At 37.6% G+C, this 114,707-nt stretch carries 127 protein-coding genes and 1 other RNA gene (1 of these 128 running past the window's edge); 101 read left to right on the top strand and 27 right to left on the bottom strand.

Annotated elements, in window-relative coordinates:
* The 15 genes from aroB to ACWM35_RS04930 all read left to right on the top strand — a co-directional run.
* Positions 1-257, top strand: the final stretch of a protein-coding gene (gene aroB, locus ACWM35_RS05000; RefSeq protein ID WP_454816070.1) for a 3-dehydroquinate synthase. The gene continues 814 nt to the left of window position 1, outside the view; the window shows 257 of its 1,071 coding nt (coding positions 815-1,071); its start codon lies off the left edge, out of view; the stop codon is at positions 255-257.
* 18 nt (positions 258-275) lie between these two features.
* On the top strand, positions 276-641 hold the full coding sequence (gene aroH, locus ACWM35_RS04995; RefSeq protein WP_454816069.1) for a chorismate mutase: 366 nt from the start codon (positions 276-278) through the stop codon (positions 639-641).
* A 43-nt stretch (positions 642-684) separates the two neighbouring features.
* The gene (hisC, locus tag ACWM35_RS04990) at positions 685-1,797 is read left to right on the top strand and encodes a histidinol-phosphate transaminase (protein WP_454816067.1); all 1,113 of its coding nucleotides are present in this window, start codon (positions 685-687) and stop codon (positions 1,795-1,797) included.
* A 10-nt stretch (positions 1,798-1,807) separates the two neighbouring features.
* Complete coding sequence (locus tag ACWM35_RS04985; protein ID WP_454816065.1) at positions 1,808-2,917, top strand: prephenate dehydrogenase; 1,110 nt, start codon at positions 1,808-1,810, stop codon at positions 2,915-2,917.
* A gap of 23 nt (positions 2,918-2,940) precedes the next feature.
* Positions 2,941-4,230, top strand: a complete 1,290-nt coding sequence (gene aroA / locus ACWM35_RS04980; protein WP_454816063.1) for a 3-phosphoshikimate 1-carboxyvinyltransferase — start codon at positions 2,941-2,943, stop codon at positions 4,228-4,230.
* A 102-nt stretch (positions 4,231-4,332) separates the two neighbouring features.
* Positions 4,333-5,232: a hypothetical protein gene (locus ACWM35_RS04975; protein ID WP_454816061.1), complete on the top strand. Its 900-nt coding sequence runs from the start codon at positions 4,333-4,335 to the stop codon at positions 5,230-5,232.
* 29 nt (positions 5,233-5,261) lie between these two features.
* Positions 5,262-6,518 carry a tetratricopeptide repeat protein gene (locus ACWM35_RS04970; RefSeq protein ID WP_454816059.1) on the top strand — a complete coding sequence of 419 codons (1,257 nt, stop codon included), beginning with the start codon at positions 5,262-5,264 and terminating at the stop codon, positions 6,516-6,518.
* 40 nt (positions 6,519-6,558) lie between these two features.
* Complete coding sequence (locus ACWM35_RS04965; RefSeq protein ID WP_454816058.1) at positions 6,559-7,125, top strand: ReoY family proteolytic degradation factor; 567 nt, start codon at positions 6,559-6,561, stop codon at positions 7,123-7,125.
* A gap of 109 nt (positions 7,126-7,234) precedes the next feature.
* The gene (locus ACWM35_RS04960; RefSeq protein WP_454817084.1) at positions 7,235-7,699 is read left to right on the top strand and encodes a YpiF family protein; all 465 of its coding nucleotides are present in this window, start codon (positions 7,235-7,237) and stop codon (positions 7,697-7,699) included.
* A 139-nt stretch (positions 7,700-7,838) separates the two neighbouring features.
* Entirely contained in the window at positions 7,839-8,345 is a 507-nt protein-coding gene (locus ACWM35_RS04955) for a QcrA and Rieske domain-containing protein (RefSeq protein ID WP_454816056.1), read from the top strand.
* Positions 8,346-8,348: 3 nt separating this feature from the next.
* A complete protein-coding gene (gene qcrB / locus ACWM35_RS04950; protein ID WP_454816054.1) occupies positions 8,349-9,023 on the top strand; it encodes a menaquinol-cytochrome c reductase cytochrome b subunit in 675 nt (224 codons plus the stop codon).
* 55 nt (positions 9,024-9,078) lie between these two features.
* Positions 9,079-9,855: a c-type cytochrome gene (locus tag ACWM35_RS04945; RefSeq protein ID WP_454816052.1), complete on the top strand. Its 777-nt coding sequence runs from the start codon at positions 9,079-9,081 to the stop codon at positions 9,853-9,855.
* Positions 9,856-9,925: 70 nt separating this feature from the next.
* Positions 9,926-10,519 (top strand): DUF1405 domain-containing protein, encoded by a 594-nt coding sequence (locus ACWM35_RS04940; RefSeq protein WP_454816050.1) that lies wholly within the window; start codon positions 9,926-9,928, stop codon positions 10,517-10,519.
* Between the two features lie 79 nt (positions 10,520-10,598).
* On the top strand, positions 10,599-11,393 hold the full coding sequence (gene ypjB / locus ACWM35_RS04935) for a sporulation protein YpjB (RefSeq protein ID WP_454816048.1): 795 nt from the start codon (positions 10,599-10,601) through the stop codon (positions 11,391-11,393).
* A 56-nt stretch (positions 11,394-11,449) separates the two neighbouring features.
* Positions 11,450-12,130, top strand: coding sequence for a zinc metallopeptidase (locus tag ACWM35_RS04930; protein ID WP_454816047.1), 681 nt, complete (start codon positions 11,450-11,452; stop codon positions 12,128-12,130).
* Positions 12,131-12,228: 98 nt separating this feature from the next.
* On the opposite strand, the gene ACWM35_RS04925 is transcribed toward ACWM35_RS04930, so the two are convergent.
* Positions 12,229-13,101: a YitT family protein gene (locus tag ACWM35_RS04925; RefSeq protein WP_454816045.1), complete on the bottom strand. Its 873-nt coding sequence runs from the start codon at positions 13,099-13,101 to the stop codon at positions 12,229-12,231.
* Positions 13,102-13,275: 174 nt separating this feature from the next.
* Here ACWM35_RS04925 and ACWM35_RS04920 point away from each other — a divergent pair, with 174 nt between their 5' ends.
* The 18 genes from ACWM35_RS04920 to ACWM35_RS04835 all read left to right on the top strand — a co-directional run bounded on the left by ACWM35_RS04920 (position 13,276) and on the right by ACWM35_RS04835 (position 28,983).
* Positions 13,276-13,620, top strand: coding sequence for a nucleotide pyrophosphohydrolase (locus ACWM35_RS04920; RefSeq protein WP_454816043.1), 345 nt, complete (start codon positions 13,276-13,278; stop codon positions 13,618-13,620).
* A 5-nt stretch (positions 13,621-13,625) separates the two neighbouring features.
* Positions 13,626-14,429: a 4-hydroxy-tetrahydrodipicolinate reductase gene (dapB, locus tag ACWM35_RS04915; RefSeq protein ID WP_454816041.1), complete on the top strand. Its 804-nt coding sequence runs from the start codon at positions 13,626-13,628 to the stop codon at positions 14,427-14,429.
* Between the two features lie 11 nt (positions 14,430-14,440).
* Positions 14,441-14,857, top strand: a complete 417-nt coding sequence (gene mgsA / locus ACWM35_RS04910; protein WP_454816039.1) for a methylglyoxal synthase — start codon at positions 14,441-14,443, stop codon at positions 14,855-14,857.
* Positions 14,850-15,560 (top strand): bacillithiol biosynthesis deacetylase BshB1, encoded by a 711-nt coding sequence (bshB1, locus tag ACWM35_RS04905; protein ID WP_454816037.1) that lies wholly within the window; start codon positions 14,850-14,852, stop codon positions 15,558-15,560. The genes mgsA and bshB1 overlap by 8 nt, the downstream gene beginning before the upstream one ends.
* 1 nt (position 15,561) lies before the next feature.
* Positions 15,562-16,689: an N-acetyl-alpha-D-glucosaminyl L-malate synthase BshA gene (bshA, locus tag ACWM35_RS04900; protein ID WP_454816035.1), complete on the top strand. Its 1,128-nt coding sequence runs from the start codon at positions 15,562-15,564 to the stop codon at positions 16,687-16,689.
* Positions 16,690-16,698: 9 nt separating this feature from the next.
* Positions 16,699-17,898, top strand: coding sequence for a CCA tRNA nucleotidyltransferase (locus ACWM35_RS04895; RefSeq protein WP_454816033.1), 1,200 nt, complete (start codon positions 16,699-16,701; stop codon positions 17,896-17,898).
* Positions 17,883-18,860 carry a biotin--[acetyl-CoA-carboxylase] ligase gene (locus ACWM35_RS04890; protein ID WP_454816031.1) on the top strand — a complete coding sequence of 326 codons (978 nt, stop codon included), beginning with the start codon at positions 17,883-17,885 and terminating at the stop codon, positions 18,858-18,860. The genes ACWM35_RS04895 and ACWM35_RS04890 overlap by 16 nt, the downstream gene beginning before the upstream one ends.
* A 259-nt stretch (positions 18,861-19,119) precedes the next feature.
* Complete coding sequence (panB, locus tag ACWM35_RS04885; RefSeq protein ID WP_454816029.1) at positions 19,120-19,956, top strand: 3-methyl-2-oxobutanoate hydroxymethyltransferase; 837 nt, start codon at positions 19,120-19,122, stop codon at positions 19,954-19,956.
* On the top strand, positions 19,953-20,798 hold the full coding sequence (gene panC / locus ACWM35_RS04880; protein WP_454816027.1) for a pantoate--beta-alanine ligase: 846 nt from the start codon (positions 19,953-19,955) through the stop codon (positions 20,796-20,798). Before panB ends, panC begins: the two co-directional genes overlap by 4 nt.
* A gap of 34 nt (positions 20,799-20,832) precedes the next feature.
* Entirely contained in the window at positions 20,833-21,216 is a 384-nt protein-coding gene (gene panD, locus ACWM35_RS04875) for an aspartate 1-decarboxylase (RefSeq protein WP_454816025.1), read from the top strand.
* Positions 21,217-21,334: 118 nt separating this feature from the next.
* A complete protein-coding gene (gene dinG / locus ACWM35_RS04870; protein ID WP_454816023.1) occupies positions 21,335-24,136 on the top strand; it encodes an ATP-dependent DNA helicase DinG in 2,802 nt (933 codons plus the stop codon).
* 43 nt (positions 24,137-24,179) lie between these two features.
* Positions 24,180-25,028, top strand: coding sequence for an ATP-dependent DNA helicase (locus tag ACWM35_RS04865; protein ID WP_454816021.1), 849 nt, complete (start codon positions 24,180-24,182; stop codon positions 25,026-25,028).
* Positions 25,029-25,148: 120 nt separating this feature from the next.
* Positions 25,149-25,319: a YpmA family protein gene (locus ACWM35_RS04860; protein ID WP_454816019.1), complete on the top strand. Its 171-nt coding sequence runs from the start codon at positions 25,149-25,151 to the stop codon at positions 25,317-25,319.
* Between the two features lie 14 nt (positions 25,320-25,333).
* Complete coding sequence (locus tag ACWM35_RS04855; RefSeq protein ID WP_454816017.1) at positions 25,334-25,807, top strand: cell wall elongation regulator TseB-like domain-containing protein; 474 nt, start codon at positions 25,334-25,336, stop codon at positions 25,805-25,807.
* 27 nt (positions 25,808-25,834) lie between these two features.
* Positions 25,835-27,028 (top strand): pyridoxal phosphate-dependent aminotransferase, encoded by a 1,194-nt coding sequence (locus ACWM35_RS04850; protein ID WP_454816015.1) that lies wholly within the window; start codon positions 25,835-25,837, stop codon positions 27,026-27,028.
* Between the two features lie 124 nt (positions 27,029-27,152).
* Complete coding sequence (locus tag ACWM35_RS04845; RefSeq protein WP_454816013.1) at positions 27,153-27,854, top strand: DnaD domain-containing protein; 702 nt, start codon at positions 27,153-27,155, stop codon at positions 27,852-27,854.
* Positions 27,855-27,926: 72 nt separating this feature from the next.
* A complete protein-coding gene (gene nth, locus ACWM35_RS04840; protein ID WP_454816012.1) occupies positions 27,927-28,589 on the top strand; it encodes an endonuclease III in 663 nt (220 codons plus the stop codon).
* The gene (locus ACWM35_RS04835) at positions 28,582-28,983 is read left to right on the top strand and encodes a YpoC family protein (RefSeq protein ID WP_454816010.1); all 402 of its coding nucleotides are present in this window, start codon (positions 28,582-28,584) and stop codon (positions 28,981-28,983) included. Before nth ends, ACWM35_RS04835 begins: the two co-directional genes overlap by 8 nt.
* 21 nt (positions 28,984-29,004) lie before the next feature.
* On the opposite strand, the gene ACWM35_RS04830 is transcribed toward ACWM35_RS04835, so the two are convergent.
* Together ACWM35_RS04830 and recU are read right to left on the bottom strand one after the other, a co-directional pair.
* Positions 29,005-31,530, bottom strand: coding sequence for a PBP1A family penicillin-binding protein (locus ACWM35_RS04830; RefSeq protein WP_454816008.1), 2,526 nt, complete (start codon positions 31,528-31,530; stop codon positions 29,005-29,007).
* A gap of 36 nt (positions 31,531-31,566) precedes the next feature.
* The gene (gene recU / locus ACWM35_RS04825; RefSeq protein ID WP_454816006.1) at positions 31,567-32,181 is read right to left on the bottom strand and encodes a Holliday junction resolvase RecU; all 615 of its coding nucleotides are present in this window, start codon (positions 32,179-32,181) and stop codon (positions 31,567-31,569) included.
* 182 nt (positions 32,182-32,363) lie between these two features.
* Here recU and ACWM35_RS04820 point away from each other — a divergent pair, with 182 nt between their 5' ends.
* From ACWM35_RS04820 to ACWM35_RS04810, 3 genes are all read left to right on the top strand, one after another.
* Positions 32,364-33,338, top strand: a complete 975-nt coding sequence (locus tag ACWM35_RS04820; RefSeq protein ID WP_454816004.1) for a DUF2515 family protein — start codon at positions 32,364-32,366, stop codon at positions 33,336-33,338.
* 680 nt (positions 33,339-34,018) lie between these two features.
* Positions 34,019-34,294 (top strand): hypothetical protein, encoded by a 276-nt coding sequence (locus ACWM35_RS04815; RefSeq protein ID WP_454816002.1) that lies wholly within the window; start codon positions 34,019-34,021, stop codon positions 34,292-34,294.
* Between the two features lie 81 nt (positions 34,295-34,375).
* Entirely contained in the window at positions 34,376-34,735 is a 360-nt protein-coding gene (locus ACWM35_RS04810) for a DUF1798 family protein (protein ID WP_454816000.1), read from the top strand.
* Between the two features lie 38 nt (positions 34,736-34,773).
* Here the strand turns inward: ACWM35_RS04810 and ACWM35_RS04805 are convergent, their stop codons facing one another.
* The gene (locus ACWM35_RS04805; protein ID WP_454815998.1) at positions 34,774-34,983 is read right to left on the bottom strand and encodes a YppF family protein; all 210 of its coding nucleotides are present in this window, start codon (positions 34,981-34,983) and stop codon (positions 34,774-34,776) included.
* A gap of 185 nt (positions 34,984-35,168) precedes the next feature.
* Between ACWM35_RS04805 and ACWM35_RS04800 the strand changes: the two genes are divergently transcribed.
* Positions 35,169-35,717, top strand: coding sequence for a YppG family protein (locus ACWM35_RS04800; protein ID WP_454815996.1), 549 nt, complete (start codon positions 35,169-35,171; stop codon positions 35,715-35,717).
* Between the two features lie 72 nt (positions 35,718-35,789).
* Here ACWM35_RS04800 and ACWM35_RS04795 read toward each other — a convergent pair whose 3' ends face one another.
* Positions 35,790-36,269 carry an Hsp20/alpha crystallin family protein gene (locus tag ACWM35_RS04795; RefSeq protein WP_454815994.1) on the bottom strand — a complete coding sequence of 160 codons (480 nt, stop codon included), beginning with the start codon at positions 36,267-36,269 and terminating at the stop codon, positions 35,790-35,792.
* Between the two features lie 132 nt (positions 36,270-36,401).
* Positions 36,402-37,100 carry a Crp/Fnr family transcriptional regulator gene (locus ACWM35_RS04790; protein WP_454815992.1) on the bottom strand — a complete coding sequence of 233 codons (699 nt, stop codon included), beginning with the start codon at positions 37,098-37,100 and terminating at the stop codon, positions 36,402-36,404.
* Positions 37,101-37,221: 121 nt separating this feature from the next.
* Between ACWM35_RS04790 and ACWM35_RS04785 the strand changes: the two genes are divergently transcribed.
* The 8 genes from ACWM35_RS04785 to ACWM35_RS04750 all read left to right on the top strand — a co-directional run bounded on the left by ACWM35_RS04785 (position 37,222) and on the right by ACWM35_RS04750 (position 46,367).
* Positions 37,222-39,513, top strand: a complete 2,292-nt coding sequence (locus tag ACWM35_RS04785; RefSeq protein WP_454815990.1) for a DEAD/DEAH box helicase — start codon at positions 37,222-37,224, stop codon at positions 39,511-39,513.
* Between the two features lie 3 nt (positions 39,514-39,516).
* On the top strand, positions 39,517-40,773 hold the full coding sequence (locus tag ACWM35_RS04780; RefSeq protein WP_454815988.1) for a ribonuclease H-like domain-containing protein: 1,257 nt from the start codon (positions 39,517-39,519) through the stop codon (positions 40,771-40,773).
* Between the two features lie 309 nt (positions 40,774-41,082).
* Positions 41,083-41,421 (top strand): CotD family spore coat protein, encoded by a 339-nt coding sequence (locus ACWM35_RS04775; protein ID WP_454815987.1) that lies wholly within the window; start codon positions 41,083-41,085, stop codon positions 41,419-41,421.
* An 87-nt stretch (positions 41,422-41,508) separates the two neighbouring features.
* Positions 41,509-42,066, top strand: a complete 558-nt coding sequence (locus ACWM35_RS04770) for a DUF1273 domain-containing protein (protein WP_454817082.1) — start codon at positions 41,509-41,511, stop codon at positions 42,064-42,066.
* Between the two features lie 85 nt (positions 42,067-42,151).
* Positions 42,152-42,454: a cell division regulator GpsB gene (gene gpsB / locus ACWM35_RS04765; protein ID WP_454815985.1), complete on the top strand. Its 303-nt coding sequence runs from the start codon at positions 42,152-42,154 to the stop codon at positions 42,452-42,454.
* Between the two features lie 80 nt (positions 42,455-42,534).
* An RNA gene (gene rnpB, locus ACWM35_RS04760) (RNase P RNA component class B) lies at positions 42,535-42,938 on the top strand.
* Positions 42,939-43,087: 149 nt separating this feature from the next.
* A complete protein-coding gene (locus ACWM35_RS04755; RefSeq protein ID WP_454815983.1) occupies positions 43,088-44,230 on the top strand; it encodes a THUMP domain-containing class I SAM-dependent RNA methyltransferase in 1,143 nt (380 codons plus the stop codon).
* Between the two features lie 220 nt (positions 44,231-44,450).
* Positions 44,451-46,367 (top strand): ATP-dependent DNA helicase, encoded by a 1,917-nt coding sequence (locus ACWM35_RS04750; protein WP_454815982.1) that lies wholly within the window; start codon positions 44,451-44,453, stop codon positions 46,365-46,367.
* 39 nt (positions 46,368-46,406) lie between these two features.
* Here ACWM35_RS04750 and ACWM35_RS04745 read toward each other — a convergent pair whose 3' ends face one another.
* The 6 genes from ACWM35_RS04745 to ACWM35_RS04720 all read right to left on the bottom strand — a co-directional run bounded on the left by ACWM35_RS04745 (position 46,407) and on the right by ACWM35_RS04720 (position 49,481).
* Positions 46,407-46,706 carry a metal-sulfur cluster assembly factor gene (locus tag ACWM35_RS04745; RefSeq protein ID WP_454815980.1) on the bottom strand — a complete coding sequence of 100 codons (300 nt, stop codon included), beginning with the start codon at positions 46,704-46,706 and terminating at the stop codon, positions 46,407-46,409.
* A 13-nt stretch (positions 46,707-46,719) separates the two neighbouring features.
* Positions 46,720-47,964, bottom strand: a complete 1,245-nt coding sequence (locus ACWM35_RS04740; RefSeq protein WP_454815979.1) for a hypothetical protein — start codon at positions 47,962-47,964, stop codon at positions 46,720-46,722.
* Between the two features lie 13 nt (positions 47,965-47,977).
* Positions 47,978-48,184: a DUF2249 domain-containing protein gene (locus tag ACWM35_RS04735; RefSeq protein ID WP_454815977.1), complete on the bottom strand. Its 207-nt coding sequence runs from the start codon at positions 48,182-48,184 to the stop codon at positions 47,978-47,980.
* 15 nt (positions 48,185-48,199) lie between these two features.
* Positions 48,200-48,436 carry a DUF2249 domain-containing protein gene (locus tag ACWM35_RS04730; protein ID WP_454815975.1) on the bottom strand — a complete coding sequence of 79 codons (237 nt, stop codon included), beginning with the start codon at positions 48,434-48,436 and terminating at the stop codon, positions 48,200-48,202.
* Between the two features lie 63 nt (positions 48,437-48,499).
* The gene (locus ACWM35_RS04725) at positions 48,500-49,192 is read right to left on the bottom strand and encodes a Crp/Fnr family transcriptional regulator (RefSeq protein WP_454815974.1); all 693 of its coding nucleotides are present in this window, start codon (positions 49,190-49,192) and stop codon (positions 48,500-48,502) included.
* Positions 49,193-49,334: 142 nt separating this feature from the next.
* The gene (locus tag ACWM35_RS04720; RefSeq protein ID WP_454815972.1) at positions 49,335-49,481 is read right to left on the bottom strand and encodes a hypothetical protein; all 147 of its coding nucleotides are present in this window, start codon (positions 49,479-49,481) and stop codon (positions 49,335-49,337) included.
* A 124-nt stretch (positions 49,482-49,605) separates the two neighbouring features.
* On the opposite strand from ACWM35_RS04720, the gene ACWM35_RS04715 reads away from it, so the two are divergent.
* The 3 genes from ACWM35_RS04715 (at position 49,606) to ACWM35_RS04705 (ending at position 52,427) form a co-directional block, all read left to right on the top strand.
* A complete protein-coding gene (locus ACWM35_RS04715; RefSeq protein WP_454815970.1) occupies positions 49,606-49,842 on the top strand; it encodes a DUF2249 domain-containing protein in 237 nt (78 codons plus the stop codon).
* 180 nt (positions 49,843-50,022) lie between these two features.
* On the top strand, positions 50,023-51,522 hold the full coding sequence (locus ACWM35_RS04710; RefSeq protein WP_454815968.1) for a carboxypeptidase M32: 1,500 nt from the start codon (positions 50,023-50,025) through the stop codon (positions 51,520-51,522).
* Entirely contained in the window at positions 51,519-52,427 is a 909-nt protein-coding gene (locus ACWM35_RS04705) for a DMT family transporter (protein WP_454815966.1), read from the top strand. The genes ACWM35_RS04710 and ACWM35_RS04705 overlap by 4 nt, the downstream gene beginning before the upstream one ends.
* A 23-nt stretch (positions 52,428-52,450) precedes the next feature.
* On the opposite strand, the gene ACWM35_RS04700 is transcribed toward ACWM35_RS04705, so the two are convergent.
* The 3 genes from ACWM35_RS04700 to ACWM35_RS04690 are packed head-to-tail and all read right to left on the bottom strand — an operon-like array spanning position 52,451 to position 54,753.
* Positions 52,451-54,106, bottom strand: a complete 1,656-nt coding sequence (locus tag ACWM35_RS04700; RefSeq protein ID WP_454815964.1) for a b(o/a)3-type cytochrome-c oxidase subunit 1 — start codon at positions 54,104-54,106, stop codon at positions 52,451-52,453.
* Positions 54,106-54,582: a cytochrome c oxidase subunit II gene (locus tag ACWM35_RS04695; protein ID WP_454815962.1), complete on the bottom strand. Its 477-nt coding sequence runs from the start codon at positions 54,580-54,582 to the stop codon at positions 54,106-54,108. The genes ACWM35_RS04700 and ACWM35_RS04695 overlap by 1 nt, the downstream gene beginning before the upstream one ends.
* Positions 54,583-54,603: 21 nt before the next feature.
* Positions 54,604-54,753 (bottom strand): cytochrome c oxidase subunit 2A, encoded by a 150-nt coding sequence (locus tag ACWM35_RS04690; protein WP_454815960.1) that lies wholly within the window; start codon positions 54,751-54,753, stop codon positions 54,604-54,606.
* Positions 54,754-55,412: 659 nt separating this feature from the next.
* Here ACWM35_RS04690 and ACWM35_RS04685 point away from each other — a divergent pair.
* Together ACWM35_RS04685 and ACWM35_RS04680 are read left to right on the top strand one after the other, a co-directional pair.
* On the top strand, positions 55,413-56,495 hold the full coding sequence (locus ACWM35_RS04685) for a type III polyketide synthase (RefSeq protein ID WP_454815959.1): 1,083 nt from the start codon (positions 55,413-55,415) through the stop codon (positions 56,493-56,495).
* Positions 56,495-57,064 (top strand): isoprenylcysteine carboxyl methyltransferase family protein, encoded by a 570-nt coding sequence (locus ACWM35_RS04680; protein WP_454815957.1) that lies wholly within the window; start codon positions 56,495-56,497, stop codon positions 57,062-57,064. The genes ACWM35_RS04685 and ACWM35_RS04680 overlap by 1 nt, the downstream gene beginning before the upstream one ends.
* Before the next feature lie 644 nt (positions 57,065-57,708).
* Here the strand turns inward: ACWM35_RS04680 and ACWM35_RS04675 are convergent.
* Positions 57,709-58,614 (bottom strand): nuclease-related domain-containing protein, encoded by a 906-nt coding sequence (locus ACWM35_RS04675; RefSeq protein WP_454815955.1) that lies wholly within the window; start codon positions 58,612-58,614, stop codon positions 57,709-57,711.
* A 160-nt stretch (positions 58,615-58,774) separates the two neighbouring features.
* Between ACWM35_RS04675 and ACWM35_RS04670 the strand changes: the two genes are divergently transcribed.
* Genes ACWM35_RS04670 through ACWM35_RS04660 form a run of 3 tightly spaced genes read left to right on the top strand, consistent with a single transcriptional unit; the run spans position 58,775 to position 64,219 of the window.
* On the top strand, positions 58,775-62,425 hold the full coding sequence (locus ACWM35_RS04670; RefSeq protein WP_454815951.1) for a dynamin family protein: 3,651 nt from the start codon (positions 58,775-58,777) through the stop codon (positions 62,423-62,425).
* Between the two features lie 18 nt (positions 62,426-62,443).
* Positions 62,444-63,271 carry a sulfurtransferase gene (locus tag ACWM35_RS04665; RefSeq protein ID WP_454815949.1) on the top strand — a complete coding sequence of 276 codons (828 nt, stop codon included), beginning with the start codon at positions 62,444-62,446 and terminating at the stop codon, positions 63,269-63,271.
* A 54-nt stretch (positions 63,272-63,325) separates the two neighbouring features.
* Positions 63,326-64,219: a 5'-3' exonuclease gene (locus ACWM35_RS04660; protein ID WP_454815947.1), complete on the top strand. Its 894-nt coding sequence runs from the start codon at positions 63,326-63,328 to the stop codon at positions 64,217-64,219.
* 79 nt (positions 64,220-64,298) lie between these two features.
* Here ACWM35_RS04660 and sspL read toward each other — a convergent pair whose 3' ends face one another.
* Positions 64,299-64,442, bottom strand: a complete 144-nt coding sequence (gene sspL / locus ACWM35_RS04655; RefSeq protein ID WP_454815945.1) for a small, acid-soluble spore protein L — start codon at positions 64,440-64,442, stop codon at positions 64,299-64,301.
* An 83-nt stretch (positions 64,443-64,525) separates the two neighbouring features.
* Between sspL and ACWM35_RS04650 the strand changes: the two genes are divergently transcribed.
* Together ACWM35_RS04650 and ACWM35_RS04645 are read left to right on the top strand one after the other, a co-directional pair.
* Positions 64,526-65,029, top strand: coding sequence for a divergent PAP2 family protein (locus ACWM35_RS04650; RefSeq protein ID WP_454815943.1), 504 nt, complete (start codon positions 64,526-64,528; stop codon positions 65,027-65,029).
* 26 nt (positions 65,030-65,055) lie between these two features.
* Positions 65,056-65,325 carry a DUF6123 family protein gene (locus ACWM35_RS04645; protein WP_454815942.1) on the top strand — a complete coding sequence of 90 codons (270 nt, stop codon included), beginning with the start codon at positions 65,056-65,058 and terminating at the stop codon, positions 65,323-65,325.
* A gap of 36 nt (positions 65,326-65,361) precedes the next feature.
* Here the strand turns inward: ACWM35_RS04645 and ACWM35_RS04640 are convergent, their stop codons facing one another.
* Positions 65,362-66,282 (bottom strand): DMT family transporter, encoded by a 921-nt coding sequence (locus tag ACWM35_RS04640; RefSeq protein ID WP_454815940.1) that lies wholly within the window; start codon positions 66,280-66,282, stop codon positions 65,362-65,364.
* Positions 66,283-66,288: 6 nt separating this feature from the next.
* Positions 66,289-66,696 (bottom strand): reverse transcriptase-like protein, encoded by a 408-nt coding sequence (locus ACWM35_RS04635; RefSeq protein ID WP_454815938.1) that lies wholly within the window; start codon positions 66,694-66,696, stop codon positions 66,289-66,291.
* Positions 66,697-66,877: 181 nt separating this feature from the next.
* On the opposite strand from ACWM35_RS04635, the gene ACWM35_RS04630 reads away from it, so the two are divergent.
* Both ACWM35_RS04630 and ACWM35_RS04625 read left to right on the top strand, forming a co-directional pair.
* Positions 66,878-67,531: a ribonuclease H family protein gene (locus tag ACWM35_RS04630; protein ID WP_454815936.1), complete on the top strand. Its 654-nt coding sequence runs from the start codon at positions 66,878-66,880 to the stop codon at positions 67,529-67,531.
* A 20-nt stretch (positions 67,532-67,551) separates the two neighbouring features.
* A complete protein-coding gene (locus ACWM35_RS04625; protein ID WP_454815934.1) occupies positions 67,552-67,737 on the top strand; it encodes a zinc-finger domain-containing protein in 186 nt (61 codons plus the stop codon).
* A gap of 80 nt (positions 67,738-67,817) precedes the next feature.
* On the opposite strand, the gene cspD is transcribed toward ACWM35_RS04625, so the two are convergent.
* Entirely contained in the window at positions 67,818-68,018 is a 201-nt protein-coding gene (cspD, locus tag ACWM35_RS04620; protein ID WP_026563856.1) for a cold-shock protein CspD, read from the bottom strand.
* Between the two features lie 274 nt (positions 68,019-68,292).
* On the opposite strand from cspD, the gene ACWM35_RS04615 reads away from it, so the two are divergent.
* The 7 genes from ACWM35_RS04615 to mntR all read left to right on the top strand — a co-directional run bounded on the left by ACWM35_RS04615 (position 68,293) and on the right by mntR (position 77,433).
* Positions 68,293-68,574, top strand: coding sequence for a hypothetical protein (locus ACWM35_RS04615; protein ID WP_454815932.1), 282 nt, complete (start codon positions 68,293-68,295; stop codon positions 68,572-68,574).
* Positions 68,575-68,796: 222 nt separating this feature from the next.
* Positions 68,797-70,203, top strand: a complete 1,407-nt coding sequence (locus ACWM35_RS04610; protein ID WP_454815930.1) for a cytochrome ubiquinol oxidase subunit I — start codon at positions 68,797-68,799, stop codon at positions 70,201-70,203.
* 1 nt (position 70,204) lies between these two features.
* Positions 70,205-71,218 (top strand): cytochrome d ubiquinol oxidase subunit II, encoded by a 1,014-nt coding sequence (gene cydB, locus ACWM35_RS04605; protein WP_454815929.1) that lies wholly within the window; start codon positions 70,205-70,207, stop codon positions 71,216-71,218.
* Complete coding sequence (cydD, locus tag ACWM35_RS04600) at positions 71,218-72,933, top strand: thiol reductant ABC exporter subunit CydD (RefSeq protein ID WP_454815928.1); 1,716 nt, start codon at positions 71,218-71,220, stop codon at positions 72,931-72,933. Before cydB ends, cydD begins: the two co-directional genes overlap by 1 nt.
* Positions 72,933-74,657 (top strand): thiol reductant ABC exporter subunit CydC, encoded by a 1,725-nt coding sequence (gene cydC, locus ACWM35_RS04595; RefSeq protein WP_454815926.1) that lies wholly within the window; start codon positions 72,933-72,935, stop codon positions 74,655-74,657. The genes cydD and cydC overlap by 1 nt, the downstream gene beginning before the upstream one ends.
* Positions 74,658-74,760: 103 nt before the next feature.
* Positions 74,761-76,926, top strand: a complete 2,166-nt coding sequence (locus tag ACWM35_RS04590) for a DNA topoisomerase III (RefSeq protein WP_454815924.1) — start codon at positions 74,761-74,763, stop codon at positions 76,924-76,926.
* Positions 76,927-77,010: 84 nt separating this feature from the next.
* Positions 77,011-77,433, top strand: coding sequence for a transcriptional regulator MntR (mntR, locus tag ACWM35_RS04585; RefSeq protein WP_454815922.1), 423 nt, complete (start codon positions 77,011-77,013; stop codon positions 77,431-77,433).
* Between the two features lie 193 nt (positions 77,434-77,626).
* Here the strand turns inward: mntR and ACWM35_RS04580 are convergent, their stop codons facing one another.
* Both ACWM35_RS04580 and metA read right to left on the bottom strand, forming a co-directional pair.
* Complete coding sequence (locus tag ACWM35_RS04580) at positions 77,627-77,839, bottom strand: DUF3892 domain-containing protein (RefSeq protein WP_454815920.1); 213 nt, start codon at positions 77,837-77,839, stop codon at positions 77,627-77,629.
* 120 nt (positions 77,840-77,959) lie between these two features.
* Complete coding sequence (gene metA / locus ACWM35_RS04575) at positions 77,960-78,868, bottom strand: homoserine O-acetyltransferase MetA (RefSeq protein ID WP_454815919.1); 909 nt, start codon at positions 78,866-78,868, stop codon at positions 77,960-77,962.
* Positions 78,869-79,057: 189 nt separating this feature from the next.
* Here metA and ACWM35_RS04570 point away from each other — a divergent pair, with 189 nt between their 5' ends.
* The 24 genes from ACWM35_RS04570 to ACWM35_RS04455 all read left to right on the top strand — a co-directional run bounded on the left by ACWM35_RS04570 (position 79,058) and on the right by ACWM35_RS04455 (position 100,996).
* Positions 79,058-80,740, top strand: a complete 1,683-nt coding sequence (locus tag ACWM35_RS04570; protein WP_454815918.1) for a formate--tetrahydrofolate ligase — start codon at positions 79,058-79,060, stop codon at positions 80,738-80,740.
* A 15-nt stretch (positions 80,741-80,755) separates the two neighbouring features.
* On the top strand, positions 80,756-81,268 hold the full coding sequence (locus tag ACWM35_RS04565) for a hypothetical protein (protein ID WP_454815916.1): 513 nt from the start codon (positions 80,756-80,758) through the stop codon (positions 81,266-81,268).
* 123 nt (positions 81,269-81,391) lie between these two features.
* On the top strand, positions 81,392-82,240 hold the full coding sequence (locus ACWM35_RS04560) for a DegV family protein (protein ID WP_454815914.1): 849 nt from the start codon (positions 81,392-81,394) through the stop codon (positions 82,238-82,240).
* A 60-nt stretch (positions 82,241-82,300) separates the two neighbouring features.
* The gene (locus ACWM35_RS04555; RefSeq protein WP_454815913.1) at positions 82,301-82,456 is read left to right on the top strand and encodes a hypothetical protein; all 156 of its coding nucleotides are present in this window, start codon (positions 82,301-82,303) and stop codon (positions 82,454-82,456) included.
* 75 nt (positions 82,457-82,531) lie between these two features.
* Positions 82,532-83,182 (top strand): HD domain-containing protein, encoded by a 651-nt coding sequence (locus tag ACWM35_RS04550; RefSeq protein WP_454815911.1) that lies wholly within the window; start codon positions 82,532-82,534, stop codon positions 83,180-83,182.
* Positions 83,179-85,068 (top strand): ABC transporter ATP-binding protein, encoded by a 1,890-nt coding sequence (locus ACWM35_RS04545; RefSeq protein ID WP_454815909.1) that lies wholly within the window; start codon positions 83,179-83,181, stop codon positions 85,066-85,068. Before ACWM35_RS04550 ends, ACWM35_RS04545 begins: the two co-directional genes overlap by 4 nt.
* A 134-nt stretch (positions 85,069-85,202) precedes the next feature.
* Positions 85,203-86,339: a conserved virulence factor C family protein gene (locus ACWM35_RS04540; RefSeq protein WP_454815908.1), complete on the top strand. Its 1,137-nt coding sequence runs from the start codon at positions 85,203-85,205 to the stop codon at positions 86,337-86,339.
* Positions 86,340-86,407: 68 nt separating this feature from the next.
* Positions 86,408-86,842: a BrxA/BrxB family bacilliredoxin gene (locus tag ACWM35_RS04535; protein ID WP_454815906.1), complete on the top strand. Its 435-nt coding sequence runs from the start codon at positions 86,408-86,410 to the stop codon at positions 86,840-86,842.
* Between the two features lie 47 nt (positions 86,843-86,889).
* Positions 86,890-87,663, top strand: a complete 774-nt coding sequence (locus ACWM35_RS04530; RefSeq protein WP_454815904.1) for a class I SAM-dependent methyltransferase — start codon at positions 86,890-86,892, stop codon at positions 87,661-87,663.
* 110 nt (positions 87,664-87,773) lie between these two features.
* Complete coding sequence (locus ACWM35_RS04525) at positions 87,774-88,355, top strand: YpjP family protein (protein ID WP_454815902.1); 582 nt, start codon at positions 87,774-87,776, stop codon at positions 88,353-88,355.
* Positions 88,356-88,459: 104 nt separating this feature from the next.
* The gene (locus ACWM35_RS04520) at positions 88,460-89,041 is read left to right on the top strand and encodes a TerD family protein (RefSeq protein ID WP_454815900.1); all 582 of its coding nucleotides are present in this window, start codon (positions 88,460-88,462) and stop codon (positions 89,039-89,041) included.
* Between the two features lie 72 nt (positions 89,042-89,113).
* Positions 89,114-89,878, top strand: coding sequence for a TerC family protein (locus tag ACWM35_RS04515; protein ID WP_454815898.1), 765 nt, complete (start codon positions 89,114-89,116; stop codon positions 89,876-89,878).
* A 68-nt stretch (positions 89,879-89,946) separates the two neighbouring features.
* On the top strand, positions 89,947-91,143 hold the full coding sequence (locus ACWM35_RS04510; RefSeq protein WP_454815897.1) for an HpcH/HpaI aldolase/citrate lyase family protein: 1,197 nt from the start codon (positions 89,947-89,949) through the stop codon (positions 91,141-91,143).
* On the top strand, positions 91,085-92,437 hold the full coding sequence (locus ACWM35_RS04505) for a phosphoribosyltransferase family protein (protein ID WP_454815895.1): 1,353 nt from the start codon (positions 91,085-91,087) through the stop codon (positions 92,435-92,437). Before ACWM35_RS04510 ends, ACWM35_RS04505 begins: the two co-directional genes overlap by 59 nt.
* Positions 92,438-92,450: 13 nt before the next feature.
* The gene (locus tag ACWM35_RS04500) at positions 92,451-93,563 is read left to right on the top strand and encodes a cysteine protease StiP family protein (protein ID WP_454815893.1); all 1,113 of its coding nucleotides are present in this window, start codon (positions 92,451-92,453) and stop codon (positions 93,561-93,563) included.
* 6 nt (positions 93,564-93,569) lie between these two features.
* A complete protein-coding gene (locus ACWM35_RS04495) occupies positions 93,570-94,370 on the top strand; it encodes an HAD family hydrolase (protein ID WP_454815891.1) in 801 nt (266 codons plus the stop codon).
* 78 nt (positions 94,371-94,448) lie between these two features.
* Positions 94,449-94,604, top strand: a complete 156-nt coding sequence (locus ACWM35_RS04490; RefSeq protein WP_454815889.1) for a hypothetical protein — start codon at positions 94,449-94,451, stop codon at positions 94,602-94,604.
* A gap of 219 nt (positions 94,605-94,823) precedes the next feature.
* The gene (locus ACWM35_RS04485; RefSeq protein ID WP_454815887.1) at positions 94,824-96,461 is read left to right on the top strand and encodes a YceG family protein; all 1,638 of its coding nucleotides are present in this window, start codon (positions 94,824-94,826) and stop codon (positions 96,459-96,461) included.
* Between the two features lie 36 nt (positions 96,462-96,497).
* Positions 96,498-97,568 carry a toxic anion resistance protein gene (locus ACWM35_RS04480; RefSeq protein WP_454817080.1) on the top strand — a complete coding sequence of 357 codons (1,071 nt, stop codon included), beginning with the start codon at positions 96,498-96,500 and terminating at the stop codon, positions 97,566-97,568.
* A 22-nt stretch (positions 97,569-97,590) separates the two neighbouring features.
* Positions 97,591-98,202, top strand: a complete 612-nt coding sequence (locus ACWM35_RS04475) for a TerD family protein (RefSeq protein WP_454815885.1) — start codon at positions 97,591-97,593, stop codon at positions 98,200-98,202.
* A gap of 58 nt (positions 98,203-98,260) precedes the next feature.
* Entirely contained in the window at positions 98,261-98,839 is a 579-nt protein-coding gene (locus ACWM35_RS04470) for a TerD family protein (RefSeq protein ID WP_454815883.1), read from the top strand.
* Between the two features lie 133 nt (positions 98,840-98,972).
* On the top strand, positions 98,973-99,677 hold the full coding sequence (locus ACWM35_RS04465) for an anthrax toxin lethal factor-related metalloendopeptidase (RefSeq protein WP_454815881.1): 705 nt from the start codon (positions 98,973-98,975) through the stop codon (positions 99,675-99,677).
* Between the two features lie 39 nt (positions 99,678-99,716).
* Positions 99,717-100,511, top strand: a complete 795-nt coding sequence (locus ACWM35_RS04460) for a thymidylate synthase (RefSeq protein WP_454815879.1) — start codon at positions 99,717-99,719, stop codon at positions 100,509-100,511.
* Positions 100,508-100,996: a dihydrofolate reductase gene (locus ACWM35_RS04455; protein WP_454815877.1), complete on the top strand. Its 489-nt coding sequence runs from the start codon at positions 100,508-100,510 to the stop codon at positions 100,994-100,996. Before ACWM35_RS04460 ends, ACWM35_RS04455 begins: the two co-directional genes overlap by 4 nt.
* Before the next feature lie 37 nt (positions 100,997-101,033).
* Here ACWM35_RS04455 and ACWM35_RS04450 read toward each other — a convergent pair whose 3' ends face one another.
* A complete protein-coding gene (locus ACWM35_RS04450; RefSeq protein ID WP_454817078.1) occupies positions 101,034-101,273 on the bottom strand; it encodes a hypothetical protein in 240 nt (79 codons plus the stop codon).
* 310 nt (positions 101,274-101,583) lie between these two features.
* Between ACWM35_RS04450 and ACWM35_RS04445 the strand changes: the two genes are divergently transcribed.
* The 8 genes from ACWM35_RS04445 (at position 101,584) to ACWM35_RS04410 (ending at position 107,274) form a co-directional block, all read left to right on the top strand.
* Positions 101,584-101,778 carry a twin-arginine translocase TatA/TatE family subunit gene (locus ACWM35_RS04445; protein WP_454815875.1) on the top strand — a complete coding sequence of 65 codons (195 nt, stop codon included), beginning with the start codon at positions 101,584-101,586 and terminating at the stop codon, positions 101,776-101,778.
* A 126-nt stretch (positions 101,779-101,904) separates the two neighbouring features.
* Positions 101,905-102,642 carry a twin-arginine translocase subunit TatC gene (tatC, locus tag ACWM35_RS04440; protein WP_454815874.1) on the top strand — a complete coding sequence of 246 codons (738 nt, stop codon included), beginning with the start codon at positions 101,905-101,907 and terminating at the stop codon, positions 102,640-102,642.
* A gap of 471 nt (positions 102,643-103,113) precedes the next feature.
* On the top strand, positions 103,114-103,710 hold the full coding sequence (locus ACWM35_RS04435) for a TasA family protein (RefSeq protein ID WP_454815872.1): 597 nt from the start codon (positions 103,114-103,116) through the stop codon (positions 103,708-103,710).
* Between the two features lie 149 nt (positions 103,711-103,859).
* The gene (tapA, locus tag ACWM35_RS04430; protein ID WP_454815870.1) at positions 103,860-104,639 is read left to right on the top strand and encodes an amyloid fiber anchoring/assembly protein TapA; all 780 of its coding nucleotides are present in this window, start codon (positions 103,860-103,862) and stop codon (positions 104,637-104,639) included.
* A complete protein-coding gene (sipW, locus tag ACWM35_RS04425) occupies positions 104,620-105,198 on the top strand; it encodes a signal peptidase I SipW (protein WP_454815868.1) in 579 nt (192 codons plus the stop codon). Before tapA ends, sipW begins: the two co-directional genes overlap by 20 nt.
* 54 nt (positions 105,199-105,252) lie before the next feature.
* Positions 105,253-105,861: a TasA family protein gene (locus tag ACWM35_RS04420; RefSeq protein ID WP_454815866.1), complete on the top strand. Its 609-nt coding sequence runs from the start codon at positions 105,253-105,255 to the stop codon at positions 105,859-105,861.
* A gap of 143 nt (positions 105,862-106,004) precedes the next feature.
* The gene (locus ACWM35_RS04415; protein ID WP_454815864.1) at positions 106,005-106,256 is read left to right on the top strand and encodes a DUF2535 family protein; all 252 of its coding nucleotides are present in this window, start codon (positions 106,005-106,007) and stop codon (positions 106,254-106,256) included.
* 175 nt (positions 106,257-106,431) lie between these two features.
* Positions 106,432-107,274, top strand: a complete 843-nt coding sequence (locus tag ACWM35_RS04410; RefSeq protein ID WP_454815862.1) for a DegV family protein — start codon at positions 106,432-106,434, stop codon at positions 107,272-107,274.
* A gap of 28 nt (positions 107,275-107,302) precedes the next feature.
* On the opposite strand, the gene ACWM35_RS04405 is transcribed toward ACWM35_RS04410, so the two are convergent.
* A complete protein-coding gene (locus ACWM35_RS04405) occupies positions 107,303-108,193 on the bottom strand; it encodes an MBL fold metallo-hydrolase (RefSeq protein WP_454815860.1) in 891 nt (296 codons plus the stop codon).
* 210 nt (positions 108,194-108,403) lie between these two features.
* Here ACWM35_RS04405 and ACWM35_RS04400 point away from each other — a divergent pair, with 210 nt between their 5' ends.
* From ACWM35_RS04400 to rsgA, 4 genes are all read left to right on the top strand, one after another.
* Positions 108,404-108,982 (top strand): SCO family protein, encoded by a 579-nt coding sequence (locus tag ACWM35_RS04400; RefSeq protein WP_454815858.1) that lies wholly within the window; start codon positions 108,404-108,406, stop codon positions 108,980-108,982.
* Between the two features lie 108 nt (positions 108,983-109,090).
* Complete coding sequence (locus ACWM35_RS04395) at positions 109,091-109,915, top strand: SGNH/GDSL hydrolase family protein (protein WP_454815856.1); 825 nt, start codon at positions 109,091-109,093, stop codon at positions 109,913-109,915.
* A gap of 6 nt (positions 109,916-109,921) precedes the next feature.
* Positions 109,922-110,497, top strand: a complete 576-nt coding sequence (locus tag ACWM35_RS04390) for a YpmS family protein (protein ID WP_454815854.1) — start codon at positions 109,922-109,924, stop codon at positions 110,495-110,497.
* Between the two features lie 338 nt (positions 110,498-110,835).
* Positions 110,836-111,906, top strand: coding sequence for a ribosome small subunit-dependent GTPase A (gene rsgA / locus ACWM35_RS04385; RefSeq protein WP_454815852.1), 1,071 nt, complete (start codon positions 110,836-110,838; stop codon positions 111,904-111,906).
* Positions 111,907-111,997: 91 nt separating this feature from the next.
* Here the strand turns inward: rsgA and ACWM35_RS04380 are convergent, their stop codons facing one another.
* Both ACWM35_RS04380 and ACWM35_RS04375 read right to left on the bottom strand, forming a co-directional pair.
* On the bottom strand, positions 111,998-113,464 hold the full coding sequence (locus ACWM35_RS04380; RefSeq protein WP_454815850.1) for an NAD(P)/FAD-dependent oxidoreductase: 1,467 nt from the start codon (positions 113,462-113,464) through the stop codon (positions 111,998-112,000).
* 179 nt (positions 113,465-113,643) lie between these two features.
* Complete coding sequence (locus ACWM35_RS04375; protein ID WP_454817076.1) at positions 113,644-113,745, bottom strand: YjcZ family sporulation protein; 102 nt, start codon at positions 113,743-113,745, stop codon at positions 113,644-113,646.
* A gap of 184 nt (positions 113,746-113,929) precedes the next feature.
* On the opposite strand from ACWM35_RS04375, the gene ACWM35_RS04370 reads away from it, so the two are divergent.
* Positions 113,930-114,523 (top strand): DUF502 domain-containing protein, encoded by a 594-nt coding sequence (locus ACWM35_RS04370; protein WP_454815848.1) that lies wholly within the window; start codon positions 113,930-113,932, stop codon positions 114,521-114,523.
* Positions 114,524-114,575: 52 nt separating this feature from the next.
* Here the strand turns inward: ACWM35_RS04370 and ACWM35_RS04365 are convergent.
* Positions 114,576-114,707: IS3 family transposase (locus ACWM35_RS04365; protein ID WP_454817074.1), on the bottom strand; the 132-nt coding region annotated here is incomplete at its 5' end.

Raw genomic sequence — 114,707 nt, 5'->3', positions numbered from 1 at the left:
TATTTGCCTTGAAATTAAGTAAAGAACAGGCTGGACTCCATTTCGATACAGAGGAGTTTGTGAGCTGGGTCCAAGGACTTGGCTATGAAATTTCTATACCAGTTCAACTACCGCCAGAGCGTTTACTAAGTAAAATGAAACAAGATAAGAAAACAATTGGCGAAACAATCCGGTTCGTCTTATTGGAACAAATAGGAAAACCAAAGATCCAGCAATTATCCGATGATTACTTATTAGAGCAGCTGAAAGCTTTTTAAAATAAAAGGGGGATTTATATGTTCAGAGGGGTGAGGGGAGCAACTACAGTTGATGGCAACACGGAGGATGCAATCATTTCAGCAACAGGAGAGCTTTTAAAGCAAATGATTGAGAGTAACAATATTTTGCCTGATCAGGTTGCTTCCGTTTTAATCTCAACAACAGATGATGTTAATGCCGTATTTCCAGCAAAAGCATTACGAAAATTTGCTGACTGGACATATGTGCCTGTTATGTGTATGAGGGAAATCCCTGTACCTAATTCGTTACAAAAGTGCGTTAGAATCATGATGCATGTGAATACAACAACGGACCAAGAAGAAATTGTCCATGTATATTTAAAAGAAGCCAAGGTATTAAGGCCTGATTTACGGAGAATTTAGCTAAATTGAAATCCTGATTTATAAAGGACGGAGTGGAGAATAGATGAGATGGAAAAAGCAATTATTAACACTGACTCCATATCAGCCGGGAAAATCGATAGAGTCAGTTAAAAAACAGTATAATCTTAAGCAAATTGTAAAGCTGGCGTCAAATGAAAATCCATTTGGCTGCTCAAAGCATGTACAGACTGCATTAGAGGCCAGCCAACCTGGATTTGCCATTTATCCCGATGGCTATATGACCAATTTAAGGGATTCACTGGCTGCTTTTCTAAAGGTTGAACCCGAATCGCTAATATTTGGGAATGGCTCAGATAATATCATTCAAATGATTTCTAGGTCACTGCTGCACCCAGGTGCAAATACAGTTATGGCGACACCAACGTTTTCTCAATATAAACATAATGCGGTAATTGAGGGGGCAGAGGTAAGGGAAATCCCATTAATTAATGGTGAACATGATTTAGACAAAATGCTCGCTGCAATTGATGATAAAACCAATGTTGTGTGGGTTTGCAGTCCAAATAATCCAACGGGTACATATGTGGCAGAAAATAAATTGGTTGCCTTTTTAGAAAAAGTCCCTTCACATGTATTGGTGGTTCTTGATGAAGCTTATTATGAATACGTCATCGCGGAAGATTCCTTTAATGCGATTGACTTAACTCGTACTTATCCGAATTTAATTACGCTAAGAACTTTTTCAAAGATTTATGGTCTTGCATCATTAAGAGTAGGCTATGGGATCGCAAATCCTTCGATTATTAAAGCTCTAGATCCTGCAAGAGAACCATTTAATGTAAATTCATTTGCCCAGACAGCAGCACTTGCTGCTATCGGGGACCAAGAATTTGTCCAAACTTGTAAAGAAAAAAACAGACAGGGTTTAGCGCAGTTCTATGATTTTTGCAATCTGAACAAATTAAAATATTATCCTTCACAAACCAATTTTATTTTAATTGATTTTAATGTAGATGGTGATAGGGTATTTCAATATCTACTTGAAAAAGGCTATATTGTCCGATCTGGAAAAGCGCTTGGTTTTCCTACTTCTGTTCGAATTACTGTTGGTTCGAACGAACAAAACGAAGGTGTGCTTAATGCATTAAGTCAATTTTTAGCTGAAGAAAATCGTGCACAGCTAACTGAAAATTAGGGGGACTACCATGGAAGGCCGGGTTTTAGTTATTGGGCTGGGGTTAATTGGCGGTTCTCTAGCATTATGTATCAAAAAAGAACATAAAGAAGCAACTATAGTCGGTTACGATATAAATCGTGAACAAGCCAAACTTGCCAAAATGCTAGGTGTCGTGGATGAGACAATAAACGATATTGCTCAAGGAGCAATCGCTGCCAATTTAATTATTATTGCTGCTCCTGTCCAAGAAACGGAAGCGATTATTCATGAGATTTCTGAGCTTCCATTAAAGTCAGAGGTAATTATCACAGATACTGGAAGCACAAAAAGTAAAATTGTAGCTAATGCTTCTAGCTTAATGAAACAAGGGTATACATTTATTGGCGGCCATCCTATGGCGGGCTCACATAAATCTGGAGTAACGGCGGCAAAAGAAATTCTTTTTGAAAATGCATTTTATCTTCTTACTCCAGAAAGTCATATTGACGATTCGAAAGTTGATACTTTAAAAGAATGGTTAAAAGGAACTAAGGCAAAATTCTTAAAGGTGACCCCTGAAAATCATGATTATTTGACAGGAATTGTCAGTCACTTCCCCCATATCATTGCGGCTTCGATTGTTCGCCAAACGGAAAGATTGGCAGAGGCTGATAGTTTAATTCCTCGTTTAGCTGCTGGCGGATTTAGAGATATTACAAGAATTGCTTCTAGCAGTCCGGAAATGTGGAAAGATATTCTGCTTCATAATCGTGAGGTATTAATGGAACTGATTACCCAGTGGCAAGAGGAAATGGACTGGGTGAAAGAATTACTGGAGCATAAGAATAGCAATGAAATCTATCAATATTTTCAAGCTGCAAAAAATTTCCGGGATGGTCTTCCAGTAAGAGAAAAAGGGGCTATACCGGCGTTTTATGACCTATATGTTGATGTTCCAGATTATCCCGGTGTTATTTCTGAAATTACTGGTTATTTAGCTAAGGAGAAGATAAGTATTACAAATATCCGAATCCTAGAAACCCGTGAAGACGAAATTTATGGGGTTCTGGTAATTAGTTTTCAAACGGAAGAGGACCGCGAGCGGGCGGAGCAATGCATCCATGCTTGTTCCAGCTTTGCAACCTCAATTGGAACATAAATGATCATGGATAAGGTGATTACATGGAAACGATAGAGCTACAGCCTACAATTAATGGATTAACTGGTGTTATAAAAATACCTGGGGACAAATCGATTTCTCATCGGTCAGTTATGTTTGGCTCCATTGCTAATGGAGTTACCAGGGTTAGCAATTTCTTGCCTGGTGATGATTGTTTAAGTACCATTTCCTGTTTTCGTAAGCTTGGTGTGGTCATTGAGGAAAATGAAGGTGAATTAATCATCCAGGGAAATGGGTTCGAGGGACTTCGAGAACCAAGTGAAATCCTTGATGTCGGAAATTCGGGAACGACCATTCGCTTAATAATGGGAATATTAGCTGGTAGACCTTTCTTTTCTTCCCTTGTAGGTGACGACTCCATTGGCAGAAGGCCAATGACAAGAGTTACGGAACCTTTAAAAACAATGGGAGCCAATATTGATGGCCGAAATAATGGATCATTCACACCCATTGGAATTCGCGGCGCCAAATTAAACCCGATACATTATCAAGTTCCAGTGGCCAGTGCTCAAGTTAAGTCGGCACTGATCTTAGCAGCTCTTCAGGCAGACGGTGAATCTAAGATTATCGAGTCAGCCGAGACTCGTGACCATACAGAAAGAATGATTAGAAAATTTGCTGGTGAGGTTCATTCTCTTAATCGTGAAATAACTGTCAAAGGCGGTCAAAATCTAATAGCGTCTGATATTTATGTGCCAGGTGATATTTCTTCTGCTGCCTTTTTCCTCGTTGCAGGTGCTATTGTTCAAGATAGTGAGATTGTTCTTCAAAATGTTGGTCTAAACCCAACAAGGACCGGAATCATCGAGGTAATGGAAAAGATGGGAGCCAATATTGAGATTAGTCAACATGAAGGCGACTCTTTTGAACCGATAGGGGATATTACAATTAAAACATCAAATCTGAAAGGCACGGTTATTGAAGGAGATGTCATTCCAAGATTAATTGATGAAATTCCTATCATAGCCTTACTGGCAACACAGGCAGTGGGGACTACGGTCATTAAAGATGCTGAAGAGCTTAAGGTTAAAGAAACGAATCGAATTGATACAGTTGTACAAGAATTAACAAAGCTGGGTGCCGCCATTGAGGCAACTGAGGATGGTATGATTATTCATGGCGGTTCAAGTCTATCTGGAGGCAAAGTGTCGAGTCATGGGGATCATCGAATCGGTATGATGCTTGCAGTTGCTTCATTAATTTGTCAAGACAACGTAGAGCTTGATCATCCAGATTCCATCGCTGTTTCATATCCAAACTTCTTTCACCATTTAAATAGTTTACAAAAATAAAAGCTGCGGGTTTGCGGCTTTTTTTCTTTCTTTTCTGTGTCATAGTTTTTAATAATTGGTCATAGCTTGTTTTAAGAAGGATTAGCCAAAAGAGGTGGTAGGATGGGGTATATCATCGAAGATGCGCATATTCTTAAGGAATCAAATCTGATAAAATCTTCTTTGTTAATTGAAAAAGACCAAATTACTGCTAGGAAGTCTAATTTTAATCACTATAATTTAATGAGAATGAATACTGATGGCTTTATTATGACCCCGTCATTTGTCCTTTTCGATCCTAATATACCTCTTAAAGCTTCATATCAAGAGCTAAGAAAATATTTAACTGAGCAATTCCTTAGAAAAGGCTCTACCACATTGATTACGTATACTTCTGTTTCATTTGAAAGTGAACTGCCTCAAAAATTAAATGATGTAAAAACATCTCTTATCAGCAGTTCAGTGGATTTTCTTATCTGCGTAAAAATCCCTCTAAGGCTTTTAACACCATCGTTTATTAGAAAATGCAAGCGAGAAAAGGTTCCAGCTATCTTTTTCGAGGTTGACGGATCAGAGCAGCTTGAGGAGATCCCGTGGAGCTGGATTAAAGAAGCGATGTTTCCTTATAATAATTTATTGATTCCAATAATTACTAAGCCATTAAAGAAGGAAGCTAAGATAGTTTTGTCGAAATGGAAAGTAAGAATGGAAAAAGAAAAAATCCCAGTGTTGTTCGATGAATTGGCAGAGCGTGAGCCATTGTCAATTCCCATATTAAACAAGCTAGGTTTGTATCCCCGAAAAGCAAGTTTATTACATGGGGCAGAAATAAGTTATAATTTATTTTTAAATGACAACGAAATCAAGAATGTTGATGAAGCAGGATTATTTCATTATCATTGTGATAGACTTGTAGTTACCATACACAAAGGAAAAGTTGTCCGAGCAGGAGAAGAAGTTTTATATAAACCAGGTTATGGAGAATATGTTAAGGTACTAACCCCTTCCTTTTTCTCTTTATAATGGGAACACGTAAACGAGAGGACATTGAAATGGATAGAGTAAATAAAATTATTACGATGCTGGAAAACGGCAAACATAATGAAGCAATAAATGAATATAATGATGTATTAATCAGTGGAATGCCTGATGAAAAATTCCTTCTCGCTGAAGAATTATATCAGTTTGGCTTTTTAAGTGAAGCGAAGGCATTAGTGGAAAGCCTGCTAGAGGTTTACCCTGAGGAAGGTGAACTGCTTGTTATGCTTGGGGAGATATTAGTAGAATCGGGGGATGAGGAACGAGCCATTCTTGAGTTAGAGAAAATCTCCGAACATGACCCCAGCTTTGGACAATCCTTATTACTGCTTGCTGACCTATATCAAGTTCAAGGGCTCTATGAAGTTTGTGAAAGAAAGTTGTTAAAGGCAAAAGAAATTTTACCCACTGAGTTTATCATTGATTTTGCTTTAGGCGAGTTATACAGTGAACAAGGTGAAGTAATAAAGGCAATGAACGCTTATCATACAGTTTTAGAAGAAGAGCAGGAAATTGCCGGAGTCAATATCCATCAACGGCTGGCTGAGCTTTTGAGTGCTTCGGGAGCTTTTGAACAAGCGTTAACCCATTATGAAAAGGCACTGGATGAAAAATTAGAGATTAATACTTTATTCGGATTTGCTTTTACAGCACTTCAAGCTGGGTATAACCGAACAGCGATTGAGAAATTCGAGGAGTTAAAAGGCTTGGATCCCGAATATCATTCACTATATCTGCACCTTGCTAAGGCGTATGAGCGGGAGGAAGAACTTGAGGAGAGCTTGACTGCTGTCCAAGAAGGTATCAGGCAGGATGATTTTAATAAGGAATTATTCTTCTATGGTGGAAAGATAGCGATTAAACTTAGTAAACTAGAACTAGCAGAAAAATATTTTCGGGAGGCCATTGCCTTAGATCCTGGATTTACAGAAGCTGCTCTTACATTGAATAAGTTATTTTTGCAGGATGAAAGATATGAAGATGTTATTGACTTAATAAATGAACTGGATATAGAAGATGACGAGGAACCACAATTTTTATGGGACGCAGCCCTTGCTTATAATCGGTTAGAGGAATATTCCTATGCATTAGACAAATATGAAAGTGCATATACTTTTTTTAAGAATAATCAAGCATTCTTGCTGGATTACGGATATTTTTTAATTGAGGAAGGAAAAAACGACCTTGCTGCCGAAATTTTTAAACAGTTACTAAAAGAAGATCCAAGTAATGGGGAGTATCTGGATTTACTTGAGCGTTTACAGCAATAAAATATAAAAAAAGCTGAATATGCAGAGGAGGGAAATGAATATGGCAACCCCTGTATCTGTCAACGAGAAAAAGGACTTTATTCGCTGGTTTTTAAATCATTATCAATTAAAAAGAAGAGAATGTGTTTGGATTCTCAATTATCTAATGAGTCATGACCAATTAATGGAGAAGGTTCATTTTGTTGAGCAAGCACAGTATTGTCCCCGTGGGCTGATTATGTCGACCCATTGTGTTGACAAAGTACCATTCCGCTTTTATAAAGAAAATGTAATGACTACTGATGCAGAAAAATCCTTTCATGATATTCGGTTAAATCGGGACGAGGATATCTTTATTCAACTTAACTTTCATGCTTCCAATCAGGCACACCAATATGCCGCTGTATTAGAGGAAAATCCATTTGTTCCGAAGCATCTTCAAGTAAATGAAAAAGACGGAATTGTTGCTGAGCAATTTTTACAAAACAGTATTGAACGGTTCCAACGAGAAAAGCTGCTGCAATTAATCGATGAGGCACTGGATAAGCAAGATAAAGTTGCCTTTAGGGCATTGACAGAAAAGCTTAATGATTTATTGCAGACTGAACAAAATGGAAGCTTGCGTTAAGCAGGCATCCATTTTGTTTTTTTGTATTGATTACAGTAATTCATTTGCGCAAAAAAAAGAAAATGTTATGATTGTGTTAATGGATTGATAAAGAGGGCTGGTGTCGAGAATGAAGTGGATTTCAAAAGATATAGAAACCTATTTAAGTGCAAAGGAATATGTGGATACGGCAGTTATTCCATTATTTTCCGTGACATTCGGGACGGAGATGTCACAATCAGCATCAAATGCAGAATTTATTACACTACTAACTAACTATTTAGAAAGACAGTTTACTGGTAGATTGGTTTTATTTCCTCCATTTACTTATTTAAAGAGTGTTGATTCAGAAAACATCGTGAATCAATTGAAAAATTGGGAAGAGAATATTGAAAAGAACGAGTTTAAACATATTTTTTACATAACCTCAGAAAGCGAATGGAAATTACACGAGGACAAGCTTTTAGGTTCACTCATTTGGCTGCCATCACTTCCACTTTCAGCACTGAATGAACAACAAAAAAATTCGATGATTGAAAGCCAAGTTAAACAGCTACTCGACTTGTTTACTCGGAAATGGCATGAAAATTTATAATAATTGGCGGAATAACATGTTTTTAAAATAGTATGTTATTGACCTTGGTTAAAAGTTGATATATCATGGTTATGTCCTAGTTTTATATGTGTTTAATTAATGTCCGATGGACTTATCTTGTGAATAGAGGGGGGATAGCATGAGTAAGCATCGCGTTTCTAGAAGACAATTTTTAAGCTACACATTAACAGGTGTAGGCGGTTTCATGGCAGCAGGAATGTTAATGCCGATGGTTCGTTTTGCAATTGATCCAGTCTTAAAAGCAAAAGAAGGTGGAGATTTCATTGCAACACCGCTTAAAATGGCTGACATTACTGAAGAACCGCAACGGGTAGACTATACGTACGAGCAAGTGGATGCGTGGTATACATCTGAAATTACCGAAACTGCATGGGTTTATAAGGATGAAAATGGAGAAATAGTTGCTCTATCACCGGTTTGTAAACACCTTGGTTGTACAGTTGCATGGGCGACTGACAAAGAACATCCAAATGAGTTCTTCTGTCCATGTCACTTTGGTCGTTATACAAAAGATGGAACAAATGTTAAAGGTACTCCGCCATTAGCACCACTGGATGTATACCCTATTAAAGAAAAAGATGGTTTCCTATATTTAGGGAAAGCAGAACCACGGAAAGGGGCGTAATCTATGTTAAACAAAATTTACGATTGGGTAGATGAACGTTTAGATATTACGCCTCTGTGGCGCGATATCGCAGACCATGAAGTACCTGAGCATGTTAATCCAGCGCATCATTTTTCTGCGTTTGTATATTGCTTTGGCGGTCTGACGTTTTTTGTTACTGTTATTCAAATTCTTTCTGGTATGTTTTTAACGATGTATTATGTACCGGATATCAAGAACGCATGGGAATCCGTATATTACCTGCAAAATCAAGTAGCATTCGGACAAATTGTGCGGGGCATGCACCACTGGGGTGCCAGCTTAGTTATTGTAATGATGTTCTTACATACATTACGCGTGTTTTTCCAAGGAGCATATAAAAAACCACGTGAATTAAACTGGGTTGTCGGAGTTCTAATTTTCTTCGTCATGCTTGGTTTAGGCTTAACTGGTTACTTATTACCTTGGGATATGAAAGCGTTATTCGCAACAAAGGTTACCTTGCAAATTGTTGAGTCAGTGCCATTCATTGGACCTTATTTAAAAACGTTAATGTCTGGTCATGAAACGATTGTTGGTGCGCAAACCCTTACGCGTTTCTTTGCGATTCACGTATTCTTCTTGCCAGCTGCATTATTTGGTTTAATGGCAGCCCACTTCATGATGATTCGTAAACAGGGTATTTCTGGACCACTTTAAAAATCGGATAGTTTATGATTAATTGAATCTTACGAATAAAGGAGGGGATTGCTCGATGCATCGCGGTAAAGGTATGAAATTCGTCGGAGACTCTCGTGTATTAGCACCTGAAGCTCGTACGAAAAAAAACATTCCGAAAGATTACTCAGAATACCCTGGTAAAACAGAGGCATTTTGGCCCAACTTCCTTTTGAAAGAATGGTTAGTAGGGGCAGTATTTCTTGTCGGCTTTTTATGTTTAACAGTTGCACATCCGAGTCCACTTGAAAGGATTGCGGATCCATCAGATACAGGCTATGTTCCGATGCCGGACTGGTACTTCTTGTTCTTATACCAATTGCTTAAGTATGAATTTGCATCTGGACCATATAACGTTGTGGGTGCAATGATAATTCCTGGACTAGCTTTTGGAGGATTATTATTGGCACCATTTCTTGACCGTGGACCAGAACGTCGTCCATCAAAGCGTCCATTAGCTACTGCTTTTATGTTGCTGGCAATTGCTGGTATTACATTCCTGACTTGGCAGGCTTCTAGTACTCATGACTGGGAAGCAGCGAAGGAATATGGAAAGATTGTAGCAGAAGCTGACATCGATAAGGAAAGTGATGGCTACAAAATTGCTTCAGAGAACACTTGTATTTCCTGTCATGGTGACAGCCTACAAGGTGGTGCCGGAGCTCCAACGTTGATTGGAACAGGTTTGTCTGCTGAAGAAATTGCCAAAATTGCTAAAGAAGGTCAAGGTGGTATGCCTGCTGGTATCTTCAAGGGTGATGAGGAACAGCTAAAGGTTCTTTCTGAATTCATCGCTGGTCTTGGTGAAAAATAATAATAATGATAAAAAGCTGACGGTTTTTCGTCAGCTTTTTTCTTCAAATTAGACGTAAGGTGGAGTTCTCGTGAACAGGCTTTATCCTCTTTTGGCACACAAATCTTTTTTATGGTTATTATTAATTATTAATATAGCTGGGACTATCTATGGCTACATTTGGTACGGTTGGCAGCTAAAAGAAACACCAACGATTTTCTTACTATTTGTTCCTGATAGTCCAACTGCTAGTTTATTTTTTGTATTTGTAGTGGTTGCTTTTTTATTACGGAAAAATTGGCCATTGATTGAAGCTTTAGCAATTGTTACTTTATTTAAATATGGAATTTGGGCAGTTGTAATGAATTTTCTCGTATTTATTGTTAGCGATGAACTCGATCCAATTGGTTGGATGTTAATTTTCTCACATTTTGCAATGGCCGTACAAGGTATTCTTTACTCACCCTTTTATCGCTTTAAATGGTGGCATTTAATCATTGCAGCTGTTTGGACTTTACATAATGATGTCATTGATTATGTCTTTTATATGATGCCCAGATATCATATGTTAAATGATTACACAGCAAAAATCGGCTATTTCACATTTTGGCTGTCTGTCCTATCGATTGCGATAGCTTATTATTTAGTCGTTCGCCATAGACGTTTTAAGCTAGAGATAAAATAGTGACCATGTAGGATAAAAGATGGTCTAACCTTGTCCAACCTTTCATACATTTTAGTAGTAATGATAGGGGGGACAAGGTTTGAAGATTAAATGGGTACTATTAATTGCAATTATATTCTTGCTAACTCCCATGACAGTTAATGCAGAAGTGCAAGCACCTATAGAAAAGCTTGATCATATTTCAGATGAGGCTCTGCAAATGATGAAATATCATAGATATGATGATTCTAAAAAGCTGCTCGATTATTTTTCAGAACAATTTACTAGCATTTCCAGCAGTGAACATCCTTTTACTACGGATCAATTAAGGATCATCAGCATATCTCATGATGAAGCATTGGAAGCAGCTGTAAGTTCAAGCATGGAATATGAGGAAAGAATAACAAGGCTTACAAAGTTTCGTCTAGTTGTTGATGCCATTACAACGAGTCATCAACCGTTATGGATGGAGATGAAGGGACAAATTATGTCATCCTTTCATCAAGCAAGAGAAGCTGCCAGTACTGGTGATTCAGCTGATTTCCACTCTAATTTTAATTCGTTTTTGTCCTTATATAACATCATTTATCCAAGTATGAAAATTGATGTTTCCGCAGAAAATATTCAAAGGCTAGATGCCCGTATAAACTTCATTGATGAATATCGTTCTGAGGTTGTAAATAATGTGAAGACCCAACAGGAGTTAGAAGGTCTAGAATCTGATTTGAATCATCTATTTGATAATATGGATGAGGATGAGGCTGACCCTTCGCTTTGGTGGGTAATTATTTCAACAGGGAGTATTATCATTTCAACACTTTCCTATGTTGGCTGGAAAAAGTATCAAGCAGATAAAGAAATGAGAAGAAACCGTTCTAGAGATCATAAGCGTTAATAATGGTGGATACGAACATCGAGATAAACATAACTGATTAGAAATGGAGTTTTTTTGTGAATTTCTTACTTTATTTCCTCATCATTATTTTGGTCCCCTTATGGGCTCAGTTTAAAGTAAAGAGAACTTTTGTTAAATATACCAAAGTTCCAACAGCAACACATCGAACTGGCGCAGAAGTGGCAAGAGAAGTATTAAATGCTAATGGATTATTTAATGTTGCTGTTGAACAAGGAAGAGGCTTTCTAAGTGACCATTATGACCCCCGTACGAAAACGGTGCGGCTTTCACCTGAGAATTATCATGGACACTCTATAGCCGCTGCCGCTGTGGCTGCTCACGAATGTGGACATGCAATCCAAGATGCTGAACGCTATGCTTTTTTACGGTTTCGCCATGCCTTGGTTCCAGTAGCGAATATAGGCTCTAATTTTTCTTGGGTACTCATTATGATCGGTATCTTTGCGCAAATGAGCGGGATGCTGTTATTAGGGATTATTTTTATGGCAGCAGCTGTATTGTTTCAAGTCATCACATTACCTGTTGAGTATAATGCTTCGAGTCGTGCAATGGACCAAGTGGTTGCATTGGGGATTATCCGGAATGAGGAAGAGCGGGGAGCAAGGAAAGTATTGAATGCAGCTGCGCTTACCTATGTTGCTGCCGCTGCAGTCGCCGTTTTAGAGTTATTGAGGCTAGTCCTTATCTTTACCGGAATGAATAGAAATGAAGAATAAAAGCAATGTCCAGAGTGGACATTGCTTTTATTGTCTAGCTGCAGCACCTAGGGGCTCGGGGTCATAAGCTCCTGAACGAGGCGCTTTCGCTTTTCTTGTTAAACTTCAATCGGTTTTTTGTTTTCATCTAAAGTAAAGCCTTCTCCATGCACATCATGAACAACACTGACAGAGATGAAGGCATGAGGGTCAATCGCTGTAGTGAGGTTTTTTAAGCGGACAAGTTCATTTCTAGCTACAACGCAATATAAAACTTCCCTATCTTCTTTGGTAAATGAGCCGTACCCTCTAAGGACAGTAACGCCTCTATCCATTTCATCCATTATCTTCTGAGCGACTTCGGCATTTTTCTTGGAGATGATCATAGCTCCACGTGCAGCATATGCTCCTTCTTGAATAAAATCAATAACTCTTGCTCCAATAAAAACAGCTACAAGTGTATACATGGCCTGTTTATAATTTAAATAGGTTAGAACAGAAGCAGCAATGACAACCATATCGAATATTAGCATTGTTTTACCCATGCTCCAGCCAGCATATTTTTGCACAAGTCTGGCTATAATATCGACCCCACCAGTGGTTCCTCCATATCGGAAGATAATTCCTAAGCCAATTCCTAAAAAGACCCCTGCAAATAATGCCGCCAGTGTTAAGTCGTCCTTAAGTGGCATCTCAATGGAATAACGTTGAAAAATCCACAGAAAAATGGAGAGTCCGACGGTCCCAAGAATGGTATAGAAGAAGGCATTCCTCCCTAATAATTTCCATCCTACAAAAAATAAAGGAATGTTCAAAATGATATTGGTATAAGAGGGATCCCATTTGAACAAAAAGAAAAGGAGAAGGGTTATTCCTGTAAATCCACCTTCAGCTAATTTATTCTGCATATTAAAGTGTACAAGTCCGAATGCCATAATGGCAGTTCCAAGTAGGATAAATAATATGTTCTTAAATTTGAGTCCTAGTATCATTAAATTACCTCCACTGCCATAAATTTCCCTATCTAGCGGTTATTATTATATCGAATTAACAATCGAAGAGCAATCTGGTTAGGAAAGTTATAACTCGATACGAAAATATTTGTAATTCAAACTAAATTTAGCTAATGTTATAGTAGAAGTTAGACTAGAAAGAGGTGAGGAAGCATGGTCAAAGAGAAGTCGATGAAAGACTTGCAGACTGAAGTAGATACATACATCAGCCAATTTAAAGAAGGATATTTTAGTCCCTTGGCAATGCTTGCAAGGCTGACAGAAGAACTGGGGGAACTAGCGAGAGAAATTAATCATTATTATGGTGAAAAACCAAAGAAATCGAGTGAAACTGAAAAAGCCATTGAGGAAGAATTGGGTGATCTCTTGTTTGTGGTCATTTGCCTTGCTAATTCTTTAGATATTAACTTAGAGGATGCTCATAATTTAGTGATGAATAAATTTAATACGAGAGACAAGGACCGCTGGACTAGGATTGAAGCGAAAGGGACGGAGTGATGAATTTGGAAACAGTTAAAATTGTTATTGCAGGACCACGGGGGAGAATGGGGAGAGAGGCTGTTAAGCTGGTTAAAGATACAAATCACTTTCAGTTAACAGCTGCTATCGATCATAAATATAATGGAATGATGCTAACCGATTTGGAGGGCTTCCAAGCGGCAGATAATGTCCCTATTTTTAATGATATTGAGACCTGTTTTAAAAATGTCGAAGCAGATGTGCTGATAGATTTAACAACACCTGAGGTTGGTATGCATCATGCCCGGACTGCGCTTTCCTATAATGTACGCCCTGTTGTTGGGACTACCGGTTTTACTCAGGAGGATTTAAGTGAATTAGCTTCTATTTGTGAACAAAAGGAATTGGGTTGTATTATCGCTCCTAACTTTGCTTTAGGTGCAGTTTTGATGATGAAGTTTTCACAAATGGCGGCAAAATATTTTAATGATATTGAAATTATCGAGTTACACCATGACCAAAAATTAGACGCACCATCGGGAACAGCAGTTAAAACGGCAGAAATGATTACAGCTGTAAGGGAAAATAAACAGCAAGGCCATCCAAATGAAAAAGAAACGATACCAGGTGCCAGGGGGGCAGATTATTCTGGTATGCATATTCATTCCGTCCGCTTGCCAGGATTAGTGGCTCATCAACAGGTTCTCTTTGGGGCGGATGGACAAACCTTAACGATTCGCCATGATTCGTACAACCGGACCTCCTTTATGTCAGGTGTGAAAATAGCAGTTGAAACGGTAATGAAGCAAAATACCTTTGTATATGGTCTTGAAAACATTTTAGAATAGGGGTTTTTTCAATGAATATTGCCTTAATCGCACATGATAATAAAAAAAATGACCTGGTGCAATTCGTTGTGGCATATCAAATGATTTTCTCCGAACACACCTTATTCGCTACGGGTACAACTGGTCTGCGTATTAGTGAGGCCACTGGGTTATCAATTAATCGATTCCAATCAGGACCGCTTGGTGGAGATCAGCAAATTGGTGCGATGATTGCGAAAAATCAAATGGATGTTGTTTTCTTTTTTCGGGATCCTTTGACTGCACAACCTCACGAACCGGATGTTACGGCTTTAGTTCGTCTTTGTGATGTTTATTCGATTCCCCTCGCTACGAATATGGGGACAGCTGAATTACTGATTAGAGGGATGGCAGAAGGATTTATGGAATGGAGAAATCTTATTAACAAGAACGGTGAAATAGATGAATAATGAGTCTTTAGATATTTTAGCCTTCGGGGCTCATGCTGATGATGTTGAGATTGGCATGGGGGGGACCATTGCCAAATTGGCAGCAGAAGGAAAGAAAATTGCTATTTGTGATTTAACAGCAGCGGACCTTTCCTCTAATGGCACCATCGAACTTAGAAAAAAGGAAGCTGAACAGGCAGCAACGATATTAGGAGTAACAGAAAGAACATCCCTTGGATTACCGGATAGAGGACTTTATCTGAACGACGAATACATAAGAAAAATTGCATCGGTAATTAGAACCTATCGGCCGGAAATTATTTTTGCTCCATATCATAAAGATCGTCATCCAGATCATGGGAATTGTGCCCGTCTCGTTGAGGAGGCGGTTTTTTCTGCAGGTATAAAGAAGTATAAAACAGATAATAACGAAGAGCCACATAGAACTTCAAAAGTATATTTTTATATGATAAATGGCTTTCATAACCCTGATTTTATGATTGATATATCAGGTTTTATCAATCAAAAACTATCAGCTTTAAGGGCGTATAAAAGTCAATTCGAATCGACGGAACAGAGCTATGAAACACCGTTGGTGAATGGCTATATTGAAACAGTAGAATCAAGGGAAAGGCTGTTTGGTAAACAGGTTGGTGTTGAATTTGCTGAAGGATTTATTTCAAAAATACCAATCCTGTTAAATCGTGATTTGGTGGGAGAATAAAATGAAGAAACTGAAAATCGGAATTACCTGCTATCCAACTGTTGGCGGATCGGGGATTGTCGCAACAGAACTAGGAAAAATGCTAGCAGAAAAAGGGCATGAAATCCATTTTATTTCATCGAGTATGCCTTTTAGACTAAATCGAATGTACCGGAACATCTTTTATCATCAGGTCGAAGTAAACCATTATTCTGTCTTTCAATATCCACCCTATGATATTGCTTTAGCAAGTAAAATGGCCGAGGTCGCTAACCGTGAAAAGTTAGATTTGCTCCATGTTCATTATGCGATTCCCCATGCTGTTTGCGCCATTTTAGCGAAACAAATGAGTAAAGTGGAATTAAAAATCATCACTACATTACATGGAACAGACATAACCATTCTTGGTTCAGATCCATCTTTAACAGATGCGATAAAGTTTGGGATTGAAAAATCAGATATGGTTACGGCTGTTTCTGATGCTTTAATCGAGCAAACCCATGCGCTTATTCAGCCGGATAAACAGATTGAGAGGGTATATAATTTTATTGATGATCGAGTTTATCAAAAGCGGGATGCCCGACACTTAAAGCGGGAATTTGAGATAAAAGAAAATGAAAAAGTAATTATTCATGTTTCAAATTTCCGGAAAGTGAAGCGTGTTCAGGATGTTGTAAAAACCTTCGCCAATATTTCAAAAGCAATGCCGGCAAAACTACTTCTTGTTGGCGATGGTCCAGAAATGCCGCTGGTTTGCAGCTTGGTTAAAAAATTAGGCTTGACTGAAAAAGTTCACCTATTAGGAAAACAGGAAAACCTGGATGAATTGTATTCTATCAGTGATTTAAAGCTTCTTTTATCAGAAAAGGAAAGCTTTGGTCTCGTTGCACTCGAAGCGATGGCTTGTGGAGTACCTTGTATTGGTACGAATGTCGGCGGTATGCCAGAGGTCATAGACCATGGTAAAACAGGTTATATTTGTGAATTAGGAGATATTCCAGATATCTCTGAGAAAGCAATCTCACTTTTAAAAAATGATCAGCTGCATCGACAATTTTCTGAGGAAGCCATTTCAACAGTTGCTACAAAGTTTAATGCCCAGCATATTGTTAGGCAATACGAGCAATTATATTTTAAGGTCTTAGATTAGGTGATAATGATGATTGAACCTTTTAATTCTGCAGTACCAGTATTAGAAAAATTAGAAGCAGCTGGATTTGAAGCGTACTTTGTAGGCGGTTCTGTGAGGGATTATTTATTAAATAAGCCGATTCATGATGTGGATATTGCAACATCTGCTACGCCTGATGAAGTAAAACAAGTTTTCTCGAAAACGGTGGATATTGGAATTGAACATGGAACTGTACTTGTATTATTTAATGGTCAATCCTATGAAATTACAACATTTCGAACAGAAGGGGAATATCAGGATTATCGACGGCCAACAGAAGTTCTATTTATCAGGAATTTAATAGAGGATTTAAAACGGCGAGATTTTACCATGAATGCGATGGCGATGGATAAAAATGGAAATATCATCGATCCCTTTGATGGGAAATCTGCGATAGAGAAGAAGCTTATTCAAACGGTAGGGAGCCCTTATGAACGCTTTCAAGAGGACGCGTTACGGATGATGAGAGCGGGACGTTTTGTCAGTCAATTAGGGTTTCGTATTGATAATACGACCTTTGATGCTCTAGTACATATGGCTGATTTGCTGAAAAAAATTGCAATCGAGAGAAAGCAGGCTGAATTTAGTAAATTGCTGTCTGGGGAGCATCGAAAACGAGGACTCCAATTACTACTCAATTCTAATCTTATTGCCTACCTTCCTGGTTTGGAAAATCAGCAGGGTGCCATCAAAGGATTATTGGCATTTGAGCTTAACCCATTAAGTACACAGGAAATGTGGTCTTTGTTAGGTTATTGCTTAAAGTTGGAAGATGGGGAAATAGAGGCGTTTTACAGAAACTGGCGGTTGCCGCTTAAGGAAATTAGAGAAATTCAGTTTATCCTATCTTACTTAAAAAAGCGATTTTTGGGTGAATGGTCCAACTATGATCTATATTCTGCGGGAATGGAAATTTTTTCCGCATCTGAATCGCTATTTCTAGTTATTAATGGTAATGAAGATAAACGCACTATCCAGAAGCTGTTGCATCGATATCAAGTATTGCCAATTAAGGACCGTTCAGAAATAGATGTGACCGGTAATGATTTAATGAATTGGTACAATCAAGCAGGAGGGCCATGGCTGAAAGAGAAACTGTTTGCTGTGGAGGTAGCGATATTAGCAGGAGAGTTAGAGAATAATAAACAACGAATAAAGGAGTGGCTAATGGAGTGCAATCACAAATAAGGAAAGATTTGCTCGATGCCTTCACAAATGCTGGAGAGTCCTATTTATCTGGGCAACATTTAGCAGAATTAATTGGCTGCTCACGGACTGCAGTCTGGAAGCATATAGAAGAGCTGCGTAAAGAAGGTTTTGAATTGGAAGCTGTCAGGAAAAAAGGCTACCGGATAGTAAAAACTCCTGAGAAAATAACTGCTGATGAAATAAGACTCGGATTAAAGACAAGATTCATCGGTCAAAATATCCATTATGAAGAAAGTGTTGAATCTACACAAAAGATTGCCCATCGTCTGGCATATGAAAATGTCTCTGAAGGAACAGTCATTATTGCCGAGGAGCAGCTTTCTGGGCGGGGAAGAATGGATCGTAAATGGCATTCTCCAAAATATACAGGGATATGGATGAGTTTAATCCTAAGGCCTAATATTCCGCTGCCAAAAGCCCCTCAACTAACCCTTTTAGCTGCTGTCGCGATTGTTCAAGCAATCGAGGGACTTACGGATCTTAGTCCAGAAATTAAATGGCCGAATGATATTTTAATCAGAGGAAAAAAGGTGACAGGAATATTAACAGAGCTTCAAGCTGAAGCTGACAGAATTAATTCTATTATTATCGGTATTGGAATGAATGTGAATCAGGTTGAAGAAGATTTTCCTGTAGAGCTCGAAAAAATTGCCACCTCGCTTCGAATCGAACAAGGTAAAGAGATTTCCCGGGCTGCCATGGTCCGAGAAATATTTAATAATATGGAAAAATTGTATAATCTTTATTTAGCTGAGGGTTTTTTACCAATCAAGCTGCTTTGGGAGAGTTTTGCGATAAGTGTTGGTAGGCAAATCACTGCTCGAACATTGATGCAAACTATTGTTGGTAAAGCGCTAGGGATTACCGAAGAAGGTGTTCTAATGATTGAAGATAAACAAGGGGTTACTCATCATGTCTATTCTGCTGACATCGAGGTTTAAAAAATGCTAGAGTAGTTGCTCCAACGGTCTTGCGCTTTTAATCAATACCTTTTATAATTCGAAGTATGGGCGGTATCCTTACAGAGCTGCACCGAAGTTTTTTTGAAAACCAAAAAGGTTTCTGCCTAGATCCGTAAAGACGGACCGGGACAGAGGGATAAACATGTTTAAGAGTAATTTAGATCCTCTGCCTTCAGATGGATCTTTTTATTTGCTCTCGTTTTTTCCCCCTCTTCCTATAACTAAGGAGGGATTGTTGATGAAGCAAACGACGGATTTCTTGAAAATGAAACAAAGCAATGAAAAAATCGTCATGTTGACGGCATATGATTATCCATCTGCCAAACAGGCGGAACAGGGAGGAGTCGACTTAATTTTAGTAGGAGACTCTCTTGGGATGGTTGTACTGGGTTATGATTCTACCGTACCGGTGACGATGGAAGATATGATTCATCATACAAAAGCAGTAAAACGAGGAGCGAAAGAAACGTTTATTGTCGTTGATATGCCGTTTCTAACCTATCATCTATCAGTTAGAGATACAATAATCAATGCCGGCAGACTGATTCAAGAAACGGGTGCCCATGCTGTGAAGCTGGAGGGTGCTGGGGAAGTAATCGAGAAAATTTCGGCGATTACAAAATCCGGTATTCCTGCAATTGCACATCTTGGTTTAACTCCACAATCAGTAGGGGTGTTAGGCGGGTATAAAGTTCAAGGTAAGGATGCACAAGCGGCAATAAAATTAATCCAAGATGCCAAAAAATGCGAAGATGCAGGGGCATTTGCCATCGTTTTAGAATGTGTTCCCAAGCAGCTTGCTGAGGAAGTAACAAAGGCAGTATCGATACCGGTTATCGGTATTGGAGCAGGCGCTGAGGTGGATGGTCAAGTTCTTGTATACCATGACATTTTAGGGTACGGTGTCGATCGAGTGCCAAAGTTTGTTAAACAATATTATTCGTTAAATCCATTCATTATTGAATCGATTCATGCCTATAAAAATGATGTAAAAACTGTGAAATTCCCAGAGGACAAGCATTCATTTACGATGAAGGAACATGAACTTAGCGGTCTTTACGGAGGATTAAAATGAAGGTAATCACAACAATTAAGGACATGCAGGCAGAAATACAAGCACAGAAGGTAGAATCAAAATCGATTGGTTTTGTGCCAACTATGGGGTACTTACATGAAGGTCATTTAACGCTTATTAAACAAGCAAGACAGGAAAACGATCTCGTGGTTTTAAGTATTTTTGTCAATCCCTTACAATTTGGTCCAAATGAAGATTTTGCTACGTACCCAAGAGACTTTGATCGTGACCGGGCTTTGGCTGATGGTGAGCAGGTAGATTACCTTTTTTACCCATCAGTTGAAGAAATGTATCCACAGTCATCCTCGATCAAGATGATTGTACAGGATCGCACTGATGTACTCTGTGGTAAATCCCGTCCAGGCCATTTTGATGGGGTGGCGACTGTCTTGGCAAAGCTTTTTAATATTATCATGCCAACCAGAGCCTATTTTGGAATTAAGGATGCACAGCAGGTGGCTGTTGTAGAAGGATTAATTTCCGACTTTAATTTTCCTATCGAATTAATTCCTGTAGATATTGTCCGAGAAGATGACGGTCTTGCGAAGAGCTCCCGTAATGTCAATCTTCTTCCAGAAGAAAGAAATCAGGCGGTGATTCTTTATAAAAGCTTATTAGCAGCAAAGGGTGCTATTGATCTAGGGGAAAGAGATGTCGAAAAGATAACTTCACTAATAACAGAGATGATTACGTCTGATATCAAGGGATCGATAGATTACGTAGAGATCTATTCCTATCCACAGTTAAAGCCATTGGAAAAATTATCAGGTACCTTTATCATTGCAATCGCTGTAAAATTTTCAAGTGTTCGCTTAATAGATAATATCATCATTACCATCTAAGTACTTGACTAGAAGAAAATGGAGGAGGAATTTGATGTTTCGCCACATGATGAATGGAAAAATCCATCGCGCAACCGTAACAGAAGCAAATCTTAACTATGTTGGAAGTATTACAATTGACGAAGATCTTTTAGATGCGGTTGGAATGGTTGCAAATGAAAAGGTGCAAATTGTTAATAATAATAATGGTGCTCGCCTTGAAACATATATTATCCCAGGTGAAAGAGGCAGTGGTGTCATCTGTTTAAACGGTGCTGCAGCCAGGCTAGTTCAGAAGGGGGATATTGTTATTATTATCTCCTATTGTTTAGTTTCCGAGGAAAAGGTTCCAGCACATACACCGAAAGTCGCGATTATGGATGAAAATAATCGAATTAAAGAATTGCTTTTAGCTGAGCCTGCCTTAACAATTATGTAACGAATCCCCGTTAATGGGGATTTTTTTCTTTTTTTATGATACTTTTATATAATCGGACTATAATGTTGTTAACCAACTTTTTGCTTCGAATGTGAAAGCTTGAGGTGTGTTTAAATAGATGTTTAATAAATACGTTGTTATAGATTTAGAAACTACAGGAAATAACCCGAAAAAAGGGGATAAAATCATTCAATTTGCCGCTGTGATCATTGAAGAGGGCATTATCACAGAACGCTTCTCATCACTAATTAATCCCCAAAAGCCGATACCGGTTTTTATCGAGGAATTAACGGGTTTGAATGATGAAATGGTTAAGGATGCACCATTATTTTCGGAAATTGCCGCTAAAGTAATTTCTCTCTTAGATGGGGCCTATTTTGTTGCACACAATATCCTATTTGACTTGTCTTTTTTACAAGAAGAACTCATTCAAGCAGGTTATGAAGGCTTTTACGGCTCTGTTCTCGACACAGTCGAAATGGCAAGAATCCTATTTCCTACTGCTGATGGCTATAAATTATCTGATCTTGCCGCGAAAGAGGAGCTTCTTCATGATCGCCCCCATCAGGCAGATAGCGATGCTCAGGTCACTGCCGAGCTCTTTCTTATTCTTTTAAAAAAATTGACTGCGTTGCCTAGCTTAACACTCCGGCAACTTTCTCAGCTGGCAGGAGGATTAAAAAGTGATCTCCAGCAATTAATGGAGGAAATCATCCTTGAAAAGAATCAAACGATTGAGACTATTCCTTCATCGATTGAAATTTATCACACCTTGGCATTAAAGAATCATCTGAATAACACAATTGCCCATTCTGATCAGGAGAAATCGAGTTATCCAGCTACTGAACAGGAAAAAACAGCAATAGTCAGCAGAGGGTTTTCAGCTTTTGAAAAGCGGCTTGGGCAATTTCAGATGATGGATGGTGTTTACCATTCGTTTAAAAATGAAAAGCATGCCTTAATCGAAGCGGGTACTGGTGTTGGAAAATCACTGGGATATCTTTTGCCGGCCGCTTACTTTGCTAAAGAAAAAAGTATTCCTGTCGTGGTGAGTACATATACAATTCAGCTTCAGGAACAGATTCTTTATAAGGAGATTCCCCAATTAGAAAAGATGCTTCCCTTTTCACTAAAGTCAGTTTTGTTAAAAGGAAGAAATCATTATATTTGTTTAGACAAATTTTCAAGGACGTTAATAGAAGAAAATGATAATTATGATACGATATTAACAAAAATGCAAATCTTAGTTTGGCTGACTGAAACAGAGTCTGGTGATCGTGACGAATTGAATCTCTCCAGCGGGGGAAATATTTTTTGGAATAAAATTAAAAGTGAGCAAACCATCTTTACATGGAATTCTCTTTGGAAGGAAAGAGACTTCTATCTTCGGGCGAAATTAGAGGCATTGCATGCGGATATAATTGTGACTAATCATTCCTTATTTTTAAGCGATCTAACCGCCGAGAACTCGATCCTTCCAGATTTTCATTATGCGATTATCGATGAAGGCCATCATTTCGAAAAAGTAGCCAGCCAGTTTTTTGGACATTCATTAGATTATTTAACCACACGTTTGTTAATATCGCAGTTTGGTCATTATGATCAAAAACTTCTCTTTTTCGAATTAGAGGAGATGTTAAGGTTAAACAAAGGTAAAAATGATGATTTGATTAATACTGCTAAATTAAATCAGCTTGTGATAGATGTTAACTATGAGATGGATGAGTTTTTTAAGCTTACAGCCCTATTTGCAAAAGCAAAGGCTGCTGCAAGGAATGGAATCAATCGTGTTAAGGTTCGATTCACCCGTGGAGACGAGCGGAAGGACAGTACGGCTCTTGTTCATAGTGCCGAAAGGTTTGCTTTTTTATTAAAGGATTTTCAAGCTGAAATCTCTAAGCGTATAGAGAGGATTACAAGCCACGAGGAACTACTATCTGGCCAGCGAAAGAGTAAATTGGAAGAAATCCTTGCATTCCATAATGATTTGGAAATTCTGAGAAAAGCGGTCCAGGAGAGCTTTTTGAAAGCTGAAAACGATGTGAAATGGATTGAAATTGATTTTCGCTCGCAGCAAAATGTAACCACGTTTTTCGCACAGCCAGCGTTTGTTGCTGCTTCGTTACGTGAAAAACTTTTTAACGTGAAAAAGGGTGTAGTCATGACATCTGCTACCTTAACTGTGAACAACTCTTTCGAATTTATTATAAAAGAGCTTGGTCTTGACCCGGATGCGACGATGACAATGAACATTCCTTCACCGTTTGCTTATGATCATCAAGTGCAGCTGTTAATTCCTGAGGATCTGCCAGAGATTAAAGCTGTAACCATAGAAGAATATGTCATTGCGATTACCGAACATATCATATCGATTGCTGAAGCGACAAAAGGGAGAATGTTAATTCTCTTTACGGCTTATGACATGTTGAAGAAAACGTATGAACTCATTAAGGAAAGTGGCTTTCTAAATGATTATGTGTTGATTGCCCAGGGGATAACAAGTGGCAGTAGAACAAGACTGACAAGAAATTTTCAACGCTATGAAAAAGCGATTTTACTCGGGACTAGCAGCTTTTGGGAAGGTGTTGATATCCCTGGTGAAGATCTCTCATGTCTAGTTATCGTTAGACTTCCATTCAGTCCGCCCGATGAGCCGTTAACGGAGGCTAAATGCCAGATAATAAATCAGCAGGGTGGAAATGCCTTTATGGAATTCTCCCTACCAGAAGCGATATTAAGATTTAAACAAGGATTTGGCCGATTAATTCGCACAGAAAATGATCGTGGGATTATTCTTGTATTTGATAAACGGATTATTACAACAAAATATGGAAGATCCTTTTTGAAATCTATCCCAGATGTTCCTGTGAAAAAAGGCAATATTGATGACCTTGTTGAAATAATTAATCGCTGGTTATGAAATTGGAAAAAAATACACATCCTATAAAGAGGGAGGTATGTGTATGAGATCGTTAATCATTTTAACTGCAGTCTTTTTTAAATTCATATCAGTCGGATATGCCTCTAATGTTTTTAATGGAAATATAGAAAACATTGATCTAAATTTAAAAGACCATGAAATTGCAGTCACTTTTTTAGGTTTGTCAGATGGTGAAGCCACTTTGATCCAAGGGTCAAATGGGGAAAATATATTAGTGAACGCTGGAGTAAAGGAGACTAGCAAAGAATTAGAGGAAATGCTAAAGCTTTATGGTGTAAATGAGCTCCTTTCTCTTGTCATTACAAACAGACAAAATTTAGAAATAAATCAATTGAAAACAATGATTTCGAATTATAAAATAAAAGAATTAATTACCACACCTGAATTATCGGCTCAATTAAGAGACAATGACGATATAAACAAACAAGTAGAAGTTGTTGCGTGGGAGGAGGGAATGACCCAAAACCTCCTACCCGACTTGTTTGTAGAGGTTTTATATTCAGGAAAAGGGGAAAATGAGGGTCTAGATTTTACGTTGCAGTTTTTTAAGCATCGTCTCTTTTTTATGACTTCCTCTAGCCATCGTGTTGAGGGGACATTATTAAATAAGAATCTAGATGATATCAATGTATTTAAAGTACCTAATTGGGCAAAGGAAAACTCTTTATCAGAGAAACTAATTCAATATGTTAATCCGCAAATATCTATCCTATTTGAATCCGAAAAACACCTGCCGGATCCAGATATCATTCACGATCTACAGGATACATGGTCAGAAGTCTTTTTTACAAAAAAACACGGAACGGTAACGATTAAATTTACTGAAACAAATTACGAAGTCTTTACAATACCCATAGAACCAGAAGAATAATATATGGGAAATTATTGTTGTTAAATTACGGCATCGTTGAACACATATTTGCTGACACCTGTTATAATAAGTGAAAAGATTCTCATATATTGAATGTTAGCTATAAAGAGGAGGAATAGAATGGAATCAAAGATTGAAATACTTTCAACTGTGAAAATCGGGCATAGTCCAGATTTATATAAAATTGTCGATGCTCTTAATCGGACCTTAAAGCAAAAGGATCTTATGTTTGGTTTGGCTTTAGATCAAGAGGATCAAAGTAAGGCCGTTTTTACCATTTATCGTACATAAAGAAGTGGAGAAACATGAAAAAAATAATCTTAATTTTAGTCATTTTTGTATTCATTATTTTAGGTATTTCGATTAAAGTTTATCTAAGTGCAGTTAAGCCAGTAAATACGGCTGAAGAAAAAGCCGTCGCAGTTGCTAAAGAAAAGGTAAAGCTTAGTGAAGTGGAGGATTTTCATCTCTATCACGGGACAGAGACTGTCAGTGTCATCGAGGGGAAAAATAATAAAGGGGAAAATATTATTGTTTGGGTTCCTGAGAAGAGTAAAAAAGTGATGGTTGATAAAGCAAAGAATGGGATTTCAAGAGAAGAAGCTCTCGAAAGATTATTTGCCGAAAAAAATCCCAAAAAAATTATATCTGTTAGATTAGGAATGGAAAAAAATATACCTTTATGGGAAATTTACTACCGTTCTGAAAATAATTTAATAAATTATTACTATGTAGACTTTAAAACAGGTGAATGGCTCAAGAAAATTGAGAATTTATAGTAAGGTTGGAGAATGGAGGATATGGGAATGGCAGTAAATTTGGCAAATAGGGTGTTGGCTCTTACACCCTCTACAACTTTAGCGATTACAGCAAAAGCAAAGGAGCTGAAGGAACAAGGGGAGGATGTTATTGGTTTAGGAGCTGGGGAACCTGACTATAACACACCACAGCATATTCTTGATGCTGCGGTTAAGTCCATGAATGAGGGTCAAACGAAATATACCCCGTCTGCTGGACTACCAGCTTTAAAAAAGGCGATTATATCAAAACTTGAAAAGGACCAAGGCCTTTCATACAAGCCCAATCAGATAATTGTTGGAAATGGCGCAAAGCATATATTATATACATTGTTTCAGGTTCTTCTTAATGAAGATGATGAAGTAATTATACCTATTCCATACTGGGTAAGTTATCCTGAACAAGTTAAGCTGGCAGGGGGAGTACCTGTTTATGTTGAAGGTTTAGAAACAAATCAATTTAAAATTACTCCGGATCAACTAGTAAATGCCATTACAGATAAGACAAAAGCAGTGATCATTAATTCACCAAGTAACCCAACGGGAGTTATTTATACAGCAGAAGAACTTGCAGAGTTAGGAAAAGTCTGTCTTGAACAAAATATTCTAATTGTTTCTGATGAGATTTATGAGAAGTTGGTTTATGGAAATCATCAGCATATCTCCATTGCCCAGCTATCACCAGAATTAAAAGAACAAACAATTGTGATAAATGGTGTGTCCAAATCTCATTCTATGACTGGGTGGAGAATTGGTTATGCAGCTGGAAATACAGAAATCGTGGAAGCTATGACTAACTTGGCAAGTCATAGTACTTCAAATCCAACGACTACTGCACAGTATGCAGCAATAGCCGCTTATAATGGTTCACAAGAACCTGTTGAAGAAATGCGCAAGGCTTTTGAGCATAGATTAGAAATTATTTTTGAAAAATTAATTGCGATTCCAGGGTTTTCCTGTGTCAAACCGCAAGGAGCATTTTACTTATATCCAAACGTAAAACAAGCTGCTGAAATGACTGGATATCAGGATGTAGACGCATTTGTTGAGGCTTTGCTAGTAGAAGCAAAAGTAGCCGTCATTCCAGGCTCTGGATTTGGAACACCTGATAATATCCGTTTATCCTATGCAACTTCTTTAGACTTACTTGAAGAAGCAGTGGTGCGTATTCAGCAATTTGTCGAATCAAAACGTCAATCTTAAAAAATTGCCATACAAGAGAAAGTCTGCATTGTGCAGGCTTTTTATATTTCTATCAAAATATGGTTAGTCATATTCTCTTACTAGCAGGTGGTGTTCATGATATACTATTTAGGAGGTGTTCCGAATGAAAACGAATCTATTATCATGGCTGCAGGAAGGCAATATTTCAGTTCCTGTGGTTTTATTATCTGAGTACAGAAATCTGAATATTAATGAATATGAACTTGTTCTTTTATTAAATATCATTAGCTTTATCGAAAAAGGAAATGATTTTCCAACACCAGAAGAGTTGACGGAAAGGATGACCATTTCTGTTTCTGATTGTATCCAGATGCTGCGCAGATTAATTCAAAAAGGATTTATTGAAATTAAGGATGAGTATTCCAATGAGGGAATACGATATGAGAAATATTCAGTGCAGCCAATGTGGGAAAAACTTATTGATCAGTTTTTGATGAAAAATAAAACGACTCCTGAACCAAGTAAAGATGTTGAAGAAATGGATTTATATACATGCTTTGAAAAAGAATTTGGACGGCCCTTGTCCCCATTTGAGTGTGAATCGTTGGGGATGTGGATGGATGATGACCACCATGATCCGATTATCATTAAAGCAGCATTACGGGAAGCGGTAATGTCAGGGAAATTAAACTTTCGCTACATCGACCGAATTCTATTTGAATGGAAGAAAAATGGCATTAAAACGATTGAACAGGCTAAAAATCACGGACGAAAATTTCGCCAAAAGCAGACTCAACATCGTCCAGCCCAAGAACCACAAACTCAGGCAAATCCCGATCTTTTCTACAATTGGCTTGAACAATAAGTTGTTGTCTGACGAGAGGAAAAATTCTCTCGTTTTATTTAATTTTAATCAACGTTATGGCAGGTGAGTTATATGTTAAATAATACGCAAATTAAGTATTGTCTTGATCAAATTGGAGAAATGTTTCCTGAAGCACATTGCGAATTAAATCATTCCAATCCATTAGAATTAGTTATTGCCGTTGCTTTATCCGCACAATGTACAGATGTGCTCGTAAATAAAGTGACCAAAAATTTATTTAAAAAATATAAAATTCCAGAAGATTATTTAAACGTACCCCTCGAGGAATTACAAAATGATATTCGCTCAATCGGGTTATACAGAAATAAGGCAAAGAATATCCAAAATCTGTGCAGACTTATTTTGGAGGAATATAACGGAGAAGTTCCTAGAGATCGTGATGAATTAACGAAACTGCCCGGTGTTGGCAGAAAAACAGCCAATGTAGTTGTTTCAGTTGCTTTTAATATCCCTGCGATTGCAGTTGATACTCATGTTGAAAGAGTAAGTAAGCGGTTAGGGATTTGCCGCTGGAAAGATTCTGTGCTTGAAGTTGAAAAGACATTAATGAAAAAGGTGCCTAAAGAGGAATGGTCGGTCACACACCACCGCTTGATCTTTTTTGGGAGATATCATTGTAAGGCGCAAAATCCACAATGTCCAAGCTGTCCGCTATTGGAGATGTGCAGGGAAGGAAAAAAGAGAATGAAGGGTAGGGAACTAGTAAATGGGTAAAGAACTTTCTATTCCCTTTCTCGAGGAATATATTTTTGATATGAAACATGAAGTATCTTTCATATTGATTGAATGGAAAAAAGTAAAGGAACAGCTTGAGGTTTTATATCGAGAACGTGATCAAAAGAATACGCTTGATGGAATGAAAAAAGGTGTATCCTTATTTATTCATTACCTATTTTGGACAAATGAGCAACCGATAAATTCAACTAAGTCTATTACTTTAGACGTTTTGGAAGTAAAGCCTGTTAATCTTGAAGAAAGAATAGGTTTTATTATTGCAAGACCCAATTTATATCATTCCTTCCGACAACTATCAGAATTAATGACAGAACAAGAAAAGTTATTTGCGAAGAAAAATATATTGAAAAAAGCGTCTAAGCCAAAAGGCTAGACGCTTATTTATTACTAAATATTAATTTCCAGAATTTCCATTTCCATTTCCATTTCCGTTACCGTTACCGTTACCTGTTCCGCCTCCAGGTGGTGTGCCAGGATTAGTAGTTCCAGGAATCACATCACCATCACCATCTCCCTCATCATCATTTTCATCTTCCTCATCATCTGTATAATCCGGTTTAGGAATATCAACAGTAACGGAAGTTGGATCACTCCTCTTATCGCCGCTAATAGCAACGATCGTAATGGTATATTTTGATCCAGGGTTTGGATTCTTGATTATGACAAGTTTTTCAGTAACAGTAGATTGCTTTTGTCCTGCGCCATCAGATACAGTAACTTCAAATTGAACTCCATTGTTGCCTGGGTTATTGTAATCCCAGGTTAATGTAATCTCATTCTTAGCGATATCATATTGGGCTTGTGTATTTGTTGGTGCTGCAAGCTTATGATACTTCTCTGAGACCGTTTTAGGTGCATGCCCCTTAATCGCATACTCTGTAATAACTTCGCTATCCGGAGTAAACTCACTAGCCAAGGCAGGTGGCTTCGAACCTTTTTCAATTCGTACCTTTTGAACACTATCAGGCACAGTAAAGTCTGGTGTTTCAATATCCTTTGATATATGGGCCATTAAGTTCTTGAAAATTTCCATTGCAATTCTCTGATCTTTTCCGGGCTTAATCGGGATTTTCCGTTCACCGTAACCAGTCCATACCGATATGGAATAATTGGTCGTATATCCTGTGAACCAAGCATCTGGAACTGACTTACCATTAATATTCCATTTTTTTAATTCATCTGCCGTATAGTTGGTTGTTCCTGTTTTTCCGGCAATCGGTAGACCAGGTACTTTTGCTGCTGTACCTGTACCTGGTGATACAAGGACGCTTTTTAACATATCGGTAATCATAAAGGCTGTATAATCCTTCATTACAATCTTTGGCTCTGGAGCGGTGTCAATGACGGTTCCATCACGTAGTTCAATTTGTTTTACCGTGTGAGGCTTCGAATAGAAACCGTTATTTCCAAAAGCACTGTATGCTCCCGCCATTTCTAATGGAGAAACACCGACTGTATCTCCCCCTAAGCCACCAATAGCGTATGACTCATAAATTTCTTTTAAAGGTATACCAAGACTGACTGCAAAGTCTTTCGCCTCCTCTAAGCCTACCTGTTGTAAAGCTTGAACAGCAGGGGTATTTCGTGACAACTGGAGGGCAGTTCGCATTGAAATTGGGCCTAAATACTTGTCATCCCAATTTCCGAATTCTTGTCCAGTGGAATACTTAATTGGTTTATCATCGATTGTTTGGTACGTACCCCATTTTAGATATTCAATGGCAGGGCCATAATCTAGAATCGGTTTTATGGTTGAACCAGGTTGACGCTTTGTATCTATCGCATAGTTAAAACCACGTTTGACCTGTTGATTTCTCCCGCCGCCAATCGCGCGAATTTCTCCCGTTTTCGTATCAACAACGGCAATTCCTGCTTGGAATTGGTCATCTGGGTAGGCGATGACTTCATTCGTATTAAGGATCTTATTTACCTGATCTTGTGCATTTTGATCTAGGGTAGTACGTATGGTTAGTCCATCGGCAAAGATGTCAAAATCTCCTTGTTCTTCCACCTCATCGATAACGGCATCGACAAAGGAGTCATAAGGTTTTTCTTCTCGATTACGTTGATCTTCCGGAACCAATGTTGCTGTAACAGGAACACTCTTAGCTTCTTCCATTTCTTGCTTTGAAATAAAGCCATGCTGTTCCATTAATGTTAGGACGATATTCCGGCGTTTTTCCGCTAATTCAGGATAATTAAAAGGATTATAATTATTTGGACTTTGTGGCATTCCTGCAAGCTGAGCTGCTTCTGGAAGAGTAAGCTCGTTTAGTGGCTTTCCATAATAGATTTTGGCAGCAGTAGCAAGTCCATGACTATTTTCAGAGACAAAAACTTTGTTTACATACATTTCTAGAATTTGATGCTTCGTATATTTTTGCTCCAGCTGATAGGCCAGCCATGCCTCCTGAACTTTACGTTTTAAAGTTTTTTCTGGTGTTAAAAAAGAATTCTTGATAACCTGCTGCGTAATCGTACTTGCACCTTCAGAACCAAAGCCATCACGAAAATTGGCGATAACGGCTCCTCCTAGGCGGATCGGGTCTAGGCCATGATGCTTATAAAAACGAACATCTTCAACAGCTAAGACCGCATTTTCAACCAGTTTAGGTATATCCTTATAATTCACATATTCTCTGTTTTCAGATCCAACCTCAGCGATTAACTCATCATTTTTATCTAAAACCTTTGAAGAAATAGGATCTTTTAATAGTTTTGGGTCAAGTTTAGGGGTATCTTTGATTAAATAGGCAAAAGTTCCAATGCCTGCAAAAATTCCAACGACTCCAAGGATAACTACTATTAATAAAATTTTCTTCGCAAGACCTGCAGGTTTTTTCTGCTTTTTTGTTTTCCCCTTGGACTGGGACTGGAGTTTTTTACGGCGTTCCTCTCGTGTCTGATACTGATCTGCCATTAAAAATTCAATCCTTTCTAACTCACACTCTTTTCCTTATGATAAATGGAATAGAGCATCTATAATCTTAATATAATCAATTCTTGGTTGAAATCCAATTGGTATCATTACTCCGTTTTGTTCAATCTCGTCCTTTGTAACCGATTTTCTGCCACCATTCATCATCCGCTCCCAGTAACTTAACAGGTGTTTTGCCTCAAGGAAATACACTTGTTCAAACTTTGAAAAACGAAGAATGACAAAACAAATACCACCTTGATTTAGAACTTCTTCCATGTGATCAATTTGATGCTGGTGGAAGTTTTTTAAGGGAAAGGATGTTGGGTTTAATGTTTCCTTCGCCTCAAAGTCGATGTATTTTCCTTTATAAATCCCATTATAATCGGTCGTCGATGCCTGTTTGAAATAAGCTTCCTTGATAACAGCAGCGCTTCTTTTTGGATAATCAACTTGGACGATTTGAACAGGTGTAGGCTTTTTGTGAATTAAAGCTATTTTTCTTTCTCGGTAATACTCATTAGTATCATTTAGATCTTCTTCAAGAGTCATTCCTCGATTACTATAGGAATGATTGCTCAACTTCTTTCCTTTCGCAGGAGGTACAGTTTCTTTAGGGATGTACCTTTTTCCGTTTGGATAATTAAAATTCATGATAAGCACCTCACAAGCTATTACCTATCATATCAAATCTTAGAAAAACAGGCTGTATAAAAATATTTTGGTCACACATGATAATACAACAATGTACCTTTCCTAAAAGAAAAAATCATGATTCTTTTTACGTGAAATTTGTTTATCTAAGAAACTATGAAATCATATTAAGGAAGATGAATATGAATCATCTTACGATACAGGAAATTGAGCTAATCAGTCAAATCAAAAGTGAAACAGATAGAAAAAATCTCGATAATATTTCGAGGACGGATGCCTATTTCAACTATTTTAAAAAGAATCCGGATATTATTTGGTCGTTCCTTGCTAGTATGGTTTCAAGAAATGGCGGTTGGAATATGTGTGACCTTGAGGGTCCTGTATTTCAAGAAATATTAAAGCCACAAACAAGAAAGCAATTATTCCTTACCTATGAAAGAGCCAATTGGTTAATATTTCGTGATGTATTTCCACAATTATTGCTCTATCATTATTCGACGAAAATAAATCGTCCAATGTTTCATCTACTTCCCTATTTTTGTGTTTCAACATTTATCCAAAAAGAATGGTATCGATATTGGAAGGAGAAGGGGAGAGAGCGGCTGACAATTTCTCTTATTATTAATGAGCAAAATGTAATCCATTCACCGGTAATCAAACATCCGATCTATAAAAATAAAGTATTTCATTCGGTCATTTTTAACTTTCAGGATTGGCTGCACTTTAGTTGTGTCCTATTTCCAACCTGCGGGGGAGAGTTATATGGTGCAAGTGTGAACGGGTTTCAGTCGCTTTCCAACCGAATTAACCTAGGAAAAAGACTTGCACGAATTCTTACCAATCCGCGTCTCTTTCCCCATTTTTTCGAATTTGCGGACAAAACACCTCATACTGGTTCGCGAAATGACTACGAGCAATATTTAAAAACAAGAATGAACAACAAGACCCCGATTTTGAGAGCAACCTTTCCAATCATTGAGCATCATCAGCATCAGTATGAAGATTGGAGCAGGAATCGTTTCATTTCTCCAGTTTGGACAAGGTTTCCGGTCAAGCACCGCCATCCTATCCATTTAACAGATTGGTACATGGAGAAAAGGAATCAGCTTGACTTACTGCTGTCTTTACATAAAACAATGCATCTAAAGAAAATGTAAAAAAGCAAGGAAGACCTTGCTTTTTGTTTTATACAGGTAATATTATATTCGACTTTGAGAATTGTCTTGCTCCAGCGCCTAGGGCTCGGGTCATAAGCCTGTCTAGTTCCGGCTCCTTGGGACTCGAGTCGTAAGCCGCCCTCTGAAGAAGGCAGAAAGCGCCTTCTTGCAGTGGTCGTCTTACGCCTTCGTCCCAGGGCAGTCGCCTCCACTTTTCGATCAAGCCGTCAAAAAGGTTAAAAAGCAACCTTCTCGCCGGCTCGTCTGATGCCTGGCTACAGAAAGCTATCGCTTTCTGTACGCATTAAGGGAGACTAAGCTCTGTCTTCGCCAATCGCTAATTCTCCCTATATCGCCCCTGGGCAAGGCGCTTCCGCTTTTCTAATTATGTTGATGGACGGTCTGGACCTTCTAGCTTTTTATCACCATAGCCCACATTTTTTACTGCTTCAGACTGAACTGGCTTTTTATTTTGTTTCTTTTTGGCCATTATGAACACCTCCAATTTTAGCTTGTACGATTTAATCATTTTCATGCGAACTATGGTTTATGTCGAATGGGAAAATCAAGATTGCCAAATTTTCACTTTCTTTGACGAATAGATTCTAGTTTTGTCAAGTGGGAAGGATGACGCTTAAAGAAGGAGAATAATTACTAGTAAATAACCGCGAGGAGGTTCAATGAATATGTCATTGCCAGAAAAAGAAATGCTGCTTTCCATGCTGACAGAAGTGTATGATCAATTAGAGGAATTAGAGCAAGTTCTCGAAGCATCATTCTCAGACCTTCGCCATAATTTGAATAATGAAGAGCTAGATAAAATATCTACAACAGAAATAAGAATTTCAAAGCTTGAAAAAGAAATAGATAACATTAGTCCATCTTTTGATGAAACTGGAAAAGAAACGAAACGCAGTTCCGTATCAAGTGCATTGAAACTTGAAATGGGTTTTTAAATAACGATAAAATAAGAAGAGATTGATTGGAGTAGCTTTCATTTATAAAAAGCTACTTTTTATTTTGAAAGGAAAACAGTGATGACAGAGAAGAAAATCGTTCAATTAACTAAGAGCCTATTGCAGTATAATCGTTCTTTCCTAGAATACTATACAGATGCCAGGGAAAAGGAGCTTACTTATGATTTTGAAGGGGTGATAAAACCTTTTGTTTATGAGGTTAAGACAGCCCTCGTCAATTGGAATACGGAAGTAAGGCAGTGGCTTAACATGAATCCGCAAAAACATCTTCATTTAAAACAGGTTGAAACGACGATCGATCATATTGAACAAATGTCCATTCAAGCCTTTTTTTCGAAAACAAGCAAATCCAGATTTCTTAATGCAAATCGCACAGTTGATTTTTTTCTTACAGAGCTGCTTAAGGAACTAGAAAAGTAGAAAGAGACGCCTTAAAAGGCATCTCTTTCTATTTATTTTTATCCATTTTCGATGAGGGAGTTTTCCTTATTGTCGTCAGGGATCACAGCGCCCTCTGCTTCAAGTTCACGTACAAGGAGTCGGTATTCTCTGATGTCGATTTCATTTTGAATATATGCTTTTTTTGCAAAATCCATTAATTCATTTACGTCATCAGTGTGATAGTCTCTGCTTTGAATAAATTTGCTTTGTAAAGCGCGAATGTCCATATATAACGCCTCCTTCATCATTTTTTTTATCGTAACACGAAATAATTCGTTTCTTAGTTTTTAAAATATTTAAACTTTAGACAAAAATCTACCTAATTTGACATTGAGGAAAAATAATAAATATGCACCCATCTCTTGCTTTAAACATATGGTGTAGAAGAAATCCGCGGAGGAGATGTTTGCCCATGTTTACTAAAATGAGACCAAATTCCTTTATGAATCATGGATATCCGGGGCAGATCCGTGCAGGTAGACCAGCTTATTACCCAATAAATCATCAATCTATCCCACGTAATCAACCATATTCCTATCAAGGTCCAATTCAAAGTCATGATTGGATGCCATATCCACAGCAAGTACCCTATTTCCAGCAGTCAGCGTATCATTCAAATGTTCCCAACGGTATCATAAACCAGCAGATGCCTTATCCATCTGGGCAAAATACAAATAAAGATGCTCAATTCTTGTTTCAAAATCCATTGCAGCCTCAGGAAGTGCATAGCCATAATCCATACATGGGGCAAGTAAACGGATATCCGTTAATGAACCCCTATCCTTTAAATAATGGGATGTTGAAACAGCCTGGGGGAATCCAATCAATCATGAATTCATTCAAATCACAGGATGGCACAGTGGATGTCAATAAGATGGTTAATACAGCCGGTCAGATGGTCAATGCAGTTTCGCAAGTTTCCTCTCTGGTAAAAGGACTGGGTGGAATATTTAAAGTATAAGAAAAATGAGAAGACGGCTAAAAGCCGTCTTTATTGCTGTTTATGTCGAAAAATTTTTTTGGTTTTTTTTCGTTAATCTTCTATTTGAATAATTTTTGCTTTTTCTTGTGGTAATCGAATTTCGAGTAAGCCATCACGATAGAAAGCTTTAATTGTTTTTTCATGAATAGGATGAGGAAAGGAGATCGTTCTTGATGTACGTTGCTGTGAAACTCTGCGGTGAAAGATGTGATTGGTTTGATCTTCTGTTGTTGCTAGTTCTTTATTTTCAACAGTGATTGTTAAATAATTATTTACAGCCTTTAATTGGATTTGCTCTCTTTTAATACCTGGCAATTCTGCAAGAATGACATATTCATCTCCATTATCACGTTTTTCAACATGAAAACCTCCGCCAGGGAATGGGGTGTTAAAAAATTCATCCATAGACTGTAAAAGACCTTTAACCGGTTTTTCCTGAAAAAAGTCATTCATGGATCTCAAGAAGTCTTTAAATGTTTCTGGTTTCTCTTTTTTAGGGGTATTTGAGTCACCTGGGACCATAGATGACATGGTGAATTCCTCCTCTATACAAAATTTCTCTCCATAATTATATGCTAATCGATTTTAATGGTGACCTAGGATAAAATTGTGATAATTTTTCGAACAAAAACCCGCACCTATTTTTATGGATGCGGGTTAACTTTAAATGAGATTTATTTCCTCTAATAATACATCGATATCTAATATCATATGACCATTGACATCTGCTTCTATTAATTCATCCTTTTTCATTTTTGTCAGGGTTCGGCTAATCGTTTCCCTCGTCGTCCCAATCATATTGGCAAGATCCTTATTGGTAAATTCGGATTTGAGCAGGATCGTTCCATCCTCTAATTCTTTTCCATGTTTTTGGGCCAGTCTTATTAGCAGTTTAACAATTTGTTCATATGTATTGTTTAGGATTTGTTCCTCCAGCCGGTTTTGTAAATCAACAATCTTCTCGCCTAGTACTTTAAAAACCTTTATACAGAGCTCAGGGTTTTCAATTAAGACACTTTCAAATTTGGAAATTGGAACAGCAATTAATGTAGAATGCTCGAGAACCTCTGCATAGGCAGGGTAATCACCTTTTCTAAAAAAGCCGACATGTGGAAACATTTCACCCTTTTTCATCATTGCGACAATCTGTTCTTTACCGTGAATATCACTTTTGTAGACTTTAACTTTTCCATCGCAAATAAAGTAGACATTTTCCAATGGGTCGCCTTGCAGAAAAACATGACTTTGTTTTTTCCATTCTCTAGTTATCGCGATGTCTGCAACTTTCCCTAATTCGTAATCCGTTAAGTCTCTAAAAAGTGTGAATTCAGAGAGAACCTTTTTAACATCATCATTCCTCATTTCTCCACCTCCTCAGACAAATAGAAATCCTATATACTATTGTAACAGACAAACAAATAATAATTAACATGCTTTTTAACCGAACGTTTATTCGTTATAATAGAAGTAATGAGGTGATCCTATGCAATTTAAAAAGAATCTTCAAGATATCCTTGCTGACTTAAAAATAAATGAAGGGTTTAAGGAGAATATCGCTTATTGGCAGACAATTGCTGCCAAGGAGGCTCAATCGCTTTCCTTGCCTGCTGATTTACATCCGAAGATTCAAGCAGCCCTGTCTAGTAAAGGGATTGAAAAACTGTACACACATCAAAAATCAGCCTATGAAAAAATTATGTCGGGACAAAGTGTAGTGGCTGTAACTCCTACCGCTTCTGGAAAGACACTATGCTATAACCTTCCTGTTCTACAAACCATTCTTTCCAATCCCAATGCTCGTGCCCTATATATGTTTCCAACTAAAGCACTGGCACAGGATCAGAAAAGTGAAATAAATGAGATCATTCAGTCCGCTGGCGTGGATATAAATAGTTATACCTATGATGGAGATACACCAGCTAATATTCGACAAAGGGTACGCCAAGCAGGGCATGTTGTGATCACGAATCCAGATATGCTGCATTCAGCCATTCTGCCCCATCACACTAAATGGGTATCCTTATTTGAAAATCTAAAGTTTGTTGTTATCGATGAACTACATACGTATCGAGGAGTATTTGGGAGCCATGTAGCAAATGTTATCCGCCGCTTAAAGCGAATTTGCCGCTATTATGGAAGCAATCCCGTCTTTATCTGTACGTCTGCTACAATTGCCAACCCATTAGAGCATGCGGAAACGTTAACAGAGGAAAAAATGGCACTAATTGATAATAATGGAGCACCGAGTGGCACGAAACATTTTCTTTTTTATAATCCACCGATCGTCAATAAACCATTAAATATTAGAAAAAGTGCCACCCTTGAGGTACGGAAAATTGCAGGAGAGCTTTTAAAAAATAAAATTCAAACGATTGTCTTTGCAAGAAGCAGAGTCCGGGTTGAAATCATTTTATCGTACTTGCAGGAACTGGTGAAAAATCAACTCGGTCCCAAATCGATTATGGGTTATCGTGGGGGCTATTTGCCAACTGAAAGACGGAAAATCGAGAAGGGACTTCGTTCTGGAGATATTTATGGTGTTGTGAGCACCAATGCGCTTGAGCTTGGGGTTGACATCGGCCAACTCCAAGTATGTATTATGACGGGTTACCCTGGCACGATATCAAGTGCTTGGCAGCAAGCCGGACGAGCGGGCAGAAGACATGGAGAGGCCTTAGTCATTATGGTAGCGAGCTCAAGTCCACTTGATCAATATATCATACAGAATCCGGATTACTTTTTTAATAAAAGTCCAGAAACGGCTAGGATCAATCCTGATAATCTGATTATATTAATTGATCATATGAAATGTGCAGCCTATGAACTACCGTTTAAAGCGGATGAGAATTTTGGAAATGTTGGAACAGAGGAGCTGTTAGAATATTTAGCAGAGGAGCGCATCCTTTATCAAAACGGAGATAAATGGTATTGGATGAATGATTCATTCCCAGCCCATAACATTAGCTTACGTTCCGCTTCTCAGGAAAATGTGATTATCGTTGACCAGTCAGATGTAGCCAATGTTCGAGTCATCGGCGAAATGGATCGTTTTTCCGCTATGACGCTTCTTCATGACGAAGCGATTTACCTGCATCAAGGAACGCAATTTCAAGTTGAGAAGCTTGATTGGGAAGAGAAGAAGGCATTTGTCCGCGAAGTGGATGTAGATTATTTTACCGATGCTAATTTAGCTGTACAATTAAAGGTATTAGAAGAGGATAAGATCAACAGATTGGAAGAAGCAGAAATTGGTTTTGGCGACGTCAGTGTCAGGGCAATGGCAACGATTTTTAAGAAAATTAAATTTGAAACGCATGAAAATATTGGCTCAGGTCCAATTCATCTTCCTGAGGAGGAGCTGCATACCAATGCGGCGTGGATTTCATTAAATAAATCCTTTGCCGAAATGGGGAATGAACGGTTAGAGCAAGGACTCGTTGGAACAGCTCATGCTCTGAATCATATAGCGCCATTATTTGTCATGGCTGATCCGCAAGATATTCATGTTATCCCTCAAGTTAAAGCAGACCATAATGAAAAACCGACAATTTTCTTTTATGACCGTTATCCTGGAGGAATTGGCTTGTCAGAAAAAATCCATACGGGAATGGCGGAAGTCTTTGCCGAGACGAAAAAAATGATTCGCCATTGTCGATGTGAATCTGGCTGTCCTTCGTGTATTGGTACCGATACCATTAGTGATACTGCAAAGAGAGACACTTTAAAAATTATTGATGCTTTTTTAAATTCTTCCGGAATGAAAGAGGAAGTGTAAAAAATGTCTTTGAAGAATAAATTGAATCGTTTAAAGCCCCATATATCAGGTGGTGTGGAGGCTAAATCAAACATAGTTCTTCCTGAATCAACCATGATTGAAGTACCATACCTGCCACATTGGAAAAAAGAAAATGTAACTCCTTATTTTTTTGATCAGAATTATTGTCTAATCCGAGAAGTGTATTTCCCGCTATCCCATCGGCATGGGCACTATTGCTTTAAAGACTTTCTTTCGGCAATTGAAATATGGAACAATCAACCGATTAGTCATCCGCTATCAGCAGAAGGACATAGGGCGGAGGATTTGTTCTTTTTTGACACAGAAACAACGGGCTTAGGAGGCGGGGCTGGAAATACAATTTTTCTCCTTGGTTATGCAAGTGTACAAGGAGAAAATCTTGTTTTAAGGCAACATATACTTCCTAATCCGGGTGCAGAAGTCCCTTTGTATCAAAGTTTTTTGGAAAAAGTGAACTATAAAACACTGGTTACTTACAATGGGAAATCATTTGATTGGCCTCAAGTGAAAACAAGACATACATTAGTAAGGGAGCATGTACCAAAACTTCCTGCCTTCGGTCATTTTGATTTATTTCACGCAGCCAAAAGAATATGGAAGCATAAACTTGAGCGGATGAAATTAGCAGTGGTTGAAAAAGAGGTTTTAGGAGTAGAGCGAGTTAATGATATTCCAGGCTATTTGGCACCAATGATCTATTTTGATTTTATCGAAAGTAAACAGCCAGATGGTATGTTAGGAATTATCAAGCATAATGAACTTGATATTCTATCGTTGGTCACCTTATATACCCATTTAACTTTCCAGCTAAGCGGCAAGGATAGAAATCAAACACGTAATGAGTCCTTTGAAGTCGGCCGCTGGTATGCTTCTCTTGGTGAAAAAGCGGAGGCAGCTAAGGTTTTAACGAAGCTTTTGGATGGCGAGGATCCAACCTCCCAAAAAGCAAAGCTCACTTTAGCATTTCAATATAAAAAGGATAAGAATTGGGAGCGATGTTTAAATTTATTTATCGAAGCGGCGGAATCAGAAGAATTACTTGTTCGTTTCGAGGCCTGTGTAGAAACGGCAAAAATTTATGAACATAGACTGAAGGATTACAATCTCGCTTTAGACTTTTGTCAAAAAGCAATGGGACAAACCGAAAAACTTCCATTATCAAAGACAAAATTAATTTCTGAGCTGCAGGCAAGAATCCTTCGTTTACAAAGAAAAATTGACAAAGTTTCTATCGATTAAATTTGTAACGAAAATGTCACATTTTTTCGCTAAAAAACTAGATATTCCATATTGTTTCTTATAGTCGTAACAGGTAAAATATTAAACTGTGAGAAAAAAAACGACTATAAAGAAAATGGGGTAGGTAAAATGTATAAAGCAATCTTATACTTATTTTTTATTGTCGTTTGTTTGACTGTAGTAGTATTTTCAAGCTTCAAAGATAGCTTTTACTCCATGCTATAAAAATAGGTGTTTTCATTAGTACAAGAGTTACCCCTTCAACATAGGCTGTTAATGTAAACAGAAAATACGAAGGGAGAGTTTATATTGTATCTTGGAACCAATTTTATGCCGCCAGTCATTCATCCGACTAAACAAATCGTGAACCACACGTTCTCTACAACGGTGGTCCCGCATATTCATCCAGTACACACAACAACCATTAACCATCATATGTTCCAACATAAACATTACTGCCCGCAGACAGCATCAGCAGCTCAAGAATGCTGTCATCAGCAAATCAATTGCTGTCCAGGGGGAATGCCACAGCCAACTCAAGTAATGGGAGCGGCACAACCAAATGCGTTACCAAATGCTCCGATGATGCAAGGAGGACGTCCGCCTGGATTTATGCCAGGGGCATTTCCGGGTCGAAGACCATTTTAAGTCCTAAGAAAAAAACAAGGGCATTTTTGCCCTTGTTTTTTCATATTTAATTTGTTGGGATTAAATGACTAAAGGAGAATCATCTTGATTAAAGTCTTGGCAGTATCAGGTTACAAAGCATTTGAACTAGGAATATTTAAAAACGATCATCCCTCTGTTGCTTTTATTAAAGCAGCAATAAAAAAATCGTTAATCCCATTGATCGAAGAAGGGTTAGAGTGGATTTTAATCAGCGGTCAGCTTGGTGTCGAGTTATGGGCAGCTGAGGTAGTCTACGAGCTGCAATTAGAGTATCCTGAAATCAGACTTGCCGTGATTACTCCTTTTTTAGATCAAGAAACCTCATGGAGTGAAAACAATAAAGAATGGTACGATTCCATCCTTGCTCAAGCAGATTTTGTTGATTCTGTTTCCAAGAAAGGCTATGAGAAGCCGTGGCAATTCCGGATAAAAAATCAATTTTTTATTGAAAAAAGTGATGGAATGCTCTTGCTTTACGATAATGAGAAAGAAGGCAGTCCAAAGTATATTTATGAACTGGCTAAGCAATATCAAAACCAACAAAATTATCCTATCCAACTGATTACTTTTTATGATCTACAGGTAATCGTGGAAGAAGAGGAATTTAATCGTTCGGATTTTTAAGGATAGTTAGAAAGAAAAATTGACAAAACTGCATAAATTTGAAAAAATAATAAGTAATGATTGGCGATGACTTGAGGTGATTTGAATGCTGTCTGATAAAATTAAATTAACAGCAAAGGATATATTAGAGAAAGAATTTAAAACGGGAGTAAGAGGATATAAACAAGAAGACGTTGATAAGTATTTAGATTTAATCATAAAGGATTATGAAATGTTTGCTCAGGAAATGGAAGAGCTTCAGCAAGAAAATATGCGCCTGCGTAAGCAGCTTGAAGAAACTTCAAGAAGACAGCCGGTAGCTCAGCCTGCGGGAACGACTAATTTTGATATTTTAAAACGTTTATCCAATTTAGAAAAGCATGTTTTTGGAAACAAGCTTTACGATTGATTGGTTCTATGTAATTTCCTAATAATAACCATTGAATTCATCTGCGAAAATACATATAATAAAAAATGTATTCATTAATTACGTTCGGGTAATCGCTGCAAGAAAAGCTTATGCTTTCTTGTAGAGGAAAGTCCATGCTCGCACAAGCTGAGATGCTTGTAGTGTTCGTGCCTAGCGAATTCATAAGCTAGGGCAGCTAGGCTTTATGCTTGGCTGACGGCCGGGAAAATACCTAAGTCCATTTGGATATGGTATGAATACCTATAAAAGTGCCACAGTGACGGAGCCTTTTCAGAAATGAAAAGGGTGGAACGCGGTAAACCCCACGAGCGAGAAACCCAAATAATGGTAGGGGCACTTTCTCTTAGGAATTCAACAAGGAGAAGGACAGATTCTTTTTGAATCTGTAGATAGATGATTACCACCTAAGTACGAGACGTAAAAGTCGCTTGCAGTACTATGGTACAGAACATGGCTTACAGAACGTTTTTAATGTGAATGGATTGTATAAATGATCGACTCTCCTCTTGGAGGGTCTTTTTATTTTAGAATTGCATTCGTTCACTTTTTTTCGTCTATAATGATAAAATGAAGAACGGAATACTCCGATACATATAATTAAGGGTGGAAAACATGAGTAAATATCAAATAATTGCAACGGCTGCAATGGGTTTAGAAGCGCTAGTTGCCAAAGAGGTTCGATCGTTAGGATATGATTGTGAAGTTGACAATGGAAAAATCACTTATACTGGTGATGAATATGCCATTGCTAGAAGCAATTTATGGTTGAGAACAGCCGACAGAGTAAAAATTAAGGTAGGTGAGTTTAAGGCCTATACCTTTGATGAATTATTTGAAAAAACGAAGGCTTTACCTTGGGAAAAGTATCTGCCAGAAGACGCGGAATTCCCTGTTATTGGAAAGTCTGTGAAGTCAAAGCTGTTTAGTGTTTCTGATTGCCAAGCGATTGTAAAAAAAGCGGTTGTTGAAAGAATGAAGCAACAGTATAAGCGGAATTCGTGGTTTGAAGAAAATGGGGCCTTATATCGTATTGAAGTGGCCTTATTAAAAGATGTAGCAACAATAACGATCGATGCAAGCGGCCAGGGCCTTCATAAGCGTGGTTACCGCGTAGACCAAGGGGAAGCACCTTTAAAGGAAACACTGGCTGCTGCTCTCGTACAGTTAACAAATTGGAAGCCGGATCGGCCATTTATGGATCCTTTCTGTGGTTCAGGTACGATTCCGATTGAAGCGGCGATGATTGGCCAGAATATAGCTCCAGGCTTTAATCGTGAATTTGCTTCTGAAGGCTGGAAATGGATCCCTTCCAAAGTATGGGATGAGGTTCGAACTGAAGCAGAAGATTTAGCAAAGTATGATCAGCCTCTGGATATTATCGGTACCGATATTGATCACCGAATGGTCAAAATAGCTCAGGAAAATTCATTTGAAGCAGGACTTGGCGATTTAGTCCATTTCAAGCAAATGCAAGTCAAAGATATCTCTACCAATAAAGAATATGGCGTTATTGTTGGTAATCCTCCTTATGGTGAAAGACTTGGGGAGAAGAATGCAGTCGAACAAATGTACAAAGAGATGGGGCAGGCTTTTAGTAAGTTGGATACGTGGTCGATTTACATCATGACCTCAAATGAACAGTTCGAGCAATTTTATGGAAAGCCGGCAACAAAGAAACGAAAGCTTTTTAATGGTTTTATTCGTACGGACCTTTATCAATATTGGGGAAAGAGACCTTCACGAAATATTGAATAAAGTGAAACTTCAATCAGTGGGGTTTTTTTCATCCCCACTGATTGTTAGTTGAACCAATCGGGCTTTTACGGGCAGTTATCATCCACTTAAAATACTGCTTTGTTATTTCATATGTTCCTGAGGTGGGGGTCTTATTCCCCGTTAATGCGGGATAAATAATCATTCCAATTGGAGCCTAATCGAACAGGCTCCAATTCATTCTTTTTTAGGGGGAAATTCTATGCAAGACCGCATTCCATTTGTAGTTTCAAAGACCGAATCCTTTTATGATAAATTAAGTGAATGGATTGGCGATTTATTTTACGATATTTTACCAGAAGCAGGGTTTGAATTACGAGATGAGCAAATTTTTATGGCTTTCCAGCTGGAGAAGGCTTTTAAAGAGAAAAAAGTGATGTTTGCAGAAGCGGGAGTTGGGACCGGAAAAACGATTTGTTACTTGCTGTATGCGATTATGTATGCCCGTTATACGAATAAACCAGCGATAATAGCTTGTGCGGATGAGACTTTGATTGAACAGCTCGTTAAGAAAGAAGGAGATATTGCCAAGCTTGAAAAAATTCTCGGACTAAACCTTGATGTTCGCTTAGCGAAATCTCGAGATCAATATCTCTGCTTGAAAAAGTTGGATCAAGTCAAACAAATGGACTTTCATGATGATATTGATGAAATCTACGATCAATTACCGGATTTTGTCCACAGTGATGGCTCGATGCAAAAGTTTGAAAGATATGGTGATCGAAGAGATTATCCTTTGCTATCGGACGAAACATGGTCAAAGGTAAACTGGGATAAAATCCAGGATTGCTTCTCCTGTGAAAAAAGACATCGCTGTGGCTTAACTTTAAATCGTGATTATTACCGTCACTCACGAGATTTGATTATTTGTTCACATGATTTTTATATGGAGCATATTTGGACAAAGGAATCGAGAAAACGTGAAGGTCAGTTACCGCTTCTGCCAGAGCACTCCTCTGTGGTATTTGATGAAGGCCATCTGCTTGAGTATGCGGCTCAAAATGCTTTAAGCTATCGATTTACGGATGCTACTCTAGAAAATCTACTTACAAGGCTGATGGAAAATGAAGTCCGTGAAAAGACATTATACACTATTGAAGAAGCGCTGTTAGAGAATGATAAGTTTTTCCATATGATATCAAAATTCTCGGTAGCAGCTACTGGGTCGGAAAAGCAATTGATCACTAAGGATCCAGTGCTGATGAATGCAGGGCAAAGGCTGCTAAATAGACTTCAAGCATTGGAAGAGGAACTCGTTTTTGAGAGCGAAATGTATGTGATCAATGAATACGATTTAAGAATTGTTGAAGAATATTTAGAACAAATTACCTATTACTTATCATTGTTTCTTAAAGAAATGAATGGAATTACCTGGTTTGAAGAGGCTGGTTTTGAACGAACGCTTGTCATTATGCCAAGAATGGTCGAAGAGGTGATGAGGGAAGAGGTTTTCTCTCAGAAAAAACCGTTTATTTTTTCCTCTGCCACACTTTCAAATCAAAAGAGCTTTGATTATATTGCAAAGAGCCTGGGAGTTGAAGAGTATTTGTCCTTCTCGGTTGCATCTCCTTTTGAGTATCAAGAAAAGATGGAAATCTATCTGCCGAGATTTACTTCTATGGAGGATAAGTTTGATTATTTAATCAATAAGATCCAACAGTCAGAAGGGCGGGCCCTAATTCTTCTAAACAATCAAAATGAAATGGTGAAAATAAAGCAAAGGTTGATCAATCAACTTTCATACCCTATTTATTTTGAAGGAGACGAAGAAATTAGTACGCTTGTATCTAAGTTTCAAAATGATGAACATGCGATTCTTTGTACGATTCATTTATGGGAAGGGTTGGATATTCCAGGGAGGTCGCTAGAAAATGTCATCATCTTTTCGCTGCCATTCCCTCCAAATGATCCAGTATTTATGGCAAAGCATGAAGTGGCAAAAGACCCGTTTAACGAAATCGATCTACCTTATATGCTGCTTCGACTACGCCAAGGTATTGGTCGTTTAATTAGGAGCGAGAGCGATCAAGGAACAGTCCATATCATGATAGAGTCTGATATATCACAAGGTGTTTTGGAGAACATTAAAAGTGTCCTTCCTACTACAGCAATTGAATAATAAAATGAAAAGGTCAAGCCCACTGGCTTGACCTTTTCTTTACCTTCCTAAAAGGCGCAGACCTTCAGGGGTCATTTTTTCTGGTGACCAGGCAGGCTCCCAAACAAGATTTACTTCGACATTTCTGGTTTCTTCCATTCCTTGAACAGCATAGCGTACACCACTAGTAATGCTGTCATGAAGTGGACAACCAGGTGTTGTTAAAGTCATTGTAATGCTTACGTCCGCCCCATCGGTAATCTCTACATGATAAATAAGTCCTAGATCGACAACATTTATATTTAACTCAGGATCATAAACCGTTTTTAATGTTTCAAGAATTTTTTCTTTGACATTCATCATAAACACCTCACTATTTTTTCAAAACACTAAGAATGCTGCCTGCAATCACAATAAATACTAGAGATAAGACAAATTGTCCGATATTAAAGAGGAATACGTTTTGTAAAATGATTGCTAGGAAAACAACAATTACCGAAATAATAAAAAATGTAAAAAGTGGAACAACGATTCTTTCATTCATCATATCTTTAAGTGATGGAACAGATTTCTTTCCTATTTCCTTACTGTACTTATACGTCCACCATAAGAAGGGAACAATTTTGTAGAGGTAGCCAATAATACTTAGAACGATCCATAACAATAAATATAGGTATACAAGCGGACCAATAACAGCTGAAAATTGATTGCTCCATAAGGCGATAAAAGCGGCAAGATGAATGAGATTTCCGAATCCAATGGCAATTAAGGCAAAGGTAAACGGCTTATCAAGCTTTTTCTTTAGCCTTTTTTTGATAATGATGCTAATATGCCAGCTGAAAATTGAAAAACCAGCCAATAGCAGTAGAAAACCCATTTTTAATAGGATGCTGTTACTGCTAAAAAAAGATATAAGTGTTATGACAAGGCCAGAGACATAAATACCATAGACATATCTTGCTTGAAGCATCGGAAAGCCATGGGACAAAGAGAACATCGGGACCATTTTATAGGAAAATCCAAAAATCAAAAGCGTAAACCATCCAGTTACTCCTAGTACCAGATGACTCTGAAAGATGGCTTGATAGGAACTGCCTGCAAAGCCTGTTTTAAGGGAATAAATGAGTGTTATTCCCATGAATATAGTAAGGAACAAGCATACTAGCGCAGTGCCTACAAATGCCGTAAGAATATTTGGTTTTGCCTGTTCTTTTAAAGTCATGAACATTTGAAACAGAAACATTAATATACCAATTAGAGTTATTATTCCAGGTATTAATGCCTTTTGTGGTACCCCATAGAGTAATCCAGAAAAGGATGCAATTCCAAAGGCAGTCACAAAGAATTGCACAAACCCAAATCTTTCACTCCAAATTTTTGTTAAAAAGGCAACAGGGACAAGCTGATACATCGCACCCATTGCAACCATCAATGCCCAACCAAGGACAAGAAGATGCGCAGATGACCATATCGCAGGTATTCGAAAACTTCCATCAGCGACCATTTCCCCATTTAGTAAGATTAGAATTTGTGAAAGTACTAAAGAAATTAAGCTAAAAGAAATAAAAGAGAAAGGAAGCTTAATATTCGTTTCATTTCCCATATTCTGAGGAAGCATTAGACTCACCTACTTATCGGAAGATTTCAATTTTAAAACTTCCGTCATTTTGTTGTTCTGTTCGTTGCTGGTAGCCGAGTTCTTCAAGCTGTTCATAAAGGAACATCGGTCTTCGATCATTAATAATGGTTAAGACTTCGCCTTCTCCTAAGGTTTCTAGGGCGGCAAGGGTTCTCATCATGGGCTGAGGTGGCTCTAAACCTCGATTGTCTAATATCATAACCACTCACCTCTTTTAGGAATTTTTAATAAATGTCACTTTCCAATGCTTTTTCTCGATCTCTTCTGCTTCATAGGCAAATCCTTTTGCTTTTAATACGGTAAATAATGGTACCGGTTTAAAGGGGGCATGAAGAATAAAAACATCATTAGGATTTTTTAGTTCTTTCACTGCATCCATAATTTTTTGAAATGGTTCTAGTTTATTCTTTAAGTCTTCTCTTACATCAAGTTCAATCATTTTTGGTTCCATAAGAACAACTCCTTTTATTTTTGGGGGTGTTAACCTGTCTGTTGATTGCCGATCCTGGCACAATTAATAAAACAATTCTTGTTGAAGTGCGTCTTTGTCGATAAGGTAATAACCTTCGTCGCATTGGTTGATGTAACCTTTCTTTTTTAATTGATTCATGGTTCTGCTTACGGTTTCCCTTGATGTGCCAATCATGTTGGCAAGTTCACGGTTCGTAAATTGGGTTGTAAGCTGATAATGACTGCCAATCTTTTCCCCATTCGACTTGCATAGTCTTAATAGCAGTAAAACAATTTGTTCGTACGTGTTATGGAGAACTTGCGCCTCTAATCTACCCTGGAGATCCACAATTTTTTCACCTAGGACTTTAAATAGTTTTATGCAAAGCTCGGGAAAGCTTAGGAGAGTTTCCTCAAACTGATCAATCGGAACCACAATAAGGCTTGCATCTTCCATAACCTCTGCGTGGGCAGGAAAGTTTCCTTGTCGGAAAAATCCAGCGTGAGGGAACATCTCACCAGGCTCAAGGATGGAGACGATTTGTTCCTTACCGGAAAAATCAGTTTTATAAATTTTGATTTTGCCAGTATGGATAAAGAAAACTCTATCTAGCGGGTCATCCTGCATAAAAACATACATTTTTTGCTTGTAGTAACGAGTTTGAGCAATCTGGATAAATGGTGCCAGCTCCTCATCGGATAACTCTTTGAATAAAGGTACATTCGAAAGTCGCTTTTTTATGTCCTCTTGCTTCATTAACATCACCTTCATATTGTAATTCTTAATTAATTTCATTGTAGCAATGAATTTAAAGCTTTTATGTGACCTCCATCATAGATTTAGGCTTTTTGTGAAAATAATTCTCAGTTGGATAGAATAAAAGAAAATCCGCAAAGGGTTAACTCTGCGGATTTTCTTCTTTATTGGATTCAAAGCACTCAAAACAATAAGTTTTGTGATCATCGGTTTGGACTCCGTTGAAGAAGCCGTCTAAACAATAAATTTCTTTTTGGCAAGTTGAGCATTGACCGATTAATTCTTTCATTTTTCCCTTGTCTCCTTTTGGAAGGCTATTAATAAAATCATTTAGCAGGTGTGATACGAAGCACTATTAGGAAAATACTTCTTTTTTATAATAAAGAGGAAGTTAATAAGAAGGGGTGAAAGAAATGCAACAAACATATGCTAAAATCATCAATGTACCTGATTTTCCACCACGTGAAAAGCATCCAACGATCTTTAACGCATTTGATGAATTAAAAGCAGGAGAGTTTATGCAAATTGTCAACGATCACGATCCAAGACCACTTCAGTATCAGTTTATGGCTGAACGAACAGATCTTTTTACTTGGGAATATCTTGAACAAGGTCCTGAAGTTTGGAAAGTATCAATCGGAAGGAAATAGGGGGCTCTGTCTAAATTCCCTCTCCCTTTTTAACATTTTATCGTTTTTACTGTAATTTACTACAAACATCCTCTGACCCTATATTTTATTTTACAACAGACTTAACCTTCTGTTGTTTTTTTATCCGTTCATTTTTCAGAAAAATATGATAAGATTTGTTTAGTAGAGGGAGGGAAATAAATGAGCGCAGCACTTGAAAAGGAATTTTTGGATTATGTGAAGAAAATGACCGCCTATAATGAGGCACTAGGGTTAATATTTTGGGACCTTCGGACGGGTGCTCCTAAAAAAGGAACCGATCAACGCTCTGAAGTAATTGGAATGCTATCCTCTGAAGTTTTCAAAATGTCTACTTCTGAAGACATGGCAGCATACATAGCAAAGTTATCGAAAGCAGATTTGTCAGTTATAGCCAAAAAAGTTCTTGAGGAATGTAAAAGAGAGTATGAGAGAAACAAAAAAATTCCGGCAGAAGAATATAAAGAATTCGTCATTTTGAAATCTAAGTCTGAGTCTGTTTGGGCAGAAGCAAAGGAAAAATCAGATTTCGAAATACTAAAACCATATTTAGAAAAGCTTGTAGAAATGACGAAACGCTTCGTCAATTATTGGGGTTATGAAGAGAATATTTATGATGTCTTACTAGACTTATATGAACCTGGGATGACAGTTGAGGTTCTTGACCAAGTTTTTGGAGAGCTAAGAGCAAAAATTGTTCCATTGGTTAAAAAGATTTCAGAATCCTCCAACAAACCGAAAACAGAATTTCTATTTAAAACTTTTAATATGGATAATCAGCGTGCTTTTAGCATAGATATCCTTACTCAATTAGGCTACGATTTTGATGCTGGCAGGCTTGATGAAACGGTGCATCCATTTGCTATTGGATTAAATCCGGGGGATGTCCGTGTAACAACAAAATATGATGAGAAAGATTTTCGTACAGCGATTTTTGGCACTATTCATGAGGGCGGTCATGCCTTATATGAGCAAAATGTTTCCACAGACCTGATCGGTACACCGCTTTGTGCCGGTGCTTCTATGGGAATCCATGAATCACAATCCTTGTTCTATGAGAATTTTGTTGGACGTAATTTATTCTTTTGGAAAAACAATTATGAACTCTTAAAGAAGTATTCTAACACCCAGTTTAATCAGGTGGAGATTGAGGATTTCTATCGTGCGATTAATGAATCTAAACCTTCGTTGATTCGGATTGAAGCGGATGAATTAACTTATCCATTACATGTCATCATTCGTTATGAAATAGAAAAAGGTTTATTTAATGGAGAAATGGAAGTGAAAGACCTTCCAAAAATTTGGAATGATTTATATGAAGAATATTTAGGTATTCGACCTGAAAACGATGCTAAGGGAGTTCTACAGGATGTCCACTGGTCAGGTGGGGACTTTGGCTATTTCCCTTCATATGCACTTGGATATATGTATGCTGCCCAATTTAACAAGAAGATGCGTGAGGACCTTCCGAACTTTGATCAATTATTAGAGGATGGAAATCTCCTTCCAATTAAAGAGTGGCTGACAGTAAACGTACATCAATATGGTAAACTGAAAAAACCGCTTGAGATATTAACAGAAGTTACCGGTGAAGGCCTGAATGCAAAATATTTAGTTGATTATCTTTATGAAAAATATGGCAAGGTTTATCAGTTAAATTGAAACAGGTTTTACCAATTGCTTTCATAGCAATCAGTGCAAGTTTGTGGGGAATCATCGCCATCTTTGTTAGGAAATTGTCCAGCTATGAATTTACCTCAATGGAAATTGTTACATTAAGGGTTGTAAGCGCAACGATCCTTCTCGGGATAATCGGGCTTATTAAATATCGTTCACAATTGGTTATTAAATGGTCTGATTTAAAGCTGTTCATTGGAACAGGTATTTTTAGCATAGTATTATTTAATTGGTGTTATTTTACGGCGATCAATCAAATGAACATCTCAATTGCTGTAATCCTGCTATATACTGCACCGGCGTTTGTCATTTTGTTATCTTTCCTATTTTTAAAAGAAAAAATGGCTAAAGCAAAACTAATATCAGTCACTGGTACTTTACTAGGGTGTGTCTTGATTGCAGGCTCAGGTTTAGGAGATGCATCTGAACTGACTTTAGCAGGTGTTATTACTGGCTTGGGAGCTGGTTTTGGCTATGCTTTATATACCATTTTTGGTAAATTTGCCTTAAAAAAGTATTCGCCATTTACCGTTACTTTTTATACCTTTTTGGTAGCTTCAGTTGCACTGCTGCCACTAACAAATTTATGGGAAAAGTCTAGTATCCTAGTGAGTGGGGAAGTCATCACTTATGGTTTTGGTTTAGGACTGATTCCGACGGTAATTGCCTATTTATTGTATACAAAGGGACTTGAATCAATCGAGGGCAGTAAGGCGGCAATTGTAGCAACGGTAGAACCAGTTGTTGCGACACTCCTGAGCGTGTTTCTTTATGGAGAAAGTTTTGGGTTCGTCCAATTTGTCGGCTCGTTGATTATTCTACTTTCTGTGATTCTAATAAATATGCCAATTTCTTCAAAAAGATATAAAGAAAAGGCTTCAAACTTTTAGTTTGGAGCCTTTTGCTACTTATATTACCAGGTTTTGAAGCCCTTCGAACCTTCTGGCGCGTTTTGAATCATATCGATAAACGGTATCGTATAAGCAAATAGAATCAGAACGGCAGTAATTCCAAGCCACAGCTTCCAGTTTTCAAAAATCATTGGTGCTTTTTCTTCTAAATTCTCAGCTTCACCAACAGGGAATTCTTCTTCTCCTTTTGGAGCAAAGAAAGCAAGGTTTACAAAGATGATAATGATTAGGATAATTCCAAGGAAAAGAATTGATCCACCAACAGCCTGTGCAATTTGGTATGGAATCCATTCTGCTGCTTGAGCAGCATCCCCGTAAGTTGAAAACGCTGAACGTCTTGGTCCGCCAAGAAGACCTTGGAAATGCATCGCACCTGACATGAACGCCATTCCAATAAACCAAACCCAGGCCTGAATAATTCCCAATTTGTTCATCGCTTTTGTTAATTTACGTCCAGTTAAGTGGGGAACTAGCCAATAAGAAATTCCAAAGAACGTTAGAACAACGGATGTTGCTGCAGTTAAATGGAAATGTCCGGTAACCCAAATCGTATTATGCACAACTTGGTTCATTTGGTTGGATGCGTTGATAATACCACCTGCTCCTGCAGGAATGAAGCTAGCCATTCCGATAAATGGTACGGTAAAACGGGCATCGTTCCAAGGTAAAACTTTAAACCAGCCAAATAGACCTGTTGCTCCTTTAGAGCGTCCATATCTCTCAAATGTTGCAAATAAAGAAAATGCCGTCATCAAGGATGGAATAATAACCATGAATGTTAATACTACTTGTAAAAACTTCCATGCTGGATCAATTCCCGGCTCTGTCAATTGATGATGGAACCCGACAGGAATGGAGAACAGCAAGAATAAGATAAAGGATAAGCGTGCCAATGAATCTGAGAAAATTTTTCCGCCAATAATTTTTGGAATGATCGCATACCAACACATATAAGCTGGCAGTAACCAGAAATACACAAGCGGATGTCCAAAATACCAGAACAAGGTACGGCTGACCAAAACATCAACAGTATCTACAATTCCTAGAGACCAAGGGAGTAATTGGAATAATACAGTTGATGCTACACCCAAAGTTGCAACAATCCATAATACAGTGTTGATAACCGCCATGAAACTTAATAGCGGGCTTGGTTTTCCAGGGTTATTTTTCCGCCATCTTGCATATGTCATAATTTGCGCAGCTCCATCAAGCCAGCTGCCGACTACTACAAATGTTAATCCTAAGTAAAAAATCCAGTGTGCTTTCAATGGCGCATAGAATGTATAAAGAACAGATGCTTCTTTTAGTAAAACCATCGTTGCTGCCATGACAGTTCCAGTGGTCATTACCCAGAATCCAATCCAACCAATGCGGCGTGCACCTGGTGAATGTGTTCCTGCTGTACGGCTGACAGCTGCATATTGGAATCCCATGATAAAGAACGTTGTCAACACAAGTCCCATTAAAACTCCATGTACAGTTAAGATTTGGTAATAATCAATACCCCAAGGAAGCTCAAATTTTCCAGAACGGACAAGGGTTTGCAGGAGTCCCATCAACCCGCCCAGTGCAAGTGCTGTAAAGGCAACAAAAAAGTGTGCCATCGCTAGCTTTCCATCACGTGGGTCAACTTTTATTTTTGCTGATTGACTAGCCATTATTTAACCACCTTTATCTTAGAACTCATTAAATGGTGACCAGTACCGCAGTACTCGTTACAAACGACTAAGTATTCGCCCTCTTTGTCGAATGTAGTAACAATTTCATTAACGTAGCCAGGTTCGAGCATCATATTAATGTTAGTTCCAGCTACTTGGAAACCGTGGACAACATCCTTGGTTGTTGCAATAACTTTTACTTTTGCCCCTAATGGAACCTCAACTTCCATTGGATTATAAGAGAAGGCTTGGGCTACATAAACTAATTCATAGTCCCATTCTTTTCCTTCAACTTTGTTTAGACCTGGTTTATTAAATGGAGCCACTTCATCTACTTTTGTTGAATCGATCGTAGTTAAACAGCTCGGTGGCTTATTTCCAAGATAGAATGCGCTTACCCCGACAACTGACAAGAAAACAACAAGGGCACTGATCCCGAAAATGAGCCATATTTTTTCAAACTTATGCATATGCATGATTTTTTCCCCTTTCTCTCCTTAAAAACGATCTAGGAATAAGAAGTAAACACTTACCCATGTGACAACTAAAAATATTCCCAAAAGGAAAACGGACGCCAGTGTCCCCTTTAGAGAAGAGCTGTCTTCAATTTCGGTTTTCTTTTGTGTTTTTAAATCGACCTTCGCCATCCCCCGTGCCACTCCCTTCAGAAAATTTACAAATAATTAATAAGTTCTCTTTCATAATACAAAACAATTGTGGAAGAAAAATAACAAATTTGCGTGTTCACAAAATGTTCATTCCTTAAGTATCTACTATGATAATGGTAATAACTTGATACAACAGTGATTTATATCACAAACACCCTTTGGTAAATGTGAAAATAATGTGAACTATCACTAATCACCTGTGATATAAGTTGTTGATTATGAAATGAATATAAGCTAAATCGAACTGTTTTTGATACGTTATCACAATTTTTAAAATTGATAATAAAATAAAGAATAAATTTAGCTTCATTAAAGTGAGCGTGTTGGTATGGAGAAATTTTATTGTGATCAATGTCGGGTTCTGTACGATGAAATGGAATATTGTAAAATTTGTGGCACCCTTGCTAATAAAAAGATAAAAATTGAGGTTCAGAAACAATCGGAAAAAGAGTAAGTGGAAAACTGGAAATGATTATGTAATGATGAGATTTGAAATTCGCGTTATAATCAAAGAGCACAACAACCAAAACCTTCAAAACGTTTGCTTCCCTGTGGTGGGGAAGCTTTTTTTTATACACGAGCATAACTCTTCTGTTAATGGAAAAAATATCCTTACATACTTTTAAGGAGAATTTACCATGCCCTCAATCATATCAGTTGGTGAAGCTGTCCCTCCCTATGAAATTAACCAAAATGAAGCGATGGATTTTGCAAGAGAGCTTTTTTCTGAAAGATTTAAAGATATCGAGAGGCTGTTAACTGCTTTTCAAAATGGCCAAATCAAAAAAAGGCATTTTGTAAAAGGGATTGAATGGTTTAAGGAAAGTCGTTCTTTCGAGGAAAAAAATAATGCGTATATGGATTCGGCCGTTTCTTTAGGAAAACTGGCTATCAATCAATGCCTTCGTAATGAAACTTTTTTGGCGAGAGAAGTGAATTGTGAAGAAATTGATGCAATTTTCTTTATCTCAACAACCGGAATTGCCACTCCTAGTATTGAAGCAAGAATCATGAATCAGTTATCGTTTCAACAACATACAAAACGAATTCCAATTTGGGGATTAGGCTGTGCCGGAGGGGCTGCCGGATTATCACGTGCATTCGAATATTGCCTTGCTTTTCCAAATGCGAAGGTTTTGGTGTTATCTGTAGAACTTTGTAGTTTAACTTTTCAACATAATGATCTATCCAAAAGCAATTTAATCGGAACCTCGTTATTTGCGGATGGAGTAGCGTGTGCCTTGGTTTGTGGAGATAATGTTCAAGGTATTAGGAAAAAAAATACAGTACCTGCTATCTTAAATACTCAGTCAACATTAATGCCGGATTCACTCGATGTGATGGGCTGGGAAATAAAAAATCAGGGTTTGTTCGTTGTTTTTTCAAGGGATATACCGAGTATTATTGAAAGCTGGTTAAAGCCAAATGTTAGTGCTTTTTTAATGGGGTGTAACCTAGATTTGAAGCATATCGACTATTTTATTGCCCATCCCGGTGGTAAAAAAGTAATTGATGCTTATATTCAATCATTAGGTATACCTGCAACAATGACAGAAATTTCTCTGGAAGTGTTAAGGGATTTCGGGAATATGTCTTCTGCTACCATTTTTTACGTACTAAAACGGTTCATGGAGCTTGAGATCGATAAGGGTTCATATGGTTTATGCACAGCACTAGGACCAGGTTTTAGTTCAGAGCTGCTATTGTTGAGGTGGGAGTGATGATGTTTGTTATTTTCATGTTTGTGATCATTATCCAACGCCTGTGTGAATTGCTGATTGCTAAAAGTAATGAAAAGTGGATGAAGGGGCAGGGTGCCCAAGAATTTGGAAGGGGGCATTACCTTGTAATTGTGTTGATGCATTCACTTTTCTTTGTTGTGCTCTTGTTTGAAAAATTCATCTTCGAACGAGAGATTTCTGCGCTATGGCCTTTTTTGTTAATCGTATTTGTATTTGCCCAATTTGTAAGGGTTTGGGCACTTGCTTCACTCGGGAAGTATTGGAATACAAAAATTCTCGTTATGCCAAATGTGGATGCTATCCGAAAAGGTCCATACAGGTATATCAAACACCCTAATTATTTGGTTGTTTCCATCGAATTGTTGGTGATTCCACTTCTGTTTGGAGCATATGTCACAGCATGCTTGTTTACGATATTGAATGTAATTGTGCTTTCCATTCGGATTCCAGCAGAAGAAAAAGCATTAAAAGAACTAACAGGATATGAGGGTACATTTCAAAGTTGCAATCGTTTTCTTCCTAATTTGTTAAATAAATTTGACAAATAACTTGTCTCTGTTGAAAATGATTATCATTCGTGATAAACTACAGCTAGATGAAATTTATTCTCAATGAGCGGATAAGGAAGGTGTTATAAATGACTATTGCTTTTGTTGGAGGAACGATCATAATCTACGCTTTGGTCATGAAACACGTCTTAAAAAATGTAACACACTAAGCCAAGGAGAAATCCTTGGCTTGTTTTTTTTAAGACTTTAAATTCAAGTTGAAGCAAGTATGCTAGGAACTATGATAGAGAAGTTCATGACCTGAAATCAAAGAAGAGGTGCATTCCGGCGTCATGAAAGAGAAGTTCATGACCTGAAATCAAAGAAGAGGTGCAACCTGGCGTCATGAAAGAGAAGTTCATGACCTGAAATCAAAGAAGAGGTGCATTCCGGCGTCATGAAAGAGAAGTTCATGACCTGAAATCAAAGAAGAGGTGCAACCTGGCGTCATGAAAGAGAAGTTCATCCTGAAATCAAGAAGTGATGCGACCCTATGGCATGAAAGAGAGGTCTTGACCTGAAAACAAAGAAGATGTGTAACCCTGGGTCATGAAAGAGAAGTTCATGACCTGAAATCAAGGAAGATGTGCATCCCTGCGTCGTGAAAAGGAAATTAGTTCCAAATTCATTATGAAAAGTAATATTTACTCATAGTAGCGATGATTCTTCATCCCTACTGCACTATAGTGAAGTTTTAATATCCTACTAATCATCCTTTTTGAGGAAAATATCTTACACCACTCATATACAAGTTTTGTTGTAATCCTCATATCCGGAAAAAGAAGCTTTAATTCCTCCACAGACCTCACTACCGCATCCTCAATCTTTTCTACACACCCGCAATTAGAACAAACTAAATATTTTCCCCCATATGAAACCGAAAAAGAATGACACTTAGAACATGTCATACCATTACACAATTCTCCATAGTTATAAGGTTGAATCTGATCATAGGGAGATTCAATAATATGATCTGCCACAAAGCGTTGGGCAAGCCTCCTCTGGCGTTCATTTACTTTTCCAGGAAGCAAATTAAATTTTTTCATAAGTCGGTTAATCTGTGTCGGAAAAATAATAGTATCGTTTAAAGGGGCTTGATATAAGGTAAATTCAGGATTAACGTAAACCAGGTATGGTTCAATGGGGAATGAATATCCGATCTTTTGGAGATATTGGCGAAGCAAGGATTCACTGCGCTCCACCTGCTTTAGAGGATCTTTTATCTCAGGTCCGTTTTTTATGTGAAGTCGACCAGATTTATCCTCATAATCTCCTTCAAAGTTTTTAACTTCGCAAGGGTAAAGCTTTTCGGGGGAAATGATCATACTATCGATTTGAAATTTTGTGTGGTTAACTGAAAGCAAAAGATCGTTCAAGATCAGAAGACCACTTTCAAGTTTTTCTGTCATTAAATCAAACTTTACCTCACCTTCATACCCCTTTTCCTGACTTAAATAGTAACGCTTTTCTTCAGGGTTTAATTCTTTTCTAGTGTTTAAGCTTCTCAAAATCTTCAACTTTTTCGGTTCAGTTCGGTTTTTAAAAGCCATATCCCACTTCCTTTCTGACTTTAAATTAATTTTAATAAAAAACCATCAGCAACAATATGAATATTTTGTTAACAATTTTCATTGAATCACAATAGGAAAAGTTTGAATTATCGTATAAAATAATAAATATTACAAAGTTGTGAACAAGGGGAATAGGAAGATGATCCAAACTGCTAATCAACAAGAAACCATACACTCTTTAAAGAATAAGATTATTTCAATATATGATTATTTAAATGAAAACGGTGACAAAGAAAATGCCGAGAAAACGAAGCAATTAGCGAAAAAGTTGGCCACAAAAGAATTTATGATTGCTTTTTGCGGTCATTTTTCAGCAGGGAAATCGACAATGATTAATAAGGTGGTTGGAGAGAACCTCCTGCCATCAAGCCCGATCCCAACCAGTGCTAATCTTGTAAAGGTAAAATCTGGTGAAGAATATGCAAAGGTTTTTTTCAAAAATGAAAAGCCTCGAATGTATTTAGCACCATATGATTATGAATTGGTTAAAAACTATTGCAAGGATGGCGACCAAATTGAAGAAATTGAAATCAGCCATTCTGACACACATCTGCCTGCGAATACGGTAATCATGGATACACCAGGAATTGATTCTGCGGATGATGCGCATCGAATTGCCACCGAATCGGCCATTCACCTAGCGGATCTCGTTTTGTATGTGATGGACTACAATCACGTTCAAGCCGAACTCAATTTTTTATTTACAAAGGAATTAACAGAAGCCGGCAAAGAAGTTTATTTAGTCATCAACCAGGTCGATAAGCACAAAGAGGAAGAATTAAGTTTTCAAGATTTTAAGCAAAGTGTGATTGATTCATTCGGAAACTGGGGCGTTAAACCAGCGAGAATCTTTTATACATCACTTAAATACCAGGACAATAAACTAAATGAATTTAATGAACTTAAACAGTTTATTGCTGAAAAATTGGCGATAAAAGACGAGTTTCTTCTAGATTCTATCTACCACTCTTTAAAAAAAATTGCCCAAGATCATCTTGAGCAAACCCGGAACCAAAATGAAGAAAAGCTTCATCCGTTAATCGAATTATTAGAGGAACTGCCTGAGGAAGAAAGACAGCAATTAACTGCTTCCTACCAAAGCATTTACGGAACCCTTCAAACCTTAAAAAATGGGGTCGAGGAAACAGAAAAACAATTCGATCTAGAATTAGAAAAAATCATGAACAACGCTTATTTGATGCCTTTTCAAACGAGAGCATTAGCCGAGGGATATCTTGAAGCCTGTCAACCAGAATTTAAGGTTGGATTCCTATTCACAAAGCAAAAAACGCAGGAAGAAAAGAGGGCCCGTCTAGACCGGCTTTATCAGGATTTACAGGAAAAAACAAAATCACAGCTGGAATGGCATCTGCGCGAGTATATGCTCGGAATTTTAAAGAAAAACAGTCTAGATAACCATGAACAACAGACCCAAGCACAAGGATTTACTATCGATGTCCCAATTGAACTGATTGTAAATACTGTAAAACCCGGTGCAAGGCTTTCGGGTGAGTATGTTCTCCATTACACAGAGGATCTGGCAAATGGAATTAAGAAAATCGCCAAAAACAATATGGCGGAATTCAAAACGGCCATAATTATGGAATTACAGAAGAAAACAGAAAAGTTAAGAAACAAGTATCAAACGGAATACGAAAATATTGAAAAATATGTAAATGCTCTAACAGCCTTAAGTCAATTTGAGGCTGAAAACTCACTTCAAGAAAAGATCATGAATGAATTACTATCTGATACAAGTAACAAAGAAGATTCCAGTCAGCTTTTTCATCAAGAGGAAGAAGAGTTTGAGGTTATCCATGGTCAAAGCCTAATTGAAAAAGAAAGGCAGCCTGTGCTTGCCACCAAACCGAAAGTAGAAGAAATAAAATTAAAAGCAGCCAAAAAGGAAAGCAGTCATATGCAGAGCATGGTAAGCTCACTTGAACAGTCTGCAAACCTAATCGAAAATTTACCAGGCTTTAAAAAGCTTTCCCAAGAATTATACGAGAAGGCGGAAAGATTAAAGCATAAAGGATTTACCGTTGCTTTATTCGGTGCTTTCAGTGCCGGAAAATCTTCTTTTGCGAATGCGTTAATGGGAGAAAAGGTCCTGCCAGTTTCACCAAATCCAACAACAGCGGCAATCAATAAAATCAAGCCAATCAATAAGAAATACGGGCATGGTACGGTTTTGGTGAAATTTAAAGAAGAACAGTCAATGCTTGAGGACGTCAATCGTTCATTAAAGTTATTTGAATTACAAACGGCGACATTGGATACGGCCTCCAAGGAAATTGACAGATTGATGCTCGATAACGGGCAGGAGGGTGTGTCAGAGAAAACCCATTATGCCTTTTTACAAGCATTTAAGAAGGGATACAGCATGCACGGAAAACAGCTTGGAAGCATTTTTGAGACCGATTTAACCGAATTTGCTGAGTTTGTTGCGAAGGAAGAAAAGTCATGTTTTGTGGAATGGATTGAGCTTTATTATGATTGTGAATTAACCCGAAAAGGTATCACGCTTGTCGATACGCCTGGGGCAGACTCGATTAACGCTCGCCATACTGGGGTAGCTTTTGATTATATTAAAAACTCGGACGCCATTTTGTTCGTGACCTACTATAATCATGCCTTTTCAAAAGCGGATCGGGAATTTTTAATCCAGCTTGGCCGGGTTAAGGATTCGTTCCAGCTTGATAAAATGTTCTTTATGATCAATGCGATTGACCTTGCAGAAGATGAGGAAGAGAAGGAAAGCGTGATTGAATATGTTCAGTCACAGTTAATGAAATATGGAATTCGTAATCCTCATCTTTATCCTTTATCTAGTTTATTTGCCTTAAAAGAAAAACTGGAGCCTGGCGTCAATTACCAGTCGGGAATGAATCGTTTTGAAAATGATTTCTACCATTTCATTTCCAACGATTTAACGGAAATGGCGATAACAGCTGCCGGTAAGGAATTAATTCGGGTTCATGACCTGGTAGAAAAGCTGATCCAAAGTTCAAGGGAAGATCAATCGGTTAAAGAGAAACGCCGTATGGAGATCGAAAACCAGAAGGCGATGATTAGAGATTTATTAGCAAAACAATCAGCTGTAGCTATGCAAAAACGGATGACCCAGGAATCAGAGGAATTACTTTTCTATATTAAACAAAGAGTTTTCTTCCGCTTCGGTGATTTCTTTAAAGAAGCGTTTAATCCGTCTACATTAAGAGACGATGGGCGCAATCTAAAAAAGGCTCTGCAGATCGCTCTTGATGAGTTCCTAGAAAGTTTAGGTTTTGATTTTGCACAGGAAATGAGGGCAACAACGGTTCGGCTTGACCGCTTTGCGGAAAAGGTAGTAGCCGATTATTATGAGGCACTAAAACGAAGCCTAGTGGAGATCAATGAAGACCTGTCATTCTCATCCTATGAAATGAAGCATGATGGGGAAATTGACTTTCCAACAGCATTTAAACACCTAGAGAAGCAAATTTTTGCTAAGGCATTGTCGTATTTCAAAAATCCAAAGTCCTTTTTTGAAAAAAATGAAAAGAGTCTCATGATCGAGGAGCTTAACACCATTTTAAATGCGCCTGCCGATGATTATTTAAAAATAGAGGGAGAGCGGTTATCAGCATATTACACTGGTGTGTTAGCGGCACAGTTCGAGCGATTGCTCAGTCATATTGAAGACCAGGCAGAAGATTTTTATTTAAGTCTACAATCAGCTTTAGCTGGCGGTGTTTCCATCGAATCCTTAAACGAAATATATGAAAAATTAACGAAGGTCGTTAATTAACCAGGGGGAGTTAGGATCATGAAGTATGTTGTCGATAAAGAATGGCTGCTAAAAAATTTAGATGAACCAAATATTCGAATTGTTGACTGTCGTTTTTCATTAGCACAATCTGAAAAAGGTGGTCAGGAATATGGAGAAAGCCATCTTCCTGGCGCCGTCTATTTCAATCTTGAGAAGGATTTATCAGGTGCGGTCAGCGAACATGGCGGCAGGCATCCGCTCCCGAATCTAAAAGAATTTATCAGTAAGCTTGAACATGCCGGAATCGATGAACATACAACCGTTATTGCTTATGACAATGGGGAAGGTGCGTTTGCAGCAAGATTTTGGTGGATGCTCCAATATATTGGCCACGAAAAAGTATATGTCCTTGACGGTGGTTTTAGAGCCTGGAACGAAGCTATTTACCCTGTAACTAATGATTTACCGGAATTAAAGAAGACAATATTTACCTCAGCCATTAAGCCGGAACTTATCGCCAGTCTTGAAGAGGTAAGAGCGGTGGTGAACGGTTCGGTGAAAGAAACTGTCCTCATCGATTCACGAGAAGAAAAACGCTATCTAGGATTGGAAGAACCGATTGATAAAAAAGCTGGCAGGATTCCAGGCGCAATCAATAAGCCTTGGTTTGAAGGATTAACGGTTGGCCGATATAAGTCTGCCGAAGACCAAAACAAGCGTTTTTCAAACATTCCTTCAGAGAATCAGGTGATTGTTTACTGCGGTTCTGGTGTAACAGCGGCACCGAATTTTCTTGCCTTAAAAGAAGCAGGATTTGAAAAGGTAAAACTTTACTTGGGAAGTTTTAGCGATTGGATTTCGTATGAGGAGAACAAAATCGAGTAATTTTTGTGCTATAATGAGAATCGTGTTGTTTTCAAAACAAGGAGGACTGAGAATTTGGAAAATCAAAAGCCTTCACTTATGCTTGTAGATGGTATGGCGTTGTTATTCCGTGCATTTTATGCAACAGCGGTAACAGGTCAGTTTATGATAAATTCAAAAGGAATTCCGACAAATGGAATTCATGGCTTTATTAAGCATTTATTTACAGCAGTAAGTAGCTTTAAACCGTCTCATGTTGCTGTATGCTGGGACATGGGGAGCAAAACCTTTCGAACAGAACTATATGATGCTTATAAAGGAAATCGAGGAGAGGCACCAGTAGAACTTATTCCGCAGTTTGATTTAGTTAAGGAAGTTGTAGCTTCTTTTGATATCCCAAACATTGGTGTAGCCGGATTTGAAGCAGATGATTGCATCGGGACAATTGCTTATCAAGCTCGGGAACACGCCAATGTTTCGATTTTGACAGGCGATCAAGATATCCTTCAGCTGTTGGATGAATCAATCTCGGTCATTTTATTGAAAAAAGGTTACGGGAATTATCTTGTTCATACACCGGATACTTTTTTAGAGGAAAAAGGAATTAGACCTCGTCAAATGATTGATTTGAAGGCTTTAATGGGTGATCCAAGTGATAACTATCCAGGTGTTAAGGGAATCGGTGAGAAAACTGCGCTTAAGCTTTTAAAAGAATTTGAACATGTGGAAGGTATCATTTCAAATCTTGACCTCTTGTCTAAGTCCCATAAAACAAAAATTGAGCAGGAATTAGAAATGCTTCATTTATCGCGAACCCTTGCAGAAATTAAGTGCGATGTTCCGTTAAGCTATTCACTTGAAGAAGCGGGACTTCGTATTGAAAAAGAAAAAGCAATAAATAAACTAAAAGAGTTAGAACTTCGCGGTGTAGATCGATTGCTGCCTCTAGAAGAATCTTTTGTATCTTAAAAACTTGGCTGTCCTGCTAATGGACAGCCTTTTCTGTTGCCTAGCCGCACCGCCGAAGGGCGACTAGGTATCTCGATTTTTATTTAGTATTTTTCTTTTTAGCCGCATTTTCTAATTTACTTTTCGGCTCTTCTGCAAATTCTGCATCTTGACCATATCCTTGTGGATTAACTCCCGGAGCTTTTACTCCCCGGTTAGTTTGACGATTTTTATTTCTTCCCATTTCGTTCACCTCCCATTTTTTAGTGTTTCCATTTGGAATAATAAAACTCAGGCTTTCTCACAATAATGGGTAGAGGTGATGAAATGAATAAAGGTGTTTATTTGTCCTTATTTAGCATAGGATTAGCACAAGGCATGAAAATTCCGATTCATTATATGAAAAAAAAGGAATGGCGTCCTGACCTTTTTTTTCAAACAGGGGGTATGCCCAGCTCCCATTCAGCTGGAGTTTCAACCCTAACTACCTATATTGCCTTACAGCGGGGACTTCCAACCTTTGATTTTGCACTCTCGTTAGTTTATGGGTTAATTGTCATGTATGATGCACAGGGAATACGCCGACAAACTGGAGAATTAACCTTGAAAGTAAATTCGATGCATGAATTAATTGAGAAAGTTCATAAAGAAGAAAGCGTAGAATTTAAGCAGGAAGCACCAAAAAAACTAAAAGAAATGCTTGGCCACCAGCCTGAAGAAGTACTAGGAGGTGCTATTCTTGGTGCTTTGGTTGGGGTTATTGGTCATTTATGTTCAGAAAAAGATAGAAAATTGTCGAATTCTAGGTTAAAATTTAATAAATGGTTTTAGTTTGGCTGGAGAGGAATGGGGATTCAGTGCGTACTGTAGATGAATATTTGCATTACTTGGAAGGAAAAGGTTTTCAATTCCAAGAGGATTCGATCGGTTTTATTTACTTCGGAAAACATTATACCAATGCTTCCGATGAAGTGATTAATGCAGCTATAGAACTTACATTAAAAGCTCAAAAAAGCTTTGATGGCAGCTTTTATATGTCTTTGCTGGAAACCTTAGTTTCAAGTCAAATAAAATCAAGAAATGCGGCCCTTAAATTCGTCAAAGAAAGAGAATTATTGGCCATTTAAACAAAAATACTCCCAAGTCCAATGGGAGTATTTTTGTTAGCCTTGCAAACCTTTACCCTTATTAAGAAGTGGTATTTTTCTTGTTGGAAGCTCGGCGAAGATCATTCCCGCAATAATTAAGAAACAACCGAATAGTGCACTATAAGATAATCGTTCATCTGCCCAATAAAAGCCAGTTATTGCTGCAAATACTGGTTCCATAGCGAATATTAACGCGACCCGAGTGGCTGTTGTATATTTTTGAAAATTAGTTTGAATTAGAAACGCCAATGCTGTGGCAAACAAACTTGTAATAATTAATGCAATCATGACATCACCTGCTATTAATACTTCTAAATTGTAAGCATTTTGCCAATCCTCAAATAGGAATGAGCAGACAATCGAGAGAAACGCAACCGTTGAAATTTGAATGACGGTTAATAATAATGTCGGAAACCTGCTTGAAAACTTACCAGTAAAAATGATTTGAAGGGCAAAACTCACCGCACATATAAAAACAAAGCCATCGCCAATATTAAGTGCCGTTACATCGGTCATCGTTAGTAGGAACAAACCGATTGTTGCCGTTATCACCCCGATGATGGCATTTCTAGTTGGAAAAAGCTTTAACAAAAACATGGAAAACAATGGGACAAAAACGACGCTTAATCCAGTAATAAACCCTGCCTTCGAGGTGGTCGTATATAGAAGGCCAATCGTTTGGGATGCATAGCCAAGGAATAGCCAAAAGCCAATAAATACACCTGAAAAAATTATCTTCCGATCTAATAAACGAAGCTGCTTTCTTTCAAAAATAAATAACCATATCAATAACATGACCGCTGCAGCAAAAAAACGAATTCCATTAAAGGAGAATGGTTCTAAAAAACCAATCGCATTTTGTACGAGTAAAAAAGTGGTGCCCCAGATTAAGGTAACAAAAAGTAAACTTATATCAGCAACAAAAGGCTTTTTCATATTGGGTTACTCTGCCTCCAATGTATTTTTTCTAATGGCGAGTCGAGCCAATTCATCGGCTGTTTTGTTTTCTTTACTCGGAATCCATTTCATAAAAAATAAATCAAATTGCTTCGTCAAATCTAACGCCTTTTCAAGCAGAGGTGAATATTGCTTATTTTTAGCAAATTCCTTTTCTACCGCTCTATTTACTAATTCCGAATCAGTTCGAAATGATACAATAGTATGTGAAAATCCCTTTTCTAAACAAACTTCTAAAGCTTTTATAAACGCATGGTATTCTGCTTCGTGATTGGACATTATCCCAAGCGGAATAGAGATTTGTTCTGTGATTCCATTACCTTTAATGAAAATTCCGGCCCCGCTCGGTCCGGGATTTCCAGCACTTGCCCCGTCAATATAGACTTCAATCAACTTCCGTACCTCCATTTTGTAAATTGAAAGTTTATTTTATTTTACCACATTCATACAAGAAAATAATTTTTTCTATTTCTACTATGGCTAAACTGGGTATGATAAGAATAAAGATCAAAACATAATATAGTAGAGCGATAAAAAAATAATAGTTCGAAAATGTCTAGAGAGGTTGAAAAAGATGAAATATCGGATTGAGTGGAATTATAAAATCGGTAGTGAAAAAGTACAGTTTACATCAGATTGGCTATCAAGTGATTTAGCGATCCAAGCAGGAGATGAACTTGAGAAGTTGGGGAAAGCAAGCGACTTGTACTTTTATGATGAAAAAGGTACTTCGTGGATCTTGAAAGAGATGAAAAAGCTAGTAACCGAAATTGAAGAGGATCCTCATGAAATTACCGTCTATTTTGATGGTGGCTTTCACAAAGAAACGAATCAAGCAGGACTTGGTGCCGTCATTTTTTTTAAGCAGGGGAAAAAGAAATACAGAATTCGAGCCAATGAACGGTTTGATGAAATGGAAACGAACAATGAAGCAGAATATGCAGCCTTTTACTATGCATTAAATATATTAGAGGAATTAGGAGTTCATCATCTCCCTTGTGAATTTAAAGGAGATTCCCAAGTTGTTCTTAAGCAGTTAGAAGGGGAATGGCCATGCTATGAAGATGTCCTTAACCGCTGGCTTGACCGGATTGAGGAAAAGATAAAGGCACTTTCCCTTACACCAAAATACACAGCCATTTCCAGGAAGGATAATAAAGAGGCAGACAAATTAGCAACGCAGGCGTTAGAAGGGAAAGAGATTTTCGCTAAAACGCAAATTCTTTAGGTATAGGAGGCAGAAATTTTGTGAAGAATTCGAATAGAAAAGAACTGTTAAATTATGTTGAATCCTTAATGGTACAATACTGCAATGGCTGCCTTTTACATCAGCATTTTAAACAGGAGGGCGGTAGGAGGTTTGCACATCGGTTTTGTATTTCAAAATGTACCGTGGGAGAGAAGTTACAGGATTACGGAAAAAAGCTGACATGATAACGGCTCTACATTAAAGAATTCTTCACGAAAAAGGCTGACAATTCATGTCAGCCTTTGATAAGTCATTATGATTTAAATTATAGTTTTACAACGTTAGCAGCTTGTGGTCCGCGGTTTCCTTCAACGATTTCGAAAGAAACTTCTTGACCTTCTTCTAAAGACTTGAAGCCTTCGCCAGTGATAGCGCTGAAGTGTACGAATACATCGTCTCCACCTTCAACTTCGATGAACCCGAAACCTTTTTCATTGTTGAACCATTTTACTTTACCGTTTTGCATCTACTATTTCCTCCTAAGCCTTTCGAAACACTGTATAAGTGCCAAAGATAAATATTATCATGTATAACGTATGTATAATTTTTAAACTTTACAAAATAATACATGATGCTTTAAATATACACGAAGAAAATAGGTCAGTCAAGGAATGGAAGCGCTTTTTTAGTGCTTAAATCATAATTATTGGAAAATAAAATTGAAATTGATAATTCTCTGGAAACATAAATTTATGGAAGACTCATATCTTAATATAAATTGAGATAAAGGGTGAGGAGAGATGTACCGGTTTTCAATTAAGGGAGAGGAATGGATCTTAAGGTTCTCACCACAGGTCTTCATTGAAGCGGAGGAGAAACAGGAGATTTTAATGTCTTTAATGCAAATCGGAAATGCTTTATCGTCTTACTCACATGGAGATGCCTTTCTTATATTTACAAAAAAGATTGGAGCAATCGTTTTTGATGTTCAAAGGATCCCATCATTTATCTTAACCGTTTCAAATATTATTCCTGAGGAAAATTGGTATTATTTTGATTCATCACTTAGAAAATCAAAATAAAAATAGGATGGATAGAACAGTCATAATGGCTGTTCTATTTTTGTCACATTTTTGTCAAAAACCACCTGAGTATTTCTGGTATTATTTGTTAAGATTTAATTGAAGATATTATTAATTGATAATTATTATTAACAATATAAAAATAGGGGGAAATAATGAAAACAAAACGTTATTATTGTGAAATATTGAGCATTAGGAATTGAATTTTGAGGAGGTAATACCGTGGATGCAGTAATCTTGGCAAGAGCTCAATTTGCCGCAACAACCATCTTCCACTTCTTTTTTGTCCCACTTTCTATCGGGCTGGTCTTTATGGTTGCCTTAATGGAAACGCTGTATGTGGTGAAGAAGAAAGAGATTTACAAAAAAATGGCGAAATTCTGGGGGCATCTTTTCTTAATTAACTTTGCCGTCGGTGTTGTAACAGGAATTATTCAAGAATTTCAGTTTGGGATGAATTGGTCCGATTATTCAAGATTTGTTGGCGATGTTTTTGGAGCACCACTAGCTATTGAAGCACTGCTCGCCTTTTTTATGGAATCAACCTTTATTGGACTATGGATTTTTGGCTGGGATCGGCTTTCAAAAAAAGTTCATTTAGCTTGTATTTGGCTAGTGTCATTAGGAACAATATTGTCGGGCTTTTGGATATTAACAGCTAATTCATTTATGCAGGTCCCGGTTGGATTTGAAATGAACAATGGTCGTGCAGAAATGAATGATTTTCTCGCATTAATTACGAACGGACAATTACTAGTGGAATTTCCACATGTTTTTACTGGTGCATTGTGTACAGCTGCCTTTTTTGTTGCCGGTATAAGTGCTTATAATCTATTAAAGAAAAGACATGTTGATTTTTATGAAAGGTCAATGAGACTGGCAATGATTATTGGATTAATCGGTAGTATTGGAACAGCTTTAAGTGGCCACTGGCAGGCACAATATTTAGTGAAAACACAGCCCATGAAAATGGCCGCAGCCGAAGGAATTTGGAAGGACACACCTGACCCAGCGCCTTGGTCAATATTTGCTACTATTAACACTGAGGCACAGGAGAATACGTTTGAGTTGAATATTCCCTATGCATTAAGCTTTTTATCTTATTCAAAATTTGAAGGCGGCCTGAAAGGGATGGAAACGCTGCAAAAGGAATATACGGAAAAATACGATTCTATAGTTGGTGATGGTACCAACTATATACCTCCTGTCAAAACGACCTATTGGAGTTTTCGCTTAATGATTGGCTTTGGTACCGCAATGATTCTGCTATCAATTGTTGGCATTTATTTATGGAGAAAAAGAAAGATTGAACATAGCAGCTTATTCTTAAAATTATTGATTCCTGCCATTTCATTTCCGTTTTTGGCCAATACCTTTGGCTGGATCATGACGGAGATAGGACGTCAGCCTTGGACAGTTTTTGGTTTAATGACTACTGCTGATGCGATTTCTCCAAATGTCTCAGCTGGGATGATATTATTTTCAATGATTATGTATCTATTAATTTTCACCATACTTTTAGTGGTCATGGTTTACCTAATGATTCGTGAAATTAAAAAGGGTCCGGAACTCCAATCCAAAGGTGCAGCAAAATCAATAACAGATCCATTTAATAAGGTAGGTGCTTAAGATGGAATTATCAGAACTATGGTTTGTCTTAATCGCCGTAGTCTTTATTGGTTTCTTTTTTCTAGAAGGATTTGATTTTGGTGTGGGTATATCAACAAGATTACTAGCACGATCCCAAAAGGATCGGACGATTATGGTAAATACAATCGGTCCTTTCTGGGATGCAAATGAGGTATGGCTTCTGACTGGGGGTGGTGCCATTTTCGCTGCATTCCCTCATTGGTATGCAACGATGTTCAGTGGCTATTATTTACCTTTGCTGGCTGTTCTTCTTTGCTTAATTGGACGTGGGGTTGCCTTTGAATTTCGCCGTAAAGTGGATAATCCCCGCTGGACTAATGTTTGGGATTGGGTAATATTTATCAGCAGCTTGCTTCCGCCATTCCTCTTAGGTGTACTTTTTACTAGTTTGCTTAGAGGTATGCCGATACAAGAGGATATGAATATGTCTGCTGGATTTACAGATTTTATTAATATATATTCCCTATGGGGAGGCTTAACCGTTACCTTGCTTTGCTTCTTACATGGGCTCAATTTCCTTTCCCTAAAAACAGAAGGAGAAATTCGTAAAAATTCTGCGGTGCTTGCCCAAAAGGTAACTTTGGCTGTTCTAGGAGCATTAGTTGTTTTTGTTGGATTGTCAGTAATCATGACCGATATTTTTGAAGTTCGTTTCATCGCAGAAATCGTTTTAGTTTCCCTGATCGTCCTTACTTACGCTCTCGCCTATTACTTTATATCACATAAAAAAGAGGGGCTATCTTTTACAATGTCGGGACTTGGTTTAGCATTTACTGTTTCAGCTATCTTTATAGGTTTGTTCCCGAGAGTGATGATAAGTAGCATTGATAAAGCCTTTGATTTAACAGTCTACAACGCAGCAAGCGGAGACTATTCGCTAAAAATCATGACGATTGTCGCCGTTTCAATCCTGCCGTTTGTATTAGGTTATACAATATGGAGTTACTATATTTTTAGAAAAAGAGTATCTGATAAGGAGCATTTGACTTACTAATGGACAAGGCATTGTTTTCTTATAAAGGGGCTATGCAGGTTTTGATTAGGCTAGCTGTTCTAACAGCTATGCAAGGAGTCATGATTATTCTACAAGCCTATTTTTTAGCCGAAGCAATCTCCTCCCTTTTTGGGGGAGATTTGTTTCGTACGGTTATAAAAGAATTGTTACTATTCTTTTTCGCACTCGTATTTCGCCAATTGTTAGTAGGATTTAAGAGAAATCTTGCTTTCCAATACGCAGTGATTACAACAAAAGAACTCCGTCAGAAGCTTCTAAATAAGCTTTTTACACTGGGGCATCGATTTGTGCGCGAAGAAGGATCTGGACAGACTGTAACCTTGGTGATGGAGGGAACAAATAAGTTTCGGCAGTATTTGGAGCTTTATCTACCTAAAATAATGAATGCTGCTTTGATTCCTGCTATGGTTTGTTTCTATATTTTCTTTGAAAATATTCGTTCAGCCGTTATTTTGTTAGTAACATTTCCAATTGTCATTATCTTTATGATTCTTTTGGGAAAAGCGGCGAAAAGTAAAGCTGATCGCCAATACCGATCCTATCAGCTGCTTTCCAATCATTTTGTGGATTCTTTAAGAGGATTGGAAACGCTCAAGTATTTAGGTTTGAGCAAAAGTCATAGTGAAAAAATAACGATTGTTAGCGAAAGCTACAGAAAAGCGACAATCGAAACTCTTCGTATCGCCTTTTTATCCTCGTTTGCTTTAGATTTCTTTACAATGCTGTCAATTGCAACGGTTGCTGTTTTTCTAGGGCTAGGGTTAATTAATGGAACAATGGAACTTTCATCTGCGTTAGTTATCCTTATTTTAGCACCTGAATTCTTTCTTCCTGTTCGGGAGGCAGGGAAAGATTATCACGCAACACTTGATGGTAAAAATGTCGGCAAAAAGATTCAAAAAATATTAAATATAGATCATGTGATAGAAGATAACAAAACTATTCTTTCATATGAACCAATAGGCTGCATGTCTGTAAAAGGAATGGGAGTTAAATTTGCAGAAACTGATAATTATAGTTTGCAGGACATTAATTTCACTTGTACAGGCTCTAAAAAAATTGGCATTATCGGTGCCAGTGGATCGGGAAAGTCGACCTTCATTGATGTAATGAGCGGTTTTTTAACACCCTCAAATGGAGAATTTCTCATAAATGACATAAAGGTAAATACGTTGGCTTATAGATCATGGCAGGAACAAATAAACTATATTCCTCAGCATCCATATTTGTTTAACGACACAATCTTAAATAATATCCGCTTTTATTACCGAGAGGCCTCTGAACAAGAAGTTGAAGAAGCTGCAAGGAAAGCGGGGCTTACGGGTATAATTGAAGCCTTGCCAGAAGGGCTGCAAACAATAATTGGTGAAGGTGGGCGGATTTTAAGTGGTGGTCAGGAACAGCGAATTGCCTTAGCTAGAGCATTTTTGGGACAACGCAAGATCATTCTACTGGATGAACCAACTGCCCATCTCGATATCGAAACCGAAGCAGAGTTAAAAGGAACGATGCTGCAATTATTTGAAAATAAACTTGTGTTTTTTGCTACCCATCGTCTGCATTGGATGCTTGATATGGACCAAATTATTGTTCTTGACCGAGGGAAACTTGTTGAGACTGGTACACATAAAGAGTTAATCGCTCAGCGTGGAAGCTACTATCAACTAGTACATGCGCAATTGGAGGCGATCTGATGAAAAAGGGAAATTGGATAATCCCGTTTTTATCTCAATATCGGTGGTTATGCTTCCTCACCATCCTTCTTGGTTTACTGACGTTATTATTCGGCAGCGCCTTGATGTTTACCTCAGGCTATCTTATCTCAAAATCTGCTACACAGCCTGAATCAATATTAATGGTTTATGTTCCGATTGTAGGGGTTCGAACCTTTGGCATTGGCCGGGCAGTGCTTAGTTATTTAGAAAGATTAACCGGTCACAGTTTTATTTTGAAGATACTCTCACAGATGCGGCTGCACTTATATAATGTTCTTGAACCACAAGCGCTATCATTTCGTGAGCGCTTTCGGACAGGAGATATCCTGGGAGTACTTGCAGATGATATTGAACATCTACAGGATTTTTATTTAAAAACTTTACTACCCTCCATCGTTTCCTTAATTATTTATTCGATCATCATTAGTATCACAGGACTTTTCTCTATACCATTTGCGATTCTATTAGCCATCCTAATTGGCTTACTTGTCTTTGTTGGTCCGTTTTTCTCATTTTTTTATGTAAAAGCAAAAAATGAAGAATTGAAAAAGGGTAGACATAACCTCTATCGTCAGTTGACTGATACGATTTTTGGAATTAGTGATTGGAATTTCAGTGGTCATTATCCTGTTTTTATTCAGCACCACGGACAACAAGAAGATAGACTTTTACAGCTTGAGACGGAGAAACATTTTTTTGTGAATTGGCGCGATCTGTTTAATCAACTTGTGGTTGGAGCAATTGTCATCTTTTCAATCTATTGGGCAAATGGTATGACGTTAAAAGGTATTATCGAGCCAACATTTATTGCTGCTATTGGACTTGTCATGCTATCGATGTTGGAAACCTTTTTACCGCTTGCTGAGGCTGTTAGTGAAACGACTACTTATATCGATTCGGTAAAACGCCTTGATTCAATTCCAGTCATCCAGACTAAAAAAGACAGAGAAATTTTTGATTTGGCAGATCAAAGGAATATATCAATTAAAATTAGTAATTTATCATTTGGATATCCTGAGGATTTATTGTTCAATGGAATGAATTTAAAGATTCCTCAAGGGGAAAAAATTGCGATTATTGGGCGCAGCGGCTCGGGTAAGTCAACACTATTAAAGCTTATTTATGGTACAATCATGCCGGCAAATGGGGAAGTTAGAATTGCAGGAATAAATACACAAGAACTTACTGGGTACATGCCGAATTTAATCGGTGTTCTAAACCAAAAACCCTACCTTTTTAATACTTCAGTGTTAAATAATATCCGCTTGGGAAATTCAAATGCAACGGACGAAGATGTATATGCGGCTGCAAAAAAGGTTCGATTGGGTTCTACGATTCAACAACTTCCCTTAGGTTATGAAACAATTATGCAGGAAACTGGTCAGCGTTTTTCCGGCGGGGAGCGGCAGCGAATTGCCCTCGCACGGATATTACTCCAAAATACACCTGTGGTTTTATTGGATGAACCGACTGTAGGACTTGACCCAAAAATCGAGATTGAACTATTGGAGACTATGTTTGAAACGCTGCAAGGAAAAACGATTATTTGGGTAACACACCACTTAATCGGTGTTGAGAAAATGGATCGTATCATTTTCCTTGATCAAGGCAAAATCGTAATGGAAGGAAACCATCAACAGCTTCTTGAAAAGGAATCAAGATATCGAAGATTGTATTCACTCGATCGACCGTTGTTAGGGTAAGATAGATGGCATCCTGAAAACGGGTGCCAATTTTTTTATCTTTACGAAAGAGAAACAAAGTGGGAAAATGAATCCGGAATGCTTTTATAAAGGAGCAATCATGATGAAATTAATTATTGCCGAAAAACCTGATCAAGGATCCACATTGGCTTCGATATTTAAACATAAAAAACAAAATGGTTATATTGAAATATTTCCAAATGAAATATTTACAAACGGAGCCTATGTAACTTGGGCAATCGGCCACCTTTGTCAGCTCGTTGATCCGGAAAAATACGAGCCTGCTTGGAAAAAATGGTCCTTAGAAAATCTGCCAATGATCCCTCAACAATTTCAATATGAAGTAACAAAGGATAAGGTAAAACAGTTTTCAGTGATTCAAAAACTAGTTACCAATCCGGCAGTAAATGAAATCATTCACGCAGGGGATGCTGGGCGTGAAGGGGAATTAATCATCCGTAATATTCTTCGCTTAACAAACTGCAAAAAGCCGATGAAACGTCTTTGGATTTCTTCCTTAACTGCTAATGCCATCCGCGAAGGTTTTATTAAATTATTAGATGAAACAGATACAAGAAATTTATATTTTGAGGCATATACGCGTGCTTGTGCAGATTGGGTGGTCGGCATGAATGCATCAAGACTATACAGTTTGCTTTTACAGAAGCAAGGTTTTTCTGATGTTTTTTCAGTAGGTAGGGTTCAGACTCCGACTCTAGCACTTATAGTGAAAAGAGAGTTAGAAATTGAAAATTTCAAGGCTGAACCTTTTTGGGAAGTCATTGCCCATTTTAATATAGAAGGAAAGAAATATAGTGGTAAATGGCAAAATGATGGAGAATCTCGAGTAAAACAAAAAGAAATGGCTGAAAAAGTGGCAGCGTTTTGCCAAGAAAAGCCAGCTGAGGTAGAAGATGTTCAATCGGAGAGAAAAGAGTTTTTACCTCCCTTGCTATACAATCTTTCTACCTTACAGGCAGAAGCAAATAAACGATATAAATTCCCACCGAAAAAGACACTCGATGTCTTGCAAAAGCTTTACCAAAAGGGAAATGTTTCCTATCCCCGATCAGACTCAAGGTACGTAACAAAAGAAGAGGCAAAAACCTTTCCTGATATACTTAATAAATTGAGTCATATAACGGACTATGAAAAATTTTTCCCGCTGCCTATTCCTTTACTTATGGACAATAAACGCTATGTCAACGAAAAGAAGGTAACAGACCACTATGCGATTATTCCAACTGAGCAAGTACCGAATATAGCTAAACTAGATGCGGATGAAAAGAAACTATATGATTTAATCGTTGCAAGTTTAATAGCAGCCCATTATCCAAAAGCTATCGCAGAATATACAAATGTGACAACTCTAGTAGATGGCCGGGCTGTTTTTCAATCAAAGGGAAAGGTTCAGATCGAGGAAGGCTGGCGGAAAGTGATAAATCAAAAGGAGCAAGATGGGGAGACTTCGCTTCCAGTTCTAGCAAAAGGAGAACAGGGCCGGACAGTAAAAGTTGCCGTTAAAGAAAGTCAGACTCAGCCTCCAAAACGCTATACGGAGGGACAACTTATCACGTTAATGAAAACCGCAGGAAAACACATCGAGGATAAAGAACTTGAGAAGGTACTTTCAAAAACAGAAGGACTTGGTACAGAGGCAACCAGAGCAGGAATTATCACGATGTTGAAGGATAGAAAATATATTGAGGTAACAAAGAATCTCGTATATGCAACAGCAAAGGCTAAAATATTGATAGAAGCAATCGGTCAGGAAATTCTCGCCTCACCGGAAATGACAGCAAAATGGGAACAAAAATTAAAGGAAATTTCTGAAGGAATGGCTTCCCCAAAACATTTTATGGAGCAGGCGAATAAAATGGTCACGCATTTAATTTCTTCCGGGGTTGGACACTCAGGCAGTTGGATTTTTTCAGAGGATATTCGCGAAAACTTTACTCCAGGTAAGCGGAAAGGGATGAAATCAGCGACTAAATTAGGACCATGTAAAAAATGTAATGGAGCGATTGTCGATAAGGGGAGTTTTTATGGCTGCTCTAACTACCAAAAAAATCAGTGTGATTTTACCATTTCAAAGAAAATTCTGGGTAAAAACATTACGCAAAAAAACATTAAATTACTTCTTGTTGAGGGTAAAACAGAGTTGATTGAAGGTTTCACGAATAAGGACAAAACCTTTAATGCAAGGCTTTATTATGATGACAAAGAAATAAAAGTTAAATTTTTATTTGAAGAAAAATCACCAAGATGATTAGGAATAAAGATATAATTCACCTTGTCACTCCTTTTTTTCTATAGTAAACTTTTAGTTGATTATGATTTTGGAGGGTACGGGATGCCAACACCGAGTATGGAAGATTATATTGAACAAATATATATGCTGATAGAAGAAAAAGGATATGCGCGTGTTTCTGATATTGCGGAAGCGTTATCTGTTCATCCCTCCTCAGTAACAAAAATGGTTCAAAAGCTAGATAAAGACGAATATTTAGTGTATGAAAAATATAGAGGTTTTACTTTAACTCCAAAAGGAAATAAAATAGGTAAACGCCTAGTTTTTAGACATGATTTGCTAGAGCAGTTCTTAAAAATCATAGGTGTAAAAGAAGAAAATATCTATCAAGATGTGGAAGGAATCGAGCATCACTTAAGCTGGGATTCAATCGATCGAATCGTTGATCTCGTTCAATTTTTTCAAGAGGATGAAGATCGAATTGCATCATTAAAAGAAATTCAAAAACTAAATGAACAAGAATAAAGTGAAACTTCAATCAGTGGGGGTTTTTCTTCATCCCCCACTGATTGTTAGTTGAACCTATCGGGCTTTTACGGGCAGTTATCCCCTAGACTTCTTTGCTATTACTTAAGTTTTGAGGTGGGGGTCTTACTGCCCGTTAATGCGGGATAAATTGTAAAGCAAAAGCACCTGGCATGATACAGCCAGGTGCTTTTTAAAATAGATTTGGGAAGTGTGCAAAAGACTGAACCTGCTCAGGGCTAAGAATTAAATTTCCTGTTTGATCTTCTGCAGGCTGTATGCCTTGAATTAATCCGCTCTGTGCTTCCATTAACGCTTTCCGATAAGAAATGATTCTTCCTGATGATGTGACAAAACTGATAATTTCACCATGATGATTACGATGTAGTGCTACGACTGTTTCCAAAACAATTCCCCCTTCTGCCAAATATTCTTTCTATAAAATACGGAAAATAAACAAAAAGGGAATATCAATTAGTGAAAGAAAATCAAAAAAGCATTAGGAACACACCCAATGCTTTTCAGATTAGTCCCATTTAAATGGGGTTTCTTGATATACATAATAATTAAGCCAATTGGAGAAGAATAAATGGCCGTGAGAACGCCATCGATTAATCGGGGGTTTACTCGGGTCATTATTTGGAAAATAGTTTTCAGGAATATGGATTTCCAAACCTTTATGAATATCTCTCGAATATTCTTGTGCTAGCGAATCAGAATCATATTCTAAGTGGCCAGTAATCATAACATGTTTTCGATCACGAGAGGAAATTAACAATGCTCCTGCTTCTTCAGAAGCAGCCAATAGCTTTAGCTTTGGATGTTCATGGATTTCTCCAATGGAAACATCTGTATAACGAGAATGGGGAGCGTAAAAAAGATCGTCAAAACCACGCAAAAGGATGTCATTTGGCTCAAACACTTGGTGTGCATAAATTCCTGAACATTTACGCGCTAGTTCAAATTTATCAATCTCATAATGATAAAATAAGGCTGCCTGTGCTCCCCAGCAAATATGGAGCGTGGAGGTAACATTTGTATTCGTCCATTCCATTATTTCCGTCAGCTCTTGCCAATATTTTACCTGTTCAAATTGTAATAACTCAACAGGAGCACCGGTAATGATCATACCATCAAACTTTTGCGTTTTTACTTCTGAAAAAGTCGTATAAAATTGTTCAAGATGCTGTTTACTCGTATGAGTAGATTCATAAGAATTGGTTTTTAGGAATTTTACATTTACCTGTAGCGGTGTATTCCCTAATTGTCGAAGCAGTTGTGTTTCTGCTTTTTCTTTTTCAGGCATTAAATTTAAGATGAGAATATTTAATGGTCTAATGTCCTGACTAGTTGCTCGTTCGTCGTCCATGACGAAAATATTCTCTTGTTCAAGGATTTCCCTTGCTGGCAGAAGCTTTGGTATATTGATAGGCAAGTGGCACTCCCCCTTCATGTCATTTGAATGAGTTTGTTTTTTTAATATTCGGTCATTAACATTATAAACATTATCCTAAGTTGAGAAAAGAATAATTTTCCGTGAGAAAAAATACACGAACGAAAGAGCTATTTTGGTACAATAAAAGTGGTTTTCTATTTTATGTGAATGCGGGGGATAAATTTGCAAATGAGAGCACCAGTTAAATCAGACATTGAAATTGCACAAGCATCAACGATGAAACCGATTGTCGAAATCGCTGCAAAACTTGGCTTAGAGGAAGATGATCTTGAATTTTTTGGGAAATATAAAGCCAAAATATCCAATGAAGCACTAACAAAAATGAAAACAAATAAAAGCGGAAAAATAATACTTGTTACTTCGATCAATCCAACTCCAGCCGGTGAAGGGAAATCTACAGTGACTGTAGGTCTTGGCGATGCCTTTAACCGATTGGGTAAAAATGCGATCATCGCCATGCGAGAACCTTCTTTAGGACCAACAATGGGAATTAAAGGCGGCGCTACTGGCGGCGGCTATTCACAGGTTTTGCCAATGGAAGACATCAATTTGCATTTTACAGGTGATCTCCATGCCATAACAGCAGCAAATAATGCACTAGCAGCATTATTGGACAATCATATTCAACAAGGAAATGAGCTAAAGATTGACCAAAGAAGGATCGTTTGGAAACGTGCTGTGGATTTAAACGATCGTGCATTACGGAAAGTCATAATTGGACTCGGAGGACCGCTGCAAGGAATACCTCGAGAAGATGGTTTTGATATTACCGTAGCTTCAGAAATCATGGCGGTTCTTTGCTTGTCGACAGATATCAAAGACTTAAAGCTGCGCTTATCCCGAATGGTCATTGCCTATAATGAAAAAAAGGAACCAGTTACGGTTGGTGATCTGGGAGTTGAAGGTGCGTTAACATTATTGTTGAAGGATGCGGTTAAACCCAATTTAGTCCAAACGATTGAACATACACCTGCTCTTGTGCATGGCGGGCCATTTGCAAATATCGCCCATGGTTGTAATAGTGTGATAGCGACAACAGCCGCGACAAAGCTTGCTGATTTTGTCATCACAGAAGGTGGTTTTGGTGCCGATCTGGGAGCAGAGAAATTTTTACATATAAAGTCACGTAGTGCAGGTATTAAGCCGGAGGCAGTTGTTATCGTAGCAACTATTCGAGCCTTGAAAATGCATGGTGGTGTGGAAAAAGCTGATTTAGCTAAAGAAGATATTCCAGCATTGACCCTAGGTTTTGCTAATCTACAAAAACATATTGAAACAATCAAAAGCTTTGGGCTGCCAGTAGTTGTTTCCATAAATAAGTTCATAACTGACACTGATCAAGAATTAAAAACATTACTGGAATGGTGTGAGCGGGAAAATATCCCCGGTGCTCTTACAGAAGTTTGGGAAAAAGGCGGTGCAGGTGGAGTTGAACTTGCAAAAACCCTTTTATCTGTAATGGCCAGTGAAGAAAATAATTTCCAGCCATTATACGAGTTGTCCGATTCTGTTGAGGAGAAAATAAGAACCATTGTTCAAAAAGTATATGGTGGAAAAGATGTTGAATTCTCCCCAAAAGCTAAAAAGCAGTTATTAGATTTTGAAAGTTTTGGCTGGTCTAATCTAGCGGTTTGTATGGCAAAATCACAGTATTCATTGAGCGACGATCCAACAAAACTGGGAAGACCAACCGATTTTACTGTAACAATTAGAGAATTAAAACCTTCGATTGGTGCCGGATTTATTGTTGCCTTGACAGGCGAAGTCATGACCATGCCTGGACTTCCCAAAAAACCTGCAGCATTAGGGATGGATGTTGATGAAAATGGAAATGCGATTGGCTTGTTCTAAAATAGAGGTGAGAGTATGTTTGATCCCACAGCGTTTGATAATATGAAAGTTGTCATTGAAGGGGCGTTATATGATTTTGATCTTGACGGGGAAATCATTATTACGGATCGAAATGATTGGATGAATTTAGCGAAAATGTCGCGTAGTTTTGATGTCTCCTTTCAACTACCAGAGAAAATGGCGACAGCAAAGTTAGAAATGGAATCATCACTAATGAATCTCGCAGCAGAATTGCTGCCTGAGTCCATCCAGCAGAAACAATCAGGATGTCAAGTTAAGCTGTATTTTTTTCTGGAGGAAGATTCGATAGATCGTGATTTTAAAGAGATAGATAGGATCCTAATCAGTATTTGGGGTGAAACCAGAAAGTTTACTCAAATCATCCAATATAATCGATTAAATGGTCCTGATTATGGGAAATTTACTATTACAGTGGAGTTTGAACGACTTATAGATGAAGAGCAAATGGAAAACTTAGTGGAAATGATAGAGTTCATGATTTCCACACTCCACCAATTGCAGTCGTAGTCTTAAACCAGCCAATTTGGGCTGGTTTATTTTATTTTGGTTATTTACAATAGTTTGAATTAAATGTACGATAATTTCAACTAGATAATATGACCTCATACTAATTTTTAGGGGGAGATTTGAGTGATAAGAACTGCTTGGGTAACAGATAGTACAGGTTTTTTAGATGAGGAATTAAGAAATCATCCTGATTTATATACCGTACCATTAAATATCATTCTTGACGGACAGGAATTTGCTGATGGAATTGATTTATCACCTCCTCAGTTATTTGAAAGGTTAAAGCACTTAAAAAATCCTCCAACAACTTCACAGCCTTCTGTAGGGGCATTTCAGGAATTATATGAACAACTTTCCAAGGATTACGACAGAGTGGTTGCCGTGCTGTTATCAGGGAAATTAAGTGGTACGGTGTCTTCAAGTGAACAGGCGGCAAAGCTTGTTGAGATTCCAGTCACAACTTTTGACTCAAAGATATTAACTTATCCAATGAGTGCGATCTTAAAAAAAGGTATGGAACTATTGGATGCCGGCAATGATCTTGAATCAGTCATTGAACAAATGGAAGTGATAAGAGATACCAATGAGACCTATGTTCTTGTAGGTAGCCTGGAGCAATTGCATCGCGGTGGTCGAATGTCAGGTTTACAGTTTTTCTTAGGCAGCATGTTGAATGTGAAGCCAATCATTTCAATCGAAGATGGTGTTCTCCACGCTAAAGAAAAAGTTAGAAGCGAAAAGAAAGCCAAAGAAAAAATTCTTGATTATTTTAGGGTGTCATACGAAAAGCACCAATTTAAAGAGGTATATATTTTATATGGATTACATGAAGACCATGCAAACGATTGGAAAGCTGAAATTGAGCAACAATATCCACAGCTTAAAATTATTTGTTGTCCGCTAGGTGCTGTTATTGGAGTCCATGCAGGAGAAAATACGCTTGGTATCAGCTGGCATAATGGTGTGAAATAACTCTTTTACTCATGGAGCATACTATAGGTGTTAAAAATCTTGTTAAAGAGAGGTATGTAAATGGGTAAGCAAGGAAAACAAAACCGTAATATGACCAGAGAATTTATTGAAAAGCAGGATCATAAAAATGACGTAGAGCTAGGCAGTGATTTTCAAATTGGGAATTCAAAGTCTCAGAGTCAGAAAAAAAGCGGACGTCAAGCCAACAAAAAATAACCCCGAATATTTCGGGGTTATTTTTTGTTTGTTTTTCATGATAAAATATCAAGGGTGAAAGTAGGTGTTCGTTAAGTGGTAAAACAAATTTTAGATCAAACGGAACGTTTTGTCCGAAATGAATTAGGCGATGATGCTACTGGCCATGATTGGTATCATGTTGACCGTGTGCGTCGTAATGCATTACATATATCTCAGGAAGAAAAAATTGGTGATCCGTTTATTATAGAAATGGCAGCACTTCTACATGACATACCTGATGAAAAGTTAAATGACAGTGTAGAAAATGGAAAGGCCAAACTTGAATCTTTCTTTCAAATGGTAAAGTTACCGGAAGAGACAAAAAAACAGATTGTTGAAATTATCGAATCGATATCATTTAAAGGTGGAAGAAAAACGGAACTGCAAACGGCGGAAGCAAAGATTGTCCAGGATGCTGATCGGCTTGATGCAATCGGAGCGATTGGAATTGCCCGTGCATTTGCTTATGGTGGGAAAAAAGGGCAACCGATTTATGACCCAAACATTCAAGTTAGGGAAGAGATGAGCTTACATGAATACCGTAACGGAAAATCAACAAGTATCCATCATTTCTATGAAAAACTATTAAAATTAAACGATTTAATGAATACAGAAACTGCCAGAAAATTAGCGGCAAGTCGTCAGCAAATGATGGTGTTCTTTTTGGAACAATTTTATCAGGAATGGGATGGACGAGAATCATGAAAATGCTCACAGTAGAAAATGTTTCAAAAACGTACGGAGAAAAACTGCTTTTTAATGAAATTTCCTTTACCATAAATGAAAAAGAGCGTGTCGGGTTAATTGGAATTAACGGGACTGGGAAATCATCTTTATTAAAAATTATTGCTGGTATAGATCAGCCGGATGAGGGAAATATCATCACTGGGAAAGACTATTCGATAGCGATTCTTGATCAACAGCCTGATTTAGATTTTGAAAAAACGGTACTGGAGCAGGTTTACCATGGTGATGCACCGGTTTTAAAATTAATGCGGGAATATGAAGGAATGTTGTTGCAGCTCGATAAAGACCCCAATGATGGAAAGCTTCAGGAAGAAATATTTCGCTTGCAAAAACAAATGGATGCCTTAAATGCCTGGGATGCAAGTACTAATGCCAAATCAATCCTGATGAAACTGGGGGTTGAAGATTTTACTAAGAAAATTGGTGAGCTTTCTGGTGGGCAGAAAAAGCGTGTCGCCTTAGCACAGGTATTAATTGCGGAACCAGATTTACTGATTCTGGATGAGCCGACCAACCATCTTGACTTTGATTCTGTGAAGTGGCTTGAGGATTTTCTAAGTAGATATAAGGGTGCCATTTTGCTTGTTACCCATGATCGTTACTTTTTAGATCGAGTGGCTAATAGGATGTTTGAGCTTGACGGGGGCCATATTTATAGCTACAAAGGTAATTATGCCGCCTTTTTAGAAGCAAAAGCAATCCGTGAGGAAAATGAGGCAGCAACATTTGAAAAGAGAAAAAATCTTTTTAGACGTGAGCTTGAATGGATGAGGCGTGGTGCCAAAGCAAGAACCACGAAGCAAAAGGCAAGAATTCAACGTTTTGAGGAACTCGACGATAAGCTTTCAACTGGGAAGTCATCAGGGGAAAAACTAGATATTGCTTTAAACGGGAGCAGACTCGGTAAACAAGTGTTTGAACTAAAAGGTGCATCCAAACATTATGCTGACAAAACGATTTTGCAGGACTTTGAATTATTGGTAAAACCAGGGGACAGGATTGGAATTATCGGTAGAAATGGGACTGGGAAGTCGACCTTATTAAATATCCTTGCCAGGAAAATTCCGCTTGATGAAGGGGAATTTATTATTGGACAAACCGTAAAACTTAGTTATTACACTCAGGAAAACGAGGACATGGATGAAACGAAACGGATGATTGAGTATATTAAAGAAACGGCAGAGATAGTTGAGACATCTGATGGGAAAACCATTTCTGCAGCGCAAATGCTCGAGCGTTTTCTTTTCCCGCCATTTACTCATGGTACACCAATTAGAAAACTTTCTGGTGGAGAAAAGCGCCGTCTTTATCTTTTGAAGTTGTTAATGCAAGCACCGAATGTCCTTCTGCTGGATGAGCCAACAAATGATTTGGACACGCAAACCTTAACGGTTCTGGAAGATTATTTAGAGGATTTTCCTGGTGTTGTGATAACGGTTTCCCATGACCGCTATTTCCTTGATAAAGTGGCAGAACAATTGCTCGTGTTACGTGGAGGCGGAAAAATCGACGCTTTTTATGGAAACTATACCGATTTTCTTGAGAAAGAATCGGCACTTGAAGCAGAGAGGACTGTTACCAATCCAAAACAGACCTACAAAGCTCAGGAAAAAGAAAAAAAGAAAAGGATGACCTTTAAAGAACGAAAAGAGTGGGAAGAAATAGATGAGGCAATTGCTACGACCGAAACAAAGCTTGAGGAAATAGCCGACGAAATGGCGAAAACAGGCAGTGATTTTACGAAAGCCCATGAATTAATGAAGCAGGAAACAGAATTAAATGAAAAACTTGAGTATTTAATCGAACGCTGGTCATATCTAGCCGAGCTAGCTGAAAGTGAGTAAAAAAGTGAGTGCGCCATTATGGCGCACTTTTTGTTGCTATCGCCGTCAACAATTCTTCTAGAGCATGTTATATGAATGAACTCTATCCATTATGTTAAACTTGTAAAGAGAAAACATAAGAATTAGGTGATTTAGTGAATATTAAGGCGATTGAACCAACTCCAAGCCCAAATACAATGAAGATTATTTTAGACCAAGAACTGCCAATGGGGAAAAGTCATAATTATAAAAAAGAAAATTCTTCAGATGCACCAGTCATTATCCAGACCATTTTACAAATTGAAGGTATTAAAGGTGTTTACCATGTTGCTGATTTCCTCGCTGTGGAGAGAAACGCAAAATTTGACTGGAAGGAATTATTACTTCTAATTCGCCAAGCTTTTGGAGAAAAAGCTACTGATCAAAGTCAATCCATCACGAAAATCGACGAACATTATGGTGAAATCAAAGTCGAGGTGCAAATGTTTAAGGATATTCCATTGCAAGTAAAGCTATCTGATGGTACATCCGAGAGAAGGTTCGGTATGCCTGAGTATTTCCTACAGGCTAGAGAGCGTGCGCAGCTACCTGAAGATAACTACATCCTTATAAGAAAATGGCAAGACCAAGGAGTTCGTTACGGTGAATTTGATCAGATTGGCCAGGAAGTTGTAGAAGAATTAATCGCAGCATATCCAGTTGAGCGTCTAGAAGAATTAGTATCAAGTGCTCAAACAAAGGAAACGGAAACCAAGAAGAAACCTGTTCTTACGAGAAAGAAAGTAAAGATCGAGGCTTTAGATCATTCTGATTGGAAAATTCGCTACCAACTTCTTGAACAAATGGATGACCCTGAGCTTGAGGATTTACCAGTATTAGAAAAAGCGCTAGCAGACGAGAAACCATCGATTCGCCGCCTTGCTACTGTTTATCTAGGAATGATTAAGGAGCAAGCGGTATTGCCGCTTCTTTATCGGGCACTTAAGGATAAAACAGTGACGGTTCGGCGAACGGCCGGAGATTGTCTTTCAGATCTTGGATTCCCGGAAGCAGCAAAGGAAATGGAGATTGCCCTTAAGGACACAAGCAAATTAGTCCGCTGGCGGGCAGCGATGTTTTTATATGAAGTTGGTGATGAAGGAGCACTACCAGCCTTAAAAGCTGCCGAAAATGATTCGGAATTTGAGGTTAGTATGCAAATAAAAATGGCAATCGAAAGAATTGAGGGCGGAGAAGAAGCCAAAGGTTCTGTTTGGAAACAAATGACGGAAGCAAGAAAAACGGAAAGCTGATCAGATTGCAAAAATCTAAATAATTATAGTATCCTAAAATGGCAACTATAGAAATGGAGGGGTTAATTATGTCAATGGCATATGAAGAATATATGAGACAGATGGTTTTACCGATGCGTCAAGAATTAACAACGGCTGGTTTTGAGGAACTAACAACTCCCGAGGCAGTTGAAAACTATATGGAAAATGCGAGTGGTACTACACTGGTAGTTGTAAATTCTGTTTGTGGCTGTGCGGCAGGTTTAGCACGCCCTGCTGCTACCCAAGCTGTGTTAAATAGTGAAAAGAAACCTGATCAATTGGTTACTGTCTTTGCAGGTCAGGATAAGGAAGCTACGGCAAAAATGAGAGAGTATTTTGAAGGAATCGAACCTTCATCACCTTCAATGGCGTTATTAAAAGGGAATAAAGTAGTCCATTTCATTCCACGCCATGATATTGAAGGGATGCCAATGGAAGCGATTATGGAAAATCTAAAGACGGCATTTGAAATCAACTGCTAAAAAGGATGTCTTTTGACATCCTTTTTTGAAAAAAAGAAGGGATTTACTTGTTTGTTACTACCGCAGGTCGGACCAACCAACAAATGGTTAATAGGACGATATCAATCGCTAACTATCTTGGAGTGGAGTATATTTCTCGTAATAAGAAATCGGTTATCAGGCTCCAAGAAGAATGGAAGAGTGATTGCCTGGTGGTTGGAAAAGAGAGGCTGGAATTATTCCCGCTCGGAAGTACCCAGCCTTTTTTCTTTCATCCAAATTCGGCGATGTTCCGGATAAGAAGGCTATTAAATGGTGAACACGATCCATTCGCGGATGCTGCTAAATTAGAAAAAGGAATGTCATTTTTGGATTGTACACTTGGTCTCGCATCTGACTCTATTATCGCAAGTTTCCTTGTTGGTGATGAAGGAATGGTGACAGGCACCGAGGGACAAAAATATTTGGCCTATGTTGTAAATGAAGGCCTGCAAACCTGGGATTCAGGACTTGAAGCTATGAATAAGGCAATGGCTAGAATCCGAGTCCTACATATCAACTCGCTTGATTACTTAAAGGTTCTTCCAAGTGAATCGGTGGATTGTGTTTATTTTGATCCGATGTTTGAAGAAAAAATCCTTGAATCAGATGGGATTCAGGCGCTGGGAAATTTAGCTCTTTACCATGACTTAACGGAGGATTTGATTGCAGAAGCATTACGAGTTGCCAGATGTAGAGTGATTTTAAAAGATCATTATAAAAGCAACCGGTTTGAAGTATTCGGTTTCGATGTATATCGTAGAAAAACAGCTAAGTTCCATTTTGGGGTTCTTGAAAAATAGGAAATCTATCATTCTGTTATTTTTTGCCTAAAAGAAGTATAATGAGTGATAGGAGTCAATATGTTTTTTATAATTAGCTGAATTTTTTTCACATATAAAGGGGTATATCGATGAATAACTGGATTCGCAAATCGTTTGTGGTACTCGTTTCGATTTTAACATTTGGTCTAGTCACACCCACCCATTTAATCAATCACGTCGCTGCGGACAAACCTTCTGATAGAGATACTTTCGAGGCGGCAACTTTTATTAAGGAAACTGATCATGTTGAAGAATCTGAATTTGATAAGGGCAAATTCCTTGAAGAAATGATAAAACAGGCAGAGCTCCAGTCGTATCAAAAATTTGGAACGAGGATCAAGCCAGTCATTGAAGATGAGTTCCGTGAAATTATTATGCCAAATATTGAAAGAGCCCTAATTGAGTTAGCTGAGCAATATCCTGATGATAATTTAATCCATTTATCAATCTCTGAGTCCCCTGGAAAAGGGCAATCAGAGAAAATTTTCCATATCAAAAATAACGAAACAAAAAAAGACATCATTAGATTTCATGTTAGAAGGGATAACCCGCCTCAAGCTGGTTACTGGTTTAACTTTCATTATCATACCTATCATGATGAATTCCAGAGTCATCATGAGCTTGGATCTATTTACTGGGATAAAAATACTCCGCCAAAATGGATGAGTTAAAAGCTAGCATTTGAGAAAAACTAAAAAAAATTTATTAAAAAAGTGAAACCTTTTATAGAAGAAACTCGTAAAGAGACTATTACCTAAAATGGAGGAATGTAAAAATGGCAGTTAGTTTATCAAAAGGTCAAAAGGTAGATTTAACAAAAACAAATCCTGGGTTAACAAAAGTTGTCGTAGGATTAGGCTGGGATACAAATAAATATGATGGCGGTAATGATTTTGACTTAGACTCATCCGTATTTCTTTTAGGAGAAAATGGGAAGGTAACAACTGAAACAGATTTTGTATTTTATAATAACCCACAAGGTGCTGGCGGTTCAGTTGTACATACAGGAGATAACCGCACAGGTGCAGGGGATGGCGATGATGAGCAGGTTAATATCGATCTTTCGGCTGTACCTGCAAACATTCAGCGTATTGCCTTTACCATCACGATTCATGATGCTGCAAGCAGAAGTCAAAACTTTGGCCAAGTATCGAATGCATACGCACGAATCTTCAACGAAGCAAATGGGGAAGAACTCATCCGCTACGATTTGGGCGAAGATTTCTCGATTGAAACAGCGATTGTTGTGGGTGAATTATATCGTCATAACGGCGAATGGAAATTCAGTGCAATCGGAAGCGGATATCAAGGCGGCTTAGCAGCTCTTGCAACAGATTTTGGATTGCAAGTCGGGTAACAGCTAGAATAAGGACCCAGCCACGCTGGGTCTTTTTACAAAAACAAGGAACATCCAGGAGGAATTTTTTTTATGTGGGAAGGTATAATCGAAACTTATGCATTATTTTTTGACTGGGATCATTGGGTACAGGTCCTTTCAGATCCGGTAAACTGGGGATTAATTGGTACCCTAGTTATTCTCGAAGGGTTATTGTCAGCAGATAATGCACTTGTTCTAGCTGTAATGGTAAAACACCTACCGCCAGATCAACGTAAAAAAGCCCTGTTTTATGGTTTACTAGGTGCTTATATATTCCGTTTTATCGCAATTGGTATAGGGGTTTACTTAATTAAGTTTACATTGGTTAAAGTTTTAGGAGCGGCATATCTTGCTTGGTTAGCGATTAAATATTTTATTGATAAACGGAAAGCCAGTCAGGCGGAAGATGAGGAAGAGCATGGTGTAAATCAAAAGGGGTTACTCATTCGTCTTTTTGGAACATTTTGGGGAACGGTTGCTGCAGTTGAATTAATGGACATTGCTTTTTCCGTTGATAGTGTTCTTGCTGCCTTTGGAATTAGTAATGAGGTATGGGTGCTATTGATGGGTGGTATTCTTGGCGTTCTTATGATGCGTGGAGTTGCCGGGGTTTTCTTAGCATTAATTGACCGTATTCCAGAACTTGAAACATCTGCTTATATTTTGATTCTTTTAATAGCTGCAAAAATGTTAGCAGGTGTCTTCGGAATTCATGTTAGTCATATCACATTCTTTGTCATTCTACTACTTACATTTGGAGCAACTTTTGTTATCCATTTCATGAACAAAAAGAAAGAAGTTGGCAAGGAATCATAAGAAACGACATAAAATGGGGAACAGACGAAAGTCAGTCCCCATTCTTTTTTAATTAAAGGAGAAAATGAATGAGATTTTTTACCTATTTTTATGATAATGAGCTTGATCAACTATTTTATGAGAAACCTAAAACCTTTAATAAATATACTCAACGCGAGCTGTTAGCCTATGGTCTTGGAGCAACACTGTATATGCCGGCAACACGTCCCAACATTCACCAAGATATCCTTTCAAAAAAACATGAAGGGTTAACCTCCTTGGTAATGGATCTTGAGGATGCAGTGGGTGATAACGAACTCGGGCTTGCAGAAGAGCGATTGATTGAGGAATTGCTCAAGTTATATGGCGAATTCCAGAAAAACTACATTACGATGGATGACTTACCGTTAATGTTTATCCGCATTCGTTCTTTAGAACAGTTGATTCGAATCAAGGAAAAATTAGGGGGAGCCATCACACTGCTAACTGGCGTAGTGCTGCCAAAGTTTTGTCTTGAAACAGGTGAACAATTATTGGCGGAGATTGTTAAAATACATACGGACCAACAGCCATTTTATGCACTGCCAATTTTGGAAACCGATAACATCATCCAAAAAGAATCACGAATGAATGAATTGATCGGAATAAAATCTCTACTAGATCAATACAAAGAAAATGTGTTAAATGTTCGAATTGGAGCCACAGATTTTTGCGGCTTATATGGAATACGTAGAAGTGTTGATACCACTGTCTATGAGATTGCTGTTTTACGAGATTGTATTGCTGACATTATCAATGTTTTTCAGCGTTCAAACAGCCCTTATGTCATTTCTGGCCCGGTGTGGGAGTATTTTTCGGCAAAACCAAGAATGTTGAAGCCGCAATTGAGACAGACACCTTTTCGCGAGCGTTATGGTGACGAGGGATTAAAATGGCGTTCCGAGTTAATTGATCAGAATATGGATGGTTTGATTAGAGAAATCATGATGGATATTGCCAATGGCCTAACAGGAAAAACCATTATTCATCCAACCCATATTAAAGTTGTTCAAGCCCTCAATGTCATATCCTATGAGGAATACATGGATGCTTGTGCGATTATTAAAGCGGCCAACGGAGAAATCGGAGTCAAGAAAAGTAATTTTGCCAATAAAATGAATGAAATCAAACCCCATTATTATTGGGCCCAAAAAATCATCTTAAAATCACAGCTTTACGGGGTGCTACATGAAGGATTTACAAACATCGATCTTATCAAAAAAGACGTATTCGTTTACCATTCTTGATGCCATTGACGTTGATATTGCAGTATCGGATAATCCCTATTTACTGCCACTAGAAGAATTATTAATAATGGCTGCGAGGATCAATAAAAAACGTTCCTTTTTATTTGTTAGTAAGGTTCTTGGAAAACATTTACCAATCCAGCCGCAGAAGGGCTTATTAACATCAGCTTTCCTTGCCGCTAGATATGCTGAAACGGTTAAGGGTTTGGATTGTCCAGGCAAGGAAAATTTAATCAAGTTATTCTCTCAAAATATATCTGATTTTCAAGGCAGTACATTTATCCCGAGGGTTATCAATCCTGTCATCATTGGGTTTGCAGAAACCGCAACAGCACTCGGACATGCTTTCTTTGATTGTTTTGAGAAGGCAGAGTATTTTCATACCACGCGAGAAGAAATTGCAGGCTTGCATTCTTCGATTACTTTTGAAGAAGAGCATTCACATGCTACTTCGCACCGTTGCTACATACCAATAGAAATGATTAATAATGACCGTGAAATTATTTTAGTGGATGACGAAATGACAACGGGAAAGACAGCCTTAAATATTATTCAATCTATCCATCAGCAGTTTCCGAGGAAGGAATATACAGTAGTTTCTATCCTAGACTGGCGTACAGATGAACACAAACAACAATTTGCAGCGCTTGAAAGAATGTTTGGCATTACGATAAATATTGTTAGTTTAATAGCTGGTGAAGTCACCATAAACCAAAAGAGAAGCCTTTCAGCATTGAAAGACGATAATGAAAACGATCATGAATATCTATACCAATCATTATTGGAAGAATTATCACTATCCTCATTTTTTAAACAAACAGCATTATCATCGTTAACATTACAGGGAATTCCATTTATTCAAGCAACAGGCCGCTTTGGAATCTCAAGTGCTGATAATTCCGCAATTCAACAGCAAATTGCTGAAGCCGCCTCGTTTTTGAAACAAAAGCGCACTGGTGGAAAGACACTTTGTCTTGGTACGGGTGAATTCATGTATATTCCTATGAAGATTGCTGCGGAAATGGGAAAGGACGTTTTCTATCAATCAACAACGAGAAGCCCTGTTTTTATCCAGGATATTCCTGATTATGGTGCTAGATTTGGAATACAATTTCCCAATCCTGAGGACAACGATGTCAGTCATTTTGTATATAATATCCCTCCAGGAAAATATGATGAATTATTTATATTTATTGAAAGAAAAGTAGATGAGGAACAGCTAAAGCCGTTTCTTTTCCAATTGGAAAAATTACAGATTAAGTCGATCAAAATCGTCTTTTTCTCATCGCAATAGAGGTGATTTATTAATGTCTTTTATAACCAACCAGCCTGCTAAAATAGGAAGTTATTCAAATGATGATGTTCTCTTTTTATTAAAGGATTTAAGTGACCATCAGCTGGAAGATTCCACGCTAAATCGGGAGCTAAAAGTGCAAGCTGGTGAGCACTATAGTGAATCATTGCCTATTGAATATCAGCCTCCAAAGGAATACGTTGAACTATTTTGGAAAACGGCTCAGGAATACAAGCAAAAGGTTGCCTTATGTATCGGGATTGTCGCAGAACAAATCTATCAAGCAAAAGGGAATCAGGCTGTACTCGTTTCTTTGGCACGGGCGGGTACGCCTGTGGGGATATTAATAAAAAGATATTTCAAGCAACATTATGCGATTAACATCCCTCATTATAGTATTTCCATTATTCGTGATCGGGGGATTGATGAAAATGCGTTAATGTATATTCAGAATCATCACCCTGAAGGTATGATTCAATTTGTCGACGGGTGGACAGGTAAAGGGGCTATTTCACTGGAGTTAACAAAAGCTTGTCAGGACTTCGAACGAAAGTATGGGAGAAAGCTAGACGATACACTTGCCGTTATTGCAGATCCAGGCTATTGCACGACCCTGTTTGGCACAAGGGAGGACTTCTTAATACCTAGTGCTTGCTTAAATTCAACCGTATCTGGATTAGTAAGCCGAACTGTTCTAAATGAACAGTTTATTGGCAAGGATGATTTTCACGGTGCGAAATATTACCGTGATCTATTACCTTATGATGTTTCCAATATGTTTATTGAACTTATTGCAAATGAATATGCTGAAATAGTTGAAAAAGCAAGAGAGATCTCTTCCGCTAGAATGCTTGAGATGATTGAGACGGGATTTTTAGGAATGGTAGATGTTAAGAAAATTCAAGCTGAATTTGATATCAGGAACACGAATTATATTAAACCTGGAGTGGGAGAAACAACACGGGTTTTGCTCCGAAGAGTACCTTGGAAGATTCTCATGCGGGATTCTAGTAGTCCTTTTGTCAAGCATATTCTAATGCTTGCAGAGGAAAAAGGGGTAGAGGTTGTCCCATATCCAGAATTAAATTATTTGTGCTGCGGCCTGATAAAATCAGTCAAGGAGTAAAGGGAAATGATTATCGCATCAGATCTAGATCGGACATTAATGTATTCTAAACGAGCGTTAGATGACCTGGGGGGGCCGGACAAAACAAGGCTGAAGCAGGTCGAAAGAATGGAGGAACAATGGGTTGGTTACATGACGGATGCTGCTTTTTCACTGCTGCAACAGCTGAATCAGCATTGCTTATTCGTTCCTGTAACAACGAGAACAACTGAACAATTTAAGCGGTTTTTGATTTTTGATGAGGAAATACCTCTGACATATGCTATTACCTCGAATGGTGCGAATATATTGTATAAAGGCCACCCATTGAAAGAGTGGTCTGTTAACTTAATGGAAAAACTGAAAGGCCAAACTGCTCATCATAGTGAGCTCCTTGAAGCGCTGAAAATGGAAGGATTTCAATTCGATGGGCATAGGAAATATGCGGAGAATCTCTTTTTCTATTATCTATTGAATAGTATTCCATCTGCCCAAGAATTGATGTCAATTCGTCAACTTTGTGAAGAATTTGGCTGGAGGATCAGTTTGCAGGGTAGGAAACTCTACTTCATTCCAAAATCTATCAGTAAAGGGAAAGCAGTAGAATATATTTGTAACCGTGAAGGGCTGGAAGCGATTGCAGGTGCTGGCGATTCAGTTCTCGATTGGGATTTTCTGAAAAATTGCCGAATTCGCTTGGTGCCTAGACACGGTGAATTGATAAATCAAATTGACCCAAAGGAGATCACGCTGACAAAAACAATAGGTGTTTATGCAGGTGAAGAAATTCTTCAACAGTTCATGTCTGTTCTATTACAGAAATGCTAATCTTTTTTGACGGATGGATCATAAAAGAAATAAAAATAAAGTAAATTGAATAACAAAAAACAGCAAGAAAAGAATAAAATGGACATTTTCACAGTAGCAAGGACTGGAGTTAGAAATAGTGTGAAAATCAGTGATATCCAAAATAAGTCCATTATTATAAAGATTTTGGATGCCATTACATCCATGATGGTCATTAGTTCCTCACTGACGTCCTCCATCCTTGGCCGTTTATAAAGAAACCTCATTTCATGTCACCTACTTATATGTGAGTACTCAAATATATGTAAGGACAATAAAAAAGGTGAAAAATGAGGAAATTGTCTAGAATACGAAACATTTTGTGATTACATTCGTATAAACGATGAACCAACTATTTAACTGTGATATGATGGTAAAGTAAGCCTATACATAAGTTATCTGAAAATCTTTTCTGCATGAGGGAAGGGATTATATATGAATTTACCATACAATCAAATGACAATTAGAACGGTATCCCTTACTTATGAAAATTGGCAAGAGATGCTGAAAAAGCCGCTTTCAGAACGGCCTGAATTTTCAATAGAAAATGGAACGGTTCAAATTGGACAAGTTTTAGGAAAGTTCCTAGGAATTCCGATTGACACTGATGAATATTATAATCAGCTATTCGATCATGTGACCTTGTCGGAAAATAATTTACATTTATTAAGCGAGGAGTCGCTAAATAAAACAATTGATAATCAACTTTTCCAATCAATTCAGAAGGTCCTAAATATTAATCAGGAACAGAAGTTATCCATTAACCGCTTTACCGCTTTTCTTGACGGAGAGCAGTTATTACATAAATCAAAGATACCTGCTATTCACCGTAAGATTCGTGAAGCCATGATTAAGACGCTCGAGTTGTTTTCGCAGCGTGAACAGGATGGATTAAAGAATCATGAACTTAGACGGGTTTTGGTCGACTTGATAAAATGGTCAATGAATCATGTAAATCCATTGCTGGAGAAGGCGGATCTACAAAAAGACATGCCAAAGTTCCTATGGTATGGTGATGTGAAAAAAAGTCATCCCTACTTTCTCTACTTTTTAATCAACATTGGCTGTGATTTAGTTATATTTCATCCCAATGGACTGGATGTTCTAGCAGATCTATCGACAGAGGAATTCTTCATGCACCAATACCCGAACAATCTGCCGGCAGAGCCTTTTCCAAAAGAAAAAAGAAGTCGAAAAACGACTGTCGCCTATCGGGCATCTCGAGAAATTGAGACAATATTAAATCAAGAAGGGTCTGGTCTGTACAAACCTTGGCAGTTAAGAGATTATACGCCTTCTTCGATTACCTTAAAGACTACCTATGATGAATTGTTCATCCTTGGTAAAGAAATGGCAATGATTCGACCTGGTTTTGAGGTAGGGAACGGAGAAGTTAAAATTCCATCATTATTTTCAAAAGTCCAAGGCGTTAGCAAAAATCGGAAAGAGTATTGGGAAAGACTTAAAATGTTATCAGAATTGGAGCATACACATCTCATTCGCCAGCTGCCATTTACATGGTCAAGTTCCAATGATTTTCGTTTTCATTATCGCAATGCACTCAGTAAAGATGGAGTACTGGATCCCGAAAAAATGATGCAAGCACACTATTGGCCATACTCCTTTTTGCCATTAGGGTTGCAAAGAGGGATTGCCAATGCAATTAAACGAATTTGCGATAAACCAGGTTTAAAGCCTCTGCCAGGGGAAAACATGGAGGAAGTAAGAATCTATTTATTTAGTCAGGCCATGTTTACCCCAAAGGAAATCACCCAATTAATGGAGAAGTTCGATTACTCACAACATGTTCCAAAACTATTGATATATAACAATGAGCAGCGCGGTGTACTCTCAAGGTCTGATGCCGCTCTTATCCTGCTATTAAATCAATTTGGTATTGATATAATTATTTATAATCCACCTGGTCATAACGATATCGAAAATTATCTTGAGGCGGGTTTATTCGATACCCACTGGCTTGAGGATGTAGTGTTTGATTTAGAATTTAAAGAACCTTCCAAGCTTAAAAAAATCCTTTTTCAAGGAATCTTAAAAAATTTGAGGGGAGATTAAAACGTGAATCTATCATCAAATCAAACTTCCGGCTTAATGGCAGCAACTGCTGATGATACACTGACAGAAGCAAAGATATCGGACATTAAGCTTTCGCTTAGAAAAGAAACTGAGGTTCAAAATTTGGCTCGATCGATTGATGAACGGGATCAGATTCGAATATTAGAATTTGGTAAAGAGCCAGCTGTGCAAATATCCCGTTTTTCTGATCAAATTTTAGGAAATATGCGGACAACAAAGGTAGAAGATTCCGGGGAACTTCTTAAGCAACTCGGTCGGATTATGGATAAGTTTGATGCAAAAGATTTTCAAAAGACTTCCGGAGGATTTTTTGGCAAGCTCTTTAAAAAGGGCGAAAAAATGATTGAAAAGGTCTTCGGCAAATATCAAACAATGGGTTCCGAAATTGATAAAGTCTATGTGGAAATTTCTAAGTATCAAAAGGAAATGGTTGATTCTACCAATATGCTCGAGCAAATGTATGAGCAAAACTATCAATACTATTTGACATTGGAAAAATATGTTGTTGCTGGTGAACTTAAAGTGGAAGACCTAAAAAACAATCAGCTGCCACAACTGGAAGCACGGGCTGCTGCTGGTGACCAGCTTGCATCGATGCAATTGGATTCTCTAAGAAATGCGATAGAGCTTTTAGAGCAGCGTATTTACGATCTTGAAATGGCAAAAATGGTCTCATTACAGACGGCACCACAAATACGTTTGCTGCAAAGAGGTAATACGAAGCTGATTGGAAAAATTAATTCAGCATTTGTAACAACCATTCCGATATTTAAAAATGGTTTGATTCAGGCGGTTGCGGCAAAAAGGCAGAAGCTTGTTGCAGATTCGATGAGTGAGCTAGACCGCAGGACAAATGAAATGCTACTAAAAAATGCACAAAACATTTCCCAGCAAAGCACGGATATTGCCAGACTCGCTGGAGCTCCAAGTATTAAAATCGAGACCATCGAAGAGTCCTGGAACATTATAATTAAAGGAATGCAGGAAACGAAGGCAATTGAAGAAGAAAACAAGCGCCTGAGGGTAGAAGGAACAAAACGTTTAGAGCAGCTAGCAGATAATTTTAAAAAGGTAAAACAACAATAATATTTTATATGAGGTGAATGAAATGGCTATTAGCTTACAAAAAGGACAAAGAGTGGATCTAACAAAAGGAAATCCTGGATTATCTAAAATCATGGTAGGTTTGGGCTGGGACCCAGTTCAGGGCGGTGGGGGCGGAGGCTTCCTAGGATCATTATTTGGTGGCGGAGGCGGTGCAAATGTTGACTGTGATGCCTCTGTTATAATGCTTGGTTCCAATGATAAGATTCAAAGCAATCAAGATGTTATTTATTTTGGTAATTTAAAAAGCCGCGACGGCAGCGTACAGCATTCGGGTGACAATCTAACTGGTGCTGGTGACGGTGACGATGAACAAGTAATGGTAGATCTAAGCCGTGTTCCTGCTAATATCCAAAAGCTTGTGTTTGTCGTTAACATTTATGATTGTGTAAAAAGAAAGCAACACTTCGGGATGATCCGCAATGCCTTTATTCGTGTGGTGAATCCATCCAATCATCAAGAACTGATTCGCTATAATTTATCTGATGATTACAGCGGAAAAACATCTTTAGTTGTTGGTGAAATCTATCGTCATAACACTGAATGGAAATTCGCAGCGGTTGGAACAGGCACAAATGCTGCCAGCTTAAGTGAAGTTGTACGTACTTATAGCTAAGTTACTTTTAATCTTTGTTATGTAAACTGAAATTTGTTCTAAAGAGGTGAAAAAATCGATGGGCATCAATTTATCTAAGGGACAACGAATTGATCTTACAAAAACAAATCCTGGATTAACGAAGGCAATTATTGGTCTTGGCTGGGATACGAACCGTTATCATGGCGGACATGATTTTGACCTGGATGCTTCAGCATTTTTAACAGATGCTAACAGTCAGGTGACGCATGATTTGGATTTTATTTTCTACAATAACTTAGTCCACTCCTCTGGCGGGGTCGAGCATACTGGAGATAACCGAACAGGCGAAGGTGATGGGGATGACGAGCAAATTCGGATAGATTTTAGTAAGATCCCTTCTAACATTCATCGAATTGCGATTTCAGTCACGATTCACGATGCCGATTCTCGGAATCAAAACTTCGGTCAGGTTTCCAATGCGTTCTGTCGCTTGTTTGATGAGGAAACCAATCGTGAAATTCTCCGCTTCGATCTTGGTGAAGACTTTTCCGTGGAAACGGCCGTGGTCATTTGTGAACTGTACCGTCATAACGGGGAATGGAAATTCAGTGCTGTAGGAAGTGGTTTCTCAGGCGGGCTAGCGGCGTTGTGCCGGAACTTTGGATTGGAAGTATAGGGTTTATTGTGAAGCTGCCATTGTGCAGCTTCTTCTTTGTTTATAAGACTGTTTTCCATTTAATAACTAATTTGTATCGGCCTCTACCATGTTATAATTCTAGTAATATACTAAAAATTTAGGGGATTATAGCATGCGAAAATGGATTGCTTCTTTTACAATTGTTGGCATGTTTTTGTCGATGATTACCACTTCTCAAGCCTCTTTTGACAGTATCAAGCTAGCAGACTTCCCGAAAAATTCTCAGCTTTACAAACAAATAGGTACTGAGGCCACAATGCTACAATTGCAACATCTGATTATTTTACCGAAGGCTCTTTTTGACCAAAATGAAGCGGCAGCGATGATTAATCGAATTGGCAGTTTACCAGAAACGCTATTAAATAAAATGAATACACAAGGGATTGTCGTTAAGCTCTTCACAGGGAAATTAACCGATAACCAAACGGCAAGCTATCTCTCAGGGCAAATTCCTAGAGGATATCAATCCCAAACCACTTGGGATGATGTACCTGGGATCGGAGGCTCTCAAGTTGTACTCGTGAAAATTGGACACAGTGAAAAAGGGCAAGGGCATGGCTCTGTGAATTTAGAATTACACGAACTGGCACATTCCATTGATCGATTAGTATATCAGAATGTTAGCCAAAACATGGATTTTAAACTTGTTTGGGAACAGGAGAGAGGGGTTTTGTTTCCTGGTAACAGTTATTTCATCCTCCATCCTGAAGAATATTTTGCAGAAACCTTTGCAATGTTTCATCTAAATAACGAGACTAAAGACCTATTAAGAAAAAATGCTCCGAAAACCTTTGAATTTTTATCCCAACTTAACTAAACTTAATAAAGATAAATGTTAGACAAGGGAGTGGCGGTGTTGAAGCAATATTTAGATTTATGTAAGCATGTATTAGAAAATGGCAATGTTAAAGGTGACCGTACCGGGACAGGAACAATCAGCACTTTCGGCTATCAAATGCGTTTTAATTTAGAGGATGGCTTTCCACTTCTGACAACAAAAAAACTTCACTTAAAGTCGATTGTTTATGAACTACTATGGTTTTTAAATGGGGACACAAATGTTAAATACCTCCAGGAAAATGGGGTCCGAATTTGGAATGAATGGGCGGATGAAAACGGGGAATTAGGTCCAGTATATGGCCATCAGTGGCGCTCATGGACAGGTGCGGATGGTAAAACCGTTGATCAGATAAGTGAACTAATCACGGAAATTAAAACTAACCCAAATTCCAGACGGCTTATCATCAATGCCTGGAATGTTGCAGAAATTGATCAAATGGCATTAGCACCGTGTCATTGTATGTTCCAGTTTTATGTTTCTGATGGTAAACTTTCTTGCCAGCTATATCAGCGCTCAGCAGATGTTTTCCTTGGGGTACCGTTCAATATAGCCTCCTATGCACTGCTGACGATGATGATTGCTCAAGTATGTGATTTAAAACCCGGTGAATTTGTTCATACTTTTGGCGATGTTCATATTTATCAAAATCATCTTGACCAAGTAAACCTTCAAATGGAACGTGAGCCTCGTTCACTGCCGAAAATGAAAATTAATCCGAACGTTAAGGACATTTTTTCATTTGCTTTTGATGATTTTACTTTAGAAGAATATGACCCTCATCCCCATATTAAAGGAGTGGTCAGTGTATGATCTCATTTATTTTAGCAATGGATGAAAATCGGGTAATTGGTAAAGACAATCAATTACCATGGCATTTGCCCGAGGATTTAAAATTCTTTAAACGAGTCACTATGGGACATCCGATTACAATGGGCAGAAAAACACATGACTCGATAGGGCGAATATTGCCTGGAAGGGAAAATATCATTATAACCCGTCAGGCGAACTTTCAATCTGAGGGCTGTACCATATTTAATTCCGTAAAAGATTTTATTAATTATTGCCGTATTCAGGACGATGAAATTTTTGTCATCGGTGGTGCAGAAATCTTTAAGGAACTCTTCCCATATGCTGACCGCCTTTACATAACGTTGATTCATGAAAAGTTTGAAGGTGACACTTTCTTTCCGGAATTTGTTGAAAGCGAGTGGGTGCTAAATTCCTGCGAAACAGGCATTAAAAACGAGAAGAACCCGTTTGATTACGAATTTAGAATTTATCAACGAAAAAATTAATGAAAAAGAAGCATCGGCCGAGATGCTTCTTTTTTCATTAATAATATGTTCCGTTTAATTCATACTCGGTTAATTTATCAAGCATGCCCCTAAATTCATCTGGATGGCAGAAATCCTCCTCGTGAAAATGAGTTTTCACCCATTGGATTAATTCGTTGGGGCTATTAAAATATTCGCCGCTTCGATCACTCTTACGAATCATGTACCTTCCATTTTCTTCATCGATGGTGACCTCTACCGGCAAAGCTCCATCAAAACTAGAGAGTGAAAATTCCATCTTCATCACATCCATTTCCTAAAAATTATTTTTAATAGTATATGTCCCTGTTGAAAAAATTATATATGAAAAAAAGATTAATTGTCAAAATATTTCTACAATTTATCTGGATAATTTACATTGACTTAAGAAAATGTTCTTGGTAAATTGTAAAGAGTAAATGGTACAATAATTACATGCAAAAAATCACAAATGAATTATTTTGCGTAAATGTGAAGAAAATATGAATAATAACACAAATTTTACGCAAATCACTTATTCAATACTATAATCATAGTAGAAAGTAATTATTTCGAAGGGGATGCAAAATATGTTTTCAAACATTGGAATACCAGGATTAATCTTAATCTTAACATTAGCCCTTATTATCTTTGGACCAAAGAAGCTTCCAGAAATCGGTCGTGCATTCGGACAGACATTAAAAGAATTTAAGAAATCTACTCGTGAATTGACTGACGATGTGATGAGTGACATAGAGGAAGACAAGAAAAAATTGACTAAATAAGGGTGTAAGATTTTCGGTCTTGCACCTTTTTCTTCATTTGTTTAAAGACTATAAATACGTTAGAAACCTGTGTTTAGTTCTAGATAATCCATGGGTAAATCTAATTTTTTTTGGCAGGGGAATTACATGGAAGATAAAGAATTACAATTAGTTGATCATTTAGATGAATTACGGAAACGTATTATCATATCTGCATTAGCATTTGTTGCTTTTTTTATTTTAGGATTTATTTATGTTGTTGATATATATAATTGGCTCGTTCGTGATCTTGATGTTAAGTTGATTGTTCTAGGTCCAAGTGATATTATCTGGGTTTATTTTATGATCGCAACGGTAATAGCCGTCGCTGGAACGATTCCCGTGCTGGCTATGCAAATTTGGTTGTTTGTAAAACCAGCATTGAAACCGATGGAGAGAAAAATTACTCTCTCATATATTCCAGCATTATTCATTTTATTCATTATCGGTTTAGCTTTTGGCTATTTGATTATATTCCCAATGGTGCTGGAATTCTTGGTCAAAATGGGAGCGGATATGTTTGTCACAAACTTTACAGCAGATCGTTATTTCCGGTTTATAATGAATATGACAATTCCTTTTGGTGTTCTGTTTGAGCTTCCAGCCGTTGTTATGTTCTTAACATCTCTTGGAATTATTAACCCGTTTGTATTAGCAAAAGTTCGTAAATATGCTTATTTTGTTTTAATCATCATTGCGATAATCATTACACCACCTGATTTTATGTCAGACTTTGTTGTCACTGTTCCATTACTTTTACTATACGAGATTAGTATTAATTTATCGAAATTCGTTTATAAAAAACGAATGAAAAAGCTACAAGAAGAAGAGCTAATAGAAGCATAAAACATAACCAGACCTTTAGGGATTTTGATCCCCTAAAGGTCTTTTTTTTTACCCTTTAAATCGTCATTCTGCAAAATATCCTCGAGCGCAAAACCTTTCAAGAGTGAATTTCGACAATATTGTGAAATAATGAAATTAGATGGACTAGCTTTCTACTTCAACAATGATGATAACCACCAAAAATTCGCGAAAAAACGCTTATTTTCGCGAATTACCCTTATATTCACTATATTAGTATTTCTAATTTGCATATTTATCACTACAAAAAACGAACTATCCCTTGAAAATAGAGAAAAATTAAGAAAAAGTAAAATAATATCAATAAAACGACCAATAATGTTCTTTATTAAGAAGATTTGGCGATATTTGAAGTTTTTGATGTTCGCTATTTTGGAATATACTCTAGTTGTAAGTTCGTTACAAAGAACGAAACTTATATTAAAATAATAGGAAGTAAGGGAGGAAGAAGCAATGAGTATCAAAAAGAAATTAGGTTTAGGAGTAGCTACAGCTGCACTAGGTTTGTCACTCATCGGTGGGGGTACATACGCATACTTTAACGATACGGAAGTAAATAATAGTAGTTTTGCGGCCGGAACTTTAGATATTAATGTTAAGGGTAATGATGCTGCAAATGCGATTATTGATGTTGGCACTATTAAACCTGGAGATAAAATGATTAGAACATTTAAGCTTAATAATACTGGATCTCTAGATGTTTCAAAAGTGCTATTAACATCAAGTTATACTGTCTTAGGGGCAGAAAATAACAATGGTGATGATCTTGGTAAACACATCAAAGTCAAATTCCTAAAAAATATTGACAAAGTAACTACTGTAATTGCCGAAGCAACTCTTGATAAACTTACACAATATGATGCTGTAAATAATTCGAACTGGCTAGATATTCTAGGTGAATCTGATGGATTAAGGTCAGGTAACACAGACAATTTAATCGTTGAGTTTGAATTTGTAGATAATGGTAAAGATCAAAACCACTTCCAAGGCGATTCTTTAAAACTTAATTGGACGTTCAATGCTAAGCAAACATCTGGAACTTTAAAATAATTACTTGTATTAAGAAGGGTGGGTAATTCCCACCTTTCTTATAAATACTTTTAATACTCTTCTCCTAATATAAATAATTTATATTAGGAGAAGAGTATTAAATCAAGTGCTTTGATAAAAACTTTTGAATTTAGAGAGTGGTGGGAGGCATGATTAAAATTAGATACCCTAGATTAACAAAATTCAGAAGGAAAAATCAAAAATTAAAACTCATTATACAAATAGTAGCAATCTGGTACATTGCTTTTATCTCAATAGGTTATTTGACTTCTAGTACGGGTGCATATTTTATTGCTAAAGATGAAAAATCAATAAGTATCCAAGCGGGAATCTGGGATGAGAGTAAATTGTCTTTCACTAAAAAGGGAAATGATAACCAAAATGAATTTATTTGTCCGGTAAATGAGTTTGAAATATCAACAGTAATTAAAAATGGTGGTACAACAGAAATGACTAGTGACGGTTTGTATGAAGTTTATTTTATTGAAAATGGGCAACGAAATGAAAACGGTACAAAGGTAGCAGAGGGTAAGATAGCTAAATTACAAGTAGGGCAAGAAATTATTCTGACACAAAAAGTTACAAGTGAAGGCTTTTATATATTTAAAACATTTGAAGATACTGGTCAAAATAAAGAAAAAGTAATTTGGAGTGAAAAAATAAAGGTAAAATGCAAAACTTCTAATTCACCTGAAAAAGCTGGGGGCGAGCTAGTTAATCCAGTTACTCCAACAAATAATGATCAATCTAAAGTAGAAGAAACAAAAACAGAACAAACCGTTAAAGAAGAGTCTAAAACTAAACCAGGAGAGGGAACTGAGAGTTCAGATCCAAATAGTAACAAACAAAATAATACCGTGAGTGAAAACAATAATGGCTTAACGGTCACAGAGGAGGAACAGAAAGAGAATGAAAGCCAAAACAATTAAGAAAGTGGCTAGTAATATTATTACAATAATACTAGCTGCCCTACTTATATTTATGCTATTTATTGTAATTTCGTCAAAAGCAGCAGGTGGAGAACCACAAGTATTTGGCTATCAACTTAAAACAGTCCTTTCAGGATCAATGGAGCCAGGTATTAAAACCGGGTCGATTATCGCAGTTAAATTAGCCGGAGAAACCGATAAGTTAAAAAAAGGTGATGTTATAACGTTTAAAATGGATGAACAAAACTTAGCGACCCATAGAATAATAGAAGTTGTTAAATCAGGCGATCAGGTCATGTATCGAACAAAGGGAGATAACAACAAGACAGCAGATTTAGATCCAGTTCTTTCACAAAATGTAGTAGCTGAGTACAAAGGTTTTACTATTCCATATTTGGGTTACTTTATGAATTTTGCTCAATCAAAGAATGGGAATTTATTGTTATTAGTGCTACCTGGATTAATGCTACTTGCCTACTCGGCACTCACTATTTGGAGAACGATGTCCCAGGTAGAGCTAAAAGTTAAGGGAAGTAATGAAAAGACAGTAAATCGATAATTAGCTGATTGAAAAATCTTCAACCAATTCTTACAAGAGGAGGATAAGTATGTTATGAATCGATTGAGGTTAATTATAAGTTCATTAATCACTCTTCTTCTTCTTTTAATAATTGGCAATACAGTTAATGCAGAAGTTCAAGAGATTGACATAGTCACCACTCCTGAAAAGATCATATTTGATGTAACAAATATGAAGCCAGGGGATTGGGCAATTAGAGATATAAAGATAAAAAACAGTGGAAAACAAGACTTTGATTATGTATTTTCAACTAAAAAAAAGTCTGGTTCAACTCAATTGTATAATGAGCTATTTTTGACTGTTACTCATGGGAATACTGAACTATATAAAGGAAAGCTTGGTGGGTTTTCAAAGCTTGAAAAAAGAGCACTAAAAAGAGGTGCTGAAGAGATACTTACTTTTAGAGTCGACTTTCCTAAACATTTAGGGAATGAATATCAAGGAATGGCTTCAGAAGTACAATTTAAGTTTTATGTAAAAGGGACATTAGGAGGAGTGTTACCTGTAGACGGACCTAAATTGCCAAACAGGGGATCAAATATGTTTAATATTCTAGTAGTTGGTACAGTACTAGTCTTATGTGGTACTATTTTACAATTTATTCTTTCATGGCGACGAAATATTGAAAAATATAGTAAATGAGTCTTGATAAGGAATATTATCAAGGCTTAAATTTTTTCCAAAAAATGTTCATAAATATTTAATGAACCGAGCAGAATTAGACAGATTTCGAGTGATTTAAGGTGTATAATATAGTCAAACGGGTGAAAAAGAGGATTGATATTTTGTTATTCAAAAGCCTAGAGTTCAAAAATGTTGTTGGACAGAAGGTTAAAGTCATGGATATTCCTGTATTGGAGGAAGATAGTTCTTATCATTTTATGATCCAAGTCCGTTTACAGTCGTTTATTAATTCCGTTTATCGGGACGGAACATCGAAAAAATGTTACTCATTTAAAGAATATTTGAAAAAGATTTTGAAATGGCCTGATTATGAACAATTATTTAAAGTAGAAGAATTAAAGAATAACGCTTAATTATTTTCGAACACTGGTGGGGCAACCAGTGTTCTTTTATTTTTTTATTCAAGCGGTTCTCGTTACGATTTTTTGACTCTTTTACATTATTTTTTTTGTGAAAAAAGGGTAATTTATATCATTAAGAGCATCTTCCATGTATAATACAAAGGAGTAAACCCTAGGATGTGAGTTAATGAGCAAAATTAAGATCGTTACCGATTCAACAATGGACATGTCTGTAGAAATGGCGGAGAAACTAGGAATCGTCATTGTGCCATTGTCGGTATCAATAAATGGAGAAACCTATTTAGACAGATTTGAAATTAACCCTGCTGAATATATAGAAGTGATGAAAAATTCAGAGGAGCTTCCGAAAAGCTCTCAGCCGTCTACAGGTGCTTTTCTTGAAGTATATGACCAGCTTGGAGAAGAAGGCTACGAAGTAATTTCGATACATATGACAGGGAAAATGAGCGGAACAGTAAGGTCTGCTGAAAGCGCTGCACAAATGACAAAAACGAAAGTAAGCGTTATTGATTCCAAATTCATTTCCATAGCACTTCAGTTTCAGGTAAAAGAAGCTGCTCTAATGGCAAATCAGGGTAGAAGTATGGAAGAAATTGTCGAGCGCCTTGATAAGATTCGTGAACATACTAAGCTCTATATAATGGTTGACACGCTAGAGAACATGGTGAAGGGCGGCCGTATTGGTAAGGGCAAGGCGTTTATTGGATCCTTACTTAATATTAAGCCAATTGCTTCCCTTGAAGGAGCAGAATATAATCCAGTTGCCAAGGTTCGCAGCCATTCACAAGTGGTTAAATATCTTACAAAGCAATTTTCCGAAGATGTAAAAGGGAAAACAATTCGAGGTGCTGGCATTGTACACGCGGAGGCACACGAACTTTCTACAAAAATAAAAGATGCAATCTATGAATTGACCGGTTACAATGACATTTCCATTGATTATACTGGTCCGACAATTAGTACCCATACTGGTCCAGGTGCACTTGCTTTAATGTATTATTTTGAATAAAGAATCGGGATGGTGTATGAACACCATCCTAATTTATTTTCACACTTTCGATTGTAGATCCATCAACCGTATAGCCAAGTCGGTGAAGATGCTTACGGATGCCGGTTCGTTCCCATGTTTTGAGCATAAGCTGGTTTAGCATATTTTGGGGATAGAAGATTCCGATATTCGTAAGTTCCTCGAAGTTCATACCTTGCCTTACATACTGTTCAATCGTTACGTCACGTTCTTCAATGATAGAAAGATATGTTCCCATTGCCTCAACAAAGGCCTCTCTTGAAAATACACCTTTTTGGTGTCCAGTGATAAAGGTATCTGCATCTAGCTCCAGCAGTCGCTGGGACGATTGGATAAACTGATCAATATCCCCATCCGTGCCAAAATACCAAGGTCCAAAAGAGGACATATCAAAATCCCCAGCAAAGACAATGCCCAATTCAGGAAAGTAAGGACAGGAATAACCCTTTGTATGACCAGGCATATGGAGAAAGACTGTCTTGACGCTACCGAAATGATATTCATGATTGTATTGATAAGCCCCTGTTATCTCACCAAGGCTTTGAACCCATTTTGCGGGCATGTGTTTTTGCAAGGCTTCAACACCTTTTGATCCCCACTCCTCGTAAACTCCATTTCCTTCAGCTATCCCTTGGATGGATTGCACGGTTTTGAACTCAAGAGGATTAATCCACTTTTCTGCATTGGTAAATAAATAGTTATGAAGAGTATGATCAGGATGGTAATGTGTATTTACAATTAGTTCAACCCCATATTGGTCTTCTACAGCTAATAATGCTTGTGGATCGGCTCCTGTATCAATTAAAACTCTATCATTCCCTTCAATATATAAGCTTCGTGAAAAGGGAACTTTACTTTTATTTGGACCTTCTATAATGATAATTGGACCAATTCTTCTCATGTATGACACCTCTATCTTTTTTCGAAATTTTCAGCTTTTATGAATGAATACTCATTCATCATATCACATCTTTTTATTTCATTAAACAATTCATTAAAAAACAGCCCGAGTGATACATTCTTCCTATGCTATCAAAAATGCCATTTGCTTTCCTATTTTACGAATCTTTGTTAAACTATTCACGAATAGAAAAAGTTGTAGGTGATCTTTATGAAGGTTCGGTTAACATTTGTATTATTGATTATTTTTACCCTGCTGTTATCTGCATGCGGACAAAAGGGGATCAAAGATGCACTGGATTATCCAGTTAATGATTTTACAGCTACCACAGAGGAGAATAAAGCATTCGAAAAAAAAGATTTGGATGGGAAGATTTGGTTAGCGGATTTCATCTTTACTAATTGTGCAGATGTTTGTCCTCCGATGACAGCAAATATGGCCAAGCTGCAAAAGATGATAGAGGATGAAAAGTTAGAAAATGTTGAGTTTGTTTCCTTTAGTGTGGATCCAACGGTGGATACTCCAGACAAACTCACAACATATGCAGAGAAGTTTGGTTTAAATTCCGCTAATTGGACTTTTTTAACTGGCTATACTCAAGAGTACATTGAAAATTATGCTAAGGAAACATTTAAGACATTAGTAAAAAAACCAGTAGAGGGGAATCAAGTCATCCATCAGACATATTTTTATTTAGTTGGTCCGGATGGTAAGATTAAGAAAGCTTATGATGGATATACTGACGTTCCCTATGAAGATATAGTAGCGGATATTAAGACATTACAATAGACCTTTTCATGGGTCTATTTTTTTGGAAATGAATTGGAGAAAGTACGAGCATGTTTTGAATTTTTTAAGTCGTGTTATAATAACATAAGTTAGAGGGTGGTGAATGAAATGAAAAAGTTTTTCCCCCTTCTTATTCTTTCGGTGTTTTTCTTAAGTTCTTGTAATCAAATGGATTCAATGGAATTTCATCAGGGTAAACAGGCTGCTGCCGTTATGTATGAAGAGGTTCCAGCTGATTTTGTGCCACGGAGACTAACTGTCATTTCAGCAGGAGATTCTTTGACAGAAGGTGTGGGAGATAGTACGAAAAATGGCGGATATCTGCCTTACTTAAGAGAATTGCTTGAGGAAGATAAGGGGATAAAGGAAGTTGATTTCTATAATTTCGGTGTTAAGGGAAATCGAACGACGCAACTGTTGAAAAGACTTCAATCCGATGAAATGAAAGAAGTGCTTCCTAACGCTGATTTATTGATTATGACAATTGGCGGAAATGATATCATGAAGATTGTAAAAGATAATATTTCTAACCTTCAGCTTTCAATTTTTGACAAGGAAAGAGAAGAATATATTAATAATCTATATCAAATCATGAATAGCATCATTCGGATTAATCCAGATGTATCGATTGTTTTAGTTGGAGTGTATAATCCCTTTTCGCAATGGTTTTCAGATGTTAAAGAGCTTAATCAAATAGTTTCCGATTGGAATGTTGCCAGTCAAAGGGTGGTAGCAAATTATTCCAATGCTTACTTTGTTGCGATTGAGGACTTATTTGTAAATCCAACAGAAGATCTATTGTTTACAGATAATTTTCATCCCAATGATCGAGGCTATGAATTGATAGCTGAAAGATTAAACGAAACATTGGAACAACGAACATTACCTGATCTCGTTCAGAAGGCGTATATGGTCAGTAAAGAGGAGAATTAGTTTTCTATGAATAATAAATGGAAAAGAGGATTCTTTCTTTTATTAGGTTTTGACCTGTTCATTGTAATCATTCTTTTATTCTTAATATTAAGTCCTGCAGAGAATGAAAAAATGAATTGGAAGGAATCGAATAATAATGATGTTTCCTTTCAAGTTCAATCGAATAAAAGTGATCTAAATTTGTTGATTAATCAATATTTGCAGAAGGAAGCCGCTGATTCACCTATTGGTTATCAGGTCCATTTGCGTGATGAGGTTGAATTATATGGAACATTACCATTCTTTAGTCAAGAAATTGATATGAAACTGACCTTTGAGCCAGAAGCGTTAAATAATGGAGATTTGGTCTTGAAGCAAAAGTCGATTTCAATTGGTAGCCTTTCATTACCCGTTTCTTACGTGCTTAAGTTTATTAGTGAAAATTATAAGCTACCAAAAGGGGTAATCATTCAGCCAAACGAAAAACAAATCTATGTTCATTTGGGACAATTAAAACTCAAAAGTGATGTAAAAATTAAAGCAAATAAATTTGATTTAAAAAATGATGATATCTCTTTTACTTTATTAGTTCCTATAGAATAAGGTGCCCCGAACTTGAGGCACCTTATTAGTGCTCCTCTTTATGAAAACTAACATGATTATTTGCTAGTTCAACGGTTGGCAAGTTTTTACTGCCCTTTATTTGGATTTAATGTTTACATTTGGGTTTATACCGCATATAATAAAATTAATATTTCAGAAAGCGGGTGAAGTGCAATGGTCAATATGTCTATGTTAATTGTCGCTCAGTTTCATATTGTTTGCACAGCCCGGGAATTCTCTATTTAAGGGGATTCTTTCGAGATTTTCCATGATGTAAATCAAACCATGGGCTGTGTATTGCCTATGGTTTTTTATTTTACATTTTGGAGGAATATAAATTGAATTTATTAACAATTGGATTAACTGAAAAGATAAAAAATGATTTTCTAGCTTTACGATCAAGTGAAGATATGATAATTGGCCGAGTAGCCTTAGAACATAAGCATATGTATCGGGTATGGACGGAACATGGTGATTTACTCTGTGAAGTGTCTGGAAAGTTCAGTTTTGATGCTCAGTGCAGGGAGGATTTTCCTGCGGTTGGTGATTGGGTAATTCTAAAAGCTAGAGTGGAAGAAGGAAAGGGTACGATCTATACTGTTTTGCCACGATTTAGCAAGTTTTCAAGAAAAGCTGCAGGGCGGACATCAGAGGAACAAATTGTTGCAGCAAACGTGGATACGGTATTTCTTGTAAACTCATTAAATGAGGATCTAAATTTGAGAAGAATGGAACGCTACCTATTACTAACATGGGAAAGTGGTGCGAACCCAGTTATCGTGCTGAGTAAGGCAGATCTTTGTGAGAATATCGATGAGAAGCTCGCAGACGTAGAAGCAATCGCTTTTGGCAGTGTTCCTGTTATCCCAGTTAGTTCTGAAACGATGAATGGATTAGAGCAGTTGACTCCTTATTTACAGCCCGGAAAAACGATAGCTCTCCTTGGTTCTTCCGGGGTTGGAAAATCAACTTTAACTAACCGACTATTAGGCAGTGATAAGCAGTTTGTCCAAGAGATTCGTTTAGAGGATGGTAAAGGACGCCATACGACCACACATCGGGAGCTTATTCAACTGCCTAATGGCAGTGTTTTAATCGATACCCCAGGAATGAGGGAATTACAACTTTGGGAAAGTTCAGACGGTTTAACCGAAACTTTTTCAGATATTGACGAATTAGCTGGGAATTGCAGGTTTAGGGACTGCAGACATAATGATGAACCGGGCTGTGCTGTTTTAAGTGCCATAGAGGAAGGGACACTGGCTTCCGAGCGCCTTACCAGCTATAACAAATTGCAAAGAGAGTTGTCCTATATCGAGCGGAAAGTAGACAAACGCGCACAGAGTGAAGAGAAAAAGCAGTGGAAGAATATAAATAAACAATTCAAACAAAGAAAGAAGATTTTTTAAGAAAAACCGAACCATGACTGGTTCGGTTTTTCAATTACCGGAGTTTGGGAAAAAGAAAGTCCCTTTAAAAAAACCGCTAAAAATAGCGGGTTTAGGCCATAACAGTTTCTAATTTACGTTTTGTTGACGTTTTTTGAATGATATCTCTGGCAATCCATACGCCGCAAGCGCTTGCTTGAGCAAGTCCGCGGGTAATACCTGCACCGTCTCCACCAACATATAAACCGCTGATTTCTGACTCGAAACGGTCATTTAATTTTGGTCTTGCAGAATAAAACTTTGCCTCCACACCATAGAATAGTGTATGTTCAGATGCCAAACCAGGTGTAATCTGATTTAGAGCTTCTGTCATCTCAATCAGGCTCTTTAATGTATTATATGGAAGTACTAGACCAAGGTCACCAGGTACAGCTTCCTTTAATGTCGGCTCAATAAAACCTTCTTTAATCCTTTTTGCTGTCGATCTTCTGCCCTTAAGAATATCTCCATACTTTTGTACGATGATTCCTCCATTTGATAAGGCATTCGCTAAACGAGATACTTCATGTGCAAATTCATTCGGCTTATCAAATGGTTCTGCAAATGTATGGGAAACAAGTAACGCAAAGTTTGTGTTGGGACTTCCCAGTTTTGGATCTTTATAGGCATGGCCATTTGCAAGCATAATGCCCGAGTGGTTCTCAACCACAACGTGACCGGACGGATTGCTGCAGAAGGTACGCACCCTAGTACCAACTGATGTATTGAATACAAATTTCCCTTCATATAAATGTTCATTAATTTCCTGCATCACAATGTCAGATGTCTCAACACGGACTCCGATATCTACTTGGTTGTTCAACATTTTTAAACGACGTTTTTTCATGACGTCAGTCAGCCATTTTGAACCATCTCTACCTGGTGTAATTACAACTTTATCAGCATATAGATTTTCGCCATTTTTTAATTGTATGCCTTTTATTTCATGTCCAACTGGTGTTTTCTCTGTGATTAAATCTTCTACCTCTGTTTTGAAAAGCATTTCGATCTTGTCCTTTAAGTATTCATAAATACTTTTCAAAATTTCTAGGTTTTGCTCTGTTCCTAAATGGCGTACTTGTGCACGCAATAATTTTAAGCCAGCAGCATAGCCTCGGCGCTCAATATCTCTAACGGCATCAGTCATAGGATCCGTAATATTTTCTGTTGCACCATGCTTTAAATTTATTTCATCAACATATTTAATTAATTCAACTACCTGGGAATCTGGTAAATAATCAGTCATCCAGCCGCCAAATTCACTTGTGATATTAAATTTTCCATCCGAGTAAGCTCCTGCACCGCCAAAACCATTGGTAATCGAACATGCAGGTAAACACCCTGCAAATTCTTTTCTCCCAGCAGCCGGAGGACATTTCTCAATTTTCTTTTGTAAAATTGGACAATTTCGCAGGTAAATATCATGTCCCTTGTCAACTAACAGCACCCTTGCGTTCGGCATTTTTAGTGTAAGTTCATAGCAGGTGAAAATTCCTGCAGGGCCAGCACCCACTACAATCACATCATATCTATTTTCCATTGTCCAAAACCTCCAAGACGAATTTACTTAACCATTGGTAAATATATCAGACATCCATCAAGTAGTCAATAAAAAATCCGAACTATATTTAAGTAACCGAAATAATCGTTCGTGTTTATGGTATTTTTCAGAAGATAACAAAAAACAAACTCGGGAACGTCATCCCGAGTTTGTTTCTCTTAACACCAGCTTGCACCAATAATGATTAATAGAATGAACAACACCACAATTAATACGAAAGTGTTAAATCCGTGGCCGTAACCACAGGATTGTACTGGCATCGCATAACCGCCGCATCCGCAATCATGCCCCATATGTCCCATATGCCCCATATGACCATACATACCTCAATCACTCCTCTGAGTTTTAATCTATTTACATTGTTACTTTATGAAGTAGGTACTTGACCTGTTTGTGTATCCGCCTATATTATGAGAATCAATGATAAAAATGGAAGGTGTTTAAATGAAAACAATATTTAGAAGCTTTATTAACGGTATTTTAACAATTGTCCCAATTATTCTCGTAATTTATGTCATTTATAAAACATTTTTGTTTCTTGATGGCTTGCTTGGAAATACACTGAGGCCATATTTTAAGGATGACTACATTCCCGGCATTGGCTTACTTACTACGATTATTTTAATTACTTTATTAGGCGGGCTATCTACAAAATTGATAACTGGAAAAATTATCAAAATAATAGATGTCCTGCTTGAAAGGATTCCAGTCGTCAAAACGATTTATTCGGTAATAAAGGACACCGTTCAATCTTTTTTGGGTGAAAAAAAATCCTTCTCAAAGGTGGCGCTTGTAGTCATTCCAGGAACAGAAATGAGAAGCATGGGGTTTATTACTTCGGAGCAATTGGAGGATTTCTACAGTCCACTAAAGGGTCATGTGGCTGTTTATGTACCACAAACATTTCAAGTTGCCGGATTTACGTTTTTAATACCGAAGCAGCAAGTAGAAATTATTGATGTCAAGCCAGAGGACGCAATGAAATTTATCCTATCTGGAGGAATGACCTCCACTACAAAAGAAAAAAGCCGCAATTAGGGTCAGTTGAAGTGCCCCCCGTCAAGTAGACAGCGGAAATAAATAAAACACACTAAGCGGCATTAGCCCTGTATTCTAAGGGACTAAGGCCGTTTAGTCTTTTTTGTAATCGTTCATGATTATAAAATTGTATGTACTCCTCAATGTCTTGCTTTAACTCTTCAAAGGTAATGTATTTGTTTAG

It is taken from the genome of Neobacillus sp. K501 (genome assembly GCF_053749995.1).
The sequence above is the reverse complement of the archived record's forward strand: the minus strand, read 5'-3'. Positions and strand labels throughout refer to the sequence as shown.

What these genes read in the sequence shown, in the direction of transcription:
- ACWM35_RS04790 (WP_454815992.1), bottom strand. Translation starts at nt 37,100, where the DNA reads ATGAGGAATGATGATGTTAAAAAGGTTCTCTCTGAATTCACACTTTTT.
- ACWM35_RS04640 (WP_454815940.1), bottom strand. Translation starts at nt 66,282, where the DNA reads ATGAAAAAGCCTTTTGTTGCTGATATAAGTTTACTTTTTGTTACCTTA.
- ACWM35_RS04410 (WP_454815862.1), top strand. Translation starts at nt 106,432, where the DNA reads ATGAGCAAAATTAAGATCGTTACCGATTCAACAATGGACATGTCTGTA.
- ACWM35_RS04815 (WP_454816002.1), top strand. Translation starts at nt 34,019, where the DNA reads ATGAATATGTCATTGCCAGAAAAAGAAATGCTGCTTTCCATGCTGACA.
- ACWM35_RS04685 (WP_454815959.1), top strand. Translation starts at nt 55,413, where the DNA reads ATGCCCTCAATCATATCAGTTGGTGAAGCTGTCCCTCCCTATGAAATT.
- recU (WP_454816006.1), bottom strand. Translation starts at nt 32,181, where the DNA reads ATGAATTTTAATTATCCAAACGGAAAAAGGTACATCCCTAAAGAAACT.
- ACWM35_RS04835 (WP_454816010.1), top strand. Translation starts at nt 28,582, where the DNA reads ATGGGTAAAGAACTTTCTATTCCCTTTCTCGAGGAATATATTTTTGAT.
- ACWM35_RS04795 (WP_454815994.1), bottom strand. Translation starts at nt 36,269, where the DNA reads ATGTCATCTATGGTCCCAGGTGACTCAAATACCCCTAAAAAAGAGAAA.
- ACWM35_RS04755 (WP_454815983.1), top strand. Translation starts at nt 43,088, where the DNA reads ATGAGTAAATATCAAATAATTGCAACGGCTGCAATGGGTTTAGAAGCG.
- cydC (WP_454815926.1), top strand. Translation starts at nt 72,933, where the DNA reads ATGAAAAAGGGAAATTGGATAATCCCGTTTTTATCTCAATATCGGTGG.
- ACWM35_RS04955 (WP_454816056.1), top strand. Translation starts at nt 7,839, where the DNA reads ATGAGTAAGCATCGCGTTTCTAGAAGACAATTTTTAAGCTACACATTA.
- ACWM35_RS04390 (WP_454815854.1), top strand. Translation starts at nt 109,922, where the DNA reads ATGAATAATAAATGGAAAAGAGGATTCTTTCTTTTATTAGGTTTTGAC.
- ACWM35_RS04490 (WP_454815889.1), top strand. Translation starts at nt 94,449, where the DNA reads ATGGACATTTTCACAGTAGCAAGGACTGGAGTTAGAAATAGTGTGAAA.
- ACWM35_RS04785 (WP_454815990.1), top strand. Translation starts at nt 37,222, where the DNA reads ATGCAATTTAAAAAGAATCTTCAAGATATCCTTGCTGACTTAAAAATA.
- ACWM35_RS04495 (WP_454815891.1), top strand. Translation starts at nt 93,570, where the DNA reads ATGATTATCGCATCAGATCTAGATCGGACATTAATGTATTCTAAACGA.
- ACWM35_RS04850 (WP_454816015.1), top strand. Translation starts at nt 25,835, where the DNA reads ATGGCAGTAAATTTGGCAAATAGGGTGTTGGCTCTTACACCCTCTACA.
- ACWM35_RS04475 (WP_454815885.1), top strand. Translation starts at nt 97,591, where the DNA reads ATGGCTATTAGCTTACAAAAAGGACAAAGAGTGGATCTAACAAAAGGA.
- ACWM35_RS04860 (WP_454816019.1), top strand. Translation starts at nt 25,149, where the DNA reads ATGGAATCAAAGATTGAAATACTTTCAACTGTGAAAATCGGGCATAGT.
- ACWM35_RS04485 (WP_454815887.1), top strand. Translation starts at nt 94,824, where the DNA reads ATGAATTTACCATACAATCAAATGACAATTAGAACGGTATCCCTTACT.
- ACWM35_RS04970 (WP_454816059.1), top strand. Translation starts at nt 5,262, where the DNA reads ATGGATAGAGTAAATAAAATTATTACGATGCTGGAAAACGGCAAACAT.
- ACWM35_RS04545 (WP_454815909.1), top strand. Translation starts at nt 83,179, where the DNA reads ATGAAAATGCTCACAGTAGAAAATGTTTCAAAAACGTACGGAGAAAAA.
- panC (WP_454816027.1), top strand. Translation starts at nt 19,953, where the DNA reads ATGAAGGTAATCACAACAATTAAGGACATGCAGGCAGAAATACAAGCA.
- ACWM35_RS04720 (WP_454815972.1), bottom strand. Translation starts at nt 49,481, where the DNA reads ATGAAAGAATTAATCGGTCAATGCTCAACTTGCCAAAAAGAAATTTAT.
- aroH (WP_454816069.1), top strand. Translation starts at nt 276, where the DNA reads ATGTTCAGAGGGGTGAGGGGAGCAACTACAGTTGATGGCAACACGGAG.
- ACWM35_RS04925 (WP_454816045.1), bottom strand. Translation starts at nt 13,101, where the DNA reads ATGATACTAGGACTCAAATTTAAGAACATATTATTTATCCTACTTGGA.
- ACWM35_RS04965 (WP_454816058.1), top strand. Translation starts at nt 6,559, where the DNA reads ATGGCAACCCCTGTATCTGTCAACGAGAAAAAGGACTTTATTCGCTGG.
- ACWM35_RS04960 (WP_454817084.1), top strand. Translation starts at nt 7,235, where the DNA reads ATGAAGTGGATTTCAAAAGATATAGAAACCTATTTAAGTGCAAAGGAA.
- ACWM35_RS04945 (WP_454816052.1), top strand. Translation starts at nt 9,079, where the DNA reads ATGCATCGCGGTAAAGGTATGAAATTCGTCGGAGACTCTCGTGTATTA.
- ACWM35_RS04510 (WP_454815897.1), top strand. Translation starts at nt 89,947, where the DNA reads ATGAGATTTTTTACCTATTTTTATGATAATGAGCTTGATCAACTATTT.
- ACWM35_RS04470 (WP_454815883.1), top strand. Translation starts at nt 98,261, where the DNA reads ATGGGCATCAATTTATCTAAGGGACAACGAATTGATCTTACAAAAACA.
- cspD (WP_026563856.1), bottom strand. Translation starts at nt 68,018, where the DNA reads ATGCAAAACGGTAAAGTAAAATGGTTCAACAATGAAAAAGGTTTCGGG.
- ACWM35_RS04695 (WP_454815962.1), bottom strand. Translation starts at nt 54,582, where the DNA reads ATGCATATGCATAAGTTTGAAAAAATATGGCTCATTTTCGGGATCAGT.
- ACWM35_RS04630 (WP_454815936.1), top strand. Translation starts at nt 66,878, where the DNA reads ATGAAATATCGGATTGAGTGGAATTATAAAATCGGTAGTGAAAAAGTA.
- ACWM35_RS04370 (WP_454815848.1), top strand. Translation starts at nt 113,930, where the DNA reads ATGAAAACAATATTTAGAAGCTTTATTAACGGTATTTTAACAATTGTC.
- ACWM35_RS04520 (WP_454815900.1), top strand. Translation starts at nt 88,460, where the DNA reads ATGGCAGTTAGTTTATCAAAAGGTCAAAAGGTAGATTTAACAAAAACA.
- ACWM35_RS04830 (WP_454816008.1), bottom strand. Translation starts at nt 31,530, where the DNA reads ATGGCAGATCAGTATCAGACACGAGAGGAACGCCGTAAAAAACTCCAG.
- ACWM35_RS04665 (WP_454815949.1), top strand. Translation starts at nt 62,444, where the DNA reads ATGAAGTATGTTGTCGATAAAGAATGGCTGCTAAAAAATTTAGATGAA.
- ACWM35_RS04700 (WP_454815964.1), bottom strand. Translation starts at nt 54,106, where the DNA reads ATGGCTAGTCAATCAGCAAAAATAAAAGTTGACCCACGTGATGGAAAG.
- mntR (WP_454815922.1), top strand. Translation starts at nt 77,011, where the DNA reads ATGCCAACACCGAGTATGGAAGATTATATTGAACAAATATATATGCTG.
- ACWM35_RS04505 (WP_454815895.1), top strand. Translation starts at nt 91,085, where the DNA reads ATGAAGGATTTACAAACATCGATCTTATCAAAAAAGACGTATTCGTTT.
- ACWM35_RS04680 (WP_454815957.1), top strand. Translation starts at nt 56,495, where the DNA reads ATGATGTTTGTTATTTTCATGTTTGTGATCATTATCCAACGCCTGTGT.
- ACWM35_RS04435 (WP_454815872.1), top strand. Translation starts at nt 103,114, where the DNA reads ATGAGTATCAAAAAGAAATTAGGTTTAGGAGTAGCTACAGCTGCACTA.
- ACWM35_RS04455 (WP_454815877.1), top strand. Translation starts at nt 100,508, where the DNA reads ATGATCTCATTTATTTTAGCAATGGATGAAAATCGGGTAATTGGTAAA.
- ACWM35_RS04745 (WP_454815980.1), bottom strand. Translation starts at nt 46,706, where the DNA reads ATGAATGTCAAAGAAAAAATTCTTGAAACATTAAAAACGGTTTATGAT.
- ACWM35_RS04715 (WP_454815970.1), top strand. Translation starts at nt 49,606, where the DNA reads ATGCAACAAACATATGCTAAAATCATCAATGTACCTGATTTTCCACCA.
- ACWM35_RS04380 (WP_454815850.1), bottom strand. Translation starts at nt 113,464, where the DNA reads ATGGAAAATAGATATGATGTGATTGTAGTGGGTGCTGGCCCTGCAGGA.
- ACWM35_RS04445 (WP_454815875.1), top strand. Translation starts at nt 101,584, where the DNA reads ATGTTTTCAAACATTGGAATACCAGGATTAATCTTAATCTTAACATTA.
- qcrB (WP_454816054.1), top strand. Translation starts at nt 8,349, where the DNA reads ATGTTAAACAAAATTTACGATTGGGTAGATGAACGTTTAGATATTACG.
- tatC (WP_454815874.1), top strand. Translation starts at nt 101,905, where the DNA reads ATGGAAGATAAAGAATTACAATTAGTTGATCATTTAGATGAATTACGG.
- ACWM35_RS04480 (WP_454817080.1), top strand. Translation starts at nt 96,498, where the DNA reads ATGGCAGCAACTGCTGATGATACACTGACAGAAGCAAAGATATCGGAC.
- ACWM35_RS04420 (WP_454815866.1), top strand. Translation starts at nt 105,253, where the DNA reads ATGAATCGATTGAGGTTAATTATAAGTTCATTAATCACTCTTCTTCTT.
- ACWM35_RS04725 (WP_454815974.1), bottom strand. Translation starts at nt 49,192, where the DNA reads ATGAAGCAAGAGGACATAAAAAAGCGACTTTCGAATGTACCTTTATTC.
- ACWM35_RS04450 (WP_454817078.1), bottom strand. Translation starts at nt 101,273, where the DNA reads ATGGAATTTTCACTCTCTAGTTTTGATGGAGCTTTGCCGGTAGAGGTC.
- panD (WP_454816025.1), top strand. Translation starts at nt 20,833, where the DNA reads ATGTTTCGCCACATGATGAATGGAAAAATCCATCGCGCAACCGTAACA.
- ACWM35_RS04570 (WP_454815918.1), top strand. Translation starts at nt 79,058, where the DNA reads ATGAGAGCACCAGTTAAATCAGACATTGAAATTGCACAAGCATCAACG.
- ACWM35_RS04675 (WP_454815955.1), bottom strand. Translation starts at nt 58,614, where the DNA reads ATGGCTTTTAAAAACCGAACTGAACCGAAAAAGTTGAAGATTTTGAGA.
- ACWM35_RS04590 (WP_454815924.1), top strand. Translation starts at nt 74,761, where the DNA reads ATGAAATTAATTATTGCCGAAAAACCTGATCAAGGATCCACATTGGCT.
- panB (WP_454816029.1), top strand. Translation starts at nt 19,120, where the DNA reads ATGAAGCAAACGACGGATTTCTTGAAAATGAAACAAAGCAATGAAAAA.
- sipW (WP_454815868.1), top strand. Translation starts at nt 104,620, where the DNA reads ATGAAAGCCAAAACAATTAAGAAAGTGGCTAGTAATATTATTACAATA.
- ACWM35_RS04650 (WP_454815943.1), top strand. Translation starts at nt 64,526, where the DNA reads ATGAATAAAGGTGTTTATTTGTCCTTATTTAGCATAGGATTAGCACAA.
- ACWM35_RS04985 (WP_454816065.1), top strand. Translation starts at nt 1,808, where the DNA reads ATGGAAGGCCGGGTTTTAGTTATTGGGCTGGGGTTAATTGGCGGTTCT.
- ACWM35_RS04710 (WP_454815968.1), top strand. Translation starts at nt 50,023, where the DNA reads ATGAGCGCAGCACTTGAAAAGGAATTTTTGGATTATGTGAAGAAAATG.
- ACWM35_RS04895 (WP_454816033.1), top strand. Translation starts at nt 16,699, where the DNA reads ATGATTGAACCTTTTAATTCTGCAGTACCAGTATTAGAAAAATTAGAA.
- gpsB (WP_454815985.1), top strand. Translation starts at nt 42,152, where the DNA reads ATGCTGTCTGATAAAATTAAATTAACAGCAAAGGATATATTAGAGAAA.
- tapA (WP_454815870.1), top strand. Translation starts at nt 103,860, where the DNA reads ATGATTAAAATTAGATACCCTAGATTAACAAAATTCAGAAGGAAAAAT.
- ACWM35_RS04500 (WP_454815893.1), top strand. Translation starts at nt 92,451, where the DNA reads ATGTCTTTTATAACCAACCAGCCTGCTAAAATAGGAAGTTATTCAAAT.
- ACWM35_RS04810 (WP_454816000.1), top strand. Translation starts at nt 34,376, where the DNA reads ATGACAGAGAAGAAAATCGTTCAATTAACTAAGAGCCTATTGCAGTAT.
- dinG (WP_454816023.1), top strand. Translation starts at nt 21,335, where the DNA reads ATGTTTAATAAATACGTTGTTATAGATTTAGAAACTACAGGAAATAAC.
- aroA (WP_454816063.1), top strand. Translation starts at nt 2,941, where the DNA reads ATGGAAACGATAGAGCTACAGCCTACAATTAATGGATTAACTGGTGTT.
- ACWM35_RS04845 (WP_454816013.1), top strand. Translation starts at nt 27,153, where the DNA reads ATGAAAACGAATCTATTATCATGGCTGCAGGAAGGCAATATTTCAGTT.
- ACWM35_RS04690 (WP_454815960.1), bottom strand. Translation starts at nt 54,753, where the DNA reads ATGGCGAAGGTCGATTTAAAAACACAAAAGAAAACCGAAATTGAAGAC.
- ACWM35_RS04375 (WP_454817076.1), bottom strand. Translation starts at nt 113,745, where the DNA reads ATGCCAGTACAATCCTGTGGTTACGGCCACGGATTTAACACTTTCGTA.
- ACWM35_RS04395 (WP_454815856.1), top strand. Translation starts at nt 109,091, where the DNA reads ATGAAAAAGTTTTTCCCCCTTCTTATTCTTTCGGTGTTTTTCTTAAGT.
- ACWM35_RS04535 (WP_454815906.1), top strand. Translation starts at nt 86,408, where the DNA reads ATGTCAATGGCATATGAAGAATATATGAGACAGATGGTTTTACCGATG.
- ACWM35_RS04865 (WP_454816021.1), top strand. Translation starts at nt 24,180, where the DNA reads ATGAGATCGTTAATCATTTTAACTGCAGTCTTTTTTAAATTCATATCA.
- ACWM35_RS04750 (WP_454815982.1), top strand. Translation starts at nt 44,451, where the DNA reads ATGCAAGACCGCATTCCATTTGTAGTTTCAAAGACCGAATCCTTTTAT.
- hisC (WP_454816067.1), top strand. Translation starts at nt 685, where the DNA reads ATGAGATGGAAAAAGCAATTATTAACACTGACTCCATATCAGCCGGGA.
- ACWM35_RS04555 (WP_454815913.1), top strand. Translation starts at nt 82,301, where the DNA reads ATGGGTAAGCAAGGAAAACAAAACCGTAATATGACCAGAGAATTTATT.
- ACWM35_RS04920 (WP_454816043.1), top strand. Translation starts at nt 13,276, where the DNA reads ATGGTCAAAGAGAAGTCGATGAAAGACTTGCAGACTGAAGTAGATACA.
- ACWM35_RS04975 (WP_454816061.1), top strand. Translation starts at nt 4,333, where the DNA reads ATGGGGTATATCATCGAAGATGCGCATATTCTTAAGGAATCAAATCTG.
- ACWM35_RS04615 (WP_454815932.1), top strand. Translation starts at nt 68,293, where the DNA reads ATGTACCGGTTTTCAATTAAGGGAGAGGAATGGATCTTAAGGTTCTCA.
- ACWM35_RS04805 (WP_454815998.1), bottom strand. Translation starts at nt 34,983, where the DNA reads ATGGACATTCGCGCTTTACAAAGCAAATTTATTCAAAGCAGAGACTAT.
- ACWM35_RS04740 (WP_454815979.1), bottom strand. Translation starts at nt 47,964, where the DNA reads ATGCTTCCTCAGAATATGGGAAATGAAACGAATATTAAGCTTCCTTTC.
- ACWM35_RS04525 (WP_454815902.1), top strand. Translation starts at nt 87,774, where the DNA reads ATGAATAACTGGATTCGCAAATCGTTTGTGGTACTCGTTTCGATTTTA.
- sspL (WP_454815945.1), bottom strand. Translation starts at nt 64,442, where the DNA reads ATGGGAAGAAATAAAAATCGTCAAACTAACCGGGGAGTAAAAGCTCCG.
- bshB1 (WP_454816037.1), top strand. Translation starts at nt 14,850, where the DNA reads ATGAATAATGAGTCTTTAGATATTTTAGCCTTCGGGGCTCATGCTGAT.
- nth (WP_454816012.1), top strand. Translation starts at nt 27,927, where the DNA reads ATGTTAAATAATACGCAAATTAAGTATTGTCTTGATCAAATTGGAGAA.
- ACWM35_RS04855 (WP_454816017.1), top strand. Translation starts at nt 25,334, where the DNA reads ATGAAAAAAATAATCTTAATTTTAGTCATTTTTGTATTCATTATTTTA.
- ACWM35_RS04565 (WP_454815916.1), top strand. Translation starts at nt 80,756, where the DNA reads ATGTTTGATCCCACAGCGTTTGATAATATGAAAGTTGTCATTGAAGGG.
- ACWM35_RS04800 (WP_454815996.1), top strand. Translation starts at nt 35,169, where the DNA reads ATGTTTACTAAAATGAGACCAAATTCCTTTATGAATCATGGATATCCG.
- mgsA (WP_454816039.1), top strand. Translation starts at nt 14,441, where the DNA reads ATGAATATTGCCTTAATCGCACATGATAATAAAAAAAATGACCTGGTG.
- bshA (WP_454816035.1), top strand. Translation starts at nt 15,562, where the DNA reads ATGAAGAAACTGAAAATCGGAATTACCTGCTATCCAACTGTTGGCGGA.
- ACWM35_RS04465 (WP_454815881.1), top strand. Translation starts at nt 98,973, where the DNA reads ATGCGAAAATGGATTGCTTCTTTTACAATTGTTGGCATGTTTTTGTCG.
- ACWM35_RS04400 (WP_454815858.1), top strand. Translation starts at nt 108,404, where the DNA reads ATGAAGGTTCGGTTAACATTTGTATTATTGATTATTTTTACCCTGCTG.
- ACWM35_RS04515 (WP_454815898.1), top strand. Translation starts at nt 89,114, where the DNA reads ATGTGGGAAGGTATAATCGAAACTTATGCATTATTTTTTGACTGGGAT.
- cydB (WP_454815929.1), top strand. Translation starts at nt 70,205, where the DNA reads ATGGAATTATCAGAACTATGGTTTGTCTTAATCGCCGTAGTCTTTATT.
- ACWM35_RS04670 (WP_454815951.1), top strand. Translation starts at nt 58,775, where the DNA reads ATGATCCAAACTGCTAATCAACAAGAAACCATACACTCTTTAAAGAAT.
- ACWM35_RS04730 (WP_454815975.1), bottom strand. Translation starts at nt 48,436, where the DNA reads ATGGAACCAAAAATGATTGAACTTGATGTAAGAGAAGACTTAAAGAAT.
- ACWM35_RS04735 (WP_454815977.1), bottom strand. Translation starts at nt 48,184, where the DNA reads ATGATATTAGACAATCGAGGTTTAGAGCCACCTCAGCCCATGATGAGA.
- ACWM35_RS04820 (WP_454816004.1), top strand. Translation starts at nt 32,364, where the DNA reads ATGAATCATCTTACGATACAGGAAATTGAGCTAATCAGTCAAATCAAA.
- ACWM35_RS04780 (WP_454815988.1), top strand. Translation starts at nt 39,517, where the DNA reads ATGTCTTTGAAGAATAAATTGAATCGTTTAAAGCCCCATATATCAGGT.
- ACWM35_RS04405 (WP_454815860.1), bottom strand. Translation starts at nt 108,193, where the DNA reads ATGAGAAGAATTGGTCCAATTATCATTATAGAAGGTCCAAATAAAAGT.
- cydD (WP_454815928.1), top strand. Translation starts at nt 71,218, where the DNA reads ATGGACAAGGCATTGTTTTCTTATAAAGGGGCTATGCAGGTTTTGATT.